Consider the following 114593-nt stretch of genomic DNA (forward strand, 5'->3'; position numbering starts at 1 on the left):
GGTGAGATGAAAGCTGAGCACGATAAGTGCAAGGCAGGTAGCCGCCAAGGCCACCACGCCCGCGCGCGTGAGCAGGCGCACCGACAGCAGCACCACCAGCGTATAGAACAAGGCCGCCGCCACCGCGTAATCGGTGAAGGTATCGGCCACGAAGATCGCCGCTATGCCGGCCACCAGCCCGAGCATGCCAAGCAGGTCGGTGCGGGTAGGCGGCGAGCGGAACAGAGAGGTCATGCGCATGGCGGCGATTGTCTCAGCTGGCGGTGCCGCCGTTACACAACCGGCGCTGGATGCAGTGCTTGGTTCATGGAGCCGCCGGCTCAGCTGTCTGTGCCGATGGCGACCACCATGGACCGCCACCCAGGGCCTGATACAGCGCCACGGTGTCGGTGTAGCGCGCGGCTTGTGCCTGGACCGTGGCCGCCTGTGTGCTCTGGTAGGCCTGCTGTGCCTGCAACAGATCGGCCATGCCGACCGCGCCGACCACTTGTTGACGCTGCACCACCGCCAGCGTGCGCTCCGCCAGCGCCAGCGCATCGGCAGAGGCACGCAGACTCTGTGCGTCGCTCTGCAGCGCGGTGAGCGCATTGGAGACCTCGCCAAACGCGTTCAACACCACGCTGCGGTATTGCGCCATGGCCTGCGCGTAGCCGGCTTCGGCCGCCTGTTGCTGATGCGCAAGCGCACCGCGATGGAACAGCGGCTGCAGCAGGCTGCCGGCAACCGACCATTGCGTATTACCGACCGCGAACATGCGCCCGAAACTGGCCGCAGAACCGCCGCTGGCTGCACTCAGGGTGATCGAGGGCAAGCGCGCAGCGGTCGCCACACCGATCAGCGCGCTGGCCGCATGTGCTTGTGCTTCGGCGGCGCGGATATCCGGCCGGTGGTCAACCAACTGCGAGGGCAACGACAACGGCAGTTGCGCCGGAAGCTGCAGCGTCGCCAGCGTAAATGCCTCATCCGTAGCGTCGCTAGGCAATTGCCCACCCAGAATCGCGAGCAGGGTGCGTTGTAGTTCCAGCTGTTTTTCCAACGGCGGGACTGCGGCCTGCGCCTGCGCCAGTGCAGTGCGTTGGGCCAGCACCTGCGCTGTGCCGATCGCGCCAAGCGTTTGCTGGCGTTCGGTGAGCGTGCATAGCTGTTCGGCGAGTGCGACCTGCGCGCGCGCGGCATCCAGTTGCGCGCGCGCGGCCGCTTCGCCGATAGCTGCGTTGACGACATTGGCGGTGAGGCTGAGATACGCCGCATCGCGCTGATCGCGCTGCGCTTGTGCCTGCGCGCCGGCCGCTTCCACTTGCCGCCGCGTGCCGCCAAACACGTCCAGCGTATAGCTCACGCTGAGCTGCGCGGTGCGTAGCGCGTACGGCGTGTCGATGCCGACATCCGGCGCGGGCACCACCGAGTCGCGTTGCCGGCTGGCATCCACATGCAGATCCGCTTGAGGCAGCCAGGCGCCGCGTTGCGCGGCGAGTGTCTGTTGCGCCTGCCGGAGCGCCGCGTCGGCGGCCTGTAGATCCGGGTTGGCACGCAATGCGCGTTCCACCACAGCATTCAATTGCGGCGAGCCGAATGCGCGCCACCACGCGGTCGGCACGTCTTGCCCTGGCGCGAACTGTTGCGCACCGCCATGCGCTACGTCCGCTGCTGGAGTCGCTGCAGGTAACGCGTTGGCGGTGTAGCGATCTGCAGTGGGAGGAGCGGGGCGCTGAAAGTTCGGTCCCACTGCGCAGGCGGCGAGCGACACCGCCACGGTACCAGCGAGCAACGCGTTGCGAAGGTATGTCATGCGGTCGTCTCCCGGCGGCCCTGACGCGTTGCGACGAAGGCTTCCATCAGGTAATACAGCGATGGCAACAACACCAGCGTGAGCACCGTGGCGGTGACCAACCCGCCCACCACCACCGTGGCCAACGGGCGTTGCACATCGCTGCCCAGGCCGGTGGTGAGCATCGCCGGTGTCAGGCCGAGTGCTGCCACCGTGGCGGTCATCAGTACCGGGCGCATGCGGCTAACCGCACCGGCCACCACCGCCTCGCGCAAGGCCATGCCGGCGTCCTGACGCAATCGGTTGATCTGCGCCAGCATCAGCACCGCGTTCAATACTGCAACGCCGAACAAGGCGATGAAACCCACCGCGCTGGAGACATTGAGCGTCATCCCGCGCAGGTGCAGTGCAGCCAGCCCGCCGATCATCGCCAGCGGCACGGCGGCCAGCACCAATGTGGGTTGGCGCAGGTTGCCGAATGCGCCGAACAGCAGCACAAACATGATGCACAGCGTAGTCGGCAGCACCACCAGCAAGCGGGCCTGGGCACGCTGCAGGTTTTCGAATTGGCCACCCCACACCAACTGCATGTGCTGCGGATCGACCCGCACTTGCCGCGCGAGCGTTGCCTGCGCATCGCTGAGAAAACTGGACAGATCGCGGCCGCGCACGTTGAGCCGCACGATGATGTTGCGCCTGCCCATCTCGCGCACGATCACGCTCTGGCCGCTGGTGGTGGTGATGCTGGCCACGGCCGATAGCGGTATCTCCGCACCGGCAGCGGTGCGCAAACGCAACGCGCCGATGGCCCGCGGATCGTTGCGATACCGTTGCGGAAAGCGCACGGTGATGTCGTAGCTCTTCTCGCCGATATACATCTGCCCGATCGGGCTGCCGCCGATGCCGGTGGAAATCAGATCCGACACATCGGCGGCATTGATACCGTAGCGCGCCGCCGCCTCGCGGTCGAAGCGCACCTGCAGGTTGGGCAGGGGCGGTTCCACATCCACGGCGATATCTGCAGCGCCCGGCACCTTGTGCAAGGCCGCCGCCACCTGGTCGGCAACACCACGCACCTGCTGCAGATCGTCGCCGAACACCTTCACAGTCAGATCGCTGTGCGCTCCGGAGAGCTTGTCCTGCACACCATCGATCATCGGCTGCATCATGCTCACCGTATAGCCGGGCATCTGCGCATAACGCGCGCCAAGCGCGGCGATCAGTCCCTGCTTGTCCATGCCCGATGGCCAGTCTTTGTACGGACGCAAGCCCACGCTCGCTTCGATATGCGAGGGCGTCCAGTAGTCGGTGCCGTCGTCGTTGCGCCCGGTCTGGGTCACCATGTACGACACCTCGGGAAATTCCAGCGTGGCCTTGCGCAAGGCGTTGGCCATGGTGGCGGCCTTGTCCAGAGTGATGCCTGGCGGCATCTGCACCTGCAGCCACAGCGAGCCTTCATCGATATAGGGCAAGAAGTCGCGGCCAATGCTGCCACCTAATACGGCCAGCACGCACAAGGCCAGCGCCGCACTGGCCAGCAACCAACCGCGTCGGCCAACGCTACGCTCCAGCAATGCGCGGTAGCGCTGCCCCAGTGCCTCCAATACGCGGTTGTGCATCATCCTGCGCGGCTTGCGGAACGCCAGCCACGCCAGGGCGGGAATCACCATCAATGCCACCAGCAGCGCACCGATCAAGGCCGCGCCCACTGCGTAGGCCATCGGCGAAAACAGCTTGTATTCGATGCGTTCAAACGCGAGCAGCGGCAGATACGCACAGCCGATCACTGCCATGCCGAAGAAGATCGGCCGTGCAACATGCAAGGTGGCGTCGATCGCATCGTGCGCAGTCAACGCTCGCTCGCTGTTTTCCTCGCGCAAGCGCAGCACATTTTCCACCAGCACCACTGCGCCATCGACCAGGATGCCGAAGTCGATCGCGCCCAAGGAAAGCAGATTGGCCGGAATCTTGAGGTGGTGCATGAAGATGAAAGCGATCAACAATGACAGCGGGATGGTCAGCGACACGATTGCCGCCGCGCGTGGGCTGCCCAGGAAGATCAACAGCACCACACCCACCAGCAGCATGCCTTCGGTGAGCGTGGCGCTCACCGTGTGCAGCGTCGCATCGATCAACGCGGTGCGGTCCAGATACGGCACCACCTTGACGTCCTTGGGCAACAAGCTGTTATTGAGCTCCTCCACGGCGCTGTGGATGCCTTGCAAGGCCACCGACGGATTGCTGTCCTTGAGCAGCAATGCGATGCCTTCAATCGTGTCCGGGTTGTTGTCCTTGCCCAGGATGCCGCGCCGCTCCACATTGTCGTAGCGCACCTCGCCCAGATCCTTGACCAGCACCGGCACGCCATTGCTGCTGCTCACCACCACGTTGCCAATGTCCTGCAACGAGTGCAGCAGGCCGATGCCACGGATCACGTAACTCTGTTCGCCGCGATCCATCACGCTGCCGCCGCCATCGGCGTTATTGCTGGTGATGGCGCTCTTGACCTGTTGCAACGAGACCCCGTAGCGGGTCAAGCGATCCGGTTCCAGGGCCAATGAAAACTGCGTGGTGAGGCCGCCAAAGTTGGTGACATCGGCCACGCCTTGCACTTTCTGCAGGCGCGGAATCACCGTCCAGAATTGCAGGTCGGACAGCTCGCGTAGGCTGCGTGTTTTCGATTCCAGCGTGTAGCGATAAATCTCACCCGTCGGTGAGGTGTACGGGTCCAGCCCGGGAATCGCGCCATAGGGCAGGGTGACCGCCTGCATGCGTTCCAGCACGCGCTGCCGCGCGAAGTAGCCTTCCGTTCCATCATCGAAGACCAACGTGATCAACGACAGCGCGAACAGGCTGCGCGAGCGCAACACATGCAGGCCTGGCGTACCCATCAACGCACGTTCCAGCGGCACGGTGATTTGCTGTTCCACTTCCTCTGCACCCAGGCCCGGTACCTGCGTGACCACCTGCGAAGTAACATCGGCGATATCTGGATAGGCTTCCACCGGCAGCTGCGTCCAGCTCCAGGTGCCGTATAACGCAATGAGCACGAAGACCAGCCAGACGATGCCGCGGCGTTGAAAGCAGGTGGTGATGATCGACTCAATCATTGAGCAAGGCTCCGTCCTTGATCACCACACGCTCGCCTGCCTTCAAGCCGGACAGGATTTCGGTGTACCCATCCATAGCGCGGCCGGTGGTCACGATGCGCGAGCGATAAACGAACGGCGCGGTTTCGATAAACACCCGCGTATACAGCCCCATTTGCAACAGCGCGCTGGCGGGAACCATCAACGCCTGCTGAGGGTGTGCTTGAAACTGGGCGCGCGCAAACATGCCAGGCTTGAGCAGGCTATCGTGGTTATTCAATGCCACCCTGACTTTCAACGTGCGGGTGGTGGGGTCGAGCAGATCGTCCAGGTGTTGCACCTGGCCGGTGAAGCGTTGGCCTGGATAGGCATCCAGGCTGGCAGTGACCGGCTGCCCTTCGAAGACCTGGCCAATCTCGCGCTCCGGCACGCTGGCGGTCAGCCACACCTGCGAGATATCGGCCACCGTCATCAGTGGCGCTGAGGTGTCGTTCCAGAAGCCGCCCGGCGCGGCGCTCAGGTCCACCACGCGGCCGGCAATGGGCGCACGCAAGACATAGCGCCGATGCGACGTTGCTTGTGCAGCCACACCCAACTGGGCCAGACGGTCGCCGGCCGCGCGCGCATCGTTTTGCGCATTATCGAAAGCCTGCTGTGCTGTTTGTAGATCGCGTGCTGCTGCAATGCTGTCTGCTGCCAGCGCCTTCTGCCGGGCAAGTTCCAGACGTGCTTGTTGCAGCGTGGCGCGCGCTTTGCCGGCATCGCTGTAGGCACTGGCAAGTTCGGCAGAATCAAGCACGCACAGCACATCGCCTGCACGCACGGTGTCGCCCAGGGTCTTGGGCAATGCGACCACGCGCCCGGCCAACGGCGGTACGACACGCACCAGCCGCTCGGGCAACACATCGATCACGGCCGGCATTTCCAGCATGGGGGCGATGCGCTGGCTGCGCACTGCCTGCACGCGTAAGCTGGAACGCAACGGCGAGTGCGCCGGCACGCTCACCTGGGTATTGGTGTGGATGAGCAGCGGCGAGGGAGCCGCCGGTGGCGGCGTGGCACCGCAGCCAGCAAGCAGGCTGCCGACGCAGGCAGCTGCCAGCGTAGAACGCAGGAAGAGGGACGACATGCTGTGACTCGAGCGGGGAGGGGAAGGCGTTGCACATGCAGTCCGCAACCCGCGAAAGCGGGCAGCGCTTGCAGTGGCGATGCAGACACGCCCGCTGCCGGCAGCGGCGTACAACGGCATCGCCTGGCACCCATGGCATTGGCCATAGGATGGAGTTACGCGCCTGCCATCGGGGCCGGCGCAGTGACGACGCGTACTGCAGCCGCGTCGATGGCGTGCATGGTGCCAGCCGTCAACGCATGAAACCAGGGGTTTTCAGGCGTTTTCGGCAGTCCATGGACATCGCATCGATATACCTTCGTATCGTCTGTGCGCGGCCGGTACGCAGGATGCCTTATCAGTCAAGGCGTTCTGCAGGTCGGCATTCACATGAGGCCAGCAACGAAAAGGCCCCGGACATGCCGGGGCCTTTCTTTATATCTGTCACACCAGCGTGCGTGAGAGCATCACTTGCGCCGCCTGCAGCATCGCTGTATCGGCGGCGATCAGAACTGCCAGCGCAGACCGACGTTGGCATTGATGCTGTTGGCGTCCGAACGACCACGCTCGGCGCCCACGTTGCCGTAGATGGAGAACGCATCGTTGAGCTGATAACGCACGCCAACCGAGGCACGCAGTGATTGCTTGGACACCGGCTCGCCGGCAACCTTGAAGCGCGCTTCCGGCAAGCCGGTGAACCACGCGGAGAAGTCGGAATTCGGATTGCCCAGCAGCGAGCGATACGCCACCAGACCATCGAAGCCCCAGTTGCCGTGTTCCAGGTGACCGCGCACGCCCACCTCGCCATACCCTGCGCGCATGGTGTCGCTATTGGCGCTCAATCCCAAACCGGTCACCGACGCTTCGCTGAAGGCATCCTGGGTCTGGCTCACCACACCGGCGGCCACGAACGGCGACAACCCGGCATGCGGCATCAAGCCGATTTCCGCGCGCGCCGACCAGTTGGTGTCGTGGCGACGGTCCTGCAAGCGCTCGCCGATGCTGCCGGCCTGCACGTTGCGTTCGGTTTCGACGTTGCTCATGCCGTACGAACCGATCGCCGACAGATACGCCTGGCCAATCGGCTGGTACAGGTAGGCGGTCATCGCATAGCGGTCCGAGCGCAGCCGGCTCGACGACGCGGCGATGTGCGCACGGTCCTGACCGGAGGTCACGGCCGCACCGACGATGGTGCCGGCATTGCCCATCGGCAGATCCGCGCCGAAGGTGGTCGCCTGCTGGGTGTAATCGGCCGAATCGAAACCGCTGCGGCTCAGATCACCATCCAGGTAGCTGCCCTGCATCCAGGTGGTCAGCGTGGTGGTGTCGGCGAGGTAGGGCAGGCGATCGGCAGCCACACGTGCATCGTTGAGTGCTGACTGGAAGCCCAGCGTACGCTCGATACCGTGCACCTGGCCGGCCAGGGTCGGCAGCGATGCGGCAACCTGCGCATCGGACGCGGCAATCAGCGAACCGGTGGCGCTGATCAGGCCGCCCAGGTTGTCGGTGTCGCCCGAGGCGACCCGCGTATCCAGCACCTTGACCAGCGAATCGACCTGGTTCGCACCATTGACCACCGACTGCGGCGCACCGGCCGCCTGCGCACTGGCGGCGGAGGAATTACGGGTCAGGGTCGCGGTGACGGTGGTCGGGTCGTAAGACAGTGCCGCGTTCCAGAAGAAATTATTGGCGTACTGCACGCGGTCGAACGTGCCTTGCAGGACGCCGGCCTGGACGATCTTTTCGGTGCTGCCCACGGTATAGCCGGCCGCTTCCGGCAGCAACAGCAGATTGCCCTTCAAGCTGGCCTGGCCAGTGACGGTAAGAGCCTTGCCCAGCTCGACGGCGGTGGTGCCGGTCGAGTTGACCAGGCTGTAGTTGCCGTTGATGACACCGCCGCGCGCTTCGAAGGTGGCCGAGTTGGCCACCAGAAGATCCGAATGCAGGCTGCCGGTGAGCGACAACACGCCATCGAGAATGGTGGTGCCGCCGGTGTAGGTGTTGGTGCCGCTCAGGGTGAGCTTGCCGGCGCCGCTCTTGGTCAGGCTGCCCACACCGGAGATATCGTTGCTGAACGTGCTGTCGTAGCCAGAGCTCACGTTGGCTGCCCAATTGCTTGCGAACTGGCCCGGACCCTTGATCGCCTTGGCGGCATTGACCAGACCCCAGCCGTACAGCGCGTCCACGCCCGGGTCGCCCAGGTCGGTGGCAGTGGTCAGCAGGGTTTGCTGCAGGTTGGAGGCGCTCATCCACGGATACACGCCCAGCACCTGCGCGGCGACACCGCTGACAGCAGCAGTGGAGAACGAGGTACCAGCAATCTGGCCGCCCAATTCGGTGCCGGCCAGGGCCGGGGCGGTGTAGCTGCCCGGCGCGACCAGGCACCATTGCGCAGCGGCGCCGCAGTGATTGGAATAGCTGGTCAGGCCGGCGGCATTGCCGGCGCTGTCGATATTGATCGCGCCCACGGCCAGCCAGTTGTTGCGCAAGCTGGCTTCCTGCACTGGCGTTGCGGCCGGGTAGGAGGCTTCCGCCGCGCCTTCGTTGCCGGTGGCGGCCACGATCAACGCGTCGGCCTGCACCAACGGGGTCAGTGCGTACTTCCAGGCCAGTGCAGCGTTGGCGCTGGCGGTGGCATCCGGATAGGACGCGCCGATGGAGAGGTTGGCGATGCGCACGCCAGCAGCGGCCAGATCCACCGCAGCGCGGCGGGTCGGCTGCGTGCCGCAGGAATTTTCGGCGCAGATGCGCGCATAGAACAGGTCCGCATCCGGCGCGACGCCACCGGCGAAGCCGTCCTGCGCCGAGCCCAGAATCAGCGCTGAGACAATCGTGCCGTGGCCGCGCAAGGCATTGGCCGACGACTCCGGGGTACCTGGGCTGGCGGTGTAATCGTTGAAGCTGTCGACCTTGCCGCTGATCGGCGCGTAGCTCTGAACCAGGTTGTCGTCCAGCACTGCCAGCTTCACTCCCTTGCCCTTGGCACCGGCCTGCTGCGCCAGATCCGCATTGGTCGGCACCAGAAGATTGCTGCCCACACCCTGGTAGCGGGCTGGGGCCGGCGTCGGCGCCGGCGCCGGCGCGGGCTTGGGAAGCGGGTCGGCTGCCGGCGGCGGAGTTGTCGGCGCCGGGGCGATGACGGTGCTCTGCGGCGGGTCGCTACGGACGTTGCCGCCACCGCCACCGCCGCCACAGGCGGTCAGGACGAGGCAGGAGGCGATGGTGGTTGCGAGTAGCGAGCGATTCATAGGTTTTGTCGATTCCAGTTATTGAGTGCGCCGCTACAGCTGTTTATTCAAATTTGGCGCAGAGGGTTCCAGCGCCGGAGATCACCAGCGAAGGCATTAATTTCACGCGTTATTCATTTCTTCAGCCGCTGCGCTTTCCGTCTCTTCGGAGTGCGCTCGCGGAGCATCCGGCAAATGTTTTCTGCATTGACCGAGTGCGTGCGAGATTGTTTAACGGCGCTATCCAGGAACTCTAAAACCTGAATGGACAGTTGCTATTCAGAGAAAACTTGCCGAAATAGACTTTGACGAGTTAATCCATAGTCAAAACAGATTGGCAGCGCAGTAACAGGCCTCACCGCGGATTGTTGTTAGAGCGAGCTCTACAATAGAGCATCACAAATCTCGAAGGGAGGCAATCATAAATGCGACGGCAGTCCCGGGTAATAGGGGAAACATATCGCGAATGTCGGTGGATCCCCTACCTGCGGTAGCGAATTCAAGCGCAAGTTAGCAGTTCTAACGGACTCAGGCGTTTGCTGTTTGATTCGGGTGAATTTTATTCAGCAATAAATAAAATACTACTGGGCGCCTCGCTGTTAAAATAGTATTTCGATACAGATATACTGAATGAGGTCGAGAGTTGCTGGTCATTGTGCGTAATCCGGCGGCCCGCGTGGGCTAAATTCACCAAAACCCGCATTTTTGCCTTGCACTGGAATTAGGCATTTGAAATAAATAACCCGACTATGCGTCACCTGCAACCGCCCCATGATCCGGTAAACGAATATCCGGTTAATTGGGTGGGGGATTTAATTCCGACACCCGCAGCTGTATTTCACGACAGCGCCGAGAAGATATGAAGGGTCTGAAGCGTTCCTGCTTGTGAGGGCTGACGCGGAGCTTGCCAAGACACAGCGGCACGCGATTGTGCCTGCGAGGTTGCATGCTGCGGCTGGCACGTACGCCCCATGCGTGGCCCTACCGTCCCAGACAGGGTGAAATTGCGGCGGCGCTACGCCTGCACGTGCACATGCGCATGCGCATGCGCATGCATCGGACCGGTCGCTGGTCATCCCCAAAGCCGGCGCGTTGCATATAAACCATTCAAAGTGCGCTGCTGGCGCTTCGAGCAATGGTCGCTATGCTCGCCGCGGATGAGCACTACATCGCCCGACGATCTGATCACGATGAAAGGGATCCTGCACGGCATTGGCTATACCGTGAGGGCCCGTCAGCTCGAAAGCCGCCGCGTGGTGCTGGAGATCTTGCAGGCAGGCGGGCGGTCCGTGCCGTTGACGGGTTCGCCCACCTTCGGTTCGCTGCAGGCGGCCGTGGACATCGGCAGCAAGCTGGCCGCGCAGTACATCGGCCAGCTGGTCAGCAAGTAGGCCTGCGGCCCTTGCCGCAGCCCGGCCACGCACGGGGTTAGCGCATGGTTTGCAGCATGCGGTGACTTGGTTGGTGGCCAGCCTGGTCAGTGATGCCGTGAAGTGAGCTGCGTGTGCGGTCATACACATCGTGCAATCGCCTTCACGCGGCCCTAGTCTCTGCCACAGCATGAGGGGGCAATGCGTCGCTGCTGTGCCAGATGGAGATGACGCTGCGTGACACAGGCAAAGAAAGACCCAGCATGCGCGGAGTAGCGCGCGTGTTCTGGCTGATGCAAGCGTTTGGCTGGTCGCTGTTCCTGGCAATTGCCTAACTTGCTCGGCCCAGCGAAGAAACCGTGTCCGAGGGCTGCAGCTGGCCGCAGTGGCCGGCTTGAGCGTGGGCGGGTTGCTGGGCAGCCTGCTGCTGGGCTGGCTATACCGCAAACTGCAAGCCGATGGTTATGGCGAAGTGCGTTGGCTGGCCTGCTGCTGGTTGTCAGCCTGCTGGCGGCGCTGGGCGTGGATCTGTCGGTCCATAGCGTGCTGCTGGGCTTGCGCGGATTTTCGCCGGGTTGATGGCGCTGCATGAGGCGCAACCGATGATCTTGGGCACGGCGCTGCTGTGGCCTGCCTACATCGCCTGGGGCTTGCTGTACCTGTCGATCAGCAGACAGACGCGCCTGGCCGGAAGCCACCCGCCACCAGAACGATCTGCGGCTGGCGCTCAAGGAGGTCCAGTTGCACCGTCTGCCCGGCCATATCAGCCTGCATTTCACCTTCAACACGCGCAACAATGCTGATGCCTGCGGCGCTGGTTGCTTCGCGCCAGCCTAGCCGGCAATGCTCAGTGCGGTGGCCAATACCATCATTGCAACTGACTTCATAAGCCTGCTCCTCCAGTGAATGAGGCTCAGACTGGGAGGGCAGCCATGCCGCGCCCAGCGATGCGTGACGTGCGGTCGAGGCGGGCATTGAGCGGTCGCCGCGGCGGATGAGCGGAGCGATCAGCGACGCGTTGCGCTGCGCTGCGCTCGCATGTACACCCCGCACTGTTCTGGCTGGCGCCATGCAGCCGAGTGATGCGTATCATCGACGCTACTCGCCGCCACGCCAACGCGCGATGCTGGTATCGAGCGCGACAACGCGGGCATGCGTTGCGAAGAGGTGTTGATCACAATACGCACCAGGCCGCGGTGATTTGCAAGGGCATCAACCGCCGAAACATCACGCTGTTCATCACACACAAGCTGGCAGCATCGGGGCACGTTTCGCCATTGCCACAATGAGTCCGCTATGAATTCAACAACCGTACCGGCCCGTCCCTGGGCTATCCACCCGTTCCACGCAGCCGTGCTTGGCGGTGTGTGGCCACTGTTTCTGGGTGCGTTGCTGAGCGACTACGCCTACTGGAGCAGCTATCAGATCCAGTGGAGTAATTTTGCATCCTGGCTGCTGGTGGGCGCGATGGTGCTGACCACTGTTGCGTTGGTATGCGCCATCGTCGCGCTGGTGCGCGGAAGCCGTAACCTGATCTACATCATTGCGCTCGGCGCCGCCTGGATCGTGGGCTTCTTCGATTGTCTGCATCACGCACGTGACGCGTGGGCGATCATGCCGGCCGCCCTGGCGCTGTCGGCAATTGCGACACTGTTCGCGTTGGTTGCAACCTGGGCGGGATTGTCCGGTCTGCGCGTAGGAGGTGCACGATGAAGCGTCAGACCACCAGTATCATCACGGTGTCCATTCTTGCCGCAGCGCTAGCCGCATGCGGCAAGGCACCCGAGCTCAATCAGCACGGTGCGACGCCAGAGTTACCCACGCCTGATCGTGGCTTGCTGCCCGACATGACCATCGCAGATCCGACGAGCTGGGGCGAGGGCAAGCCGACTGTGCCGGCAGGCTATCGCATCACTGCGATCGCCAAAGATCTCGGCATTCCCCGCCAGACGCTGGTGTTGCCCAATGGCGATATCCTGGTGGCAGAAGGCCGTGGCGGCGGCGCGCCAAACCTCAAGCCAAAGGATGTGATTGCCGGTCCGATCAAGGCCAAGGGCACCTCCAAGGCCAAGAGCGGCAACCGCCTGACCTTGCTGCGCGATGCCAATGGCGATGGCGTCTACGAGTTGAAGACGGTGTTTGCCGACAAGCTCAACGCACCTTACGGGCTCGCGCTGATTGGCAACGCGCTGTATGTGGCCAATCAAGATGCGCTGGTGCGCTTCGACTATCGTGAGGGGCAGACGCAAGCGAGCGGGGCACCCACCAAGGTCACCGACCTGCCGTCGGCGATCAATCACCACTGGACCAAGGCGCTCACCGCCAGCGCTGACGGCCGCTACCTGTATGTGGCCATCGGCTCAAACAGCAACATCACCGAGCGCGGCATGGCGGTCGAACTCGACCGCGCGCAGATCTGGCAGGTGGATGCCGCCACCGGCGCGCACAAGCCATATGCCACCGGCATCCGTAACCCGACTGCGCTGGCTATCCAGCCAGGCAGCGGTGCACTGTGGGCAGTCGTCAACGAGCGTGATGAAATCGGCCCCAACCTGGTGCCCGACTATTTGACCTCGGTGCGCGAAGGCGGCTTCTACGGCTGGCCATATAGCTATTGGGGCAAGAACGTGGATGCCCGCGTGATGCCGCAGGATCCGCAGAAGGTGGCGTCGGCGATCGTGCCGGACTATGCGCTGGGCTCGCATGTCGCCGCACTTGGCGTTGCGTTTTCGTCCAGCGCAATGGGGCCGAAATTCGCCGACGGTGTGTTTGTTGGTGAGCATGGCAGCTGGAATCGCGACCCGCCGGTTGGCTACAAGGTGGTGTTCGTGCCGTTCCGCGACGGCCGCCCGGCGGGCGACGCGATCGACTTCGTCTCAGGGTTCCACGGCGAAGATGGCAAGACCCGCGGCCGCCCGGTCGGCGTCACGGTCGACCCGCATGGTGCGCTGATCGTTGCCGACGATCTGGCCAACATCATCTGGCGCGTAACGCCAGAGACTGCGGCTGCTGCGTCAGCCACACCCGCTTCACCGCAGTAAGCAGAAGCGCGTTGTGCCGTTTCCGACCCCGGTCCTGCATGGTCCGGGGTCGGAACTGCATTGAGATGCTTCAGGTTGCTTCCACTGCTCGCCCTGTTTTCATGCTCTGAAATGCGATGTGTCTGATGTGACACGCACGCTCTGACCCACCGCCGACAGCAGGGCCATTAGCAGGCAGAGATTTCGACTTTCTTCGGCGCCTGCAGATTCGCTTGGGACCCGTGTTATCGGGCGAATGCCGCCGGGGTTTTCCATGCCAGTGCACGGTGGGAACGTTGCTCGCTATAGAACTTCCGCCACGCCTCGATTTTGCTCCGCGCATCGGCCAACGACAAGAACCAATGCGCGTTTAGACACTCCTGCCGCAGCCGGCCGTTGAAGCTTTCCACCATCGCGTTGTCCGTCGGCGTGCCACGCGGGGAAAAGTCCAGTTCCACACCGTTTTCGTATTCCCAGCGATCCATCACCTTACCGGCAAATCCACTGCCGTTATCCACCCTGATCGCTTCGGGCTTGCCTCGTTGAACAACCAAGCGTGCCACGGCTGCGGCGACATCGTCAGCGCGCAAGGATTGATCCACCACGATATCCGGGCATTCATGCGTGAAGTGGTCCAGCACCGGCAACAGCCGGAAGCGACGGCCGCCAAAAAACGCGTCACTGACGAAGTCCCTCCCCCATAACATGTTGGGCGCAATGGCCACCTTGATCGGTTGCCGCCGGCGGCGGCTCCTGCTGCGCTGGGGCCGACAATGCCGCAATGACAGGCCTTGTTCCTTGTAAATCTGATGCACCTGCTTAGGGTTGTCCCGCCAGCCTTCCCGGCCCAGCATCACCAGTACCCGCTCGCAGCCGTAATGGATCCGCGTCTGGGTGATCTCACGCATCCGCAGACGAATAGCGCTGCGGTCACGCGCCTTGGCCTCATAAGAAAAACGCCGAACGTGACATTGATTCCCAGCTCTGCCTGCTTGAGCGCGTACGCGATCTGCTCCTCGGTGGAACGGGACTTCTTCATCGCCTGACTCCTCATTGCCACAGGATCCCATGCGGGCGAAGTCTCTTCTTTACGCTGGCCCGGTTTATTGGGGTGGGTCACCGTTTAGTTGCTCGCGTGTTGTGACCCAACGCGCAGCGGGATAGCGCGAAATCGCCAGCCGCATGGACAAAGCCCGCGTGCTGGCACGTGCCGACAGCGTGCGCTGCCATTGTCACTGGCGTATGCGTCCAAGCCCATCACGCACACCCATACCTGCCATCCCGGCGTTCGATTTCATGTCGCCGGCAGCAGCGCACACGATACGCATCCGGTGCAAGGGATACGCCTTTGCCAAACCGCCGCTGCAACCGCAGCGCCAGCAACCATGCAGATCATCGGAGGCCGCATGTCCGTTCGCAGCAGCAGTCAGAAGTTCATTGCCAGGAATCGCGCGCCTCGCGTGCAGATCGAGTACGACGTCGAGATCTACGGCTCGCAGAAGAAAGTGCAGGTTCCGTTCGTCATGGGTGTGTTGTCGGATCTGTCCGGCGCCAATACGGAAAGCCTGCCGGCGCTGGAAGCACGCGAGGCAGTGGAAATCGATGTCGACAATTTCGATAGCCGGCTGCGTGCCATGCAACCGCGCGTGGCAATGAGCGTTTCCAATACCCTCACCGGCAGCGGCGAGTTACCTGTCGATATCACCTTCGACAGCCTGGACGATTTTTCGCCTACCGCCGTCGTGAAAAAGGTGGCACCGCTGGCCGAGCTGCTGGAAGCGCGTACCCAGTTGGCCAATCTGGGCACCTACCTCGACGGCAAGGCCGGTGCTGAGCGCCTGATCGCCGATGCGATCAAGGATCCCACCCTGCTGCGCTCGCTGGTCGCGGCCCCCAAGTCGAAGGATGAGTAACCTCATGGCGACCCAAAATTCCGCTGCCCAAGACCTTACCGACGCCCAGCCGCAGACCACGCAGTCCGACGACTTTGCGGCTCTGCTGAACCGTGAATTCCGCCCGCGCAGCGAACGCGCTGGCGAAGAAGTGCGACTGGCTGTGCGTACCTTGGCCGAGCAGGTGCTGGAGCGCAGCGACATCATCAGCGATGACGTTGCGCAGACCATCAATGCGTATGTCGCCGAGATCGACCGCAAGATCACCGAGCAACTCAACCTCATCCTGCACGCCGCGCAATTCCAGGCGCTGGAGGGTGCATGGCGCGGACTGCATTATCTGGTCAGCAACACCGAATCGGACACGCAGTTGAAGATCCGCGTGCTCAATGTGTCCAAGAAGGAACTCGCCAAGAACCTTAAGCGCTTCAAGGGGACCGCCTGGGACCAAAGCCCGGTGTTCAAGAAAATTTACGAAGCCGAATACGGCCAGCTGGGTGGCGAACCCTACGGCTGTTTGATTGGCGATTACCACTTCGACCACAGTCCGCAGGATGTCGACACGCTGCGCGGCATCAGTCAGATTGCCGCCGCCTCGCATGCGCCTTTCATCGCCGCTGCGGGTCCTGGGTTGATGGGCATGGAAAGCTGGAGCGACCTGTCCAACCCGCGCGATCTGGCTAAGATTTTTTCCACCCCCGATTACGCGGCTTGGCGTTCGTTGCGTCAAAGCGAGGATGCCAAGTACCTGGCGCTGGCCATGCCACGCACACTGGCGCGGCTGCCGTATGGAGCCAAGACCGATCCGGTGGAAGCGTTCGACTTCGAAGAAGACACCCAGGGCGCCGATTCGTCCCGCTACACCTGGCAAAACGCCGCCTACGCGATGGCGGTCAACATCAACCGCTCCTTCAAGCAGTACGGTTGGTGCACCCGCATTCGCGGCGTGGAGTCGGGTGGGGCGGTGGAAGGCCTGCCGACGCATACCTTCCCGGCCGACGATGGCGGTGTCGACATGAAGTGCCCGACCGAGGTTGCCATCACCGACCGCCGTTCGGCCGAACTCGACAAGATGGGCTTGATGCCGCTGGTGCATCGCAAGAACACCGACATGGCTGCCTTCATCAGCGCGCAGTCGCTGGGCAAGCCCGAGGAATACGACGACCCGGACGCCACCGCCAATGCAGCGCTGAGCGCACGCTTGCCGTATATGTTCGCCTGCTGCCGCTTCGCGCATTACCTGAAGTGCATCGTGCGCGACAAGATCGGCTCATTCAGCACGCGCCAGCAGATGCAGAGCTGGTTGACCGACTGGGTGATGAACTACGTCGACGGCGATCCGGCCAATTCCAGCGAAGAAACCAAGGCGCGTAAGCCATTGGCCGCTGCCGAAGTGGTCGTCGAAGAGGTCGAGGGCAACCCGGGCTACTACACCTCAAAGTTCTTCCTGCGCCCGCATTACCAGCTTGAAGGCCTGACGGTATCGCTACGCCTAGTCTCGCGCTTGCCATCGGCGCAGGCCGCCTGATCGGCCACAGGCGTCGCTTTCAAACACGAATGACCTGCGGCTGACAACGCCGCGGGATCGGCTTCCCCTTCCTGCACCACCCATCACTGGAGAAGTTCCATGGCTTTCGATATGCATCTCAAATTTGGCTCGGGCGACGTCGAGATCAAGGGCGCGTCCAACCATTCCAAGCACAAGGACGAAGTGCCGATCATTGCCTGGTCGTGGGGCACCAGCAACACCGGCAACCTGCACACCGGCGCCGGGTATGCGGCCGGCGGCAAGGCCAATGTGCAGGATATTTCCATCACCAAATACGTCGATAGTTGCTCCAACGCATTGCTCAATGCGTGTTGCACAGGCGCACGTGTGGATTCGGCCACGCTGTACGTCACCAACGCCACCGGCGAGCAGTCAGACTACGTGACGATCGAACTCAGCGAAGGCGTGATGATCACCTCGGTGTCCACCGGCGGCAGCGGTGGCGAAGACCGTCTGACCGAAAACGTGACCCTGCATTTCGGCAAGTTCAAGTATTCGTTCCAGCCGCAGGACGACAAGGGCAAGAAGCAGGGCGGCACCAAGGACTTCACTTTCAACATGCAGGAAGTGAAGAAGTCCTGAGCCCCACGCATCCCCCAACCGGAGCGCCGCTGCCGATGTCTGCTGTCCATCCCGAACATGCCTGCGCCCGCCTGCTCAAGGCGGGCGACCCGGCGCAATCGTTGGCCACCGCCAAAGACTGGGTGCGGCAGTGCCCGGCCGATGCCGAAGCACGCATCGGGCTGTTCCAACTGCTGGCGGTGGCCGGAGAGTGGCAGCGCGCGCAACAACAACTGTGCCTAGCCGCGCAGTTGGACCAGAGTTGGGGCGGCGTGGTGGCTGCGTATGTGCGCATCCTCGACGCCGAATTGGAACGCGAACAGGTACTGGCCGGCCAGATGATGCCGCTGATGCCGGGTCAGGTGCTGCCGTGGCAGCACGATCTGCTGCAGGCACTGCAGCATGATCGCGACGGCGAATCAGGGCATGCAGCGCGACGGCGTGCCCTGGCGCTTACGCAAGCCGATGCCATCGCTGGCCACATCGATGGCCAGCGTTTCGACTGGCTGGCCGACGCCGATCCGCGTTTTGGTCCGTGCCTTGAGGTCATCCTCGAAGTGGGCTACGCCTGGGTGCCGTTCGTCCAATTGCGCAGCCTGCGCTTCGAAGCGCCGACTACGCTGCGCGACTTGCTATGGCAGTCGGTCGACGTCCAATGGCATGACGGCACGCGCAGCCGTGGCGTGGTGCCGTGCCGTTATCCCGATAGCCAACACAGCGAGGAGGGCGCGATCCGCCTCGGCCAGCGCACCGAATGGGAGGGCGAGGAGTTGTCCGCATGCGGTCTGGGGCAACGCCTGCTGGCTGGCAGCGAGGACGACTACCCGGTGCTCGACATCCGCCACATTGCATTCGACACCGCCGCGGTGGAAGCGCCATGGCCGAACTGACTCAACAAGAGCGTTTGCAGCCATCGCTGCTGGACCGATTGATCGACGACCGCCGGCACGAACTGGCGGAAAGCCGCGACGCACGGGCGATCAGTCCAGCCAAGCTGCGCGACTGCGTCATGCGCGACCTGGCCTGGCTGCTCAATTGCACACGCCATTGGCATGAGGATGCGCTGCAGGATTATCCGCATGTCGCCAGCTCGGTGCTCAATTACGGCATCCCGGACCTGGCCGGCGCACGGCTGGCGGGGCTGGACGTGATCGAACTGCAGAACCGCATCCGTACAGCGATTGTGGCGTTCGAACCGCGCCTGGCTGCAGCCAGCCTGCAGGTCACCGCGAAAGTGGATACCGGGCGCATGGACCGCATGTCGCTGTCATTTGTCATCGACTCCGAACTGTGGGCACAGCCGCTGCCGTTGGCGCTGTATTTGCGTACCGATCTCGACCTGGAAACCGGTCGATTCAATCTGTCTTCCGGAACCCGCTAAGTCATGGACCCGCGCCTGCTCCATCACTACAACCGTGAGTTGCAGCATGTGCGCGAGATGGGTGCGGAGTTCGCGCAGGCGTATCCGAAAGTGGCGGGCCGGCTCGGGATGAGCGGCATCGACTGCGCCGACCCTTATGTCGAACGTCTGCTGGAAGGATTTGCGTTTCTCTCCGCGCGCGTGCAACTCGAGCTGGAAGCCCAGCAACCGGTATTCGCGCAGCACCTGACGGAAATGCTCTATCCACATTTTCTGTCGCCGGTGCCGTCGATGGCCGTGGTGGAGTTGCAACCCGAGCAAGGCGAGGGTATCGGACCAGCGGGGCATGTGGTGCCGCGCGGCAGCGCGCTGCGCTCGTTGATCGGGCATGGCGACCGCACCGCCTGCGAATACCGAACCGCGCACACAGTGACGCTTTTGCCGCTGCGCCTGACCGCTGCAAGCTACCTGGCCTCGCCAGCAGCGCTGGCCACGCTCGGTGAGCCGGTCGAGCCGCGCGCGCGCGCCGGCTTGCGTCTGGTGTTTAACGTGCATGCCGGGCTGCGCTTGGACATGCTGGCGCTGGACACATTGCCGATCTTCATTACCGGCGCCGATGGGCTGGCTGGCACCCTGTACGAACAACTGCACGCCAATGCGTTGGGATTCGTGGTGCGTGCCCGTTCCGCGGATGGGCAGGTGCTCACTCGCACGTTCGGCCCCGAGCATCTGCAGCCGCAGGGCTTCGATGACGAGCAAGCGCTGCTGCCGCGCAGCGAACGCTCTTTCAGCGGCTATCGCTTGCTGCAGGAATACTTCGCTTGCCCCGAGCGTTTTCTGTTTGCGGCATTCGATGGGCTGTCGCAGGTGCTGACGCGAGCGGCGTGCGCCGAATTCGAGATTCTGGTGTGGTTCGATCGCAGCGTCGAGCGGCTCGATAACGCGGTGGATGCAAGTAACTTCCGCCTGCATTGCACTCCGGCGATCAACCTGTTCCCACGGCGCGGGGACCGCATCCATCTGCATCCCGGCATCGCCGAGCACCATGTGCTGGCCGACCGCACGCGGCCGATGGATTTCGAAATCCATGGCGTGGAGCAGGTCGAAGGCTTCGGCGATGGCAATGCGCCGATGCAGCGTTTCGAGCCGTTCTATGGCGCGCAGCCGCGCAGCTGGCACGAGCGACGCTCGGCGTTCTATGCGCTGCGACGGCAGCCGCGGCGGCTGTCAACGGGACAGCGTCGTACCGGGCCGCGCTCGAGCTATGTCGGCAGCGAGGTGTTCCTGTCGCTGGTCGATGGCGAACAGGCGCCGTATTCGCACCAACTGCGGCAACTGGGCATGCAGCTGTGGTGCAGCAATCGCGATCTGCCCCTGCATATGCCGGTGGGCAAATCCAGCACCGATTTTATGCTCGACGAGGGCGGCCCGGTAGCCTCGATCCGTTGCGTGGCTGGCCCAACGCGACCGCGTTCGGGCGTGACTGCCGGCGATACGCGTTGGCGCCTGATCAGCCATCTGCAGTTGAATTATCTCTCGCTGCTGGATGCCGGCGACGACGGCGCTACCGCATTGCGCGAGATGCTCACGCTGTACCACGACCCGCACGATGCCGCAGCGCGGCGACAGGTGGATGGCGTACGCCGCATCGCCTCGCGCCCGATCGTACGGCGCATTCCGGTGCCGGGCCCGGCCACCTATGGCCGCGGGCTTGAGATCACCTTGACCTGCGACGACGCGGCCTTTGAAGGGCAGGGCGTCTACCTGCTTGCCTCGGTGCTGCGGCATGTATTTGCGCGCCAGGCATCGCTCAATTCCTTTACCGAAACCGTGCTGTGCACGCTCGAACGCAACGAGGTCGCTCGATGGCCAGCCCATCTCGGCAATCGGCCGATCCTGTAGCGCTGTTCGCGCGGCTGGATGCGCAACCGCAGGACTTCGAGCTATTCGAAGCACTGCGGCGGCTGGAGTGCGCGCATCCGACGCAACCGCGTCTGGGCCAGGCAGCACGGCCGCTGGAGGAGCCGGTGCGTTTGGGCCAGCGCGCCTCGTTGGTATTTCCTCCTCGCGACATCGACAGCGTGCACGCTGGCGTTGACGGTCGACCGCCAACTCTGCGCACGCTGTCGCTGGGCTTGTTCGGCCCGCATGGCGCGCTGCCGTTGCACCTGACAGAGCACGCCATCGAACGCGAGGGCGCTGGCGATCCTACCTTTACGGCCTTTGCCGACATTTTTCACCATCGCATGATTGCGCTGTGGTATCGCGCCTGGGCCGATGCGCGACCCACCGTGCAGATGGACCGCCCAGGCGATGACCGCTTCGGCACGCGGCTGGATGCGTTAACCGGTGTGCACCAACCTGCGTTGCGTGGCCGCGATGCGATGCCGGTCGCTGCACGCCGCCACTTTGCCGGCCGCTTCGTTGCCCAGGCGCGCAATGCGGAAGGTTTGCGCGCCGTGTTGATCGGCCTGTTCGACATCCCGGTGCAGGTGCAGCAGTTCATTGCCAACTGGCTGCCGTTACCCGAGGACGGACGGCTGCGGATGGGCCGTGCCGCCGCGCGCATCGGGCGTGATGCCACGCTTGGCGCATCGGCGCGCAATGCGCAACATCGCTTCCGCTTGCGTCTTGGCCCGCTGGATATCGCCCGTTATCGCGAGTTCCTGCCCGGTAGCGATGCGCTTGCCATGCTCACTGCCGCCGTGCGCGGCTACGTCGGTGACGAGCAGGCCTGGGACTTGCAACTCGTGCTGGCGCGCGAAGACGTCCCGCTGCCAGTCCTGGGGCAGGGCCAACGCATCGGCCTGTCGTTGTGGCTCGGCCACTATCGCCACTCGCTCGATGCCGACCAACTCGTGCTAGCGGCGCCCTGACGCATTCTCAGTTCCAATTTCTGGAGTTTTCATGGCAGACATCAGTCGCGCCGCTTTGTTCGGCAAGCTCAACAAAACCACCTATCGCGGTATCGAATCGGCCACTGCGTTCTGCAGGCTACGTGGCGACCGCGAAGTGGAACTGCTGCACTGGCTGCATCAGTTGCTGCAGGCGCAAGACGGCGACTTGCACCGCATCGTGCGCCGTTTTTCGCTGGATGCGTCGCGGCTTGCACAGGACCTGACCGCGGCGCTCGATCGCCTGCCGCGCGGCGGCGGCGGACACTTCGATCTGTCGGCCAGCGTGGAGGAGGCAGTGGAGCGCGCCTGGGTGCACTGCACGTTGCGTTACGGACGGCAACGCATCCGTGGCGGCGATCTGCTCGTGGCGATCCTGCACACGCGCAGCCTGCGTAACGGGTTGCTCGCGATGTCGAGCGAGTTCGGCAAGCTGCGCGCGGAAACACTGGCGGACGATCTGGATGACATCGTCGCCGGTTCTCCGGAGGAGGATGCCAGCGACCTTGCGACGGCTGTCGCCCCCGTTGGAACTGGTGCAACAGGGGGTGCTGCGGCGCTTGCGCTGTATACGGTCGACCTCACCGCACAAGCGCGCGAGGGCAAGCTCGACCCGATCATCGGCCGCGACGATGAGATCCGCCAAGTCGTCGACATCCTGATGCGTCGCCGCCAGAACAACCCGATCCTGGTTGGCGAAGCCGGCGTCGGCAAAACCGCGGTGGTGGAAGGGTTCGCGCAACGCATCGCGCGCGGTGATGTGCCGCCCGCGTTGAAGAAGGTGCAACTGCGCACGCTGGACGTGGGCCTGTTGCAGGCCGGCGCCAGCATGAAGGGCGAATTCGAGCAGCGCCTGCGCGCAGTCATCGACGAAGTGCAGGCCAGCCCCAAGCCGATCATCCTATTTGTGGATGAAACCCACACCCTGGTCGGCGCCGGTGGCGCGGCCGGCACCGGCGATGCGGCCAATCTGCTCAAGCCGGCACTGGCGCGCGGCACGCTGCGCACGGTGGGTGCTACCACCTTCGCCGAGTACAAGAAGTACATCGAAAAAGACCCCGCGCTGACGCGGCGCTTCCAGGCCGTGCAGGTCGACGAACCGGACGAAGCCAAGGCCGTGCGCATGATGCGTGGTGTCGCCTCGACGATGGAACAGCACCACCGCGTGCAGATCCTCGACGAGGCACTGGAAGGGGCGGTCAAGCTCAGTCACCGCTACATCCCGGCGCGGCAACTACCTGACAAGTCGGTGAGCCTGCTCGACACCGCCTGCGCGCGTGTCGCGGTGAGCCTGCATGCCACGCCTGCGGAAGTGGAAAATAGCCGCCGCCGCATCGAATCGCTGGAGACCGAACATGCCATCATCGAGCGCGAGCGTGCGATTGGCGTCGTGGTGGAGGAGCGTGCTGCCGTTTGCGCCAGCCTGCTGGAAAGCGAGCACGGCCGCCTGCGCGAGCTGGAACAGCGCTGGGCCGCCGAGAAGGTATTGGTCGATGAACTGTTGTCGCTACGCGCCCGACTGCGTGGTGGCAACGCGCCGGTGGAAGGGACCGGCAGTGCGTTGGAAGTCAATGCGGGACACATAGCGATCGGCAACACTGCCGTGATCGAAGCGCCCGTACACGTGGATCGCGACACGCTATTAGCGCGTCTGCAATTGGTACAGGCCGAACTGGCGGCACTACAGGGCCAATCGCCCCTGATCCTGCCCACGGTGGATTACCAAGCCGTGGCCGGGGTGGTCGCCGACTGGACCGGCATCCCGGTCGGGCGGATGGCGCGCAATGAAATCGACACCGTGCTGCGCCTGCCCGAACTACTGGCCAAGCGCGTGATCGGCCAGGACCATGCCATGGAGATGATCGCCAAGCGTATCCAGACCAGCCGCGCCGGCCTGGACAACCCGGACAAACCGATCGGCGTGTTCCTGCTCGCCGGCACCTCCGGCGTCGGCAAGACCGAAACCGCGCTGGCCCTGGCCGAAACCTTGTACGGCGGCGAGCAGAATCTGATCACCATCAACATGAGCGAGTACCAGGAGGCCCACACCGTCTCCTCGCTCAAGGGCGCACCGCCGGGTTACGTCGGCTACGGCGAAGGTGGTGTGCTCACCGAAGCGGTACGCCGTAAACCGTATTCGGTGGTGTTACTGGATGAAGTGGAAAAAGCCCACCCCGACGTACACGAATTGTTCTTCCAGGTCTTCGACAAGGGCTGGATGGAAGACGGCGAAGGCCGCCGTATCGACTTCCGCAACACCTTGATCATCCTGACCAGCAACGCTGGTACCGATCTGATCGCCAGCCTGTGCAAGGACCCGGAACTGATGCCGGATCCCGAAGGCATGGCAAAGGCCATTCGCGAGCCGCTGTTGAAGGTCTTTCCGCCGGCGTTGCTCGGGCGGCTGGTGGCGATTCCGTATTACCCACTGAGCAACGCCATGCTCGGCCAGATCGTGCGGCTGCAGTTGAACCGCATCAGGAAGCGGATCGAGGAGCGCTACAGGATTCCGTTCGAGTACGACGATTCGGTGGTGGAGTTGGTGGTCTCGCGGTGCACCGAGAGCGAGTCGGGTGGACGGATGATCGATGCGATTTTGACTAACTCGATGTTGCCGGAGATCAGTCGGGAATTGCTGGTGAGAACGATCGCTGGCGAAGAGTGCTTTCGGGTAAAGGTGTGCGTTGCGGAGAGTGGGCTCATCCATGACTTCGGCTAGTCGAACAAGACAGCCAAACCTGTGGCTGTCACTGATGGATGTCGCCGACGCATGCCGCGCCACTCGTTATGTCAAGGCTGCTCAATAATTACAAGACGAGCCCCAAATTTGCTTATCGGAGCTGTATTCGTGGAAAAGGAAAAACTAGAAAAATTCATCAACAATATTACGCCACCTCCGGGAAAGGAGAACGCTGTTTCGCTATCGCTGAGGATGCTGCGCGATGACATCTTCAACCAATACTACCTGAAATATGACGAATTGCCGGTTACATACCGGCACGCCTGGAATACAGTCGTGCTGCATCGAATGGCCAATATGAAAGTCCAAGCGGGCTTAGCCGTCACCGTACAGAAGATGAAGCTTGCCTGGGCAGAATTTGCCAAAGACGGGCTGATCAATATCGGAAAGATCCACTTCGGGCAGATCCGGGTCGCCGGCAACTTTGCTGGTTCCGGCAACGTCAACCAGAAGGCCATCCTTGGATTTCCACAGGAAATTACCGGTCGACCACTCAAGGTCTATGCGAACGATATCCGCGCGACCGACCTCGGCGGCACAGGTGTCGGCGCCGATCGGATTCCAGTACAGATATTCCTCCGCGGCGAAACTTGGATCGCCACGAACAACCGCGGTTATGCCGTGCACTGCATGGCTGGCGTGATGCCTCTGCGGATCTGGCCCCACGAGGAGACGGTCGACGAGCGAAACCGCCTTCGCGAGTGTTGGGATGCCAAAGGCATCCGCTACCTGGAGGGCGTGCAGGAGCGCCTGAGTGTGGTTCCCAGGACGTTGCCCTCCACGGAGATGCCGCTGACCAATGGGCCCAACGACACCGTCATCGCAAAGGTGGTGACCGTCCCGGAGCACTTCACCATCTTAAACACTGCAGGATGAACGCACTGGCCTGCATCGCGCCAGATCCTCTGGAGCCTGTAGGTGAGGCAGTTGCGGAGTCACACGGATGAGTGAGTCCCTGTAAACCCCCAAGAAGCCATCCGCTCATGCCGCTACAGCGCCTGATGGTTGATGCCGCCAACCAGAGTGCAGATCTTAAGGTCCGGCACTGGCATGGCTTGCGGCAGTACTTGGTGAAAAGATGAGCACCATGAGGTCGAAAAGCAACGAACGCTGCACGCACATCAACGCATCGGCACACGCCGGGATGGTGGCGCGGTGCGCCACTCGCCTCACGAGGATGCAGCGCATGCCCGAACGCTGGCCTCCAATGCCTGCGCTTACATGCGTTCGCCGATGCACGCGATATCCATCAGGGCGATAGGCTAGCACTGTAATGCGCTGTATCGAGTGGTATCGCGCATCCATCCAACGCATGCGACTCGGGCCAGCATATTGGTTGGGCAGATGCGTGGCATCGCCATGTTTGATTTCCCCGATCGACGTGCTCCTTGTCAAATCATCCATCGGCGTTCGGTGCCTAACGGGATCCGCAGTGCGGCCGCCGCTGGCGACGCACGCCCCACAGTAGGCACGCCCTAACGGCACGAGGCTTTGCATGACTACATCAGCTCTGAGTCGGGAAGAATTCGATGCGCTGGCGGTTGTTGCCAAGGCGCGTCGGAATCTGCTGTTCCAGACCTTCAACGGCACCGGCCTGAGCGTTGGCAAACGCGGCTACGCGTCCGGTAACGCATTCGGGACCGGCGTGGCGATCTACGAATTCAAGGACGGTCTTAACTTGCAAGCGCAACACCTCAGTTGAACTTGAAAAATTCCTCTTCCAATGCGTGATTGAGGGGGACGATCGTGCTTTTCCCCGTTTCCGCAAACGACGATTCGCAGAAATCAAGGAGTTATTAGAATGCCAAACCTGACAAAGGTCCGTTACGACATCAACAGCCCCAATGGCGCGGTCAGTGCGTGCCTGAGGAAAAAGCGCGAAGTTGTCAGGTCGCGGGACGACGGAGGCATCAACGGTATCGGTCCTTACTCCTGCTGTTCATTTGTGACTTATATAAGGAACGGAAGCGACACCACCGACAACGTGTTCGGCAACAGCCGCATCCGCATCCCGTTCAAGGTCAATGGGGTAGATGTCGCGAATGCCTGCGCACACGGGGAGCTGACCGCGCTGTGGAACGCCATCGCCGACGAACCTGGCATTCCGACGATTGTGGAAATGTACATAGAGATGTCGCCTTGCGAAAAATGTCAGGCTGCTTTGAACAACCTTCTAAAGCCCGGACAGGAAATTTTCTATTCCTTCGACCACCCGGGGGAGGTCGAGGCCTGGAAGGATGCAGCTAAGCATCTGTGCGCATGATGCCTGCGACTGGGAACCGGATCTGATCCGTTGCGGCTGCGTGCCTGGCGTCGAGGCGATGCCATGGCGTGGGCGGGAAGACCTACTCGTCGCCGGTATGTGTGGCATCGCGATTTTCGATTTCCTGCGCGCCAGGGCAGCCGGCAAAGTCATCGCATGCCATCGACCTCTGCGCCTATGTACCGCAAGACCACTCTGGGAGCCTAAGCCATGGCCCACGCCATTACCCTGCAGTCGCCGCTGGGCAAGATGCTGCGCTTTGTGCGGATGAGTGCACACGAGGAGCTGGGGCGCCCGTATGCGTTCGCATTGCACGGCATCAGCCGCGATGTGGCAATCGACTTGCGCGCTCTGTTGGGCAAGCCGATGGCGGTCAAGCTCACTTCACCGCAGGGCTATGTGCGGCATTACCACGGCATTGTCGCCGAGGCCGAGCAGACCGGTTTCGAGCAGATCGAGGGGCTGCGCTATGCGACGTATGCGTTCTCGCTGGTGCCCAAACTTTGGTTGCTCAGGCAGCGCCGCGACTGCCGCATCTACAAGAACAAGAGCGTACCGGAGCTGGTGCGCGCGTTGCTCGCAGAGGTCGGCTGCACCGACGTCAAGCTGCGCCTGAGCGCCAGCTACAAGCCGCGCGAATACTGCGTGCAGTACCGCGAGAGCGCGCTGGACTTCATCAGCCGCTTGATGGAGCAGGAGGGCATCTACTACTACTTCGAACACAGCGCCAGCACGCATACGCTGGTGCTGGCCGACAGTCTCGGCGCGCACGAATCCTCTGCGCCGTTTGCACACATGCCTTATTGCCCGCCTGGACAGAAGGGCAGCCGGATGAAGGACGCGATCACCGATTGGTCGCTGGCGCGCAGCGCGCACAGCACGCGCGTGCGCCTGGACGACTACGACTATCTCAAACCCAAGGCTTCGCTGCGGGTGGAAGAGACACCGGCCGAGTCTTCCGGACCGGCGCTGGGTGAGCTGGATGTGTTCGACTACCCCGGCGAGCATCTCGATGTCGCGGCCGGTCGTCGTCACGCGCAGGTGCGTGCCGAGGCGCTCAACGTGGCGCAAGCGCAGTACCAGGGTTGCACCGATGCCTGCGGTTTGCAGGTGGGCGCATTGTTCAAGCTGCGCGACTTTCCGCTGGCCGAGCACAACCAGGAATATCTGGTGACCAGCGCCGACACCGAACTGGTTGAAGTAGATTATGTGTCCGGTGGCGAGACGGTTGCCGAGCCGTTTGCGTCCACTTTCCGTGCGCTACGCAGTCGGCAGCCGTTTCGCACCCCGCAGACCACGCCGCGTCCGAGTATTGCCGGGTTGCAGACCGCGGTCGTCGACGGCAACAAGGCCGAGGATATTGCGGTCGATCAGTACGGCCGTGTGCAGGTGAATTTCTTCTGGGGTCCGCCGGGAACGCCAAACGCCGTCTGCTCGTGCCCGGTACGCGTGGCGCAGTCATGGGCGGGCAAACGCTGGGGCGCGCAGCACATTCCGCGTGTGGGCCAGGAGGTGGTGGTGAGCTTTCTGGAAGGCAATCCGGATCGTCCGCTGATCATCGGCAGCGTCTACAACGCCGACCAGATGCCGCCGTATGCACTGCCCGAGCACCGCACCCGCAGCGGAGTGAAGAGCCGCAGCTTGTTGGGCGGCGCCGAGGACTACAACGAGATCCGTTTCGACGACAAGAAGGGCAACGAGGAGCTGCTGCTGCATGCGCAGCGCGATCTGCGCCACGAAGTGGAGAACGACCATTTCGTCACTGTCGATCGCAACGAGACCGCCGAGGTCAAACGCGAACGCAGCCACACCGTTGGCGGCAACGACCGTCTTGACGTGGGCAAGGCGCTGCGCATCCAGGCCGGCAGCGAGATCGAGCTGGTGACCGGCATGGCCCGCCTGCAGCTGAAGGCCAGCGGCGAGATCGTGCTCAGCGGCACCCGGCTCACGCTCGATGGACGCGTCAGCGTCGGCATCCAGGGCGGCGTCAGTGTCGATGTCAGCGCGATGGCCAACCTGACCCTGCGCTCGAATGCGTCGGTGCTATTGCAATCCAACGCCGTGACCACCGCGCGCGCCAACGCCGCGCTGCTATTGCAGTCGTCCGGTCCGGCCGTGCTCAAGGGCACTCCGCCCATCATCGCCTGAGGACCGCCATGTTGCAGATTCTTCCCGCCGCGCGGCAGATGCGGCTCTCACCCTGCGCGCATGCCGCCCTGGCGCCGGACATGGCGCCGGAGACTGCCGTGCGCGAATTGCTGGCGCGCGGGCTTGCCCAGGACGCGTTGCCGTTGGCGTTGCGCTTGTTGCCCAGGCCGTATGCGGTGGCGTGGTTGTGCCAGTGCATGCGCGCGCAAACGCTCAGCGGCCACGACAGCGAAGGTCTGCGGTTGGCGCAGGCGTGGGTGCAGCAGCCGGGCCCCAGCCAGCGCGAGAGCGCACGCGCATTCGCTGCCGACGACGACTATCAATCGGTCGGCGCCTGGCTGGCGGCGGCCGCGGCCTGGAGCGATGGCAGCCTGAGCGAGGAGGACGGCCCGCCGGTGGCCGATCACCTGACCGCGGCGGCGGCCGTGGCGGCGTTGCTGCATCTGGCTGGGCGCGAGCCTGCAACCTTCGAAGCGCAATTGGTGCGCTGGAGCGAAGATGCCGCACGGCTGCTGTCCGGATTGCGCGTGCGCGAGCGTACGCCATGAGCGCGGTGTCACCCCGGCTGACGCTGACGGTTCGCGATGCGCAGACGGTGTCGGGCAGCACGCAAGCGCAGGCCAGCTTCGCGGCAGAAGGCGGGCGCATCGGCCGCGACGCCTCCTGCGACTGGGTGCTGGAAGGCGAAGGCGTATCGCGCCTGCATGCCAGCGTGCGCCATCTCGATGGCATGTATTTCATCGAGGATCACAGCACCAACGGTGTCCTGCATAACGGCGTGCCGCTGCGTGCCGGCTTCCCGGTGCCGCTGCATGCCGGCGACGCCTTGCGCATCGATGCCTTCGAGATCGACGTGGCGGTGGAAGGCGCAGGCGTCACCGCTGTTCCGGCGGCCACGCAGACCTGGAATCACGCCGAGCCGTGGACACTGTCGCCGACGCCACCACCGCAGCCATCCCAGCAACCGCCGCTGGAGCGCGAGCGCGATGTGTTTGCCGAACTTGGGGCAGCGTCGACGCAACCGGCCGACACCGACCCGCTGGCCTTGTTCGCCACTTCGTTCACGCTGGCCGGCAGCCAGGGCGATGCGGCGGCGTTCGGGCTGGGGCATGCGCCGGCAACGGCTGACGCCTACCGTGCCCCCGTGGCCGTGTCGGCTGCCGCTGGCGTCGTGTTGCCCGAGCATTGGGATCTGACACGCAGCGAATTCGCGCTGCCGCCGGCTATCGATGCAATCGCGGCCGTGCCAACGCCGTTGCAGCCCGCGCCAGTTTCCATCGTCGCCGCGGCGCCAGCACCGACACCGGCGCCAATGCCAATGCCGGCCTCGGCAAGCGAAGTCGCGCCGGCATCGACGTCCGCTGCGATCCCCGACGCGGCGCAGCCGGTCGTCGCACAGTCGCCGGATGCACCCGAACTGCCTGCGCTGTTCGCCGCCATGACCGCAGGCCTGATGGATGTATTGCGCGCACGCGCCGAGCTGAAGAACAGCCTGCGCCTGCCGGTCACGCTGATCCAGCGCACGGAGAACAATCCCCTCAAGTTCGCCGCCACCGTGGACGAAGCGGTCGCTCGCCTGTTGGCGCCAGCAGGCCCCGGCTATCTGACCGGTGCGGCTGCGATCGACGAAGCCATGGAAGACATCGGGCGTCACCAGGTGGCCTTGCTGGCCGGCATGCGTGCGGCCTTCGAGCATGTGTTCACCCAGTTCGATCCGGCGCGCTTCGAGGCAGACGCCGCCGGCCATTCCGCGCTCGCCGCCTGGGGCAATCGGCCCTGGCGACGCTACGCGCAGCACTACCGCGAGCTGCTCGGCGATGCTGACGAGCGCTTCCGCCGCCTGTTCGGCGAAGAGTTCGCCCGCGCCTACGAACAACAGCTGGCCCGCGCCAAGACGCAGGCCCAACCCGCAGACGGCGACCGAGCATGACCCCCTACAACAAGGTGATCTGGAGCGAGGGCCTGTTCCTGCGCCCGCAGCACATGCAACAACAGGAGCGCTATCTCGAGCGCTACATGGAACTGCAGGCCGGTGCGCTGCGGCCGCATGCGTGGGGATTCAGCCAATTGGAGTTGGAGCCGGAACTGCTTGCCATCGGCAAGCTCGGCATCCGCCGCGCCCGCGGTTGCTTTCCTGACGGCACGCCGTTTTCCATTCCCGATCGCGATCCGGCGCCGCCAGCCTTGGACGTGCCGGCCAACTGCCGCGACCAGGTGGTGAGCCTGGCGCTGCCGCTGCGCGCAACCGCCCAACCCGATAGCGCCTGGCCTGATGGCGATGGCAGCCGGCTGGCGCGGTATCGCGTGGGCGAAGCGGAAGTCGGCGATGCCTCCGGCAGCATCGCCGGCACCGTGCTGCTGGAAGTGGGCGTGCTGGCCAGTCGCCTGCGCCTGCAGTCCGAACCGGGCGAAGGGCTGGTGGAGGTGCCGATGGCGCGCATCGTCGAATGCCGCGCCGATCGACGGGTGATTCTCGATGACCCCTTCATCCCGACCGCCAGCCGGATCGAAGGCGCAGCGCGCCTATCTACGCTGCTGGCCGAGTTGCTCGGGCTCTTGCACCAGCGCGGCCAGGCGCTGGCCGAACGCGTGGCCGGCAGCGACCGGGGTGGCGTGGCGGAAATCGCCGACGTGCTGATGCTGCAGGTGATCAATCGCTACCAACCGCTGATGGCGCATTGGGCGAGCGCGCCGTTGGAGCATCCCGAAGCGCTGTACTGCGTGCTGCTGGGGATGGCTGGTGAACTGGCGACCTTCACCCGTGCCAGCAAACGCAGCGGGCCATTCCCGCCGTATGCACACGATGCGTTGCAGGCGAGCTTCGAGCCGGTGGTGGCGTCCTTGCGCGAAAGCCTGAGCGCGGTGCTCGAACAGTCGGCGATTGCCGTGCCCTTGCAGCAACGCAAGTACGGCGTATGGGTGGGCATGGTGCCCGATCCGGCCTTGCTGGACTCGGCGGCGTTCGTGCTGGCGGTCAAGGCCGATCTGCGCGCCGAAGACTTGCGCAAGCGGCTGCCCACCGAATCGAAGATCGGCCCGGTGGAGAAGATCCGCGACCTGGTGAACCTGCAATTGCCAGGGGTGGCCGTGAGCGCGCTGACGATGGCGCCGCGGCAGGTGCCGTATCACGCCGGTTGCGCCTACTTCGAACTCGATCGGCAATCGTCGCTGTGGAAGACGCTGCGCACCTCCGGTGGCGTGGCGCTGCATTTCGGCAGCGGTTTTCCCGGCCTGGAACTGGAGCTGTGGGCGGTGAGGAATTGAGATGAGCAATACGGTCGACAAACACGACGACGATGCCACCGTGGTCCGCAGCGCGACGCCGGCGCCGCGGGCCGCTGCCGCCACGCCGGCTCGCCAGGCGACGACGCGCACCGTGCCACCGCCCGACCTGGATGCCGCCATGCGTGCGGCGCCGGGCGCGATGCAGGGCAATGCGGTGGTGCGCGCCGCCACGCCGCTGCTGTTGCTGGCGGTGCAGTTGCGACACTCCACGCAGACGCCGGACATCGCCACCTTGCGCGAACACTGCAGCACGCGCCTGCAGCGCTTCGAGCAGGAGCTGCGGCAACAGGGCATCGACGACAAGACCGGCATCGCCGCGCGCTATGTGCTGTGCACGCTGCTGGACGAAGCCGTGCTGGCCGCGCCGTGGGGCGAGGGCAGCGGCTGGTCGCAGCGCACCTTGCTGGTGACCTTCCACGGCGAGACCTATGGCGGCGCCAAGGTCTTCGACCTGCTCGATCGGCTGGCGCGCGATCCGGCGCGGCACCTGGACCTGCTGGAGCTGCTGTATCTGGCCTTGGCGCTCGGCTTTGGCGGTCGCTATCGGGTGGAACAGGGCGGGCGCGCGCGGCTGGCCGATCGCCAGGCCGAGCTGTACCAACTCATCCAGCGCCAGCGCCTGCCGGCGCCTGCCGAGCTGTCGCCCAACTGGCAAGGCGCGCAGGCACCGTTGCTGCGCAATACGGCGGCCACGCCGCTGTGGATCGCGACGCTGGCCTCGCTGTGCATCGTGCTGCTGGCGTTCGTGTGGTTGCATGCACGCCTCAATGCGCTGACCGCGCCGATCAGCGCGCAGTTGGCGCGCATCGGCCTGGAGCGGGTGACGTTGCCGATCCCGGCGGCGGCCACACCCGCAACCGCCGCAGCGCTTGCACCGCTGCTGGCCGCCGAGCAACGCGCAGGATGGCTGACCGTCCAGACCGAGGGCGATGGTCGCAGCACGGTGCGGCTGGCCAGTGCGTCCATGTTCCCTAGCGGGAGCGCGGAGTTGGATGCCGATCAGACCCGCCTGCTCGAACGCGTTGCTGCGGCGCTGGAACAGGTGCCGGGGCGGGTGGTGGTGGTAGGACATACCGACGACCAGCCGGTGCGCTCGCTGCGCTTCAAGGACAACTTCGCCTTGTCGGCGCGCCGCGCCCAGAGCGTGGGCGCCGTGTTGGCGGCCGGCTTGCGCGACCCGCGCCGCGTCCAGACCAGCGGCGCGGGCGATTCCCAGCCCATTGCGTTACCGCCGCAGCTGCCCGGCAACCGTGCGCGCAATCGGCGCGTCGAAATCCTGTTGATTCCCGAGACCTGACCCATGCGCTTTGTGCTCGATTTCCTGCGCGTCCGATACGTCGCCAGCGCTGCCATCCTCAGTTTGTTGGCCGTCCTCGTGTGGGTCGGCGGACCCTACCTCAGCCTGGGCCGCTGGCAGCCGTTTGCCAGCGTGAGCGGGCGCCTGCTTGCCATGGCCGTGCTGGTCCTCGCGTGGGCAGGGTGGCGCTATCTGCGCTGGCGCCGCGACAGCGCCAAGCAGCAACATCTGGCCGGCGAACTGGTCGGGCAAGGAGCAAGTGCCGAAGACGCTAGCGGCAACGACAGTCGCGCACGTGCAGCACAGGAGCAGGTCCGCCTGCGTGCGCGCTTTACCGAAGCCATGGCGGTGCTGCGCCGTCGCCGTCGCAACGGTCCCGGCCTGCACGTGCTGCCCTGGTATTTGCTGATCGGCGCGCCAGGTTCCGGCAAGAGCACCTTGCTGCAGTCTTCGGGCCTGGAGTTTCCACTCAAGGAACATGGCAACCACGCTGCACTGGAAGGTGTCGGCGGTACGCGTAACTGCGATTGGTGGTTCGCCGACCAAGCAGTGTTCCTCGACAGTGCCGGGCGCTATACCACCCAGGATTCGGACGCCATCGCCGATGCCGGTGCCTGGCACGGCTTTCTGGACCTGCTGCGGCGGCACCGTCGGCAGCCATTGAACGGCGTCATAGTGACCGTGAGCGTGGCCGAGCTGCTGGAGCTCGATGGCGATGCCGGTCTGTCACATGCACGCGCGGTGCGTCATCGGCTGGACGAACTGGTCGACAAACTGCGTGCCCGCGTGCCGGTCTACCTGGTCGTGACCAAATGCGACCTGGTGTCCGGATTTGCCGAGTTCTTCGCCGATCTGGATGCCATCGGCCGCGCGCAGGTGTGGGGTATGTCGTTCCCACAGGCGCAGGCCGCCGGTGACACCGATCCGTTGACGCTATTTCCCACCGAGCTCGAACGCCTGATGGAGCGCATCGATCAGCGCGTGCTGGAGCGCCTGCAGCGGGCACGTGATGCGCGCGAGCGTGCGGCGGTGCTGCCCTTTCCGCAGCAATTGCGGTTGCTGCAGCCAGCGCTGATGGACTTCGTGCAGACCGCCTTCGGTCGCCATGGCTATGCCGGCCAGCCGTGGCTGCGTGGTGTCTATCTGAGTTCGGGGACGCAGCAAGGCCATCCGATCGACCGCGTGATCTCGGCAGTGGCGCGACACTTCGGTGTCGCCGCCGCCGGTCTGCCGCCCGTCAGCAGCGCGCCACGCAGTTACTTCCTGCCACGCCTGCTCAACGACGTGGTCTTCGCCGAGGCGGGACTGGCCGGCAGCCAACCCGGCAGCGCGCAGCGCCGTCGGTTGCTGCAGCTGGCCTGCTGGGCGGTGTTGACCGCCACCACCCTGGGCGTGCTGTCGGGCATGGCCGGCAGCTATGCCCGCAACGTGCGGCTGATCGGCGAGGTGCGCGACGCGCTCAATGCCTATCCTGCCGGCCCACTGCCCGCCGATGCAGGCGAGGCTGCCTTCTATGCAAAGGCCTTGCAGCGTTTCGACGCGCTGGCGCAAGCGCGCGATGCGGCGCTGCCGCCGGGCGCGTCGATTCCGTGGTCGCGACGTTTCGGGCTGCACCAGGGCACGGCGTTGGCGCGCGATGTGCAGGAAGCGTATCTGCGCGACCTCAATGGCGCGTTGCTGCCGGCATTGGCGCAGTCGCTGCGACGCAAGCTGGAGCAGTCCAGCAGCGATCCGCAACGGTTGTATCCATTGTTGAAGGGTTACCTGATGCTGGGCGAACCCGCGCGCCGTGACGCAATGCATCTCGCCACGCTGGCAGGCACGGTTTGGCGGCAGATATTTCCCGACGATGCATCGGTGCGTGCGGGGTTGAACCGGCATCTGCGCGCCTTGCTGGGTCCGGTGGACGGCGCGCGTGCGCTTGCGCTGGATCGGCAGCAGATCGAACAGACGCGAGCCAGCCTGCGAACCGCCGAACTGCCGGCACTGGTCTACGGTGGCCTCAAGCTGACGCAACCCGGCGTCGATGCTGGCCAAGCCCCACGCCTGGATCGCCGCCTGGGCCTGCTGGGCGATGTCTTCGAACGCCGCAGTGGCCTGCCGTTGTCTGCGCCGTTGCCGCCGCTCTTCACCCGCCAGGCGTTCCAGGCGCAGACCGGCGGTGGCATCGCGCGTGGCGTGCAGCAGTTTCTCGCCGACGATTGGGTGCTGGGCACGGCACCGCTGGACCCGCTGGCGCGCTCGCAACTGGAGCGCGAGGTGTTGGCGTTGTATCAGCGCGACTACATCGCCGCCTGGGACACCCTGCTGGCCGACCTGGTGCTGCGGCCCGTCGCGCAGACCGGGCAGGCGAGTGCGGTGGCCGCCAAGCTGGGCGGACCGGCGTCGCCACTGAAGGCGTTGCTGGTATTGCTGCGCGAGCACACCCACGCACTGGGGCGCACGCCTGCAGCGAAGGCTGGCGCGGGTGCTGCAACTGCCGCGGACACTGCTGCTGCGGCCGAGCCGGATGTGGCAGCCGAACCGATCGAACGCCATTTCGAACCGCTCAATCGCTTGCTCGATGGTGGGCCGGGCGCCAGTGCGCTGGACGAAACCCTGGCCGCGCTGACCCAGATGAGCCGCACGCTGTTGGGAGCCGCCGCTGGCGTCGCGGCCGACCAGAACGACCCGGCGTTGCTGATCGCCGCGCAGCAGGCCGAACAGCTGCCGCCGCCGCTGGGCAACTGGATGGCGACCTTGTCCGGTCGTGGTCGCGAATTAACCGCCAGCAGCGCCGGCGAGGCATTGCGTAACGCGCAACGGCAAGCCGCCCGGCGTGAGTGCGCGCTGCTGGTGAGCGGGCGCTTCCCATTCGTGCCGGGCAGCAACAACGAGATCCCGTTGCGCGATTTCGCCGAACTGTTCGCACCGGGCGGGCGTATGGACCGGTTCGCGCAACAGGCGTTGCTCGGCAAGGTCGATACCAGCGGGCCGCGCTGGCAATGGAACGCTGGTATGGCTGCGGTTGGCGCAGACGATGTGCTGGCACGCGCGCAACTTGCGGACGAGATCAAGCAAGCATTCTTCGCGGGCGGCGGTGCGCAGCCGCAGGTCGCGTTCACCGTCTCCGTACCGCCGCAAGCGGCGATCAGCCGGCTGCAGCTAGAGGTAGATGGGCAAACCCTGGAAGTGCGCGACGGCACGCGTGCCACCCAGTCGATGACCTGGCCCGGCCCGCGTCCGGGCCAGGTCCGTATTGCTGCGTGGGATGCCAGTGGGCAAGCGCTGCCAGTGATCGAGTACCGCGGTGCTTGGGCATGGTTTCGCGCATTACAGGCCGGGCGGCTGCACCGCAGCGGCGATTTGGATTACACCGCCAGCCTCGCGCTGGGCGGCAACAGCGTGCGCGTGGACATACAACCGGCCAGCCTGCGGCATCCCTTTGCGGCGTCGGCCGTGCAGCGGTTCAGTTGCCCATGAGCGCCATGCAACGCCCGCCGGGTTTCTACGGCAAGCTGCCCGCGGTCGGCGATTTCGTGCATCGCCGCTTGCCGGAAACGTTTGTCGACCCGTGGCATGTGGCAATGCAAGGCGTGTTGTCTGCCAACGCGGCAATGATCGCGACGCCTGCGCAGCACGTACCGGTGTGGCGCTTCGTGCTGATGCCCGGCCTCGCGGGTACGGCCGCATGGGTCGGGGCGATGCGGGCGAGCGTCGATCGGGTCGGTCGCGCGTTCCCCTTGGTCATCGCCGCAGCGCTGCCTGCAAGCGATGCCGATGGCGCGACAGCTGCCGCCATGCCGACCCATTTGCGTCTGCCCGCATGGCTGGATGCTGCCGACACGGTGTTGTGCAACATCGGTGCAGAGCCACAGCAGGACGGTGCCTGGTTGGACCGCGCCTGCGTGGCGCTCGCCCAACACGCGCACGACGACGCATCCATGTCGGCGTCGCCGCTGTTGCCTGCTAGTGCAATCACCGCTGGCAGCAGCCTGTGGTGGACGGCGATGACAGGATCTGCGCCGGGTGCCTGGATGCGTCTTGCCGGCTGGCCTGCAGCCTGTCATGCGCCGAACCTGCTTGGCCCCTTGCATGCGCCTAGCGCCTGTCTTGCAGAGGCACTGCAATGAGCGCGTCTTACGTGTCCGCCGGTCGTACCGAGCAGGGCAATGTCCGTCGCCAGAACGAGGATGCGATTCTGCTGCGCGACGATCTCGGCCTGTGGGCAGTGGCCGATGGACTGGGCGGCCACAGCGCCGGCGATCTCGCCAGTCGCATGGTCGTCGATGCACTGGGCGGGTTGCGGCGCGACGGCGACCTTGCCAGCTTCGTCGATGCCATCGACGCGCAGCTGAGCCAGGTCAACCAGCAACTGCGTACATTGGCGCGCGCGCGGCGAGTGGATGTGATCGCCAGCACCGTAGTAGTGCTGGTGCACGACCACGACATGCTGATGTGCGGTTGGGTGGGCGATAGCCGCGCCTATGCCTTCGAAGAGGGTCGGCTGCAGTTGCTGAACCGCGACCATGTGGCCGGCGACAAGGACGATCTGACACAGGTGGGGCGAGCGCAACACGCCGGTGGCGCGCTCACCCGCGCGATCGGCGCCGACGACGCGCTGTATGTGGATTGGACGGTATGCGCGCGCCGGCCCGGCCAGCACTTTCTGCTGTGTTCGGATGGGATCAACAAGGAACTCAGCGACGACGAGATCGCCACCCACTGCCGGCGCGAGCGCCAGCCGTCGGCGCTGCTGGCGCGCCTGTTCGACACCGCGCTTAGCCGTGCTGGGCGCGACAACATTTCGGCCGTGGCCTTGCGCCTGGCCGCACGGAAAACAGCGCTATGAACACTCGCGACGACGACACGGCTGGCCGCGCGCCGCCAGACGACGACCGTACCCGCGTGCAGCCCGCGCGCGAGCTCACCGAGGCCCCGCCACGGCCCGCCACCAGCGACGATGACGTTACCCGCCTCGCGCCGCTCACCCAGCAGCACGCTGCGCATGTGCCTGCAGAGGCGGCGACCCGGGTCAACCCGTCGCTACACGCCGACGACAGCGCCGGCGCCTCAAGCTGGCGGCGCGTGGCGCAGCTGCAGGGGGACGCGCAGGTCGGCGTAGGCATGCTGCTCAAAGCGCGCTTCTTGCTGGTGCGCGAAATCGGCCGCGGCGGCATGGGTGTGGTCTATCTGGCGCGCGACGAGCGCAAGGTCGAGGCGCGCGACCGTCATCCTTACATCGCAATCAAGGTACTCAACGATGACTTTCGCCGTCATCCGGATTCGCTGATCGCATTGCAGCGCGAATCGCGCCGCGCGCAGAGCCTGGCGCACGACCATATCGTGCGGGTCTACGACTTCGACAAAGACGGTGCCATCGTGTTCATGACGATGGAGTACATCGAGGGCGACGACCTGCGTGGGCTGATCCGCAGCCGGTTAGGCGAGGGCATGCCGCTTGCCGAAGCCTGGCCAGTGATCGAGGGTATGGGGCGCGCCCTGCAACGTGCGCACGCCGCCGGTATCGTGCATTCGGACTTCAAGCCGGGCAACGTCATGGTCGGCGCAGGAAACCTCGCCAAGGTGTTCGACTTCGGCATTGCCCGCGCGGCGAAACTGGCAGGCGCCGAATCCAGCGATGACCGCACGGTGTTCGACGCCGCCACGCTGGGCGCGCTGACCCCCGCCTACGCCAGCATGGAAATGCTGCGCGGCGACGAGCCGGCGTTCGCCGACGATGTCTATGCGTTCGGCTGCGTGGTGTACGAACTGCTGTCCGGCCGCCATCCCTTTGCCAAGCAATCGGCGGCGCAGGCGCAGGCGCAGCAGCTGCGTGTGGCACCGCTGCCAAAGCTGAGCCGCCGGCAGAATCGCGGGCTGCGTAGCAGCTTGGCGTTCGAGGCCGCGGCACGACCGACGATGACGGTTTTGCTAGAGCAACTGCGTCCGCGTAGCCGCAGCGAGCGCGTAGTGCCTTACCTGCTGGCAGGCGTTCTGCTGTTGGCGTGCGGCGTCGGGGCGACCGTGTGGATGCAGGCGCATGCGCAACGCGAGAAGGTCGCTGGAGTGCTCAAGCGCTTCTCGCCACAAGCGCCGAACCGGTTCGCGCATGAAGCCCATGCGCGGGCAGCGTTGTGGGCGCTCGGGGAAGACGACCGCCGGCGCTTGATCCTCGACCGCAGCAGCACCATCGAAGCGTTCCTGCTGAGGCGCCTGGACCACTATTGGCAGCCGGCGCTTGGCCGCGAAGACTATGTGGGCGCACAGCGCATCCTCAGCTTACGCGACCAGTGGAAGCTGTTCTCGCCACGCCTGGATGCACGCCGCAGCGCCATGGAGCAGGAGCGCGATCGTCTGCTCAACGGTCTGGACACCGCATTGACGGGCGCGATCGCCGCCGGGGCACTGTTCGAGGATCAACCCGGCAATGTGGTGGGGCTACTCGATCGCGTGCGTCGCCTGGCGCCGGACAGCGGATTGCTGCGGCATGCCGAACTCGAGTTGCGCTACCGCCGCGGCTGCGCCGATGCGCTCACCGCAGATCGTATCAACGAAGCGCGCCGCTGGCTGGACACCGGGCGCCGCGTCTTCCCGCAATCCCCTCTGCTGCGAGAGTGCGCACACGAGCTCGACGCGGCAACTGTCACCGCATCCACGCCGTCCGCTCCGCCAGCGCCGTTGGTAGAGGAGGCGCAGGCGCAGCTTGCCGCGCAGATCGCCACGCGCATCGAGTCGGTGCGCGCCGCGACCGCCGCCAATGACGTCGCCAAGGTGAAGCGGCAGTTGGCGCAAATTGCGGCCAGCAGCCCGCAGCATCCGTTCCTGCGCAGCGAAGGCGCACAGCGGCTGACCGATGCTTACCTGGGGCTTGCGCGTTCCCTGTGCCGCGATGGGCGGTGGAAAGAGGCCAGCGTCGTCATCGGGCAGGGACTTGATGCCCAGGACACTCCACGCCTGCGTCAGGCGCTGGGCCGTTACCGGTTGGCGATAGAACTGGAACAGCTCGGCACTGCGCTCCCTGCGCCGTCGGTGCTGCAGCGTCTGCGCGAGCGCAAGATGGCCCTGCAAGCGCAGGACGATGACGGCTTCCGAGCCTTCCAGAGCGATGTCGCCAAGTCCGCCAGACAACGCGTCTCCTATGCCGCCGCACTGCTGCCGAAACTGGAACCGGTGGCGGTTCTGCCCGCACCACCGGCCAAGCCGAGCGATCCCTGCCGTATCTCCGCTCCGTCCGGTGGCGCTGCTACCTGCAGCGATGATCTGGGCAAACACGGCCGCGGCCCGGAGCTGGTAGTGCTATCCAAGCCTGGACGCGCACTGGCGATGATGCGCCGGGAGATCAGCGTGGCCGACTTCGCGCTGTTCTGCGCCGACACCCAGCGCTGCCGTGTGTCGCGCTGGACGCGCAAGTCGGCGCCCGTGGACAAGGTCAGCGCTGCCTTGATCCGCGATTACGCCGCTTGGCTGAGCAGCGCCAGCGGCCGTGCCTATCGGCTGCCGCGCGATGCCGAGTGGCTGCGCGCGGCGCGTGCCGGCGAGGACGGCTGCACAGCGACGGTATCCAATAGTTGGGGACTGCTCGACATGGTCGGCGGCATCGCCGAGTGGGTCCAGGAAGGCGAGGGCGTGGCCGTGCGCGGCAGCCAGCGCGGCGTTGCTGCCTGTGCCGGTCCCGGCGCGGTGAGTTCCAACGGCGACGCAGCGCGCCGCATCGGTGCACGCCTGGTGAGAGACGTGGAATGAACGACTGGGAGACGCAGGCCAACCTGGTCCTGCAGAATTTGAACACAGCACAGGCGGAGCGACGCCTGGACCCGGCCGAATATCGGCGCCGTCGTCTGCAATTGCTGCAATCGATCGCGCGCTCGGCCGGTGCGCCAACTGCGCGCCGCCGACGCGTCGCAGCGCCGCACGCCTTGCCCACCCCGATCGTGACGGTGCGACGCGACCGCGAGCCGCCGACTGCCCTGCAGGCGGCCCTGCGCTCGTGGACACTACGCTTATGGGCAGCGGTGATGCTGGCCGGCGCGGCCTGGGTGTACTGGAACGGCATCGCAGCGCTGTGATGCCGGCCGAGCAGGCCGGCAACGGAGACCACGCGCGGCAAACACAACGTAGCCAGTCACCGCCAAGTGGGCGTGGACGGCGCACAAGAACCGGAGTGCACGCGTGCTACATGCCGATTCCGGGCACCGGCCGCACCCGATCGGCGACTACGCAGTCGTTGTGTTGGCTGCTCTAGTCGGTATGGTCCTGGCCTGACACGACCTGCAGCTCCTCGATCCCGCGCGGCGCCAGGTCGCGCATCAGTGCGGCAAAATCCAGGCCGACCAGGCGTTGTGCGCGCCGCAACAGTAACGGCACCGGGCTGGAAGGCTCTCGCCGTGCGTAGTAATCGCAGAGCTGGTCGAGCATGCGGCGAACGTCGTCCGGATGCTCCACGGCGTGCGCGCGTGGCGCCGATGTAGTGACATTGTCGGCGCCCGATGCCGCATGTTCGGTCGGCTCGGCCGGGGATCCGGAACGTTCGGACACATAGGGCCGCAGGAACGCACGCAGCTCGCCAAGATCCTGCGTGAGCGGCGCAAGCTCCGGACCGTGTCCCGGAGTGCGCTCGGCGAACACCCCGGCAATTGCGGCAAGGTCTTCTTGCGCTGCGGCCAGGGCCGCGTCCAGATCAAGCAACGCCTCCAGCGGGCAGTCGCGCAGGCAGGCATCGATGGCGGCAGGCTCTGGCATCTCGCTCGCGTCCTCCGCAGCGAGCTTGAGCGTGCCTTGCACGATGCGCAGATCGCGCAGCGAGAAATGTCCTGGATGCAGTCCCTTGAATAGGCGCACGTTGCGTAGCTGCGTCAGCGTGCGCTCGCTGTCGGCCAACGCAGCAATGGCGTTGACGCGTTCGGTCGGGTCGTTGTCCTCATCGGCATCCAGATGAGGATGGACGTCGCCCCAGAACTGCTCCAGCAGTTGTCGGAGCAGGCCGACGCCGCTGGACCAGCCCACCAGACCATCCTGGTGCAAGCGGGCGATGCTCAGCAAGATGCCCAGCCGCAAGTCCTTGGAGCGTACTAGCAAGTATTCGGCGCTCTCGGCGACCTGGCGCCATTGCGGCGCGTCGGGCAGAAGCACGCCAGCGCCCAAGGCGCGCTCCTGACGCGGTCGTGCAAGTTCTTCCAGGCTCTGGAACTCCGGGGTGTATTCAAGGTTCGGACCGGACGGCACCTGTTCGTCGACCGGTTGCAGCAACGGTTCGTTGTCGATCTGCATGGCGCGGCTCACGAAACCGATAGCACGAGATCGGCACGGCCGGCAGTGCTTCGCGCTGCGGGCGGCGCCGCTGCGGTCGGCGCTTCTGGAACGAGAAGTTCCAGCACACGCTCGCGCAACCAGCGATGTGCAGCATGGGCATCGTTGCGTCGATGCCAGGCCATCGCCAGCGCCATGTCCGGCAGCGGGAAAGGCAGTTCGAAGCAGTCCAGCGGTGCATGCCCGCGCTCTGCTGCAAGCGTTGCCGGCATAGTGGCGACCATATCGGTGCCGAGTACGATGTCGCGCGCAGTGGCGCACTGCGAGACGGTCACCGCGATCTGCCGGGTGTGTCCCAGGTGCCGCAGTTGCGCATCGATGGCGAGGTTACAGGCCTGTGCGTGCGCTACCTGCACATGCGCCAGACGGCTGTAGCTCGATGCGCTCAGCGCCGCGGTGCCGCGCGGATGGCCATGGCGCTGCACCAGCACGTAGCGTTCGTCGCGTAAACGGCGCAAACGCAGCGCGTCGGGAACCGCTTGCGCGTGATCGATCAGCAGATCCAACTCGCCGTTTTCGAACGCGTCCAGGCTCGTGTCGGAACTCACATGCACGAACTCCAAACGCATCTTCGGATTGCCCTGGGCCTGGATCAATCCTGCCAATCCCGCACCCAAGGTGCCGATCGCATCGGCAGCGGCTGCGATCCGGAAGCTCGCCGACGACGTCGCTGGATCGAACGCGCTGTCCTTGCCGAGCAGGCTCAGTTTGCCGATCGCTTCGCGCAGTGGCGAAGCCAGTTGATCCGCGCGAGGCGTGGCCACCATGCCGCGGCCGGTGTCCGAGGGCATCAACAGCGGATCCTTGAACAGCACGCGGAGTCGTGCGAGTTGCGAGGACAGTGCCGGCTGGCTCATATGCAATCGCTGCGCAGCATGGGTGACGTTCTTCAGCTCAAGCAATGCGTCGAGGGACACCAATAGAGGTAAGTCGCTTGGTCGGATATTCATGTCGTGGATCGCTCTTAGTGGAATGCAGGCGGCCTGCTGCGCCTGGGCATCCGCTACGCTAGGCAGCCCGCGCTACGTTCCGGTGTCGATCTGCGGCGACTGTGTTTCATTTGTCACAGAGCAGGCGTGCCTTCATCCTGCGTTGTCATGTCCAGCGTGCGACCCAGCGCACGTTCCAGCGCAATCGCCAGCGCGCCAAGATCGAACGGCTGCACAATGATTTCGGTGATGGCGCCGCCCAGACCCTTCCGTGTCGCCAGGCTCACCGCACGCGTGGCGAGGATCAACGGCAGCTTCGGCGCAGCGGCATGCAGCGCGTCGATCGCGCGTTCGGCATCGCCGGCACGGTCGCGCTTGAGCAGCACACCATCGAAGCGCATCGGGTCGGAAGTTGCCATCGCGACGGCTGCCGGCAGCTCCAATAAGCCGACCGGTTCGTGTCCCAATGCGGCCAGCATTTCTTCCAGGCGGTCGAGCTCGGCCGCGTCGTCGCACAGCAGCAGCAAGCTCGCATGCCGCGAGCGCGTCTTCGGCAAGGGCACGGCCTGGTGGGCTGCTGCAATGCCTGTGCGCAGTGGTAGCTCGACCACGAAGGTCGTGCCGACACCCAGCGCGCTGTCCACCTCGATCTGCCCTTCGTGGTTGTCGATGATCTTGCGAACCGTCGCCAATCCCAGCCCGGTGCCGCCATTGCGGGTGGTAAAAAATAGATCGAAGATGCGATCCAGTCGGTCTGGAGGAATGCCGATGCCGTGGTCGCTAACACGCAGCTGCGCGATGCGACCGGGCGTGCCGTGGGCTGTGCTGCCCTTGGCGGCCGACAGTTGAATCGTGACCGTCCCGCGCATGTCCATCGCCTGCGCGGCGTTGCTGGCCAGATTGAGGATGACCTGCTGCAGTTGCGCTGGATTGCCCATCGCGTGCAGTGGCTCCTGCTCCTGCTGCAGGTCGATCGTGACGGTCGATGGCAGCGACACCGATAGCAGCGAAACTGCGCCTTGTAGCAAGACGTTCAACTCAACCGGCTGTACGTTGTAATTCTGCACCCGCCCGAAACTGAGGATGGATTCGATCAGATCGTAAGCGTGCGCAGTGGTGTGGCTAATCTCGAGCAGGTGCTCCGATGCCGGCGAGTGCGGATCCAGTTTGGACAGGGCGATCTCGGCATTGCCACGAATCGCGCCGACGATGTTGTTGAAGTTGTGCGAAATGCCGCTGGCCATTGTCCCCAACGTTTCCATCCGTCGGGCCAGTTCCAGGCGATGTTCCAGCGCCAGGGCTTCGTCTTCGAGTCGCCGCCGCTCCAGTGCATCGAACAAGGTGTCAAGCGCGATGTGCAACTGCGGCAAAAGTTCGGCCGGTGCCGCCAGGCCACGATCACGACGCGCGGAAAGTGGCGGCAGCCGCAAGCACAGCAGTGCAACCGTCGCGGCTTCGGAGTGTTGCCGCAAGCATAGCCACTGCGCGCCGCGCACGCGTTCGGGGTTGCCTAACACCTCAACGGTGCCATCGACGTGGACGATCAGTACATCGCTGGCGGCGACTGGTCGGGCGGCGGCCACTGCGGCAAGCGTGGCGCGGAAGGCCTCGTCCTGCGGATCGGGCCAGATCCGCGCGTCAGTGCCGACGGAGACCACACCGAGGTGGGCACTCGGCAGCTTCGCCCACTTCGCTAACCGCATCAGGCCGGCCTCGATGCCAGAGTCCAGGTGCTGGCGATCATTGGCCACCAGACGGCGCGACACCGCAACCATCAAACGGTCGAACTCCGCGCGTCGACGCAATACCCGCGCGCGTTGCCGCAGCAACTTGGCTAGGTACAGCAAGGCGCCCAACATGACGACGGCCAATCCCAGCAACAGGAAGCGGACCTGGCGCGCGGTGGCCTGCTGGCTGGCATGCTGTTTCTGCAGATACGTCTTGAGCTGTTTATACGAGGCCAACGAAGCGATCGGGCGCATGCGGCGGATGGTGGTATCGGTCTCCGGCAGCAGCTTCAGCAACATGCGTCCATGCGGCAGCAGCGGCACGCTGGTCGTGCGTTGTGCCGCTTCGTCCAGGCGCCGGCGTGCCAGTGCGACCGCATCGCCGGTCGTATCCAGACTCAGGCGTTGCACGGCGCTTGCCAGCATGCCCGCTGCGCGTGCCGCAGCGGGATCGTCGCCTTGCCGGATCTGCGCGCTGCTCTCGCTCCAGAAGTAGGCCAGCGAGTTGGACAGCAGCGCATTCTGCGATTTGAATAATTCCCGCTGCAGCGATTTCTCCGTGTAGTCGGCGTCCAGCGCGGCGATGGCCTGAAACAACGCAGGGTCGTGATCGGCCAGCTGGCGCAGGTGCTGCAGGGTGTCGCGTGCGTGGGCATCGCCGGTCACCAGCGAGTCGTAGTCGCGCAACAGGCCAATGCGTGCCTTCAGCACGTCGTTGTCGAGATTGGTATCGGCCATGTCCAGTGCGTCGAGTGCGTCCAGCGCGTGACCATAACGCTGCGTGTCGCGATCCAGTGCCGCCATGCACAGACTGAAGAAGATCAGCCCCGCCAGCAGCACGGCGCTGAGAATCGTCGCCCACCTCATGGTTGGGGCGCCGTCAGTTGCCGACCCTGGTGCTTGCCGGTCAATGTATTCAGAAACGCAGCGATATCGGCAACATCCGCAGGGCTCAGTGCGACACCAAGTTGAGCGGTGCCCATCGCCTTGATCGCCTGGGGCAGCGTACTGGCACTGCCGTCGTGGAAGTATGGGGCGGTCGTGGCAACGTTACGCAGGCTAGGAACCCGCAGAATCGGGGTGCCATCCCGTGCGACGGGAGCGAAAATGCCGCTGCGCTGGAACAGATTGCCGCCCACGTTGACGCCTTGGTGGCAGGAAATGCAACCGATCGACTTGAAGGTGCGGTAGCCGCGTAACTCTTGCGCGCTCAATGCGGTGTCGCTGCCTTGCAGCCAGAGGTCAAAGCGACTGCCCGGCGTGACCAGCGAGCGTTCGCAACTGGCGATGGCATCGAACAGCGCGGCGCGATCCGGTGGCCTGCCATAGGCCGCGCGAAAGCGCTGACTGAGCACCGTGTCTTGTTGCAGCCGTCGGACCAACGTCGCGATATCGGCCTGCATGACGCTTGGGTTTTCGAGCAGTGAAGCCGTTTGCGCTTCCAGACTGCGGAAGTTGCCGCGCCAGCCCAGGCGAAAGTTCGCTGTGGCATTGAAGACGGTCGGTGTATTGAACGTCGGCGGCGCGCGCCCGGGCATCCGGGTAATCGCATCGGCAGCGGCACCGTTGCTGGCCAGGCGATGACAAGACGTGCAGGCGACGCTGTTGTCGCCCGATAGCCGGCGATCGTCGAACAGCAGCGCGCCCAGCGCGACCTTACGGCTCTCCAGGCCGGTTGCTGGCTGGATGGCACGGATGGGCTCGTTAGGGCGCTGCGACGCGGCCGCGATGCCAATCGCCGGCATGGACGGCATCGCGAGAAATGCTGCGGAAGCGAACGCGACCTTCATGATCGCCACCGGCGACCAGCGCTGCTTGCGATGGTCTGGCCGAGCCGGCGCTGGCGGTTGCGTCATCGAGCGTGCTCGACCGACGGCGTGAAGACATAACCGGCGCCGCGCTGGGTCACGATCAGCGTCGGCTCGCGCGGGTCCTGCTCCAGCTTGCGGCGCAGGCGCAGGATCTGCACGTCGATACTGCGGTCGAACACGTCCTCATGCAGACGCGTGGCACGCATCAAGTGCTCGCGGCTCAGTGGTCGTCCCGGTGCATCGACAAAGGCGCGCAGCAACGCGTATTCGCCCTTGGTCAGCGGAATGGCAGGCGCGCCTGTGCGCCCCACCGTGCGGGCCTGCAAATCGAATTCCCAGGCATCGAAGCGCACGCGACCTTCGCCCGCACCGCGTGCCGCTGCCACCTTGTAGGCAATATGGCGGCGCAATACGGCGCGGATCCGTGCAGTCAGTTCATGCAACCCGAATGGCTTGGGCAGGTAGTCGTCGGCGCCCAGTTCCAGCCCCACCACGCGATCGATTTCGTCGCGGCGATGGCCGGTCATGATGATCACCGGGATATCAGATTCCTTGCGCAAGGCGCGCAACAAGTCCAGACCATCTTCATGTTTGAGCATCAGGTCCAGCAGCAGAATGTCCGGCTCGCGCCGACGCAGCGCCTCGGCCAGTTCGCTGCTGTTGGTGGCGACAAAGGCTTCCATGCCATGCGAACGGATATGGCCCATGACCACTTGAGCCATGGCCTGGTCGTCATCCACCACCAGCACCTTGGCGACTGGGGCGGAGCGGGGCGTGGATGCGTCGGAGGAGGAAGGCGGGGAGGGGGAACGGGAATGCGGCTTGATCATCTACTCTCAATTCCGGCATGACCGCCTTCGCGGACAGATCCCGAGTGTCGACCGGTTGGGGATGACCGCATCGATCGTCTGGGGGAATTGCGTCCATGCGCGGGGTGCAACGGTGCGCCGTCGAGGAGACAGCATCGTCATGCGAGATGCTAGGAGGTTTTTGTCTCGCCTAGCCATGTCGACAAGCGTGTCTGCGCGATCTGCTGGGTAGTGGACAACGACTTTTTCTCGGTCTTGTGACCAGCCGCTCGCTCTGCAAGACGCCAGCGTGGCGCCGGTGCCTAGCACGCACGTCAGATCCGACAACGATGTCTTCTGAAAGATTTATTGTAGAGCCTGCTTTCGCTACGGGTAACCGTCGCCGGTGGACGGCGACGGTACCGTTGGCTACTTCAAGCAGCGTCAGCCGGCCTCCGTGCTGGTGTGGACCTGGACTTGGCTTCTGTCGCAGCGGCGCGCGCAGCGCGGTCGATCACATCGGACACGGTTTGGGACTGCGCGATGAACAGCGTGGCTTCCCGGCACGGTAATGATGTCCGCGCCGATACGTTGGCCATGTGCAGCAACATGGCCTGATCGAAGGCCTTGTCTTCGGTGGCGATCACCGCCCAGCTCGGCTTGGTCTTCCAGGCTGCGTGTTGCAGACGCTCGCCGAATGCGGCCATCTTGATCGGCACCTGGGGCGCGGCCATGAACGCTGCATCGGCATCGCTGACATCACTGGCGAAGCCGGCCTTGAAGTTGGCAGGACGCACGAAGCCGAAGCCGTCGGGTCGGGTGTCGATGACGAACTCAGGCGTGGGAGCGAAGCCCTGGTACAACTGCGCGGTGGTCTCGCCGGCATCGGGCGCGAGTGCAGAAACGTAGACCAGGCCAACCATCTTGTCGTGCACGCCGGCTGCGCTAATCAGCGTGTCGCCCCGGCGTGCCCAACCAACACCGTCGGTTGTCCTGCTGATCGAGCGCGGTGCGGGTGGCAGCGACGTCGTCGGCAAGTGACGTGAGCGGGTTCTGCACGATGGTGACGTGGTAGCCCCGCTTGACCAAGCGGTCATAGACATTGCGCCAGCCGGAACCATCGGCAAAGGCGCCATGCACCAGCACGACATTGCGCGCAGTATCGGCCGGCAGGGGCGGTGGATTGGTCGGATCACGACGCAACTTCGGAACGCGCACTGAATATGCGAGGCTCCACGAACCCCGATTCGGCTCGATGCCCTGGACCGCGCCCGCCTACGATCAGCGCGAAGTCACCGCCGACCCCGAGCGGTACTGCATGTCCTCGCTCACTGGGCGCGATGCTGCCGGCCGCATGCAGGAAGCCTCGTGCAGCTGTTTCACCGAGCAGGGCACCCGATACGAGCTAGACCAGCCGCAGTGCCGCACGGTGGCCCGTCACGGCGCTCCATACCACCCCTATGGCCGCACGGGCAGGGTGGCCAGCAACAGCAACAACGATCGCAGCCACAGCAGCCAATGGCCGGGCAACACGCCAACCCTGGCAGCGTGGTCGGCAAGGCGATACGAACACATGGCACATTCCCAGAGTCGCCACAGGCCAAGGGCGGCAGTTTCACCGGTTCCGCTGGTTCGCTGCCTCGCGCTGCGAAGCCAAGAACAAGGCGTAATGTGATGCGTGACGAAAAGACCCCGGCACCTTAGAAATGCAGCTTCCGCGCAAGCAGGGCAGGCCACTCAACTACGGCGAGGCCATGAGCGCCGCCGAGCGTGCAAGGGACTATCGGCGCAAGCGCAAGCAAGAATCTATGGCCTATCTCGGCCAGTCCGAGAAAGAGGTTTCCATCGCTGCGACTATCGACTCGTTGCACTATGCCTTCGCCAATAGCGAGGCCGACACTGCGCTGGCATTGCTTGCGGATCTGCGCATGCGCGCCCGTGAGATGAAATCGTGATGCATCACGAAAAGGCCCCCTTGTGATCAGCAAAGACGCTGCAGACGTTGTTGCATTCGTTTCACCCTCTGCATGGTGGATGCTGTTGTCTTAGGGCTTATCGACAACATCGCCATCGCCGCCGCATTCGTACGCGTCACGAAAATCTGTTTCCTAACGAGCTATCATTTCCCTAGAACAAGGGGAAATGCATGGAAGCGAGATTTGCAATAGTGCTGGCGCTAGCTACCGCGGTGCCTGTTCAAGCTCAGCAGGTGCATAAGTGCCGCGAACGCGGCCAGGTCGTTTATCAGTCAGCGCCATGCGCTTCCGGCCAAGCCGAGAAGTCCTGGGACGCCGCACCAGCTCCCGAGCAAAGCAATGCCGAGCAGTGGCGCCTTTACGGTATTCGCAAGCAGCTCGAGAGCAGGTACGCAGCTGATAGATCTGCATCCGCTGCCGCGTATGTGTCTGGCCCACAATCCAGCAACGCATGCGAGTCTGCCAAGGCTCAGCGCAAGCAAGTCTATGAAGCGGTTGGTCTCCATCGCTCTTATGAGGTGTCCAGCTATTGGGACAACGTGGTGCAAAACGCCTGTAGGTGATCTGGGGTGTAGGGGCATAGCCCCTACGGATAACGCCTCACCCGCGCCGTGAGCCTCGTGGCCCACGTGTCCGCCTGACCACACGCGCTCTGGCGGCGGACCCCGCGTCATCCACCACTGATAACCGCATTTCACGCCTGCGCCGTAGCACGTCCCGCAGGCAACCACGTTGGAAATGTGATTATCTGACGCGTCACATAACTAAGCATCATTAGAATTTTATGACGCGTCAGATTAATATAAACACATCGAAACGGCTGACCACGAAAATGCGCGACGATAAAGACCCTGGCACCATGGAAATGCAGCTGCCCAAGCGTCGTGGCCGCCCGCCTGCAAACGGTGTTGCAGCGCAGACCGCTGCCGATCTGAGCAGGGCGTATCGCCAACGGCGTAGGGCAGCGGTCAACAACTACAAGTGCTGTGAGGTGCTGACCGACATGGAGTTGCTCGACCGTCTGCGACGCGCCATCACCAGCGGCAATGCTCAGCTTGCCGGCATCTACGCCCGTCATATTCAGCAGCGCTACCCGTATGATGTCTGACGCGTCATGAAATTACTGCTTCGTGCCCAATAAAAAGCCCGCTCGTTAGCGGGCTTGTTTGTTTCTGACAAGTTGCCTAGGCCGCTTCCAGCACTCGCATTTCGATGTGCAGATCCGCAGCAGCCAGCATGTTCACCAGCGTATCCAGACTGAACAGATCGATCTTGCCGCGCATCAGATCTGACATGCGCGGTTGCGTCACGCCGAAGACCTTGGCCGCCTGGGACTGGCTCAATCCTTCGCGTGCAATGTGATCCTTCAGCGCCATCATGAGCGCCGATCGCAGCTTCATGTTTTCAGCCTGCTGGGGGGTCTCTTCGATCGCGTCCCACACGCTGGCAAAGCGTTCATTAGTCATCGGCTTAACTCCTTCACCAAATCTCGATAGCGTTTCTCGGCTAGGTCCAAATCCGCTTTACTGGTCTTCTGCGTCTTCTTTTGGAAGCAATGCAGGACGTAGACTGCATCGGAGAACTTCGCCACGTAAATGATCCGGAATGCTCCTGCAGCATCCCGAATCCGAATCTCTTGGACGCTCTGACCGACGGTCGGCATTGGCTTCCAATCGTCGGGCTCGCGACCGTTTTGCACCTGGTCAAGCTGATAGCCGGCCTTGCGCTGTGCCGAGGCGGGGAAAGCGCGCAGATCATCAAGGGCACCAGCCCGGAACTCGACAGGTTTAACGTCAGCCATCTGAATACTATACAAAATTTTGTATGGGCTGACAAGCCTCCCCTGTTCGGCACGCTGAATCTTAAGGGTCGGCAGGGAGTCATAGCCGGACTTCGGAGAAGGGCATGACCTTGGAGCCGTTGAGCGATGCCGTCCTGCTTGACGCCATTCGTCGCTACATTGCCAAGGAGGATCTTGTTGCAGTCGTTGACCTGGCCGAGGAGCTGGTACGCCGTTATTACTGACGCGTCAGATAAATCTCCTCGACGCGCCGGCCGTCCACCCAAAGGCGAGGTAGCCATGTCGCCTGCAGCCCAGACGGTGGCGCGCCTGCGCCGCTCTTGCACGCCGATACCCATTAATTCTGACGCATCAGATAAATAATCACGCATGGACGGGGTGTAGGGGCAACGCCCCTACGGATAACGCCTCACCCGCGCCGTGGACCTCGTGGCCCACGTGTTCGCCGGACCACACGCGCTCTGTCGGCGGACCCCGCATCAGCCACCCCTGATAACCGCTTTTCCCGGCTTTGCCTGATCACGTCCCGAAGGTAGATGACATTGTTGCCTGCAGAAATGCGAGAGCCTGGAACCCTTGTGGCAGTGGGCGTCCGTGGAGTTGCCGATCGCGCATTGCGCTCTTCAGACATCATCAACGACCACTCGCGTGCGATGGCACACGTCAGTGCCCAGTACCGCATGCCGCACGGCTCGATGTCGTAATTCTCAGGTGTGAAGAATCGATGTCCCTGAAAACCAAAACCGGCCCAAGGGCCGGTCAGGTCTACGCGGTCGTAGGTGTCAAACGTCATTGTCCAGTCCGCTTCCTGTGGAGGGACCAGCAGTGATAGGCCGTCAGGGCGCACAGGAGCGTCAACACAGCCCACTTCGCATAATGTATATTATGTAAAGGCGTTTTTGCGCTTGTTGCGCTCGTTTGCTGCTACGCTCACACCGTGGCGGCGACGATGGCAAGCCGAATGGAGATCGGTGCATGCGTAATCGAAAACTGACCGGCCAATGGGCCGGTTTTTCGTTCCAGAACGGATACCTCATTACGCCAGAGGGCCGAGCCATGGAACCGTGGCAGCTGAGCTACCTATCACTCACCTGCGATATCGCACGCGAGTGGACGAAGATGATGGATGAGGGACGGTCGAAAACCCGGCCTAAACGTCAGGCCAACGTCATTTTCATTAGGGATAGGTTCAGAAAAAAGATTGAAACAAAGCCCGGTCCTCAAGTGGTGGCGACCGGCTTTGCGGCGGAATGCGCAGGATCATCGTTGCCGAAGGCGCGGAAACGTAAAGGCCGCGTATGAGGCGTTATCCGTAGGGGCGATGCCCCTACACCCCTACAATAATGCCTGCTCATCGTCATTGGGGACCGTATGAGCTACAGACCGCAGAACAACCACGATGGGCTTTGGTGGGAAATCGCCCTGGGCATCTTTGTAGGTCAGCTGATGACAGCAGCCTTTGCAGGCATCGTAGCGCTGTGCCTGGGCTACTTCACTATGCGAAGCGTCAGCGCAGCGCTACCGAAAGTCGCGGCACAACCGCTATACACACCCCGCTCCCAGCGCGCAGCGCCGGCAGCGCTGCAACTACGGCCGCTGGAATCGGACGAACGATGCATTCAACACAAGCGTTTCCGGCGACTGTCGAATGGCTGGCAGGAATTGCCGAACGATCCGTGCTGAATCGTGACGCGTCACGAAACTACATGTCCAACGTAGTCGCCGGCGTGCTTGTGGTCGTCTGATACGGCTTGCTTTCCGGGAACGTAATGTGATCTGCCTGCGGGACGTGCTACGGCGCAGGCGTGAAAAGCGGTCATCAGTGGTGGATGGCGCGGGGTCCGCCGATCGCGCGCGGGTGGTCCGGCACACGCGTAGGCCACGAGGTCCACGGCGCGGGTGAAGCGTTATCCGTAGGGGCGATGCCCCTACACCCCCAATGCGACCTGACAGATATCGGCGAACAGCCGCGCCCCTGTGACTGCGCCCCGCAGGGGCTGTCAACGACACGAAATGGATATTTTATGGCGCGTCAGAATTAATGCCGCGGTACGGTGATTTTCTGACGCGTCAGACATCGTACGGGTAGCGCTGCTGCATATCACGGGCGTAGATGCCGGCAAGCTGAGCATTGCCGCTGGTGATCGCACGCCGTAGGCGGTCCAGAAGCTCCATGTCGGTCAGCACCTCGCCACGCTTGTAGTTGTTCACCGCTGCCCTACGCCGTTGGCGATACGCCCTGCTCAGATCGGCGGCGGTCTGCGCTGCAACACCATTGGCGGGCGGACGGCCACGACGCTTGGGCAGCTGCATTTCGATGGTGCCGGGGTCTTTGTCGTCGCGCATCTGAGTCATCCATTGTTTCGATGGATCTATATTAATATGACGCGTCATAAAAGTCTAATGATGGTTAGTTATATGACGCGTCAGTAAATTAAAGCTGCGCGGTAGTATCTGGAATCGTTGTCGCGGTCTGGTACGGCTTATCAGCGCGCCAGGAGCGGTGGCCACCTGGTCGTGCACCGGGCCGACGGGCGGCTTTCAGTGGTGGATGACGCGGGGTCCGCCGCCACAGCGTGTGTGGTCAGGCGGACACGTGGGCCACGAGGCTCACGGCGCGGGTGAGGCGTTATCCGTAGGGGCTATGCCCCTACACCCCTACAATCACCGAAATTCTACGGGGGTGCTCATGGATAAGGCAGGCTGGCAGATCTCGACGTTCATAGCAGGGCTGGCGCTGGTGGGAACCACGTTCGGCCTGGTGGCCAACAAAAGCGCACTGACGCAGGAGAGAAATGATAGGCAATCCTGCCCGCCTCCTACGGTTGAAACCCACGTCATCACTGAGACGCCGAAACTAGAGCTACCGAAGGACGTGATGTATTGGCCGGATACAGTGCGATGCCAGGGCGGACGCTTGCTGATCAAAACAGAGCATGGCTTTGAATCACTGACGCGCCAAGGCGCAGCGATGCGCTGCGTCCAGCCTTAAACATTATTTTGTAACGCCGGCAGCGTTGCCAGCAGAGCGAGCAAGAACAGGTGGCCGACGTAGTAGCCATAGAAAGCCGCACGTGTGCGAGGAACGACAACACCACGACTGGTGGCCACCTCGCCAAGCGCGAGGACCGGCACGGCCAGCACGGCCCACAGGTTGCCGTTGAACCAGCACAGCGCAGCGAGAGCCAGGATGACCGGCCACGGACTACGCACCAATTTCGCATAATAAGCCCAGCCCGCTACCACCAGAGCCATGCCGGCCCATTGATAATCGACGAACAACGGGGCCGGCGCTGCACAGAGAGTCAGCAGCACCCAGCGACGGCGCTGGATCGCCCAGATGGCGGCGGCAGCCAGTGCGAACGCCAGCAGGACGTTCACGGGCACCCAATAGCCGAACGCCCCCGCATGGAACGGTTGCGCCAGAAGACCCCAGCACACCAGGCGACGGACCGACTTGCCTACATCAGATACAGGCTGCGCCAGATTGTAGGCCATGACCAGTGCGAACAGCGGAAAAGCGATCCTCCCAAGCTCGGACAACACCGGCACGTAACCGCCATAGAACACCTTGGCAACGTGGTCAAACGTCATGCAGACCAGGGCAACCCACTTCAATAGTTCGCGTGCACTACTGCTCATCACAGATCCCTGCTGGTGGGCGCGGTGTAGCTGTTGATGGAGTAGCTAGGCGACTCAGGGAACGTACCCAATGCGCGCGTGCGCTTCTCCATGGTCGATGTGACTGCCCCGCTCTGCTGCACCGCCTGCGGCTTCGGTTGCTCTTTCGCATCGGCAGGGCCGGCCTGCTGCGCCTGCGCGACATTTGCGGGAGGCTTATACGGGTTGTATGGCTCACCCCACCTTGCGATATCGCGGCACACGTCATCGCGCATCGCAACGCGGGTGTTCTGCTCGGTGACACATCGACAGCTGTTCTCGCTGGACATGCAGTACATGTGCGGATCGGACACCACAGGACGATCAACGTAGGCAGGTGCCGACCACGGCACATCGGAGACAAAGGGCACAAGTTGACCCACGTAATCTTCCGCGCTGCTGACCTTAGGCCGGGCGGCTGCACCAGCAGACGCAGTGCCCGCCAGCGACGGCCCCGTGGGGGCCGTCTTATTGGCGGTCGCAGCGTCTGCTTTCTTGGCGAACATGGTGTCGCGGTACACGGCGTACCAAGCACCACAGGCCAGGATGGCCACGACCGGCAGAATCATCAGTGCCTTTTTCACCAACGCCGGCATCTGATACTTCATCGTGTGGACCTCAGCCGACTTGTAGAACTTGAAGCACTCTGTTGGCTGTTTCCACACTTCGTAGTCGTATAGCTTTTTGATGCGCGGCAACGGCGACCGCACCTCTTCGATGATCTGGCTATTCCGGAAAATAAAGGTCTTCTGCTTGCCGCTCTGACGCAGCAGATGTTCGTGATAGCCGACCAGGCCGCGCAGGTAGGTGTCGAGGTAGTTAGGCTGCTGAGTAGCAAGCACCAAGCGCACGCCGTCGTGTCGAATCGTCGACATCGCCTTGATCGTTTCGACCGGATCACCGCCCCGTCGTGCCGGGAAAAAGTGCTGCGCCTCGTCGACGAACAGGATGGATCCGGCCGGTAGATCCTGCCACTTGTGCGGGTCCGCCCACGGCGTCGTACCCGGCACCGAGATGCCGTCAATGTTGCAGACGTAGACGTGTGCACCCTTGTCCATGAGATAGCGAATCGCTTGAATAATGCGCAAGCTCTTACCAGATCCTGGCAAGCCGGTGAGCAGTGAAATAGAGGCGGTGTCGCCGATCATGTGGCTTGGTTCCTACGTTGAATAAACATGCGCTCAGCGCCGCGAATGCCGTATGCGCTCAGAATGATGGACACGCCCGCATCGATCCCAAGCGCGTGCACCCAGGCTGCGATACCGGCAGGCACGGATGACCACGCGGTCTGTGCGTATTCGATGATTGGGTTGTAGATGAAATGCTGTGCGGCGAAGCCGAGGCCGAGCGCCGACAGCAGCCGACCAAGCCAGATCGCTGCCTTGAGCTTGACCAGCTTGTGAACCGCGTCAGCAGCGTTCTCGAAAAAATTGTTCGCAAAATCGCGAGCCCAATCGAACATCAGATGTTCCTCCCAACCACGAACATCGCGATCACTGTGCACATCGCGATGATGACCATCTTGACCGCAGCGATTGCGTCGAAGAACCCTGCGGGAATGACCCACCGCTGACCTTCGATTTCAACATCTGGAAGAAGACCGGCACTGCCGTTGCCGCCGACGTTGATGAGGTCTTGGCGCAGCTTCATACCGCTGCTGCCGGACTCACCGCCCCAAATCCCTTCAACGACCCCAGCATCGTCGCCATTGCTGATACCAGCTGCACGCGAGGCCATGCCCTGCCCCAGCGCTTCCATTGCGCAACGCTGTTTCCACTGCTGCAGGACGCTTGCATAGGCTTCAGCTTTACACGATTTTCCGGCACACACCGGCACATCACTCTCGCCGCACGTATCGCCCTTCGTGACTTCGCTGGCCTGCGTGTTGCACTCAATTTTCCACGTGAATTTCAGCTGCAAGCACTTAAGCGTATCGCCGACGCAAGCAGGCGCAGTCGTGCAGTTGCCACTATCAGTAGCGCTGTCTTTACTATCGCCGTCCTTGTCGCCAGAGCCGCTTTGAGCGCCATTGCCGGACGTGTTGCCAGCGCCATTCTCGCTATTATCGCCGGTGGAATTCTTAGAGGTACCTGTCGGCACGCTCGAATAATTGGTGACATTGTTGGTGTTACAGCTACCATTGGTGCAAGTCGTCTGCTGATGACCCTCCTTACGCTGCCACTCACCATCACTCGGCGGCACTGTGGGCGGCGTCACTGCCTCGCCCTTTGGCGTGCGTGTCTGCGCATCTGAGCCATCGGCCTTCTTACCGGTCTCGCTCGGACTCCAACAGAAGGTCTTACCGGTTGAAGCTGTCGCACAATAGTCGCCATTGGGCTTCACGCACGCAGTCTGACCAGCGCCCATCGCGGTGCACTCCGGGGCCTTGGGTTGGGTCGCATCCTTCTTATCATCTTCTGCCTGCCCGATATCCTGCGTGGGCTTCTGAGGGGTACACACCTGTCCGTTGTACGTTCTTTCCTTCATGCCATAGACGGTGACCGGTCCTTGCGCACTGCTAAACGGCGTTCCCTGCACCTGACAGCCGCCAACGCAACTTGACGGGGGCGAGTAGCCCAGTGCGGCATCTGCAAGCTTAGTGCTATTGCGTGCTGCACATGTCTCGTTGGGATTGAAGCTGTAATCGTATGCGCCGCCCTGAGGCGGAGCGAAGTTCTTGACAAAGGCAGCACAGCCGCCAGCACCGTTGTTAACGGTGCACAGATATGTGTAATTTCCTGCCTGCGCCGGATCAATGACGCATGCAAAGGCCACTTGCCAATACTGATCGCCGCGCTCTGCGTTTTCAGACTTAACACGTGCTTGGGCTGCTGCCAGATGCGCTTGGCAAACAGCATTGGCAATGCCCTGATCTCCGTAGTTGGAGGCGCGCGCACCACCAATGCCCAACGCGGCGAACATCAACGCCACCACGACGTAGACAACACGACGCACGACAGCGCGAGCAAAATATCGAGCAAGCCAGCGCATCAGTTCCAGCCCGTCGCGCACACGTGCGCGGCATGGATCAAGAACGCCAACACGATTAGACCTTCCATTACATACCCCAATTGAAAAGGGAGGGTTTCCCCTCCCCTGCTATTCCGCTGATTGGCTCACTTGCCGCCGATCAGGCCCAGTGCGCGAAGCGTCCAGCGGCCGAGCGCGAACGCGGCCAAGATGGTCACGCCGATGGCGGTGTAGGTAACCACCTTGCCAACGATGGCGGTGCCATCGAAATCGCCACCGCCACCGGAGGCGAAGGCGAAACCGGGCATGGCCATCAACGCGGTGCTACCCACGATTGCGGCGGTCTTGGCGTTGCTGACAGCCGACTTGGCCTTGGTGACAACGGTCGAAATGTTCTTGTTCATTGATGCTATTCCTCTATGGATTTTGGGTTGAGCAGTCCTTTAATGACTGCAAGGGTCATCAGGCCGATGAAGTAAGCGCCGCCCACCATCGCGGCCTGTTCGATGGTGGGAAGTGGTGTCGTCCAGTCCGATTGATCGATCCAGGCTTGCACCTCGCATTGCTGCGTTGAATCGTTGTATTGCGTGCAGGTCAGGATCTTTGCCATTGCTCAGCATCCCTGCTCGCATGCATATGAGTTAGGAAACACGCGCCGGCTTAGCTGCCCGCAACACATGAAACTTGCTGTAATTGATCGCACCCTTGTTGACCGTCACCATGGCTTCCAGATCAAGCTCGTATTCGCCGGGCTGATAGGCGGCCTGACCCTTCTCCAAACGCACATCCAGCGGATACGCGAAGCCGCCTGCTTCCAGCTTGGCCTTCTGCTTGCGCGTGGTGTATTCCCGATCCTTGCCCTCGTCATCCTTGAACGTGCCGCCACGCTCATCGACTTCGGCGCTCAATACAGTGACTTTGATTCCGCTCATGGTGTAACCCCTTCTAAGGTTTGATTGATGCCCGCGATTTCGGGCCATTGATTGGCTACGTCTGCTGTTGCCCACGCCGGTAGCCGATGCGACGTGCAGGTACTGATAACGGCATGCAACGCGTCAGGCGTTGGGCAATGCCGCACGATGAAATTCAGGGTTGCGCCGTACTGACGCTTGATGTGGCGACGCGCACTTTTCCAGGTGGCATCGACAGCAGCTTTCGTAATGTCGATGCGCGTGGCGACGCAGTGCAGGAACTTGAGAACGGGATAGGCGCCGAGCAGATAGCCAGCAGGATCGCGCAGCAAATCCAAGGGCAATTCCTTGCGGTTGGTGGCGCGAAATTGCGCTTCATAGCGAACCCATTCGGAGGCCTTGTCGCCTTGCTCCCTGCCCTTCTCGTACACGCGCAGCTGCTTTTCGGACTTCTTGCCGCCGACATAAAAGGTCTTGCCGTCGCCACTGTCGTGATCGTCCACGGTCTGCGCCTTGGGGCGCTGTCCACGGTTGTCAAACTCGCCCGATGCATACCAGCTTTGCGCCAGTTTCAAGGGGTATTTGCCAAGCAGGTCATCGGCGGCAACGTCCACGCGGGTCAATCGTCCAGCGCAGCTTTCGAGCTTCGCTCGAAGCTCCAGCCACCGCTTCGCATGGCCGCAGCGCGCTGCGCTCAACACTCCACACCCGGTGCCGGTCAACTCGATACGCGCGGTGTAAGTGCCATCTGCACGGCGGCAGTGTTCACCGCCCAACTCGATCAGGCCCACGTGCTGGCCTTCGCGGTCAGTGATACGCACGCGCCACAGGTAAAACCGCCCCGGCCCGACCTTTTCGTCAAGTTCCAAGCCCAAGCCGGCGAAGAACCAACAGAAGACTTGCAGTGCAACCGCGCGGGCGTTCTCGGCGGTGACGTCCATCCATTCGCGGACCTCTTCGGGGTCGTCGTTGACGAACACACCGGCTTCGCCCAGAACGGCGCGCAAATCCACAGAGGCGGAAAACCAGTCAATGGCGACCGTTAGGGTGCCATCGGCGTTCCTGAATTCACTGACTCCCCTGTTAGACGAGGGGAGTCCCGACACCGCGAGCTGGCCGGCCATTACGCAGCCCTCCGGACAGCGGCAACCGAAGCACAACGCGCCAACTCAACCAACCAAGCTGCCAGCGCAGCCGGCGTGTGTTCGCGCTCTGCCTTGGACACCTCAGGACGCCAATCAAAATCACCCTTGCGCTTGCGCGTGCCATCAGCACGCGTGCGGCATTGCGCAATCACATGCGTGGCCAGGCCGAGACGGTATGGGATGGCAGGAACATCGCAAGGTGCAACACCGACGACATACAACCAGGTGGCTTTGTCAGCGCGATGGCCCCACGCGCTTTGCAGGATGGGCAAAGTCCATCCGCCAAATTGATCGAACGAACCAGGCTGCGGAAGACCAGCACAGGGCCACAACGTGGAAGACGCGGGATGCTCCAACACGCCACCAAAGCGGCGCACCTGGTCAACAGCAAAAATGGCAAGCTCACGTTCACCAGGTGCAGGGGTAACGAACGCGCGCAAACGGCCCCACGAACGGCACGGCGGATGGGCGACCACAGGCATGCCGCCTGCGAAGGTCAATGCGTCGCGGTCGAAATCAAACGCATCGACACCGGGCATGGTCTTGTAAACCGAATCACGACGAACGAAGAGAGCAGCGACCTTATGCATGCGCGTAGAACTCCACAGCAGCGGTTTGACAGGCAAGAGCAGCACTGCGCGAGGCGTGCACGCTCTGCTGCACCAAACGACCCGAACGGCGCACCGTGAGACGGAAACGACGAGTACGGCGACCACCGATGACGATGTGGTAAGTGTCGATATGTGAAACGACGACGGCGCTCATGCCACCACGTCCATTTCGGATTCGGCGCTACAAATCGTGACGCGTTGCGAAATGGTCGGCGCGACCAAGGCAACGTAGCTTTCGATGATGAAGACCTGTTCGCGGTGTGCGCGCAGCGCAGCTTCGGCGCGACGGTCAAGAATCCAGGCGACCACTCGGGCGAGGCCGACGATCACGGTCAGCGCGGAAGCGCCGATCAGTGCAAGTGCGTTTGTGTCCATGAAGCCCCTATCCCCTGCCCCTTGACGCGGACCCCGGAGGGGAGCCGGGGGGGCGCGGTGTCGAGTACCACTCGTCACGGAGTGGATATAAACTAAAACTCAACACCCACGTCAAGTAACACTCATCATGCAGACGATAAACAAATTGCTTGACACGGCTCTAAAAGCATGTAATGAGCCGTCCGACCGTCAATTGGCGAAGCACTTGGATGTATCGCCAAGCGCGATATCGCTATGGCGTAAGGGGAAGCCGATCAAGGATGAACACCTGATGGCACTGATCAGGCTAGCTCAAGCCGACCCGACAATTGCAGTGTTAGTAAGAACGGAAAGCGCTGAAAGCCCAGAAGCGCGGAAGGCGTGGAGCGTGGTGTGGGACAGACTGTCCCCGGTCACTACGGTGGTCGGGGCGATGGTTCTAACCATCGGCATGATGCCGGCGACAGGTCGGACGAAAACCCTTGAAATTCAAGGGTTTGAGCGTCCCGACTTCGCATATTCTGTATATTATGTAAGATCGCGCCGGGCACTGGACGTAGCCGAACACGAGAATCTTCAAAGCATGGTCGCCTGTCATGAAGATGGCAGCCAGCCATTTCAGAAACTCACGGCCGCCGCTGGTGTCGCGGTAAACCACCGTGGGACAAGCTCGCGAACTGGTGGTGTATCGACTGATGCCTTGGAATCAGCTTACCCTCTGTTCCACTCCATCGGGCCACCGATCGCTCATCACGGTGCATGACACTCACTCGCCGCTACGGCGCAGCACACCCTTGTCTTCCTGCAACTCCCGCTTGAACGGGACGTCCGGCGATGGGCGTGCGGTTGCGGGTTGATCGTTGAGGTTGGGGTCGCTCAGGCCGCAGCCGCCGCCGAATTGCAGCAGCGACACCACGCAGCTGATCTTGGTGGTCGTTCCCGGGATCGGAATCTCGATCTTCTTCAGGCCGCGACGCACCCATTCCTGCAGCAGCGTCTGGTTCGGCATCCAATACTTGTCCAGCGAGGTCGGCGTGTAGCCGTAAGGCGGACGTTTGAGCCAGGTGCCGCCCTGGGCGATCTGGTCGCGGGTCCAGGTATCGGTCTCGCTGCCCGGTGGTCCGCGGTCACCTGCACCCTTGCCGGCATCACCGGTTCCGGTGGCCACCTTGACGCTGCCATCGGCATTGAACATGCCGTTGCGCTGGGCGCTGGCACCGGTCGTGTCGCCTTCCCGATTGCGGTCGGATTTACTCCAGTCGTCGGCGTTGGCGGCCGCGTTCCACCCGCCGCTGCGATCGGCAGGCGCCGGGCCGGCATGACTGCTGGCGGCAGGCTTGACAGGCGACGATGCAGCGGCCGCCACGCTGCTGGAACGCTCGGACCGAGCAGGACTGGCCTGCGACCGCGCAGGTTGCGCGGCTGCTTGCGCGGCTGCTTGCGTGGATGGCGCCGCCACGGTGGCTGGCCGCGGGTCGGGAGTCGCAGGCGTCGCTGGCACGACAGGTGTCGCCGCCACTGGCGCAGGCGCCGGATCCGGTACGTTCGGAAGCTCTGCAGGACGCACCGCGATGTCAGGCATGCGCACCGTCGGCGAGATCTCATGCAGGCGTGCAGCCGGCGTGGCGATTTGCGGGCGCTCGGGGATGACGATGTCGCGCTCGCGCACCGTTGGGGCCGTGGGAGAGCGCACCGCCACATCGGTGGCCGAACGTTGCATTTCGCGCACCTGCGGGCGTTCGGTCACCGTCTGGATGTCGCGTTGACGCACCTGGACCTGCGGTGCTGCCCGTTGGATCGCACGCGGCGTCAGCGTGATCGTTGGCGGCGGCGGGACCACAAAGTCGGTGGTGGCGACTGCGGTTTCGGTGACCTGCAGCGGCGATTCGATCGTTACCGGCGGTACCTGCACCGTCACCTGCGGAATATCCGCTGTGACGGGTTCGCTGGCAGCGTGCACCGGTTCCGGCGCCTGTTCTGGTGCATGGGCCGTGTCGGGGCGCTCGAGAGGATCGGCTGCTGGCTGCGCTGATGTCGGTGTCGAGGATGGAGCTGGTTCGCTTTTCGCCGCCGATGCACCCGCTTGCGCTGGCGAAGACGTCGTAGCTGCAGCCGCCTGCGTCGACGCCTCGGCCGCAGGTTGACCTTCCTCGCCGCCCTGCTCTGCCGCCCCATTGCCGATCAAGGTCATGCGGACCCGCGATTCGTCGCCGGGTGTGGTTTCTTCCGGCGCCCAGCGCACGGCGACAACCCAGACGAGCAGCGCAATAAAACCGAGGTGGATCAGAAAACTGCCAAGCACCGCCAGCCAGTGCTGCCGATGCTGATCCTTCGGCCGCGGGTCCCAGTGCTGCCACCACAGGCTGCGGAACGCCTGGAACGGCGACAGCAGAGAGACGCCGACCATGCCACTCCTGGGCGGCTGCCCACGCGCCAGCAGTACATCCATCACCTGGTCGTCGTTGAATGGCGCAGCCGCGTGCTTGCGGTTGCCCATCCAGATGCCCCAGCCATACGGCAGGCCGGTACGCCGATCCAGAATGAGCTTGCTCGGCATGCGCGCGCGCAGTGTCTGCAGCAGATCGGCAGCCGTTGTCACCGGTGGTGGGGAATCAGGCCGCGCTGTCGCGCGGAATGTACGGCGCGTCGCCGGTGGCGTGGTCGGTCGCGTCGCGCACCGCAATTACACCGGGCACGCGCCCCATCAAGGTCTTTTCAATACCCTGCTTCAAGGTCACATCAGCCATGCCGCAACCGTGGCAGCCGCCGCCGAAACGCAGCAATACCACGCCATCGGCCGACACTTCCTGCACGGCAACGCGCCCGCCATGCGATGATGCCAGCTGGGGGTTGATCTCGTTCTCCACCACCCAGCGCACGCGCTCCACCATCGAGGCCGACTCTGCGGGCGCTTCGCCCTTGATCTTGGGTGCCTTGATGGTGAGCTGCTGGTTGCCGGTGGATTGGGTGACGTAGTCGATCTCGGCGCCGTCCATCCATGGCACGCTGGCAGCGACGACATATAAGGTGAAGCCGTCGCAATCGATCGCCCATTCGTCGCCGCTCAGGTCTGCCGGCTCGGCGAACTCGAGCCGGGCATCGGCACGTGAGGTGCCCGCATCCACCGCACTCAGGCGCACGCCCATGCCGGGCACGCCCTCACGTTCGATGAGCTTGCGGAAATAGGTCTGGGCTTTGTCGGATATCTGGATCATGCGGGTTATTCTACCGCTCAAAGCGCCCTCGCTCATGGAACACCGTGATCCTGGTGGGTGCGCCGTCCGCCAACCCTGCGAGACCGTCATGACCGATCTGATTCCCCTGGAGCAGGCGCATTGCCTCCCGCGCAAAGGCAGCGACCACAAGCTGGGCGAGGCGCGCCTGGCCGAATTGCTGCCGCAGGTCCCCGGCTGGGAGCTGGCCGAAGCCGGGATGGCGCTCACGCGTACGTTCCGCTTCGTCGACTATTACCGCACCCTGGCCTTTGTGAATGCGCTGGCCTGGATCGCCCACCGCGAAGACCACCACCCCGACCTGGGTGTGCATTACGACCGCGTCGTGGTGCGCTATTCCACCCATGACGTGGGCGGGCTGAGCGAAAACGACTTCATTTGCGCGGCCAAGGCCGCGCAGCTCTACGATCAGGGAATCATTGCATGAACATGTCTCGCGCCGCGCTTGCCGGCCTCATCGTCGCCACCGGCCTCAGCAGCTGCGGCAAGTCGCAACAGGCGGCCGCGCCTGCCGTGGCGCCCACCGAGTTGGCGGCCTTGAAGACGCCGCCGCCGGAATATTCGCCGCAGCTAGCCTGCGCCGGTGTCGGTGGCACAACCGTGCTGCGGGTCCTGGTCGGCACCCAGGGCACGCCCACCGATGTTTCGGTGGCGCAGAGCAGCGGCCAGCCCGTGCTCGACGAAGCTGCCCAGAAGCGCGTGCGCGAATGGCAGTTCAAGGCCGCCACCCGCAATGGCCAGACCGTGCCGCAGACCATCCAGGTGCCGGTCTCGTTCAAGCCGCCGGTACCGCGTCCGAACGAATGTTTCGCCATCGAGGAACGCACACGCCGCGGTGGCTGAGGACAGTGCAGGTCGTGACATCTTCTGTCTACAGGGCACATGCGCGGACAGAAGCGCACGTTTAGCAGCTAACAAAACTACTGCGCAGCCGCCAGGCGGGTGCGGACGGTGCTCGGAAACCTCCTGTACCACTCGTACACTGCGGTTCTGAGCGGCGCCGTCCGCGTCCACCTGACAGCTGCTCGCTACGTTTCGTTAGCCGCTCTCAGTAGCGTCCTGTTCGTCTTTGCTTGACGTTCGCGCCGGCGTGAAGCTGGCGCCGCTGCGCTGTTTTTTTCGTGTTCAACACCACGCGTTCGTCATCCAGGCATGGCCATCCTGCGTTCGCGGAGGGCGTGCGCATATAGCGCAGCTGCAATCGCCACGTTCCCCGCCGGAGAATTTTCCATTCAACGAGGTTGCCGCGTCACATGCTTGAAGTGTCATCACACAATGTCTGGATCGCGCTTGCAGTCACGCTGGCTGCGGGTCTGGCGACCGGGCTCGGCAGCCTCATGGTGGTGTTCGCCAAAAAGCCCAATCCGCGGCTGTTGGCATTTGGGTTGGCCTTCGCTGGTGGCGCGATGGTGTACGTGTCGCTGACGGAAATCCTCAATAAGTCGATCGCCGCGTTTTCCCACGCCTACAACGACAAACTTGGCTTCACCTTCGGCACGCTGACCTTTCTGGGCGGCATGCTGTTGATCATGGTGATCGACCGCCTGGTGCCGAATCCACACCAAAGTCTTTCCAGCGACGATCCGCAGTTTCGCGACGACAACCGGGCCTATATCCGCCGGGTTGGTTTGATGACCGCCATTGCGATCACGGCGCACAACTTCCCGGAAGGGTTGGCAACCTTCTTCGCCACGCTGGAGAGCGCGGCGGTGGGCATGCCGCTGGCGTTTGCGATCGCCATCCACAACATTCCCGAAGGCATCGCGATCGCGGTGCCGGTGTATTTCGCTACCCGCAACAAGTTCTACGCAGTGGGCGCCAGCCTGCTCAGCGGATTGGCCGAACCGATCGGTGCGGGCATCGGCTATCTGGCGTTGTCCAGTGTGCTCTCGGATGCGGTCTTCGGCACCGTGTTCGGGCTGATTGCCGGGGTGATGGTGTTTCTGGCGCTGGACGAGTTGCTGCCGGCCGCCAAGCGCTACGCACAGGGCCACGAGACCGTGTATGGATTGGTGTCGGGCATGGGGACGCTGGCGATCAGTCTGGTGCTGTTCCGCTTCGCAACGCCTTGAAGCGCACTTTATCCAAGCACGTGGTGCGCTGGCAGCGCCAAGCGTTATGCCCTGGCAGCGAACCCACCACAGCAACCTGACACCACCGCTTCAACGTTGATGTCGCTGTGGTGCAAATGGCGAGTGGATACGCGCTACCTGCCCGCAATCATCCTCCGGTCCTCGCACCGCGCGTTCTTGGCATGCGGCTTCCCGCACGTTTGCTGAACACGGTTGCGCCTGGTCGACTGAGGAGCAATTTTAGAAAGGTTCCAGACATTCAAACCGGCGCATGGTACGCGCGTCATCAACGCGCACACAGCGAGGTGCGGTATGCAACGCATATGTTCACAAGGGCGCCTTGCTTTGGCGCTGTCGATCGCATCCACCGGCATGATTGCATTGGGTGGGTGCCAACGCACTGACTCGCAGGCGCCAGCCGCCACCGAGCCTCCTCCGCCTCCCAGTGCAGTCGCAGCGCCGGCTTACACGCCGCCCACGGCGGATCAGCTGTACCAACTGGTTGCGCCGATTGCCCTGTTTCCGGACAAGCTGCTGGCGCAGACACTGGCCGCTTCGGTATATCCCGATCAAGTGGTCACCGCGCAGGAGTGGCTGCGCAGCAACAGCGGCTTGAGCGCCGCCGATCGCGCGCAGGCCACGGTGTCGCAATCCTGGGACCCGAGCATCAAGGCCCTGACCGCATTTCCGGACGTCGTGTCCCAGTTGGCCGGCAATCTCGATTGGACGCGTGCGCTCGGCGATGCCTATGCCCACGACCCCAACGATGTGCTCAATGCCGTGCAGATCATGCGCCAACGCGCTCAGGCCAGCGGCCACCTGCGCAGCACGCCGCAACAGCAGGTGCAGGTTGCGCGCCATGTGGAGGTCACGCCCATTCTGGATGAAGGACGCATCCCGCCGCCGTCGCAGGTGATCACCATCGAACCGGCACAGCGGGACGTGGTGTACGTGCCGCGCTACGACCCTGGCGTGGTCTACGGCACGCCGGTCGATGTCTATCGCGAGTATCGCTACCGTCCGGTCCGCTGGTACGACGAAGGCGACGTCGTCACCACCGGCCTGGTATCCTTCGGCGTCGGCGTGCTGGTAGGCGGCGCACTTGAACATCATCACGGCTGGTTCGGCTGGGCCGAGCCGGCGCCTGGCTGGCACAGCTGGGGCTGGAATAGCTGGGGGGTGAACTGGAACGCACCGCCGGCCGCACCGCATTACGTGGTCTATCAGAATCATGTCTATGCGCCGCGCACCACTATCATCAACAACCGCAATACCTATATCGATTCACGCTCGTATGTGAATCAGGATCAGCGTCATTGGTCCAATGCGACATCCGCGCCTGCGCCCGTTGCAGGCATTGCCCCAGCAAGCTTCCGCGCAGCGCAAGCGGCCGCTCTACCGGCAGCGATGGCCAGCGCAAAGGGGCTCAGGGGATTTGCCGGAGCAGGTGCGCCAGCGCCCTCGCCCGCCCAGCTTCATCGTCCGCCCGACTATGCGCATCTGGCCGCGCCGCATTTCAATGCGCAGATGCTGCAGCCGGGCCGTCCGGTAGCGATGAACACTTCGGCGCCGTCGCCGTTGTCGCATGCGGCGCCGCTGACAACCGCGGCCCATACGATGCCGCCACCGCCTGCAGGGATGCGCTCTCCGCGCGTCCAAGCGCCGGCATTCGCATCGGTTATACCGCAGCCTCGGGCGAATGACCTGCAGGCCGCACAGCATCAGCGAATGGCGCAACTGCACGCAGATTCGCGGGCAGCGCAGCAGCAAGCAGCCGCGGCAAACCACGCACATGCGGCCATGCCGCCGCGCGATGCATTTGCCAGCCGCGACGCCCGCGATAGCCAGTTCCGCGCGCAAGCCAAGCCTGCGCAATGGAAGCCGCCCATGCAAGAGCAGCGACAGCTGCCGCCCCATCAGCAATTTGCGTTCGCAGCCTCGCCGCGTGCCGAACATGCGCAGCCATCGCAGCCGCGCTACGAATCGCGCCCGGTCATGATGAAGGCCGAGCCGCAGCGACACATGCAGCGGATGGTCTCCTTCACGCCGCCGCGTGCCGCGCCAGCCCGTCCGGCGGACACGCACCAGCAGCGCCCGCATCCGGCAGCGCAGCCGCAACATCACGACCACCGCCACGACAGCTGAGCCAGCACGCTGACGCAGCCGCACTGGCTGCGTCAGCGACCGAGTTGGTCCAGCGCTTCGGCCAGTTCGGGCGCCAGCGGCGCGCTCAGCACGTAAGGCGTCTTGCCGGCATCCAGGGCGAACTCCAGCGACGCGGCATGCAGGAACAGCCGCTTCAAACCAAGCTGATCGCGCAGGCGCTTGTTCACGTCCGCCTCGCCGTATTTATCGTCCCCGGCCACCGGGTGCCCGAGGTGCTGGGCATGCACGCGGATCTGGTGGGTGCGCCCGGTTTCGATGCGCACTTCGCAGTAAGAATGCCCGCCACGCCGTTCCAGCAACTTGAAATGACTCAGCGACGGCTTGCCGATCGCATTCACCTGCACATGCCGCTCGCCGCCCTGGCGCAGGCCGATATGCAGCGGCGCGTCTACGGTCATCACGCCGTCGGGCATACGACCGACCAGCAAGGTCAGATAGCGCTTGGTGATGCCACGCCCTTCGACGCGGTCGTCTTCACGCATCAGAGCCTGTAGCTCGGTCAGCGCCGAGCGCTTCTTGGCCACGATCACTAGGCCGGATGTATCGCGATCAAGCCGATGCACCAGTTCCAGGCTCTGGTTCGGGCGCAGCGCCCGCAGCGTTTCGATCGCTCCGAAGCTGATCCCGCTGCCGCCATGGCTGGCGACCCCGGTCGGTTTGTTCAGGGCGAGCAAGCGCGCATCTTCGAACACGATCGCCGCTTCCAGCCGCGCCATGAACGACGGCGGCGGCGCCGCTTTGTCGCCCTCTTCGTTGACCCGTACCGGCGGAATCCGTACTTCTTCGCCGCCTTCGAGCTTGCGCTCGGCCTTGGCACGCCCACCGTTCACACGCACCTGACCGCTGCGCACCAGCTTGTAGATCAGGCTGCGCGGCGCGCCCTTGAGCTGGCCAAGCAAGAAATTATCCAGCCGCTGCCCAGCACGGTCTTCCGGAACTTTGAGAATGCGCACACCGACACGGTCGGTCGGAGGCTTGGGGGGCTGGGGGTCGGTCATCCGGCTCTTTATTCTGTTACACTCGGCGAGCGAGATAAGGGTTTGATTTTGTTGGAAGTTGATTGGCCAGAAGCCTGACTTCCGATGATTCCGGCACAGTGCGCGACCACCGCCCCCGGGGCGGCCATGTTAGCGGCTCACCGGCCTACCCGGCCATCGCCAGCGGTTTTTGACCGTTGCGCTGAACATGTCCCGTGCGCTGCCCCGGTTCGTCCGGACGCGTCTGCCGGCCCTGAAACACCTATAAAACTTAAACAAGCGCTCCCGCGGCCTGCCGTGGTGTTGCAGCGCTGGAAACTCTGGTCAGGCCTGTCCGCGCGTTGCGCGAAGGGCCGACAAGCTGTTCCAGAGGCGAAACGTCACGGCGTTCCGCGCGGTAGAGCGCGTGAGGAACGCAACAATGAAGCGAATGCTGATCAACGCAACGCAGGCCGAAGAGCTGCGCGTGGCGATTGTGGACGGCCAGACCCTGTACGACATCGACATCGAACAGCCGTCCAAGGAACAAAAGAAGTCCAACATCTATAAGGGCCGTATCACACGGCTCGAGCCTTCTCTGGAAGCGGCGTTCGTGGACTACGGCGCCGAGCGTCATGGCTTCCTGCCGCTGAAGGAAATTTCCCGCGATTACTTCCAGGCCGGCGTCGACCATAACAAGTCGACCATTCGCGAGCTGTTGCGCGAGGGCCAGGAAATCGTGGTGCAGGTCGATAAGGAAGAACGCGGCAACAAGGGCGCTGCCCTAACCACGTTCATTTCGCTGGCCGGCCGCTACATGGTGCTGATGCCCAATTCGCCGAGCGCCGGTGGCGTTTCGCGCCGCATCGAAGGCGAAGACCGCGCCGCGCTGAAGGAAGCGCTGGACAAGCTCGATATTCCGGACGACATGGGCGTAATCATCCGCACCGCCGGTGTGGGCCGCGATGCCGAAGAGCTGCAGTGGGATCTGGACTATCTGCTGCAGACCTGGAAAGCGATTGCCGAGGCTGCACTGAGCAAGCCGGCCGCGTTCCTGATCTACCAGGAATCGCGCTTGATCATCCGCGCCCTGCGCGACTACCTGCGCGCCGATGTCGGCGAGATCCTGGTCGATACGCCGGAACTGTATGCCGACGCCCAGGAATTCATGAAGCAGGTGATGCCTCAGAGCCTGCGCAAGCTCAAGCACTACACCGACGACATTCCGCTGTTCAACCGCTTCCAGATCGAATCGCAGATTGAAGGCGCCTATGAGCGCAACGTGCGCCTGCCCTCGGGCGGCTCGATTGTGGTCGACCAGACCGAAGCGCTCACCGCCGTCGACGTAAACTCCTCGCGCGCCACCAAGGGCAGCGATATCGAGGAAACCGCGTTCCAGACCAATCTGGAAGCGGCCGAAGAAGTGGCACGCCAGCTGCGCCTACGCGACCTGGGCGGCCTGGTGGTCATCGACTTCATCGACATGACCTCGTCCAAGCACCAGCGCGAAGTCGAAAACAAGCTGCAGAACGCGCTCAAGTACGACCGCGCCCGTGTGCAGCTGGGCCGTATCTCGCGCTTCGGCCTGATGGAAATGAGCCGCCAGCGCCTGCGTCCGAGCCTGGGCGAATCCAGCCAGATCGTCTGCCCGCGTTGCGATGGCCATGGCCGCATGCGCAGCGTCGAGTCGCTGTCGCTGTCGATCATCCGCGTGGCCGAAGAGCACGCGATGAAGGAAAACACCGGGCAAGTGCTGGTCCAGGCCCCGGTGGAGATCGCCAACTACCTGCTCAACGAAAAGCGTAGCGCGCTGCGCGAGATCGAAAATCGCCACGCCTCGCCGATCATCATCGTTGCCGATGAGCAGCTGCACACCCCGCACTACGAAGTCACGCGCCTGCGCGAGAACGAGTTGGGCGAAGACAGCGGCAAGCCGAGTTACCAGCGCGGCACCCCACGCAAGCTGCCGGTGCATGCGCTGACCAAGGCGCAGTTGAACATCCCGGCACCTCCGGCAGTTACTTCGATCAAGCCGAGCCAGCCGGCTCCGGTGCGTGAAGAGGCCCCTGCCCCGGTGGCGCCAGTCGCGGCTCCGGCACCGGTGGTCACCGTGCCGATTCCGGCACCGGTCACCGGCGTGGTCGGCTGGTTGAAGCGCATCTTCGGCGGCGTCGAGCCGGTCGCTCCTGCTCCCGAGTCGACTCCGCGCCCGCGTCAGAACGATGCCGGCCGCAATAACCGTAACGAACGCGGCGAGCGTGGCGGTCAACGTCGCGACGGTCGCGATGCCCGCAATGGCGGCAACCAGCAGCGCGGCAATGGTGGCAATGGCAACGGCGCCAACAAGGAACGCCGTGACGAGCGCCGCCAGCCAGCCAGCGGCCAGGGCGCGCAGAACGGAGCACAGGCACAGCAGCAGGTGCAGGCTCCCAAGCCGCCGCGCAATGAAGCGCAGGCACCGAAGCAACAGCAGCCGCAGCAGTCTCAGCAGCAGAAGCCCAAGCCGCAGAACCAGACGCCGCGCCCGCCGCGTGCACCTGCACAGCAGGACGGCGCGCAAGCTGAGCGTCAGCCACGTCCGGCACGTCAGGATGAAGGCACGGCGGCAGTGCAGACCCTCACATCGACTGCCGCAACGGCAACGACGTCGAGCGTGGTGGCTGCCATTGCCGATGCCGCTGCACCTGCGACTGCGCGGACCATCGCTAACGAAGCAGCGCAGGCGCATCCGGTTGACGTCATGGTAAGCGAGTCCACCGCTGATCGGGGTACCGACGCAAATACGGGTGTACCGACCCAGGATGGCTCGGGCGACGATGCAGCCAATGGCGAAGGCGGAAGCCGTCGCCGTCGCGGTCGTCGTGGTGGCCGTCGTCGTCGTCGTGGCGCTGGTGCCAACGGCGAAGGCGGAGCCAGCGTCGATGGTCTGGAAGGCGACGACCTGGACGGCGATGCCGACAACGATCTCGATGGCGACAACGAAGCTGACGCCGCCGGTACTCAGGCGCATGCCTCGGCCGCAGCGCGTGCAGGCCAGCCGGAGTTCGACTTCGATGACGACGCACCGGCACCTGCCGTGCGCGCCAAGCCCGAAGCTACTGCTCAGGCGGCCGCCAAGCCGCGCCCGGTTCCCAAGGAGCGTGCAGAGCCAGAAGTCGGCAATGACACGTCCTCGACCACTGCGCCGGTGTCCAACACCGTACCGGCATCGCAGCCAGCAGCAGCACCTGTTGCCAAGGCTGACGTTGACCACAAGCGTGCAGCTGCACCGACCGTGGCCGCCGATGCACCTGCCAAGCCCGCGCCGGCCGCCGTCAATGCTGATGTTGGCGCAACGCGAGCTGTGGAACAGCGCCCTGCTCCGGTCGCGCAGCAAGCTCCCGCTGCCCCGGCACCGGTTGCTGCTCCGGCACCCGTGGCATCCACGCCGGCGCCGGCTGTGGCTCCCGTCGCCGAGACCGCATCGACGACACCTGCTGCTCCGGTCCCGGCACCGGCTCTCGCAACGCCTGTGACAAACGATGCTCCGGCAAGCACACCACAGCACCAGCCTTTGCACTCGGCGTCGGCTAGCGTTGCTGCGCCCGCCGCAGAGGACACTGCGGCAGCGAAGGCCGACCAGCAGCAGCGCGCTGCTTCGGCGGACGTTGCACCACCTGCGGAGCAAGCGGCACCGGTCCAGAAGGCAGCTGCAACGCCTGCTGCCGAGCTATCGGCACCTGTGGCAGCAACGCCGGCTGCGCAGGCCGAGGTAGTTACGGTCACGTCGCCGCACGCCGAACGGTCTGCTCCGCCCGCGTCATCGGCGGAGGTGGCAGTGACCGCTACATCGACGGTCGCGCAGGCCAGCCCGAGTGCAGACGCTACGCCAGTACGTAAGCCGTATGCCCCTGTGCAAACCACCATGCTTGATGCGTTGAGCCCGAAGGATGCTGCAACGTCAGCCTCCTCGGTCAGCGAGCATCCGACGCCTGCTGCAACAACGCAGGAGTCGGACGCAGACAAGCCCAAGCCGACGGTGGTTGTGTCCGAAGTAAAGCCTGTTGCCCCATCGACCGAGGCCGACAAAGCGCAGGAAAATGACAGCAACAAGCCGCGTGGCGATCACTGATTAACAGGTGATTGCCCAGGCCGGCTTGTGAAGTCACAAGCCACGTCATCAAACACAGCGGCCTTCAGGCCGCTGTGTTTTTATGTGCCGTGTGCAAACGACTGCACGGCAGACGCGTCTATCGAGATCCAAGCAAGGTTCCCACGCATCACGTTCCACCGCATGCCAGTGGCATTGGACCGGCAGAGAGCATCAGCTGCTGCAAGGTGATCTACAGGCTACTGGCGCGGAGCGCTTGTCCGGGGTGCTGCAAGAACTCTCTGCCGAGCCGGGAATTCGGCAACGGTAGAACCTGCTGGCGCATAACGAGCATCGTTACGGAAAAGCTGTTTGTAGGCAGCGCGTCGCCATGCTCGGCGTCAATGCTGAAGGAGCACGCCGCCTGCATTCGGCGGCAGTCACACACGGAAGGCCGGTGAAATTGACGCATCTAATTGATGCATCTCTACGCGCTGGTTCAATCCAACTGACGCCGCTGAAGGGCTGATCCACCCCATTTACCAGTAGGTGATGCGCTGCTCTACGCGCTGTGGTTCAACCTGACCCACCGTGCGCGCAGACGCTTCGCCACGCCCTAGGGCAACAGCTCACAACACCCTGGAGGGATCGGTCAGACCGTACTGGTTGGCCAGCCGTGCCAGCGCAATGTTGTCCTGGATGCCGACCTTTTCAAACAGGCGCGCTTTGTGCGTATTGATGGTCTTGGCGCTGAGGTTCAAGCGCTTGGCGATGTCTTCCTGGCGCAGGCCCTGGGTCAGCAACAAGGCCACTTCCAGTTCGCGTGGCGACAACGCATCGAACGGAGAACCGCCACCTTCCAGATTGGATAGCGCCAGGTTCTGCGCGATCGTATTGCCGAGATAGCGCCGCCCCAGGGCGACTTCACGTACCGCGCGTAGCAGCTCGTGTGCGTCGCCGCCCTTGCCCACATAGCCGGACGCACCAGCTTCGAGCAGACGCTTGGGTAGTGGGCCGTCTTCGAGCACGGAGACGATGATGACGCGGGTGCCGTAATCGCCTTTGACGATACGCTCGGTAATTTCCAGGCCGCTGACACCAGGCAAATGCAGGTCGCACAGCACGATGTCCGGCTTAAGCTGACGAATCTGCGGCAGCGCGGCTTCACCGCTTTCTGCCTCGCCCACCACATCGACGTCCACTTCCTTGGACAGAATCATCTTCATGCCGGTACGCACGAGTGCATGATCGTCGATCAGAAAAACTCTGATTGTCATCCTTGTTGTCCTCGCTAGCGGCTGGCTGGTGCAGCCTATCTCCGTGAATAATTCAGGGCAAGCTCGATGCGACGTATTACTTTAAGTAATAGCATCAAAAGCATCACTAGAGCATGCGTGACGTGCGCGTAGCGCGATGTCGCAGTACGCGATGCTGCGACGTGTATTGATGATGCAGGCGCTCGCATGCCCGATGCATCGGGAAACCCAGTCGCGCTCGGTCAGATTTTCCCTGTTTCGACGGGGCGTTCGGCGTCCACCAAGGGCCTCAATTCCGGATCCAGCGCAATGCGTTCGTCGAAGACGAAGCAGCGGCCGTCGTAGCCTTCGCCACCAACCTCTTCGAAATAGCCCAGAATTCCGCCCTCTAACTGCAGCACGTTGTCCATGCCATCGGCCTGCATCCATAGCGCGGCCTTTTCGCAGCGAATGCCGCCGGTGCAGAAGCTGACCACCGTGGCATCGGCCAGCGCGGCACGATGTGGTTCAAGCGCGCCAGGCAACTCGGTGAATTTGTCGATGGGTAGGGTCAACGCATCCTGGAACGTGCCGTACGCCACTTCCTGCGCGTTGCGTGTGTCTAACAGCACCAACGGGCGGCCGCGATCATCCTGCCCTTCCCGCAGCCACTCGCGCAGCACGGCAGGCGTCACCGAAGGCGCACGACCTTGCAGTGGCGATGCATCGCCGCGCCGAAAGCTGATGATTTCCGGCTTGATCTTGACCTTGAGCCGTGCGAACGGCTGATGCGCACTCTCGCTATACTTGATCCGCATCTGCGCAAAACGCGCATCTGCCTGCAGCCAGGCGTAAAACGCGCTGATCTGCTCGGCATCGCCGGCCAGGAACAGGTTGATGCCCTCCTCGGCAATCAGCACCGACCCTTTCAGCGCCTGCTGCTCGGCTTGCGCGAGCACACTTACCGCAAGTGTCTGCGGATCCTGGATGGTGACGAACTCGTAGGCAGCGGTATTGGTAATCATGCCGACATTTTAAAGGCGCATTCAGCCGCTAGCGAGCACTGTGAGTGGAGGTGCGACACGGTGCAACAGCAACCGTGCACTCCACATCACGCCACGCGTTCAGCCGCGCAAGAGCAGAAACGGCAGCAACACCAGCGACGCGACCACCAACATGCCGATCAGCGTGACGAGCACAAACAGCGGACGCCTGCGCAGCAATGCACCAAAGGTCTCCGCGGTGCCGGCTGCAAGCTCCTGCTGACGCTGAGCGCGGGCAATTGCGCCGCGTTGCGCCTGGTAGGTATCCATCGCGGCCTTGGCGCGTGGATAGTCGGCATCGTCGCTGAGCCAGATACCGCCGGCAGAAATTCCCCAATTGCTTGGGCGCGTTTCATAGATCTGCACCCCCTGCTCGCGCATCAGTGCACGCACCTCGTCGGCTTCGTCGTCGGGAACATTGCGCAGATTGAGCAGCAGCTTGGCCATGCCGCGATGATAACGGGAGCCAGGTGCGATAATGCCGCCTTTCTTCATGGACCCTGCCATGCGCCTTCTGTTGACGCTCTGTGCCGCCCTGTTGCTCGCAAGTTGCGCGCCCGCCCTGCCGCCCTCCGGTGGCACCATCGCCAACTTCGAGCGGATCGACCGCACGGTCGGGACCGGCGCAGTGGCAACGCCGGGCGCGATGGTCACCGTGCACTACACCGGCTGGCTGTACGACGAAAAAGCCGCCGACAAACATGGCAAGAAGTTCGACAGCTCGCTGGATCGTGCCGAGCCGTTCCAATTCGTGCTGGGCGACCATCAGGTCATCCGCGGCTGGGACGATGGCGTAGACGGCATGCGTGTCGGCGGCAAGCGCACCCTGATGATTCCGCCCGATTACGGTTACGGCGATAACGGCGCAGGCGGTGTGATTCCGCCCGGTGCTTCGTTGGTCTTCGATGTGGAATTGCTGGGCGTGCAACCGCGCTGAGTGCCGAACGATGACGGGTTCGAACATGCGGCGGCTAGCCGTGATCGGCAGCGGGCCGGCCGGTTTGATGGCGGCAGAAGTGGCCTGTGCTGCAGGCTTGGCAGTGGATCTGTACGAGGCCAAGGGCTCGGTGGGGCGCAAGTTTCTGATCGCCGGCAAAGGCGGTTTGAACCTCACCCATTCCGATCCGATGCCGCTGTTTGCACAACGCTATCGCGAGCGCCAGCAGCCGGTTGCAGCATGGTTGCAAGAGTTCAACGCAGAGGCGCTGCGCGACTGGGCACGCGGGCTGGGTGTTGACACCTACGTCGGCAGCTCCGGCCGTGTCTTTCCGATGGACCGCAAGGCGGCGCCCTTGCTGCGCGGTTGGGTGCGTCGGCTCAAGGAACAGGGCGTCGTATTTCATGTGCAGCACCGTTGGTTGGGCTGGAGCGAGAACGGCGCATTCCGTTTCGATACACCCACCGGCGCGGTCGAGCGCAACGCAGATGCCGCCGTGTTGGCGCTGGGAGGTGGCAGCTGGCCGCAGCTGGGTTCCGATGGTCAGTGGCAGGCTGCATTGCAGCAACGCGGCATCGCGGTTGCGCCCCTGGTGTCGGCCAATTGTGGATTCGATATCGAGTGGAGTGCGCACTTCGTGCAGCGTCATGCAGGTGCTCCGCTCAAGCCAGTTGTTGCACACTGGCAAGACCGCAATGGCTTGCAGCATGCATTGCAGGGCGAATGCGTGGCGACCGCGAACGGCATCGAGGGCAGCCTGATTTACGCCATGGCCGCGGACCTGCGCGAGCAGATCGAAGCGCATGGCGTTGCCGAACTCGTGCTAGATCTGATTCCCGGTCGCTCACTTGAGCGTGTGCACACCGAACTAAGCCAGCCACGCAAGGGACGCACTTTCAGCGAGAATTTGCGTCGCCAGGTCGGCATCGATGGCGTCAAGGCCGCCCTGCTCTACGAACATCTCGGCAAGCAGGCGGGCGACGATGTTGCATTGGTCGCACGCACGCTCAAGCAGTTGCCGCTGCGCTTGTTGCGAACGCGCCCGATTGCCGAAGCGATCAGTTCGGCAGGCGGCGTGCGGTTGGAAGCGCTGGACGATCAGCTGATGGCACTCGCGCAACCTGGCGTGTTTTGCGCTGGCGAAATGCTCGATTGGGAAGCGCCGACCGGCGGCTACCTGCTCACTGCCTGTTTCGCCAGCGGCTTACGCGCTGCGCGTGGCGCGGTGCAGTGGTTACAGCAGGATGGACGCGCTACAGACGATCGCTGACCGCCGCACGCGGCCACACCGATTTGACGTCATAGACCAGCGCGCCGGGTTTGCCGAGCGCGGCAATCCGCGCGACGTCGTAGTCGCGATACTGCGCATGCGCCACTGCCAGTACCACGGCATCGTAGGCGCCGTCTTCGGGCGTCTCGCAGAGCTGCACACCGCCATGCTGCAGCGCCTCCGCCGGGTCTGCCCAGGGGTCGCAGGTGTCCACTTGCATACCCGCCGCCTGCAGCAGCTGCACCAACTCCAGGGCACGGCTGTTGCGTAGATCCGGGCAGTTCTCCTTGAAGGTAGCGCCGAGCACCAGCACCCTCGCATGCGCGAGCGGGACGCCCTGCATGGCTAGCATGCCGCAGACGCGCTCGGCCACATGGCGGCCGACACGATTGTTGACCTGCCGCGCGGTGTGGATCAGGTCCGGGTGATAGCCCACGCTTTCGGATTTGTGCATCAGGTAATACGGATCTACCCCGATGCAATGCCCACCGACCAAGCCGGGACGAAACGGCAGGAAATTCCATTTGGTTCCTGCGGCTTCGAGCACATCGAGCGTGTCGATTCCCAGCTTGTCGAAGATCAACGCCAGTTCGTTCACCAGCGCGATATTGACGTCGCGCTGGATGTTCTCGACCACCTTTGCCGCTTCGGCCACGCGCATCGACGGGGCGCGCCAGGTGCCAGCGGTAATGATGCCGGTGTACAGCGCATCGACCGCATCAGCTGCCTCGGGGGTCGAGCCAGAGGTGATCTTGCGGATATCGCGCAGACGCCGCTGGCGATCACCGGGATTGACGCGCTCGGGGCTATAGCCGCAGAAGAAATCGTGGTTGAAGCGCAGCCCGGAGGCTGCTTCGAGCAAGGGTACGCAGACTTCTTCGGTGGTTCCCGGGTAGACCGTGGATTCGTAGATCACCAGATCGCAGGGCTTGAGTGCAGCTGCGATCAAGGCAGTGGCGCTGCGCAACGGCTCCAGATCCGGTTGCTCGAAGCTGTCGATCGGCGTCGGCACAGTCACGATGAAAATGCTGCACGTGGCCAGATCGGTCGCATCTGCGGTGTAGCGCAGCTGCGTTGCCGCAGCCAACTCGGTATCGTCCAGTTCCAGCGTGGCATCGTGGCCATCGCGCAATTGCGCTACACGCTGCGCATCGATGTCGAAGCCCAGGGTGTCGCGCTGCTCTCCGAATGCAACCGCGAGCGGCAGGCCGACATAGCCTAAGCCGATGACGGCGATGCGCCCTGGTGGCGGTGCGAGAAGCGTGTGGCCGGACATGCGGTTCCTTGAATGGTACGCAGCCGGTGGCGGCGCGTTGTGCGGCGGCAGCATAACGCAGGCCGCAGAGAGTCAGTCAGTGTAGGAAGTCCGCCACAAAGATTCACAATCGCCGCGCAATCAGGCACGCTATCGCAATGCCCGGGTGGCGAAATTGGTAGACGCAAGGGACTTAAAATCCCTCAGCTGTGAGGCTATGCGGGTTCGACCCCCGCCCCGGGCACACTTTTATGACGCAACAGAGTCAGCGTACGCTGCAGTGGCCTTCGAGCCGCGCGACTTCTTGCGTATTTCGATGCACGATCATTCGCATCGTGCAGCCGGTTGATAGTTGCCTGTCGCCAGATTGCGTCGTCGATAACCACGTGGGCTCAACCTCGCTTACGCGATTTGTCTCAACGCAGCCATCTACCCGCATTCCTTCAAAGCGCTTACGTAGTGGGTGCATGTATACGCACTGGAATGAGCATTCACCAGCGGACACCTTGGCATCATGCTCGGTATTCGCAGCACACACTCACGACACAAACGTCCCCGACCAACATACGCTGCAACTAAAAACCCTGGATATCGCGTGATATCCAGGGTTCGAATTTGGAGCGGGAAACGAGACTCGAACTCGCGACCTCAACCTTGGCAAGGTTGCGCTCTACCAACTGAGCTATTCCCGCGTGGAGCAAAATTGTACAGCTTGTCACTTCGTTGCGCTAGCCCTACTGTCGTTCCCGACTGCAGAAAACAGCGCATGCGATGTGGAGGCCTGGGCCGGAATTGAACCGGCGTACGCGGATTTGCAGTCCGCTGCATAACCACTCTACCACCAGGCCGAAACATCAAAACCCAAGGCATCCTGCCTTGAAACAACGAGACCCCTGACACGGGGCCTTGTCTACATCTGGAGCGGGAAACGAGACTCGAACTCGCGACCTCAACCTTGGCAAGGTTGCGCTCTACCAACTGAGCTATTCCCGCTTGGGAGGCGAAATTCTACAGCGAACAGCATAGCTGTCAACTGTTGCTTTCGATTTTTTTCGGCTTGCTGCTGATCGCTGCTTTTTCATCGGCGCGCAGGCTTGGCCAAGCGGCCTGCAAATACTGGAAACCCGACCACAGTGTCAGCAATGCGGCAATTGCCAGCGTCCAGTAACCGGCGCGGAAAATCAGGTTGCCCAGCCAGATTTCATGCGTGGGCATCTGTCCCGGCGTGACCGAGTACAACAAACAAAGTAAGGCGACCATTTGCGCGGTGGTCTTGATCTTGCCGATCGCCGCCACGCGCACCTTGGCGCGCTGGCCGATCTCGGCCATCCACTCGCGCAGTGCAGAGACGGCAATTTCGCGCCCGACGATGACCGCAGCCCAGAACGCCATCCACGGCGTGGGGTGGCCTTGCACGATCAGGAACAGGGCCACTGCGACCATCAACTTGTCGGCAACCGGGTCGAGGAACGCGCCGAATGCGGAATACTGGTGATAACGCCGCGCGACCCAGCCATCCAACCAGTCGGTGATGGCGGCCAGGGCAAACACGCCAGCGGATGCAAAATTCGTCCACGTGTACGGCAGGTAGAACACCACGACCAACACCGGGATCATCAAGATCCTCAGCAGTGTCAGCCACGTGGGGATGGTCAACTTCATTACGGACTTGCCTCGCCTGCCGCATCGGGAAGCGCCAGCCCGTGCAGGTTAGCGTAGATTCGCGCAGCAAGTGCGGCATTGACCCCCTCCACCCGTGCAATCTCGGCCTCACCGGCGGCTTTGAGGCCGACCAGTCCGCCGAAATGCTTGAGCAGGCTCGCGCGGCGCCGCGGGCCGATGCCGGGGATATCCTCGAGCTTGCTGGTCATGCGCGCCTTCTGCCGGCGCCCACGGTGGCCGGTGATCGCAAAGCGGTGCGCTTCGTCACGTACCTGCTGGATGAATTGCAGCGCCGGCGACGCCGCGCCCGGCCGCAGCTCGCGACCGTCGGCCATGATCAGCGCCTCGTGCCCTGCCCGGCGCTCTTCGCCCTTGGCCACACCAAGCAGCAACACGTTCTCGACCCCCAGGTCGGCCAGCGCAGCCTGCGCCTGCGCCAGCTGGCCGGCGCCGCCGTCGATCAGTAGTAAGTCGGGGAGCACGCCGTTCTCTTCCACCGCGCGACGGAAGCGGCGCTCGATCGCCTGCCGCATGGCTGCGTAATCGTCGCCCGGGGTGGTGCCGGAAATATTGAAGCGTCGATACTGGCCACGTACCGGGCCGCTGGCATCGAACACCACGCACGAGGCGACGGTCGCCTCGCCCATGGTGTGGCTGATGTCGAAGCACTCCACGCGTTTGACTGGCTCGGCCAGCCCAAGCATCTCGCGCAAAGCTTCGCTGCGCGCATGCTGCGCGCTCTGGCTGGTGAGCTCGGTGACCAGGGTCAGCTGCGCGTTGCGCGTGGCCAGCAGCAGATAGCCGGCACGCTCGCCGCGCACGTTCCATTTCAGCGCCACCTTGTGTTCGGCAGCGGTACTGAGCGCGGCTTCGATCAGTTCGGCTTCCGGAATTTCGCGGTCGAGCAAGATCTCGCGCGGCGGCGAGTGCTCGGCGTAGTACTGCGAGACGAACGCGCCGAGGATTTCGTCGGCACTGTCTTCGCCATTGGTCTTGGGAAAAAACGAGCGCGTACCGAGATTACGGCCATCGCGAAAACTCAGCAGCAACACGCAGGCCTGGCTGGATTGCGTGGCGCAGGCCAGCACATCCAGATCGGCTGCGCGGCCATCAACGTACTGGCGGTTCTGCATGCTGCGCAACGAGGACAGCAGATCGCGTAGACGCGCCGCACGTTCGAATTCGAGCGCTTCGCTGGCCTGTTGCATCGATTGCATGATCTCTTCGCCGAGCTGATCGCTCTTGCCTTCGAGAAACATGGTGGCGCGACGCACCGATTCTGCGTAATCCGGTGCCGCCACCAAGTCGACGCACGGTCCGCTGCAACGGCCAATCTGATACTGCAGGCAAGGCCGCGAGCGATTGCGGAACACGCTGTCTTCGCAGCTGCGCAGCTTGAACAACTTGTGCATCAAACTGAGCGTTTCGCGCACGCCCGTCACGCCCGTATAGGGACCGAAATAACGCCCCTGCACCGCACGCGGACCGCGGTGCAAGGCGATGCGGGGCCAATCCTCGCGTGTCAGCAAAACGTATGGGTAGCTTTTGTCGTCGCGCAACGAGACGTTGTAGCGCGGCGACAGCGACTTGATCAGCTGGTTTTCCAGCAGCAGTGCTTCGGCTTCGCTGCGGGTGACAGTGACATCCATGCGCGCAACCTGCGACAACATCGAGGTCAGCCGGGCATTTTTCGGCGTGCCATTGAAATAGCTGCCCACGCGCTTGCGTAACGCGCCGGCCTTGCCGACGTACAGCAAGGTATCGTCGCCCGCATACATGCGGTAGACACCAGGCGCGGTGCTCAGTTGCGCAGCAAACGCTTTTCCATCGAAATCGCTTTGGGGCCTTGCGCTCATTCGTCTATCGAAACATCACTCAGTGCGCCGCTTGCAAGGTCGTACCGCAAGATGGCGTGTGCATCGGTTTCTGCGATCCAGACCGCTCCGGCAGCGACCGCGAGGCCAGCTGGGCCATGCAAGCGGCGCGGCAACTCGACCGTGGTCAATTCACCGCCCCCTAAACGCAGGCAGCGCAGGCGGCCATTGCCAGTGTCGGCGATCCACAGCAGCGGCGAATCGGCCGCCAGTGCGATGGCCTGTGGGAATTGCAGACGCGCGGTGCTGCGCGGGCCGTCTTGATCGCCAAACTGCCAGGTACCCTGCCCGCCGACCAAGGTCTGCACCAGATCGCCGCGCAATTGCATGGTGCGGATCGACGAGCCCAGCCCGTCGCACACATAGGCCATTTGTTGCACCGAGGCCAAACCGGCCGGCTGTGCGAAAGCTGCGAGATGGCCACTGCCGTCGCGCGCTTCAAGTGCACCGGTGCCTGCGCGCGCGGTCAGCGCGGCGCGGCCCAGGTGATAACTCCAGATGCGGTTATCGCCAGCCATGGCGATCAACACCTGGTTATCGGCGATGGCCAGGCCTTGCGGGTAGTTCAGCGCAGACGCGCCAGCGGACGCCAGCGGGCCTTCGACCGGCTCGCCGGAGCGGCCGGTACCACACAAAGTATCCACCTGCCCGCTGCGCAGGTTGATGCGACGTAGCGCGTGATTGCCGGTGTCGGCGACGTACAACTGATCGCGCTCCAGCGCCAAGCCCTGCGGACGCCGGAATGCCGCTTCGCCGACGCCGCCGTCGATGAGATCGGCATTGCCATGCCCAAACTGGCGCAATACGCGTCCGCTGTGCGTGCACTCAAGCACCCGGTGGTGGCCGGTATCGGCGACATACAAGCGGTCTTCCGTCGCGGCCAGTCCGGTCGGAAAACGCAACGCCAGATGCGGCTCGGGACCGCGCTCGGCCACGCCGTGCAGGTCGGCATCCGATGGCGGCTGCTGGCCTTCGCACAGCGCTGTCAGCGCCTTGTCCAGATCGCCGGTGACCCCTACCAGGCGCTGCCGTTCGCGGCCGTAGGCATCTAGCAGCACCAGCGTAGGCCAGGATTCAATACCGAAGCGGCGCCAGGTTTCCCAGTCCTTGTCGAGCAGGATCGGCGCACTCACGCCATGCCCGCGCAGTTGTTTCAACGCGCGTTGCGGTACGCGTTCGCTGTCGAAACGCGGCACCTGCACCACGATCACCTGCAGCCGGCCAGGGCTTCGCGCCTGCCAGTGCGCCAGCTCGGCCAGGCGCTCGGCGCACCACACCGAACTGGCATTGACGAACGCCAGCACCAGCGCACGGCCGCGGTGCTCCTGCAGTGTGGATGGCCTGGCATTGAGCCAAGTGGGAAATTCCGGCAGTTCCTGGGTGAGCTGGGCATTCATGCGTTAATTATGCCCAAGCGCGATTAGCCGCGGGTGAGCCTGGCCACGGTCAGGCGCGCGGCAGCATCGACCAGCTGCCATCCCTGCTCGAAGTCATCCATGCTGCCGGTATACGGGTCGGGGATGTCATCGCGCTCGTCGATGCCGGCCCAGGGGAGCCACAGGGCCACCTTGTCGCGCTGCGCTGCCGGGGCGAGCCGCTGCAGATCGCGCAGATTGTTGCCATCTGCGCACAACAGCCAATCAAAATGCTCGAAATCCGAACGCGTCACCTGACGTGCGCGAAGACCCGAAATATCCACGCCATGGCCACGCGCGCAGCGGATTGCGCGCGGATCCGGCGGATCGCCGGCATGCCAGTCGCCGGTGCCGGCCGAATCGACCTTGATGCGCCGCGACAGCCGCGCCTGATCCAGTTGCGCACGCAAGGCGCCCTCGCCCATCGGCGAGCGGCAGATATTGCCCAGACAGACGATCAGCAGCTTCATGCCGACGCCACCCGCGTCTGTGCACGGACGAGGTCGTCCGGGGTGTCGATGCCCGGCGGAAACGGCTCGGGCGTCACTGCCACGGCAATGCGATAGCCGGCTTCCATCACGCGCAATTGTTCCAGCGATTCGATGCGCTCCAGCATGCCGGGCGGCATTGCCGCAAAGCGCTGCAGGAAGCCGGCGCGATAGGCGTAGATGCCGATGTGGCGCAGCCACTGACCTGCTGCAGGCACGCTGTCGCGCTGGCTGGCGAAGCTGTCGCGGTGCCAGGGAATCGGCGCGCGGCTGAAATACAGCGCATCGCCGGCGGCCGTACGCACCAGCTTCACCACGTTGGGATCGAACAGGTCGTGCGCGCTATCCACCGGCGCGGCCAGCGTGGCCATCTCGGCACCGGAGTGCTGCAGCAGATCGGCAACCGCGCGAATACCGGCAGCCGGCGCGAACGGTTCGTCGCCTTGCAGATTGACTACGCAGGTCTGTTCATCCCAACCGGCAATGCGTGCGCATTCGGCAAGGCGGTCAGTGCCGGAGAGATGCGTCGTGCCGGTCATCGCTACATGCACGCCGGGCAGATGTTCGATCGCTTCGGCGATGCGCGCATCGTCAGTGGCCACCCACACCGCGTGCGCGCCCGCCAGCAATGCGCGCTCGGCAACGTGCTGGATCATCGGGCGATCGCCGATCCGTTGCAGCGGCTTACCCGGCAGACGCGTGGAGGCGTAACGAGCCGGAATGGCGACGACGAAATCAGCAGGTGTTGTGGGTGTCATACGTGCGCGCTCTGGTGTGCAGTAGAAAGTGGAGAAGCGAGAGAACCGAATCGCCGGCTTTCTCCGTGTGATTGAGCGAAGTCGCGGTAGTCAGTTGGAGCCGCGATGTGCTACGTCGGGACTGAAGCGCCGTTGTATGCGTTGCTCGCAACCATACGCACCGAAATTCCTAAGTGGGCCGTTGCCTGAGCGCTGCAAAATCTTGTGCAGCACGGCTCTGCATCAGAGCCCACAGGAACGTAATCAAAGCCGGGCCTTCGAAGGTAGGCGGGCAAGAACCTACTGCAGCCAAGCCAAAGCTCACCATTGCACGCGCAGCCCTCACACGCCCTGCCGGCTCGCCAATTTGTTCAGCCGGTCCAACAGGCTCACCCAGAACGCGGCCGGCAGCTCCGCCTTGAGCGGCACGCTGTACAACCACTCGTCCGCAAACGGACGACATTTCACTGCATCCTTTTCCGTCATCAGCACCGGCAGGCGGCTGCCGAAGCTGAAATCTGCAGCGTGATAGACGTGATGATCCGGAAAGGCATGCGGCACCACGCCGATGCCGCGCGCACGCAACATCGCGAAGAAGCGTTCCGGGTTCGCGATGCCTGCCACCGCATGCACGCGTTGTCCGGCAAGCATGCTCAGCGGCTGCGCACGTTTGCCGTCCATCGGCTGCACGCTGTCGATGCTCAAGCGCATCTGCCACTCGCCGAACCCAGCATCATCCGGCGCCTGCGGCGCTGCGGTGGCACTGGCCTGACCGAGATTGACCACGCGGAAGTCGCAATCGCGCGCGCGCGCAACCGGTTCGCGCAGCGGCCCGGCAGGCAACAAACGTCCGTTGCCATAACGTCTCTGGCCATCAACCACTTCGATCTCGACATCACGCGCCAGACGGTAGTGCTGCAAGCCGTCATCGCAGATCACGATGTCGCAGCCCGCCTCGACCAGTGCGCGTGCAGCAGCAAGCCGGTCGCTATCGACGCGTACGCGTGCACCAGTTTTCCAGGCGATCAGCACCGGCTCATCGCCGCCAAGCGCCACCGGCGTGTCTGCCTCGACCCATCGCGCGGTACCAGCGTCATCGCGGCCGTAGCCACGGCTGGCCACACCAGGCGTCCAGCCGGCTTCCTGCAGCTTCGAAACCAAAGCAATCGTCAGCGGTGTCTTGCCGGTGCCGCCGGCAGTCACGTTGCCGACCACGAGCACCGGCACCGGAACGCCGTGGCGCTTGCGCCAACCGCGGCGATACAGCGCCCGTCGCAACGCGATTGCAGCGCCATAGACCGGCGCCAGGATGCGCGCCGGCAAGGGGATCGGCGTGTTGTCGTACCAGTAACCCGGGGTGCGAGTGCCGCGCTTGCTCATGCTTGCCGTTCGCGGAACTGCATGCCGTGCAGGTGCGAATACAAGCCGCCCTGCGCCAGCAATTCGTCATGGGTGCCGCGCTCGACGATCCGGCCCTGGTCCATCACCAGTACCTGATCGGCATGCTCGATGGTGGACAGACGATGCGCGATCACCAGCGTGGTGCGGTCCGGCATCAGTTTGTGCAAGGCGTCCTGCACCAAACGTTCGGATTCGTTGTCCAGCGCGGCGGTGGCTTCGTCCAGAATCAGGATCGGCGCGTCCTTGAGCATTGCGCGTGCGATCGCCAGACGCTGGCGCTGGCCGCCGGACAGGCGCCCACCCTTAGTGCCGACGTGTGACTGCAAGCCTTCGGGCAGTTGCGCCACAAATTCCATCGCGTTGGCGCCCAGAATCGCGCGTTCCAGCTGGCTGGCATCGGCATTGCGCATTTCGCCGAACGCCACGTTGTCGGCGATGCTGCCATCGAACAGCATCACCTGCTGGCCGACGAGTGCTATCTGCCGGCGCAGATCCGCCAATGCGTATGCCTGCACCGGGTGGCCATCGAGCAGGATCTGCCCGGCCTCGGCTTCGTAAAATCGTGGAATCAACTTGATCAGGCTGGATTTGCCGCTGCCCGAGCGCCCAACGATCGCGGTGACCGTGCCCGGCTGCGCGATGAAGCTGACATCGGCCAAGGCCGGATTAACCTGGCCTGGGTAACGCGCGGTGACGTCGCGAAATTCGATCAAGCCCTTGGCACGCGTCAGCGGCACGGTGCCTTGATCCGGCTCGTCCGGGCTATCAAGCACCGAGAACAGACGCTCCGCCGATGCCAGGCCACGCTGCACCATGTTCTGCACATTGGTGAGCTGCTTGAGGCCGGGAATAATCGTCAGCATCGAAGTCATCAGCACGACGAAATCGCCGGCCGTCAGGCGCCCGGCCAGTGCCTGTGCACCGGCCACGAACAACAATGCCGACAAGCCGATCGCGCCGATCATCTGCACCGTGGCGGTGGAAATGCCGCGCGTGGATTCGACCTTCATTGCCAGGCGCAGATTGCGATCGGCTAGCGCGCCGTAGCGCTCCATCTCGGTCTGCTGGGCGCCGTAGATCTTGACCTCCTGATGGCTGGACAAGGTCTGGTCGGCGGCCTGCAACAGCTGCGCGCCGCTTTCCTGGATGCTGTGGCTGATACGCCGATAACGCCGCGCGACCTTGTCCATTACCCAGGCCAGCACCGGGGCCAGCACCAGAATGGTCAACGTCACCTGCCAGCTATGCCACAGCATCAGCGCCAAGGCGCCGATGACTTGCAGCGACTGTTGGATCATCACTTTGACCGCATCCACCGCAGCCTGCGCCACCTGGTCAGAATCCGAACCCAACCGTATCAGCATCGACGGCACCGGCTCGGAATCGAAGCGCGACCCGGGCAGACGTAGATACTTCGCCATTACCTTGATGCGCAGATCGCGCGCGATGCTGCGCGCGGATTTTCCCATCGCCATGTCGGTGATGTAGCCAGCGATGCCACGCACCACGAACAACAGGATGATCTGCACCGGCAGCCAACGACTGACTTCGGCGTTCTTGTAGATGAAGGTCTCGTCGGTGATCGGCTTCATCAATGCCAGAAAACCGGTGGTACCGGCCGCTTCGATCAATGCTGCGATCAATGCGGCGACCAGCAGCAGCCGATACGGCTTGGCGAACGCCAACAGGCGACGGTACGTGCGCCAGGATGAGACTGGCGCCGGGCGGTCGGTGGAGTTGGTCACTGGCGGGTTCCGTTGCTGCTTGTCCTGCCGGTCGTGCTGGTGGCGTCGGCCGGGGGCGCGGTGGCAATCGCGATACGTCGAAAGCCGAGCTGGCCCAGCGCATCCTGCGCGGTAACTACAGCCTGATACGGCGTGCGTGCATCGGCGCGCATCAACACGGTCTGTTGGCGATCGTCGCCGGCGATCTGCGCGATGGTCTGCTTGAGCGAATCCACGTCCGAGCGCAGCACTTCCTGGTCGTTGATGAAATACCGCCCATCGGCGTTGACCAGCACGCTCAACGAACGCGGCGGCGTGCTGGTGTGTTGGTCGCTGGCGGTCGGCAGCTGCAATTGCAGCGTGGAGCGTGCGTCGAAGGTCGTGGTCACCACGAAAAAGATGATGAGGACGAGGATGACGTCAATCAATGGCACCAGGTCGATATGTGGTTCATCCTGGCTTCGGTCGCTGCCGATGCGCATCCGTCAGCCCTTTGCCGTGACGGGCTTGGCGCCCGCTGCAGCCGGCGCCACGGCGGCTGGCACCAGGCGGCCATCCATGGTGTCCAGCAACAAGGTGGCTTCTTGTTCCATCTCGATGATGTAACCGGCGATGCGCCCCTTGAAGAAACGATGCGCCATCAATGCCGGCACGGCGATGATCATGCCGGTAGCGGTGCACACCAGCGCCTTGCCGATGCCGCCGGCCAGCTGATTCACATCGCCCACGCCATGGTCGAGGATGCCCAAAAACATCTGGATCATGCCGACCACGGTGCCTAGCAGGCCCAACAATGGCCCGGCCGATGCGATGGTGCCCAACGTGTTCAGATAGCGCTCCATTCTGTGCACGACATGCCGGCCGGTGTCTTCGATACGTTCGCGGATCAACTCACGCGGGCGGCCACGCACGTCCAGCGCGGCGGCCAGCAAGGCGCCCAATGGCGAATTGCGGCGCAGCGATTCGATATGGGTGGGGTCCAGCTTGCCGCGCGCGGCCCAGTTGCGAACCTCTTCGCCCAGACCCGGCGGCGTCACCTCGTTGCGGCGCAGGCTCCACAAACGCTCCAGCACGATTGCCAGGGCAATTACGCCCAGCAACAGCAACGGCACCATCGGCCAACCGCCTGCCTTGACCAGCTCCAACACGATTCGATTCCTCCGGCAACGCGCCGCCTATTCGCTGGCCGATAGGATAGCAGCCGACCGCCGCCGTTCCGCAGCATCCCATAGCCGTGGCTGCCAGCGCCGTCGCTCGCGCAGTTGCAGGCCATCGGCGCCCAGCCAGACCCGGAGCGCGCCGGTCTGCGCGGTGTCCAGCACTTCCGCCCCGCCCGCCTGCCAGCGTTGCACGACCTCGGCGCGCGGATGCCCAAAGCGGTTGCCGTGGCCGGACGACACCAGCGCCAGGCGTGCGCCGGTCGCAGCGATGAAGTTGGCATCCGAGCCATCAGCGCTGCCATGGTGCGGGACGATCACCAGATCCGCATGCAGGTCTGAGACTTTTCCGCGCAGCAGGCGGCGTTCGATGATTTCGTCGATGTCGCCCGGCAATAGCGCGCTCGCGTGCTGGGTTTCGACCCGCAGCACACAGCTGGATTGATTACGCAGATACGGAAACCCAGCGCCGGGATGCAGAAAGCGAAAGCGCACGCCGTCCCATTCCCACTGTTGTCCGGCGCGGCAGCGTGTGCTGACGTCCAGCGCTGCATCCGGTGGTGCAGCGGTGAATGCGACCGGCAGCCCCGTGCGCACCGCGACATAGCCACCGGCATGATCGGCGTCTGCATGGCTGAGCACGATGGCGTCCAACCGGCGCACGCCAAGCGCACGCAATGCCGGCAGCACCACGCGCTCGCCGGCATCGAAGCCATCGCGCACCGCCGGGCCGGTATCGAAAAGCAGCGCATGCCGGTGCGTGCGCACCAGCACTGCCAAGCCCTGCCCTACATCCAGCACCTGCACTTCCGCCTCGCCTTGGGCCGGCAGTTCGCGATCCGGCCAAAGCAACGGCAACCACAGCAGCGCCGCCAACGATTTACCCGGCGTCCCGCGCGGCAGCAATAGCCAGAACGCACCGAGCAAGGCCGCAATCAGGGCAAGCCCATCGGACTCGGGTACCCACCACAATGCCGCCGTTGTTTGCCCGAGCCAGACGAACCCCGGCCAGGTAAACTCGAAACACCAACCGGCAAGCTGCCACGCCCACACGCCCGCACCTGGGTAGATCGCTTCCAGCGCGGTCCCCACCAGGCACAGCGGCACGACCACGAAGGTCCACCACGGAATGGCGACCAGATTGGCGAACGGCCCGACCAGCGATGCCTGCCCGAACAGGCTGACCGTCAACGGCAGCAGGCCGACGGTGGCCACGGTCTGCGCGGACAGGAAGCCGCGCATGATGGCGCGATCGTCCGACGGCAGGCACCACACCAACCATGCCACGCCGGCGAAGCTGAGCCAGAAGCCAGCCACCAGCACGCTGAGCGGGTCCCACAGCAACACCGCCAACAAGGCGAGCGCGAGGATGTGGGCGGTCGAGGCGCGTCGCCGTAGCACTCGCACCAGGGCCACCACCGCAATCATCAGTACGGTGCGTACCGTCGGCAGTGCCAGGCCTGCCACTGCCGCGTAGGCGGCAGCGCCAAGTAACGCAGCAATTGATGCCGCATGCAGACGGGGCAGCAAGGTGCCAAGTCGCGGCTGCCAACGCCACACGCCCGCGACCAACAATGCGAAGAATGCCGCGACCAGCCCGACATGAAATCCCGAGATCGCGATCAGATGACTCAGCCCAGTCGCGCGCAACGTCGCCCATGCCGCATCGTCGAGCCCACGCGTATCACCCAGCGCGAGCGCGCGCAGGTACGGCCCGGAGGTGCCGCCGACGCGCTCGGCAATACGTTGCGACATGCGTTCGCGCCAGGCATCCACGCCGTGCGGTGGTGCAGTCTGGTGTGCGGCGGCAGGCACGCGCACATAGCCGGTTGCGGCGATGCGCTGCGCCAGCGCTTGGCGCTCCGCATCGAAGCCACCGGGATTGCGCAAGCCGCGTGGCGCGCGCAGCTTCAGTCGCAGTTGCCAATGCGCACCGGCATGCAGCGCTGCGCGCGGGCCGATGCGCTCGGCGCCGAAATCGTCGTACCAGGCCAGCTGCACGAGCTTTCCACGTAGAGCTGAATGCTGTGCCTGATCTTCATCAACGCGCAGCTGAAAGCGGGTGCGGCGTTGCTCGGCGATTGGCAGCCCAACGATTCGTCCGCGCACGGTCATCTCGCGTGCTTCGTCCTGCGGGAGTAGTTGCGCCTGGAGGGCACCGCCCACCTGCCATCCCATCAAGCCGAATCCGAGCAACACAGTGGTCAGCAACACCAGCCGCGCTCTCCAACGCGGGCCCCGCCACATCGTCATGCCGATGCCTAGCAGCGCCACGCATACGCAGCTGGCATACAACATTCGCGGCAGCAGTGCGGGCGACCAAGCGCATGCCACCACGCCAAGCAACAAGGCCGCAGCTATGGCAACGGCCGATCCCATCTGCGGTGGGGCTTCGTGCACTGACACCTCCATGCTGCCGGTCGCCATCCTGGCCCCTGTCAATCAACGCCTTCAGCTTAGGTTGCAACGCGTTTCACGCACAGCGGAGGTCCGCCTGCGCACGGGTAGGAAGACCACTGTCGTTGCGGTCGCTGATTGCGACCACGCAACAACCGCGCCACAGCATGCAGTAATCCCCTCATGCGATGCATAGAACAGTGCGTAGATGGAGGTGCATGTTCCACAGTAGATCGGCCGACCAGCGATGTCAGCGGCCCTTTCGCCCGCATTCGCCTCGATTTCATGGTGCCGGCGCTATGGTCACCGTTGTTTTCCAGGAGCCTCCCCCATGCGTAAAGGCATTGCATTGATCGTCGGTGTGACCGGCATTTCCGGTTACAACCTTGCCAACGTGCTGCTCGCCGACGGCTGGGCCGTGTACGGCCTTGCACGTCGCCCCCTCCCCCATGACGGCGTCATTCCGATCGCGGCAGACCTGCTGGATGCCGAAAGCACCAGCAACGCACTACGCGGCTTGCCGATCACCCATGTGTTCTTCTGCACCTGGACGCGCCGCGATACCGAACGCGAGAACGTCGAAGCCAACGGCGCCATGATGCGGCACCTGTGCGATGCGCTCAGTGATGCGCCGCTGCAGCACATGGCGTTGGTCACCGGGACCAAGCACTATCTGGGTGCGTTCGAAAATTACGGCAGCGGCAAGGCGGAGACGCCGTTCCGCGAAAGCGAGCCACGCCAGCCGGGCGAAAACTTCTACTACACGCTGGAGGACTTGTTGTTCGCACATGCGCAGCAGCACGGTTTCGGCTGGAGCGTGCATCGCTCGCACACCATGATCGGCATAGCCAACGGCAGCAACGCCATGAACATGGGCGTGACGCTGGCAGTGTATGCATCGCTGTGCAAGCACACCGGGCAACCGTTCGTGTTTCCAGGCTCGCAAGCACAATGGAATAGCCTCACCGACCTTACCGATGCCGGCCTGCTTGGCCGCCAACTGGCCTGGGCCGGGCTAAGCCCTGCGGCGCGCAATCAGGCGTTCAATACCGTCAATGGCGATGTGTTCCGCTGGCGCTGGATGTGGGGCGAAATCGCGAAGTTCTTCGAACTCGACGCTGCGCCGTGCCCGGCGACGCCGGAACCGCTGGAGCCACGCATGAGCCAGACTGCAACCGGCCTGTGGGCGGAGTTGGCCGCGCAACACGGCCTGGTGGAAGCGGACGTCAATCGACTGGCGTCGTGGTGGCACACCGACGCCGACCTTGGGCGCGAGATCGAGTGCGTCAACGACATGACCAAGAGCCGCGAACTGGGCTTTATGGACTTCTACGACAGCCGTGCCTCGTTCTTCGAATTATTCACCCGCCTGCGGGCATTGCGCATCATTCCTTGACCGATGCATTGGCATCATCGCAGGCCCAACGGCCTGCGATGATTCAGACAGGCGTGGGCCTTATGTTTCAAGCCTTTGCTCACTAATGCGCTGCGCCTGCGCTGCAAATGCGCCCGCTTCATCTAGCGGGCACAGCGTCAGGTTCTACTGATCATTCCACGCTTAGACGCAATGCGATCAGGCTGCTAACCGATCACATTGCCCGCGCTTACACCGCAGACGGCGCCAATTCTCGCAGCTTGCCCTGATGCAGTTCCAGCACACGATCCAGACGCCGCGCCAGGCTGCGGTCGTGCGTCACCAACACCAGGCTAGTGCGCTGCGCGCGGTTGAGCTCCAGCATCAGCTCAAACACGGTGCCCGCGGTCTTGTCGTCGAGGTTTCCGGTGGGTTCATCGCCCAGCACGCAGCCCGGCTTATTCACTAGAGCACGCGCAACGGCGCAGCGTTGACGCTCACCGCCGGACAGTTCGCTGGGCTTGTGCTCGATGCGATGCCCGAGCCCGACCGATTCCAGCAATTGCAACGCCTGCCCTTTGGCCACCGCCACATCCTTGCCAGAAAGCAGCACCGGCATCATCACGTTTTCCAGCGCGGTAAATTCGGGCAAGAGGTGATGGAATTGATACACAAAGCCAAGCGACTGATTGCGTAGCCTGCCGCGCTGCGCGTCGGACAGCGCCGACATGCGCTCGCCTGCCACATACACCTCGCCGGAGGTCGGAATATCCAACCCGCCGAGCAGATGCAGCAAGGTGCTCTTGCCTGCACCGGAAGCGCCGACGATCGCCACGGTTTCGCCGGTGGCCACTGATAGATCCAGGCCATCGAACACTGGCGTGCGCATCTTGCCTTCGGCGTAGGTCTTGGCCAACGCCTCGGCGCGGATGACCGCAGTTGCCTGTTCTGGTTTTTGCACAACAGCTCCGCGAAACTCATTCATAACGCAGCGCCTCCGCCGGCTGGGTGCGCGAAGCACGCCATGCCGGGTACAGGGTCGCCAGGAAACTCATCACCAACGCCACCACGGTGATCACCACCACGTCCTGGGTCTGCATATCGGTAGGCAGACCGGTGATGTAGTACACGTCTTCGGGCAGCAATTTGACGCTGAAAATCGCTTCGATCACGCCGAGGATGCGTTCAAGGTTGAGCGTCAGCACGATGCCGCCGATCACGCCCATGAAAGTACCCATGAAGCCGATCAACGAGCCTTGTACCATGAACACCTGCATCACCCCGCCCGGCGACAACCCGAGCGTGCGCAAGATGGCGATATCGGCCTGCTTATCGGTCACCAGCATCACCTGCGACGACACCAGGTTGAACGCCCCCATCGCCACGATCAGCGACAGCAGGATGCCCATCACGGTCTTTTCCATCTTCAAGGAGTGGTAGAGGTTGGCGTTTTCCTGGGTCCAGTCGCTGACCCGATACGGACCATGCAACTTCACCGCCAGATCGCGCGCCACCGGCCAGGCCTGATCCATGTCGTGCAGCCGCAGACGCACACCGGTGACGCCATCCATGCGCAGCACGCGCGCCAGATCCTGCATGTTGACCACGGCCAAGCCGCGATCAATTTCGTTGTAGCCGGCTTCGAAAATACCGCTGACGGTGAAACGCTTGAGCCGCGGCATCGCGCCCAGCGGAGTGGCCTGGGTGTCGCTCAGCAACACAACGACGCTGTCGCCGACATCCACGCCCAGCCACAACGCCAGCTCCTTGCCGATGACGATGTTGTACGAACCAGGGGTCAGGCTGTCGACCGAGCCCTGCTGCATCTTCTTGGCCAGCACCGACACCTTGCCTTCTTCGGCAGGAATCACGCCGCGCACGATCGCCGGCTGCTTGCGCGGGCCCTGCAACAAGGATTCGGTTTCGATGTACGGTGCGGCACCGGCCACGCGCGGATCGGACATGGCGACCTCGACCGCATGCTGCCAATCGCGCATCGGCGCGCCTTCTGCGCTGACGGTGGCATGTGCGGCCATCTGCAGCAGGCGGTCGCGGATTTCCTTTTGGAAACCGCTCATCACTGCCAGCGTGGTGATCAGCACGGTCACGCCCAGGGCAATGCCCAGGATCGACGCCATCGAGATAAACGAAATGAAGCCATTGCGCCGCTTGGCACGCAGGTAGCGCAAGCCGATGGCAACCGGGATAGGTTTGAACATGCGGTTCAACCGGGAAAGGCACGCTATGGTGCCACTAGCGGCCGCCGGGACGAAATGGCATGGGCTTGAGCGGCCAGACGCAGTTCACGTCGTTGCGGCGGCGGCAAGGTATCGGGCCAGAAATGCAGGCGCTCGCACCGACCATCCGCCCATGTCCACGACACTACTGCCAGCGGCCCACGCCAGCGCACCTGCAGCCCTTCTACCTGCACACCGTCAATGCTGGCGGGCGTTTCCGTCCAAGGCACCAGCAACTGCCGCACTGGCGGACGCAACAGCTGACGCAATGCTTTTCCGCCTGCAAGCAGCGCATACGCTGACAGCACCACGGCCAGCCACAGCGGTACACCGCTGCGCCACACCGCATACAACGCGAGCATTGCCAACACGCCTAATGCGCAAATCAACCAGCGCGAAGGTCGCCACTCAAGCCGGCAAGGCGCGGATATCGGCGATGAGTGCGGCGTTGGCAGCATCGGGGCAAGCCTCGTAACCCATGAACCAGCGCCACAACTTATCGTCTTCGCAATCCAGTAGCTGTAGGAAAACCGCGCGCTCGGCTTCAGGCGCCCGCGCCCAGCGTTGATCCAGATAGCGCCCGAACAATTGATCCAGTTCGCGCATGCCGCGCCGGCAGCGCCAGCGCAGTTTTTTCAGCAGGGTTTGCTCGTCCATCTCATCTCTCCACCGCGCCGCGTGGCGGGCCGAAAACGACAGCGGCACCTGACCCAAGGGGCGGTGCCGCTGCGAACCACATCCCCTCGCGGGGACTCAATGTCGTGCGATCAGGGGCGACGCGCCATCATCAACTTCTTGATTTCGGCGATCGCCAGCGCCGGGTTCAAGCCCTTCGGGCAGGTCCGTGCGCAGTTCATGATGGTGTGGCAGCGATACAGCTTGAACGGGTCTTCCAGATCGTCCAAACGCGCACCGGTGTCTTCGTCGCGCGAATCGATGATCCAGCGGTATGCCTGCAGCAGGATCGCCGGGCCCAGGTAACGCTCGCCGTTCCACCAGTAGCTGGGGCAGCTGGTCGAGCAGCAGGCACACAGGATGCACTCGTACAAGCCATCGAGCTTGCGGCGGTCTTCCGGCGATTGCAGGCGCTCGCGATCCGGCGGCGGCGGTGTCTGGGTGCGGATCCACGGTTTGATCGACGCGTACTGCGCGTAGAAATGCGTCAGATCCGGCACCAGGTCCTTGATCACGCTCATATGCGGCAGCGGATAGATCGGCACTTCGGACTTGCCGCACGCGGCAATCGCCTTGGTGCAGGCCAGCGTATTGGTGCCGTCGATGTTCATCGCGCACGAGCCGCAAATGCCCTCGCGGCAGGAACGACGGAACGCCAACGTCGGGTCGATCTCGTTCTTGATCTTGATCAGCGCGTCCAACACCATCGGGCCGCACTTATCCAGGTCGATCTCATAGCTGTCGGTACGCGGATTGGCGTCGACATCCGGATCCCAGCGGTAGACCTTGAAGGTGCGCGTGTTCTTGGCGCCCTGTGCAGGGTAATGCCTGCCCTTGCCGATCTTTGAATTCTTGGGGAGGGTGAACTCTGCCATAGCTGCTCTCGTTGGCTCAGGCGATGCGCGGTGCAAACGACAACCGCACCGTGCGCATGAAGGTAAAGATGACGGATGCCACTGCCGAAGCAGTTGCGCAGCGGCCGGCCATTTGCCGGCGCTGCCCAAGCGTCATGTGGCGACACCTTTGCAGCGATGCATTACCGCTACGCGCGGACGCGTTGGCAAGCAATGACAGGGCAACAGTGGGTCGCTGCATGCGCATCGATCAGTAAACGCGCGGCTTCGGCGGGACCACGTCCACATCCTTGCTCAGCGTATACATGTGTACAGGGCGGTAATCGAACTCGCACTTGCCCTTGTCGTCGACGGTCACCAGCGTGTGCTTCTGCCAGTTGACGTCGTCGCGGTCCGGGAAGTCCTCGTGCAAATGCGCACCACGGCTTTCCTTGCGCTGTTCGGCCGAATTGATCGTCGCCACTGCATTGAGCAGCAGGTTGTTCAACTCGTAGGTCTCGATCAGGTCCGAGTTCCACACCAGTGAGCGGTCCGACACCTTGACGTCTTCGAAGGTGGCGAAGATCTCGGCCATCTTGTTCACGCCCTCTTTCAGCGTCTTGCTGGTGCGAAACACGGCCGCATCCGACTGCATGGTCCGTTGCATGTTGTCGCGGATCACCGAGGTCGGCGTGGAGCCGTTGGCATGACGCAACTTGTCCAGCAAGCCCAGCGCCTTGTCACAGGCATCCGACGGCAAGGTCTTGTGCGGCTGATTGGGCTTGACCGTCTCGGCGCAGCGGTTGGCCACCGCACGGCCGAACACCACCAGGTCCAGCAACGAATTCGAACCCAGACGGTTTGCACCATGCACGGAGACGCATGCCGCTTCGCCAATGGCGTACAGGCCTGGCACCACCGCATCCGGATCGTCGCCCTGCTTGCGCACGACTTCGCCGTAGAAGTTGGTCGGAATGCCGCCCATGTTGTAGTGCACGGTCGGCAGCACCGGAATCGGCTGCTTGGTCACGTCCACACCGGCAAAGATGTGCGCGCTTTCGGCAATGCCCGGCAGCTTTTCGTTGATGACTTCCGGGCCGAGGTGGGTCAGGTCGAGCAGGATGTGATCCTTGTGCTCGCCAACGCCACGACCTTCACGGATTTCAACCGTCATCGAGCGCGACACCACGTCGCGCGACGCCAAATCCTTGTAGTGCGGTGCGTAGCGCTCCATAAAGCGCTCGCCGTTGCTGTTGCGCAGAATGCCGCCTTCGCCGCGTACGCCTTCAGTGATCAGGCAGCCCGCACCGTAGATGCCGGTGGGATGGAATTGCACGAACTCCATATCCTGCACAGGCAAACCGGCACGCATCACCAAACCGCCGCCATCACCCGTACAGGTATGTGCGGAGGTGGCGCTGAAGTAGGCGCGGCCGTAACCGCCGGTCGCCAGCACCACGCCGTGCGCGCGGAACAGATGCAGCGAGCCTTCGGCCATGTCCAGCGCGAGCACGCCACGGCAGACGCCTTCTTCGTCGAAGATCAGATCGAGTGCGAAGTACTCGATCATGAAACGTGCGTTGTGTGCCAGCGACTGCTGATAAAGCGTATGCAACATCGCGTGGCCGGTACGGTCGGCTGCGGCGCAGGTGCGCTGCGCGGACGGGCCTTCGCCGTACTTGGTGGTCATGCCGCCGAACGGGCGCTGGTAGATCTTGCCGTCTTCAGTACGCGAGAACGGCACACCGTAGTGTTCGAGTTCGATGATGGCCGGAATCGCTTCGCGACACATGTACTCGATCGCGTCCTGGTCGCCCAGCCAATCGGAGCCCTTGATGGTGTCGTAGAAGTGATAACGCCAGTCATCCTCGCCCATGTTGCCCAGCGCTGCGGAGATACCGCCCTGCGCTGCGACGGTGTGCGAACGGGTCGGGAAGACCTTGGTCAGACAGACCGTCTGCAGGCCCTTCTGAGCCAGGCCGAACGTGGCGCGCAGGCCAGCGCCGCCGGCGCCTACCACGACCATGTCGTACTTGTGTTCTGTGATCTTGTAAGCGGACATCGAATTATGGATTCCTGTTTGGTCGCTGACGACTCAGCTCATGCCCAGCGCGATACGCGCCACGGCAAACACGCTGACGATGGCGCCCAGCACGGCAACGAAACGCACGAGTGTCTGCGCCATCAGTGCAAGCAGCGAGTCGTGTACGTAATCTTCCAGCACCACCTGCATGCCCAGTTGCGCGTGCCAGAACGAGGCAATGAGGAAAGCGACAAGCAGAATCGCATTCCATGGCTTGGCCACTGCGGCGGTTGCGGCAGCGTGATCGGCACCCATGAGGCTCAGCACGAAGATCAGGAACCAGATCGACAACGGCACCAATGCGGCCGCGGTAAGACGCTGGATCACGAAATGTTCGGTACCGGTCTTGGCGGCGCCCAGGCCGCGCACGTTTTTCAACGGAGTACGGTAACGATTCATACGGCACCTCCAGACAACAGCACATAGGCCCAGACAGCGCCGGTGAGCACGAAGCTTAGAATCACCGACAGCCAACCCATGCTAATGAACGAGCGCACGGCATAGCCTTGGCCGAAGTCCTGCAGCATGTGGCGCAGCCCACCGAACAGGTGGAAGGCAAAGGACCAGGTCCAGCCAAACAGGAACACCTGTCCATACCAGGTTGCCGTCTGATCGCGGAAACAATTCCAGTGGTCGGGGCCAAGCATCAAGGTCAGCAAGGCGGCGGCAATCACCAGTGCGCCGACGGACAGTACGATGCCGGTGGCTCGATTCAGAATCGAGGTCACCATCTGTATCTGCCAGCGGTACACCTGGAGATGCGGGGAGAGAGGACGTTCGCGGATCGCCATTCGCTGGGCTCGTTTTCTCGGCTGGGCGGCACTAGGCCGCTGTGGCTAAAAGCTGCTCAAAAATCGATGCAGCGTCCATTTTTTTCCCAGTCGCCGTAGCGCGTTGGCTCAGGGCCGTCGCGCCCACCAATCTCCTTCGGCAGTGGCTTTTTCTCGGGAATATGCTCCTGAGAAGAAGGCTGCGTCTCGGAATCCTGCGCTGGGGTGGGGGTTGGATGGCCTATCATAGTGCTCTCACAACTTTGCGATTTTAGTCCTCCCCTTCCGTGGCTGACAACCTGAATCTTATTCCGCAGTGTTTTGGCTCCCTGCACGACATGCAATACGTCCGATTGGTCGGTGCGGATGCAGTGGCGTTCGCGCATGCCCAATTTGCCAATGACGTACAGGCGCTGGCGATTGGGCAGTGGCAGTGGAATGCGTGGTTGACGGCAAAGGGGCGCGTAATTGCCATCTTCGCACTCCTGCGTGAGGACGACGCACACTTACTAATGGTATTGCCCGACGGCAACGCGGCCGAGATCGCCGTGCAACTCGGCCGGTTCGTATTCCGCCGCAAGCTGAAAATCAGCACTGCCGCGCTGTTTGCCTTCGGCGGCTTCGCAGCACCGGAACACGCACACGCCGCGCACGCCGATATCAGAACGCAGCGTATCGAGCTGGATCTGGGGAGCGCTGCGTTTCCGCGCACCTTGTTGCTGTACGCCGAAGATGCATTGGCAGCGCCTATCGAAGTGCCAAGCGTAGATGCGCAGTGGCGCCATGCCGATCTGCAGCTGGGGCTCGCTCGCCTGGTCGAGGGCCAGCGCGAACAGTGGACGCCGCAGCAGTTGGCACTCGACCGCCTGCAGGCCTACAGCGTCAAAAAAGGCTGCTACCCGGGTCAGGAGATCGTGGCGCGCACGCATTTCCTCGGCAAAGCCAAGCGCGCCTTGCAGCTGCTGGACACCGATAGTGCGGTCGAGGCAGGCGATGCCGTCGCAATGGACGGCACTACGATCGGCACGGTGGTGAGCGTAGCTGGCACCCTAGCGCTGGCGGTGTTGCCGCTGGAGCTGACGCTGGACGCCGACGCCACCTTGCAGGCTGGTGCCTACGGCGCACGGCCGCGCGCGATCATGCCAGGGCTGGAGCGGTAAGAGCAAAAAACGTCGCGAGCAGTCGTTAGGTGGGCGTGGACGGCACGCAGGAACTGCAATGTACGCGCGGTACACGCTGCCCCAAGCACCCGCCGCGCCCATCGGGTGGCTGCACAGTTGTTAGTTAGCTGCCCTGCGCCGCTTCCAGCCGCTGCCCGGTGGCCGGGTCGAAGAAGTGCAAGGCATCGCTGCGCAGCGCCAGACGCAGCGACTGGCCCACCGCTGGCAAGCTCTGCGGCGGGACGCGGATCACCAGCGGCTGACCGCCACGGTCGAGATTGAGGAAGATCTCGTTGCCGACCGGTTCGATCACATCGACCCGCGCATCGAAACCCAGCACTGCGTCCTCGGAGGGCTGCAAATGTTCCGGGCGCACGCCGACAATTACGTCCTGGCCGAACCAGGCTGCATCCACCCGTGCCGCGCCCAGCGGCACGCGCCAACCATCGGCCATGACCAGATGCAGGCCGTCCTGCGCGTCCAAATGTCCCTGCAACACATTCATTGCCGGGCTGCCGAGGAAACCGGCGACGAACAGATTGGCCGGGCGGTCGTACAGCGCCATGGGGCTATCGATCTGCTGGATCACGCCGTCTTTGAGCACCACGATGCGCTGGCCGAGCGTCATCGCTTCGACCTGGTCGTGGGTGACGTAGATCATGGTGGTGCCGAGCTTGCGGTGCAGCTGCGCGATCTCGGTGCGCACGCTGTGGCGCAATTTGGCGTCCAGGTTGGACAGCGGCTCGTCGAGCAGAAACACCGACGATTCACGCACCATCGCCCGGCCGAGCGCCACGCGCTGGCGCTGACCGCCGGACATCGCCTTGGGCAACTTATCCAGCATCGGAGTCAGGCCCAGCAGCTCGGCGGCGTTGTTGACGCGCTCGGCGATGACCTGCTTGGGGTGCCCGCGCAGCTTGAGCCCGAACGCCAGGTTCTCGGCCACAGTCATGTGCGGATACAGCGCGTAGCTCTGGAACACCATGGCGATGTCGCGGTCCTTGGGCGCCACGTCGTTGACCACGCGCTCGCCGATCTTCAGCGTGCCGGCGCTGATGTCTTCAAGGCCGGCAATCATGCGCAGCAGCGTCGATTTGCCGCAGCCGGACGGCCCGACCAGCACCATCAACTCGCCGTCGGCGACTTCGAAGCTCGCGCCCTGCACTGCCACCTGGCCGTTTTCGTAGACCTTGCGGACACCTTCCAACTGCACTTTCGCCATCGTTCGGCCTCAACGTAAGTTGTGCGCCCTGCCCTCGGCCCTCCCGATGGCGGTGACGCGGCATGCGCTTGCAAGGAAGTTTCCTGCAAACGAATGCATTGGTTTATTCTGACATGTAATCGTTTTCACATGGCAACATCGATCTCGGGAGTGACCATGCCGCCACGCCGTTCAACGCCATTGTCGACGGTGCAGCTCGCTGCGCCAGGCATGCATGCCAGCGCGCAGGTGCAGATATTCCACCACGGTGCTAACCGCTGATCGCAAGTTGCTGCAACAATCGGGGATTGGGCGTCAGCGTCCATCCCCCCGCTGCGCGCACGCAAGTGTCGCGCAGGAACAGACGTACCGACCGCCGGCCGTCCGGCGCCTTTCCGACTAGCTGCTGATAACGATGTCTCCAGAATCTGAAACGCGGTCCATGCACAACACCCTGATCCTGTTTGGCGCCACCGGCGATCTTGCCCAGCGCTACCTGTTTCCCTCCTTGCTGCGTCTGTTCATCGATGGCCTGCTGCCGGAGGACTTTCGCATCCGCGCGCTAGCACTCTCACCGCACGACACCGATGCGTTTCGTGACGTGCTGCGGCCGCGTCTGACCGAAGCGCTGCCGATCGCCACGCCCGAACAGATCCAGGCGCTGCTGCAGCGGGTCGACTACCGCTCGGTGGATCTGCGCGATGCCGAATCGGTGGCTGACGCGGTGCGCGAGCTGGCAAGCCGCCGCTGCGTGAGCTATCTGGCGATCCCGCCGGGCCTGTACATCAGCACCTGCCAAGGTCTGGCGCTAGGTGGCGCGTTGGCAGCACCGCATCGCTTGATGCTGGAAAAGCCGATCGGCCACGACTCGGACAGCGCCCGCGAAATCCTGCAGTCAATCGGCGCGCTGGTCGACGAAGACCGCGTGTTCCGCCTCGACCATTACCTGGGCAAGGCGGCGGTGCAGAACCTGATCGCGCTGCGCTTCGGCAACACGCTGCTGGAGGCGGTCTGGAACCGCACCTACATCGAGTCGGTGCAGATCCTGGTCGCCGAAAGCGAAGGCGTGGACGGGCGCGATGCCTACTACGCCCGCTCCGGCGCGCTGCGCGACATGGTGCAGAGCCATATCCTGCAGCTGTTGTGCCTGGTGGCGATGGAGCCGCCTGCCTCGCTGGAAGCCGACCGCATCCGCGACGAGAAGGTCAAGGTGCTGCGTGCACTGCGCCCGATGACCGCCGAACAAGCCGCGCATGACAGCGTGCGCGGCAGCTACACCGCCGGCAACATCAACGGGCAGCCGGCGCAGGCCTATCACCCGCCGGAAGGCAGCGACGTGGAAACCTTCGTCGCAGTGACGGCGCATATCGACAATTGGCGTTGGGCCGGCGTGCCGTTCCATCTGTGCACCGGCAAGCGCCTGGCCGAACGCTCTACGCGCATCGTGGTCACACTCAAGCCGGTGACGCATTGGCTGTTCGAGCGTCCGGACCGTCAGAACGCGGTACCCAACCGCTTGACCTTCCAATTGCAGCCGCAGGAAAACATTGAGCTCGGCCTGATGAGCAGCCTGGCCGGCCCGGAATGGGGTGCGATCGAACTGCAGCCGCTGGAACTGGAACTGTCGGTACCGACCGGTCTGCACCGCCGCATTGCCTATGAGCGCCTGTTCGTGGACGCCTTCAACGGCAACCCGGCGCTATTCGTGCGCGACGACGAGGTCAAGGCGGCATGGTCGTGGATCGACAGCGTCAGCGATGCCTGGAAAGACGCCGCGCTGCCGCTGCAGCCCTACCCGGCCGGCAGCTGGGGCCCCGAATCGGCGACCCACTTCCTGCCACCGGCCACCGACGCACAGGGAAACAACGCATGACCGCTCCTTCCAAGCCGGTGCTGGTTGCCGATATCGGCGGAACCAATGCGCGCTTCGCGCTGGCCGATGTCGACGCTTCGGTGCCGTTGCTGGATGACACCTCGCGCGAATTTGCCGTGGTGGACTTCGGTTCGCTCGGCGAAGCCGCGCGCTACTACCTCGACCAGATCGGCGTGCAGGCCACCCAAGGCGTGTTCGCCGTGGCCGGCCGCGTGGATGGCGACGAAGCACGCATCACCAACCACCCCTGGGTGATCTCGCGCTCGCGCACCGCCAGCATGCTGGGTTTCAGCAGCTTGCACCTGATCAACGACTTCGCCGCGCAAGCAATGGCGATCAGCCTGCTGCGTCCGCAGGACGTGGTGCAGGTGGGCGGCGCCAGCTGGCGTCCGGCGCCGATCGACCAACCGCGCAACTACGGTGTCATCGGCCCCGGCACCGGTTTGGGTGTGGGTGGCCTGATCATCCGCAACGGGCGCTGCTTCCCGCTGGAAACCGAAGGCGGCCATGTCAGCTTCCCGCCCGGCACGCCGGAAGAAATCCGCATCCTGGAAATCCTCTCCGAACAGTTCGGCCGGGTCTCCAACGAGCGCCTGATCTGCGGCCCCGGCCTGGTCAATATCCATCGCGCGTTGAGCGAAATCGCCGGCATCGATCCGGGCCCGCTGCAACCCAAGGACATCACTGCCCGTGCTGCGGCAGGCGACCCGCGTTCGTCGCGCACCATCGATCTGTTCTGTGCCATCTTCGGCGCAATCGCCGGCGACATGGTGCTGATGCAGGGTGCCTGGGACGGCGTGTTCCTCACCGGCGGGTTGGTGCCCAAGGTGCTGGATTCGCTGCAGCATTCAGGCTTTCGCCAGCGCTTTGAACACAAGGGCCGCTTCTCCGCGATCATGTCGCGGGTGCCATCACTGGCGGTCATGCACCCGCATGCCGGCCTGCTCGGCGCCGCCGCCTATGCTGTGGATGCACAACGTCAGCACCCCGGGGAACAGCGATGAACTTGCAGGACAACCCGCGCATCACCCTGTTGCGCTACGACGACCCGGCCGAGTGGACCGAAGCGGTTGCCAGCGAAATGGCCGACCTGCTGGAACAGGAAATCTCGCGTCGCGGCCAGGCACGCATGCTGCTGTCCGGCGGCACCACCCCGGCATCGGTGTACGAGTCCCTCGCCCACCGGCCGCTGGAGTGGTCGCGGGTGGAAGTGGGCCTGGTCGATGAGCGCTGGTTGTCGCCGCAGGATCAGGACAGCAATGCCTGGCTGGTGAATGACAGCTTCCTGACCCACGCGCCGGCCGCCACCTTCATCCCACTGGTCCGCCCTGGCAAGCAATTGCCTGAATGCGTGCATACCGCAAATCTGCAGGCCACCCATGCCGAACCGGCCTGTCTGGCGGTGCTGGGCATGGGCGGCGATGGACATACCGCCTCGTTGTTCCCCGGTGCCACCGACCTGCCGAAGGCGCTCGTCAGCCCGCAGCCGTATGCGTCGCTGGATGCCACCGGCTGCCCGGGTTCGAACCAATGGCCGTTGCGCATCACCCTGACGCCCGCAGGGCTCGCCAGCATTCCGACGCGCCTGCTGCTGTTGCGTGGCAAGCAGAAGCTGGACGTGCTGCAGGCCGCGCTGGCCGGCGACGATGTCAACCAATATCCGATTCGCGTGGCACTGCAGCAGCCGGGTCCGCGGTTGCGGGTACATTGGTGTAATTGAGTGCGAGTGGTTTGATGCGAATCCCTCGCAAAAGCCGATGTGATGCGAGTCCCTCGCAAGAACCCGCACATTCATGTGCGGGGAATAAAAGTGCATTTCCTTCCCCGTTTCTCATAGCCGGTAGCCAATGAGCCTGCATCCGAATATCCAAGCTGTCACCGACCGTATCCGCAAGCGCAGCGCTCCCTCGCGCGCGGCGTATCTGGCCGGTATCGATGCCGCCCTGCGTGAGGGCCCGTTCCGTAGCCGGTTGAGCTGCGGCAATCTTGCGCATGGCTTCGCTGCGTCCGAGCCAACCGATAAATCGCGTCTGCGCGGTGCGGCCACGCCGAATCTGGGCATCATCACTGCCTACAACGACATGCTGTCGGCGCATCAGCCGTTCGAGCATTACCCGCAGCTGATCCGGGAAACCGCGCGCTCACTTGGCGCCACTGCGCAGGTGGCCGGCGGCGTGCCGGCGATGTGTGACGGCGTGACCCAGGGCCGCGCCGGCATGGAGCTGTCGCTGTTCTCGCGCGACAACATCGCTCAGGCTGCGGCCATTGGCCTGAGCCATGACATGTTCGACAGCGTGGTGTACCTGGGGGTGTGCGACAAGATCGTGCCGGGTCTGCTGATCGGTGCGCTGGCGTTTGGCCATTTGCCGGCGATCTTCATGCCGGCTGGTCCGATGACCCCGGGCATCCCGAACAAGCAGAAAGCCGAAGTCCGCGAACGCTACGCCGCTGGCGAAGCCACCCGCGCCGAATTGCTGGAGGCCGAATCCTCGTCTTATCACTCGCCCGGCACCTGCACCTTTTACGGCACGGCGAACTCCAACCAGGTGTTGCTCGAAGCGATGGGCGTGCAGTTGCCCGGCGCCTCGTTCGTCAATCCGGAGCTGCCGCTGCGCGATGCACTGACCCGCGAAGGCACCGCACGCGCATTGGCGATCTCCGCGCTGGGCGATGACTTCCGCCCGTTCGGTCGTTTGATCGACGAACGGGCCATCGTCAATGCCGTGGTCGCGCTGATGGCGACCGGCGGTTCGACCAACCACACCATCCACTGGATCGCAGTGGCGCGTGCGGCCGGCATCGTGTTGACCTGGGACGACATGGATCTGATCTCGCAGACCGTGCCGCTGTTGACACGCATCTACCCGAACGGCGAAGCCGACGTGAACCGCTTCCAGGCCGCAGGCGGCACGGCGTTCGTGTTCCGCGAATTGATGGACGCCGGCTACATGCACGACGACCTGCCGACCATCGTCGAAGGCGGCATGCGCGCGTACGTCAACGAACCGCGCCTGCAGGACGGCAAGGTGACCTACGTGCCCGGCACCGCGACCACTGCCGACGACAGCGTCGCGCGTCCGGTCAGCGATGCATTCGAATCACAAGGCGGCCTGCGCCTGCTGCGCGGCAACCTCGGCCGCTCGTTGATCAAGCTGTCGGCGGTCAAGCCGCAGCACCGCAGCATCCAAGCGCCAGCGGTGGTGATCGACACCCCGCAAGTGCTCAACAAACTGCATGCGGCGGGCGTACTGCCGCACGATTTCGTGGTGGTACTGCGCTATCAGGGCCCACGCGCAAACGGCATGCCGGAGCTGCATTCGATGGCGCCGCTACTGGGCCTGCTGCAGAACCAGGGCCGGCGCGTGGCGTTGGTCACCGACGGCCGTCTGTCCGGCGCCTCGGGCAAGTTCCCGGCTGCGATCCACATGACCCCGGAAGCCGCACGCGGCGGCCCGATCGGGCGCGTACGCGAAGGCGACATCGTGCGACTGGACGGCGAAGCCGGCACCTTGGAAGTGCTGGTTTCGGCCGAAGAATGGGCATCGCGCGAGGTCGCACCGAACACTGCGTTGGCCGGCAACGACCTGGGCCGCAACCTGTTCGCCATCAACCGCCAGGTGGTTGGCCCGGCCGACCAGGGCGCGATTTCCATTTCCTGCGGCCCGACCCATCCGGACGGTGCGCTGTGGAGCTACGACGCCGAGTACGAACTCGGTGCCGATGCAGCTGCAGCCGCCGCGCCGCACGAGTCCAAGGACGCCTGATTCCTTCCCTCTCTGCGGCCGCCCCGGCGGTCGCCGTCACCCGGAGTTGCAATGACGATTGCCCAGACCCAGAACACCGCCGAACAGCTGTTGCGCGACGCCGGCATCCTGCCGGTGGTTACCGTGGACACGCTGGACCAGGCGCGCCGCGTCGCCGATGCGCTGCTCGAAGGCGGCCTGCCCGCGATCGAGCTGACCCTGCGCACGCCGGTCGCGATTGATGCGCTGGCGATGCTCAAGCGCGAGCTGCCCAACATCGTGATCGGCGCCGGCACCGTGCTGAGCGAATTGCAGCTGCGTCAGTCGGTGGATGCCGGTGCAGACTTCCTGGTCACCCCGGGCACGCCCGCACCACTGGCACGCCTGCTGGCCGACGCGCCGATTCCCGCGGTACCTGGCGCGGCCACCCCGACCGAGTTGCTGACCCTGATGGGCCTCGGCTTCCGCGTGTGCAAGCTGTTCCCGGCCACCGCCGTCGGCGGTCTGCAGATGCTCAAGGGCCTGGCCGGTCCGCTGTCCGAACTCAAGCTCTGCCCCACCGGCGGCATCAGCGAGACCAACGCGGCCGAGTTCCTGGCGCAGCCGAACGTGTTGTGCATCGGCGGTTCGTGGATGGTGCCCAAGGATTGGCTGGCACAGGGCCAGTGGGACAAGGTCAAGGAAAGCTCTGCCAAGGCGGCTGCGATCGTGCGGCAGGTGCGTGCGGGTTGATTTGCTGGGCGCCATATCCGGCGGGTTGATCGTTGGATGAGTTTGAATCTGCACGTCGGTACAGATGAGCGGATTCGCTAGGGACGGCATCGGAGATCGAGTAATCCTGCATGACGGCGAACACTGCAGTGTTCGCTCGTAGGCCGGAGAAAAAACTTTCCAAGCATCCTTGGGCACGCAGCTTTTCTGCTTGAGGCCATGGCGATGGCATACCGATCTGCTCGAAGCCACGGCGACGACATACCGGGGCGGCAGCGTGGCCGGGGATCGGCGGAAAGCGGCACACGGATGTGCCGCGACGGCGCGTCAGACAGGATGTCTGTCGAGCCAAAGAGCCGCTCCTCGGCCGCGCTGTCGCCCCTTAACGGAGCCGCTGATTGGAGGTCAGGTGCTTTGGTCGTCGTACGAGCCGAAGGAAGGAACCGTACCCTCACCCCAACCCCTCTCCCGAGGGGGAGAGGGGCTCACCCCGCCTTACCTCGTTCACGATTCCAACGCAGCGCTTGACGGCACCGCCTTCGGCACACCACGCGCACGTTTTACCAGCGCAGCAGCACCGCTGCTCATGTCGTCGAGGATCGCGTAGATCGTCGGCAGGAACAGCAGGCTCACTACCGTGGAAAACGCCAGCCCGCCTGCGATGGCGCGTGCCATCGGGAAGTACGGCGGGCCGTCGCTGAACATCGTGGTGCTGGTGAGCGAGATCGGCACCATTGCCAGGATCGCGGTACCCATGGTCATCATGATCGGGCGCAAACGTTCGCGTGAGCCTTCGACCAACGCCTGCGTGCGCCCCATGCCGCGGCGGCGCAGATTGTTGATGTGCTCGATCATCACGATGCCGTTGTTCACCACCACGCCCATCAGCACCAGGATGCCGATGAAGGACATGATGCCGAACGAGGTGCCGGTGATCCAGAACAGCCAGAACACCCCGAAGATCGAAAACAGCACCCCGCTCATGATCGCCGCCGGGAACAGCAGTGACTCGAACACCGCCGCCATCACCACGTAAATCATCACCAACGCGATCACCAGGTTGAACACCATCTGGTTCATTGCCTCGCCGTCGTTTTGGTAGTCGCCGCCGTCGAAGGTGTAGCTGTAACCGGCCGGGAAACGCATCGCCTTGAGTGGTGACTCCATCGCCGCGCGCGCCTCCGGTACGGTGACCTTTTCGGCGAGATTGGCTTTGATCGTCAGCGTGGTCTGCCGATTGGTGCGCCCGATTTGCGTGGCGGCCGGACGGATCTGCACCTCCACCAGACTCAGCAACGGCACGCTGCGGCCATCCTTGGTACGCACGCTGAAGCTGGCCAGGTCTTCCGGCTTGCTCTGCTCGGCACCCGCGAACCGCACCCACACCGGCACCTCGTTGTCGCCGCGGCGGAACTCGCGCAGCGGCGTACCGCGCAAGGCCAACCCTACGAAGCTGGCCACCTGCTCCGCACTGAACCCGAAGGCAGCTGCGCGCTCGCGATCGACGCGAATCGCCAGCTCGCTGGTGCGGTCGCCCGTGTCCACGTGCACGTCGCGCAGCTCTTTGCGCTGCGCCAGCAATGGAATCACATCGTCGGCCAGCGCTTTCAGTGCGTCGGTCGAATCGCCGACCAATTGCACCTGCACGCCTTGGTTGCCATTACCGCCATCGCCCTGATTGCCGATGCTGTAATCGGCGCGCGCGGAACGCGGCAGTTCCTTGCGGATTTTTTCCAGCAGCGGCGGCAGATCCTTGACCTTGCTCGCATCGAAGGTCACCACCGTATTGCTGCCTTCCACCTCACTGAACCACGAATAGATCTGCGTGATGTGGTACTTGGCGCGATTGGCTTCCAGATAGTTCTCGACACGGCCGATCTCTTCGCCCAGCTGCTCGCGCGTGTACGAGCCTTTCCACTGATACTGGATAAAGGCCTCGTTGCCACCATCGCCGCCGAACATGTCGATCTTGGTCAGCTTCATCGGCACCAGGCTGATTGCGCTGACCAGGATGATGCCGGCCACGCTCCAGCCGCGGTGGGCTAACGTCCACGCCAGCACCTTGGCGTAACGGCGCTGCAGCCGCGCGATCACGCCGCGCTCGGACGTCACCATCGGCGGCGTTTTCATGCGTGCCGACAACATCGGAATCAGGCTGATCGCCACCAACCACGACGCCAGCAACGACACCGAAATGGTGATCGCAATCTGCGCCATGAAAATGCTGATGTTGTTGGTTTCGCCGAACAGGTTCGGCACAAACACGATGCAATGGCACAAGGTGCCGGCGCTGAGCGCGATCGCCACGCTGCGTGTCCCTAGCAGTGCCGCAAGCTGCGGCTGATCAGGCATGCGCTCGCGTTCTTGGTAAATGCTCTCCACCACCACCACCGCGTTATCCACCAGCATGCCGACCGCCAGCAGCAGCCCCATCATGGTCAGAATATTGAGCGTGACCCCCACGAAATACATGAAGCCCAAGGTGATGGCGAAACAGATCGGGATGGCCAACGTGACCATCAACGTCGATGGCCAATGCCGCAGGAAGAAGAACAACACCGTGATCGACAACAACAGACCCACCGCGCCAGCTTCGGCCAGTTCTGCCAGCGACGAGGTCACCGCCTTGCCTTGGTTGTCGATCACCTTGACCTGCACATCGCGCATCAATGGCTGGGCACGGATGTCTTCAACCTCTTTCAACGCCGCTTTGGAGACTTCCACCAGATTGGCGCTGCGCTCCTTGTAGACATCCAGACCAATCGCCGGTCGCCCATCCAGGCGCCGCCCGTAATTCATGCGCGTCGGCTTGAGCCGCACCTCGGCAATGTCGCCCAACCGCACGCCTTTGGCATTGAGCACCAACTCGCGCAATTCCTGCAGGTCGCGCAGTTCGCCAATCGGCTGCACCCGGATACGCTGGCCGTTGTCGTCGATCTGGCCCGCAGAGACGGAGAAATTGAGCTTGCCCAAACGCTCGCTCAAGTCATTGAGACTGAGGTCGTGCGCGGTGAGCCGGTCCGGTGCGATCGCGATCTCGACTTCGTTCGGCGGCGCACCGGAAATCTCTACCTTAGCCACGCCGGGGATGCGTTCGATGCGCCGTTTGAACTCGCGGTCGAGCATGTCGTACGCGCCGGTTAGATCGGTCTGGCTCGCCAGGCGCACCTTGAGTACCGGCTCGTCGCTGCTGGACCATTTGAAGACATGGAAACGCTGCAGATCCTCCGGAAAATCGTCGCGTACGGCATCCAGTCGCTCGCGTGCATCGGATGCGGCAATGGCGATGTCGCGGTCCCAGTCGGAGAACTCGATGAAGATATTCGCGCCGTCGGCAGTGGCGGTCGAGCGCATGCGCTTGATGCCGGTCATCGTTGCCAGCGCTTCTTCGGCCGGCCGCACCAGGTTGCGTTCCACCTCGTCCGGCGTGGAGCCGGTGTACGGCAATTGCACGAACAGGAACGGCGCGGAGATATCCGGCAGCGCCTCCAACGGCAGCCGGAACGCGGCGATCAAGCCCACCACCACCAGCGACACGAAGCACATGATGGTGGTGACCGGGCGATGGATGCTGAAGGCGGCAACGCTCATAGCGCCCCCAGTCCGTCGGCATTGCTCGCCGCCTGTGCACGCTGCCCGGCCATGCGCCGGCCGCGCTCCAGGTAATACGCATCGGCGCGACGATCCAGAAGGTCGTACACCACCGGGATCACCAGCAGGGTCAGCAAGGTCGAGACCAGCAAGCCTCCGATCACGGTAATCGCCATCGGTGCACGCACTTCCGCGCCCTCGCCCATCGCCACCGCCAGCGGCAGAAAGCCGAACAGGGTGCACAAGGTGGTCATGATGATCGGCCGCAGGCGCGAGCGTGCGCCATCAATCAATGCCTCGCGCTTGGGCATGCCGTCCTCGCGCAGCTGGTTGACCTTGTCGATCAGGATGATCGCGTTCTTGGTCACCAGGCCCGCCAGCAAAATCAGGCCGATAAATACCACCACCGAGATTGGTTTTCCGGTCATCAGCAGGGCCAACACCGCACCCACCATCGCCAGCGGAATGGTGAACAGGATGACGAACGGATGCAGCAGCGATTCGAACTGCGAAGCCATCACCAGATAGACCAGGAAGATCGCCAGCCCGAACGCGAATAGCAGCGACTTCACCGATTGCGCCAGTTCCTCGCCCTGCCCGCCGATATGCATGCCCACGCCGGCAGCGAGCGGGTCCTCGCGCACCATCGTCTCCACTTCGCGCACCGCGCCGCCCAGATCGATGTCCTTCAGGCTGGCCGACACGATCGCCACACGGGTCTGATCAGCACGATGGATCTCGCTCGGCCCCGTCGTCGCCAGTACCTCGGCAACCGCAGCCAAACGCACCGGCCGGCTGCTGCCCGGGTTAACGATCAACTGACGGATCGCATCGACACTGGCGCGGTCGCTGTGCTGCGCACGCACCAGCACATCGATCTTGCGATCACGGAAGCTGTAACGCGTGGCCACATCGCCGCGCACCTTCTTGACGATGACATCGGCGATCTGCCGTGTGGTCAGCCCCAGCGCACCGGCACGCTCCTGATCGAAACGGATCTGGATCTCCGGGAAGCCTTCTTCCACCGTCGATTTGACGTCGGCGTAGTGGCCGTTGGCACGCAGCATCGCCGCCAACTTCTGCCCGGCGCGTTCCAACTCGCCCAGATCCTGCCCGCGCAGTTCCACTTCCAGCGGCGTCGAAAAACTAAACAATGCCGGTCGCGCGAAATCCACCTGCGCGCCCGGATGCGCGACCATGCTGCTGCGCAGCCGCTCGGTCGCTGCCGCTTCCACTGCCGGGCTTCCGCCACCGGCCATCGCTACGGTGAGCTTGCCGATGTTCTCGCCGCTCTCGGTAGGGTTGGCATCCAGCCGCGTGCCGCTGCCGCTGACGCCGTACAGCGACACGATGCCCGGGTCCTTGTCGTGCGCCAGCTGCAGTTCACGTACCACTGCATCGGTCTGCGCCAGCGGCGTGCCGGAAGGCAGTTTGACGGTCATTTCGAAGCGATCCTGCGCAAGCTGCGGAATCAGATCCGCACCCAACATCGGCAGCAGAAAAACAGTTCCGAGAAACGCCGCTGCCGCCAGTCCCAGCACCAATCCAGGACGCCGCAGCGCCGCTGGCAACATCGCCAGGTAGCCACGCTCGGCGCGAGCATACGGTGCCATCGCCAGGTCGCTCGCCTTGCGCATCACTGGCCCCACCACCCGCGCGATGCCACGCCACACCTTCACCACCGCCCACGCCGCACCGAAGAACGCGTAGCGCACGCTCGCACCTGCAC

At 63.7% G+C, this 114593-nt stretch carries 105 protein-coding genes, 4 tRNA genes, 3 other RNA genes and 3 pseudogenes (2 of these 115 cut by a window edge); 50 read left to right on the plus strand and 65 right to left on the minus strand.

Annotation, left to right across the window (positions count from 1 at the left end):
* From KWO_RS10705 to KWO_RS10730, 5 genes are all read right to left on the minus strand, one after another.
* On the minus strand, window positions 1–186 hold the 5' portion of the coding sequence (locus KWO_RS10705) for a sensor histidine kinase (RefSeq protein ID WP_026112879.1). Its footprint begins 837 nt before the window's first position; only the first 186 of its 1023 coding nucleotides appear in the window; the start codon lies at window positions 184–186; the stop codon falls past the left edge of the window.
* Between the two features lie 118 nt (window positions 187–304).
* Complete coding sequence (locus KWO_RS10710) at window positions 305–1789, minus strand: efflux transporter outer membrane subunit (RefSeq protein WP_010378621.1); 1485 nt, start codon at window positions 1787–1789, stop codon at window positions 305–307.
* Window positions 1786–4878: an efflux RND transporter permease subunit gene (locus KWO_RS10715; RefSeq protein WP_010378623.1), complete on the minus strand. Its 3093-nt coding sequence runs from the start codon at window positions 4876–4878 to the stop codon at window positions 1786–1788. The genes KWO_RS10710 and KWO_RS10715 overlap by 4 nt, the downstream gene beginning before the upstream one ends.
* Window positions 4871–5986, minus strand: coding sequence for an efflux RND transporter periplasmic adaptor subunit (locus KWO_RS10720; RefSeq protein WP_010373460.1), 1116 nt, complete (start codon window positions 5984–5986; stop codon window positions 4871–4873). The genes KWO_RS10715 and KWO_RS10720 overlap by 8 nt, the downstream gene beginning before the upstream one ends.
* A 485-nt stretch (window positions 5987–6471) precedes the next feature.
* The gene (locus tag KWO_RS10730; protein ID WP_017113588.1) at window positions 6472–9213 is read right to left on the minus strand and encodes a S8 family peptidase; all 2742 of its coding nucleotides are present in this window, start codon (window positions 9211–9213) and stop codon (window positions 6472–6474) included.
* Between the two features lie 1136 nt (window positions 9214–10349).
* Between KWO_RS10730 and KWO_RS10735 the strand changes: the two genes are divergently transcribed.
* Together KWO_RS10735 and KWO_RS10740 are read left to right on the plus strand one after the other, a co-directional pair.
* On the plus strand, window positions 10350–10583 hold the full coding sequence (locus tag KWO_RS10735; protein ID WP_010378627.1) for a hypothetical protein: 234 nt from the start codon (window positions 10350–10352) through the stop codon (window positions 10581–10583).
* 456 nt (window positions 10584–11039) lie between these two features.
* On the plus strand, window positions 11040–11141 hold the full coding sequence (locus KWO_RS10740) for a hypothetical protein (RefSeq protein WP_010378630.1): 102 nt from the start codon (window positions 11040–11042) through the stop codon (window positions 11139–11141).
* Window positions 11142–11228: 87 nt separating this feature from the next.
* Here the strand turns inward: KWO_RS10740 and KWO_RS10745 are convergent, their stop codons facing one another.
* Window positions 11229–11537 carry a hypothetical protein gene (locus KWO_RS10745; RefSeq protein ID WP_124943942.1) on the minus strand — a complete coding sequence of 103 codons (309 nt, stop codon included), beginning with the start codon at window positions 11535–11537 and terminating at the stop codon, window positions 11229–11231.
* Between the two features lie 107 nt (window positions 11538–11644).
* Here KWO_RS10745 and KWO_RS10750 point away from each other — a divergent pair, with 107 nt between their 5' ends.
* Genes KWO_RS10750 through KWO_RS10760 form a run of 3 tightly spaced genes read left to right on the plus strand, consistent with a single transcriptional unit; the run spans window position 11645 to window position 13603 of the window.
* Entirely contained in the window at window positions 11645–11851 is a 207-nt protein-coding gene (locus tag KWO_RS10750; protein WP_125168832.1) for a hypothetical protein, read from the plus strand.
* A 7-nt stretch (window positions 11852–11858) separates the two neighbouring features.
* Window positions 11859–12275, plus strand: a complete 417-nt coding sequence (locus KWO_RS10755) for a hypothetical protein (protein ID WP_010378633.1) — start codon at window positions 11859–11861, stop codon at window positions 12273–12275.
* The gene (locus KWO_RS10760) at window positions 12272–13603 is read left to right on the plus strand and encodes a PQQ-dependent sugar dehydrogenase (RefSeq protein WP_017113154.1); all 1332 of its coding nucleotides are present in this window, start codon (window positions 12272–12274) and stop codon (window positions 13601–13603) included. The genes KWO_RS10755 and KWO_RS10760 overlap by 4 nt, the downstream gene beginning before the upstream one ends.
* 224 nt (window positions 13604–13827) lie before the next feature.
* Here the strand turns inward: KWO_RS10760 and KWO_RS10765 are convergent, their stop codons facing one another.
* Window positions 13828–14490: an IS3 family transposase gene (locus KWO_RS10765; RefSeq protein ID WP_010378640.1), complete on the minus strand. Its 663-nt coding sequence runs from the start codon at window positions 14488–14490 to the stop codon at window positions 13828–13830.
* A 477-nt stretch (window positions 14491–14967) separates the two neighbouring features.
* Here KWO_RS10765 and tssB point away from each other — a divergent pair, with 477 nt between their 5' ends.
* The 21 genes from tssB (at window position 14968) to KWO_RS10870 (ending at window position 41619) form a co-directional block, all read left to right on the plus strand.
* On the plus strand, window positions 14968–15495 hold the full coding sequence (tssB, locus tag KWO_RS10770; protein ID WP_010378642.1) for a type VI secretion system contractile sheath small subunit: 528 nt from the start codon (window positions 14968–14970) through the stop codon (window positions 15493–15495).
* On the plus strand, window positions 15488–17002 hold the full coding sequence (gene tssC, locus KWO_RS10775) for a type VI secretion system contractile sheath large subunit (protein ID WP_017113155.1): 1515 nt from the start codon (window positions 15488–15490) through the stop codon (window positions 17000–17002). Before tssB ends, tssC begins: the two co-directional genes overlap by 8 nt.
* Before the next feature lie 99 nt (window positions 17003–17101).
* Window positions 17102–17605 (plus strand): Hcp family type VI secretion system effector, encoded by a 504-nt coding sequence (locus KWO_RS10780; protein WP_010373431.1) that lies wholly within the window; start codon window positions 17102–17104, stop codon window positions 17603–17605.
* A gap of 35 nt (window positions 17606–17640) precedes the next feature.
* Window positions 17641–18474 carry a type VI secretion system accessory protein TagJ gene (locus KWO_RS10785; RefSeq protein WP_017113156.1) on the plus strand — a complete coding sequence of 278 codons (834 nt, stop codon included), beginning with the start codon at window positions 17641–17643 and terminating at the stop codon, window positions 18472–18474.
* Entirely contained in the window at window positions 18462–18965 is a 504-nt protein-coding gene (gene tssE, locus KWO_RS10790; protein WP_010373427.1) for a type VI secretion system baseplate subunit TssE, read from the plus strand. The genes KWO_RS10785 and tssE overlap by 13 nt, the downstream gene beginning before the upstream one ends.
* Before the next feature lie 3 nt (window positions 18966–18968).
* Window positions 18969–20846, plus strand: coding sequence for a type VI secretion system baseplate subunit TssF (tssF, locus tag KWO_RS10795; RefSeq protein WP_010378648.1), 1878 nt, complete (start codon window positions 18969–18971; stop codon window positions 20844–20846).
* A complete protein-coding gene (gene tssG, locus KWO_RS10800; RefSeq protein WP_017113157.1) occupies window positions 20810–21820 on the plus strand; it encodes a type VI secretion system baseplate subunit TssG in 1011 nt (336 codons plus the stop codon). Before tssF ends, tssG begins: the two co-directional genes overlap by 37 nt.
* A 31-nt stretch (window positions 21821–21851) precedes the next feature.
* Window positions 21852–24557 carry a type VI secretion system ATPase TssH gene (gene tssH / locus KWO_RS10805; protein ID WP_010378653.1) on the plus strand — a complete coding sequence of 902 codons (2706 nt, stop codon included), beginning with the start codon at window positions 21852–21854 and terminating at the stop codon, window positions 24555–24557.
* Between the two features lie 129 nt (window positions 24558–24686).
* Window positions 24687–25454 (plus strand): hypothetical protein, encoded by a 768-nt coding sequence (locus KWO_RS10810; RefSeq protein WP_227479821.1) that lies wholly within the window; start codon window positions 24687–24689, stop codon window positions 25452–25454.
* Window positions 25455–26073: 619 nt separating this feature from the next.
* Window positions 26074–26280 (plus strand): hypothetical protein, encoded by a 207-nt coding sequence (locus KWO_RS10815; RefSeq protein ID WP_010378657.1) that lies wholly within the window; start codon window positions 26074–26076, stop codon window positions 26278–26280.
* A gap of 99 nt (window positions 26281–26379) precedes the next feature.
* Window positions 26380–26841, plus strand: a complete 462-nt coding sequence (locus KWO_RS10820; RefSeq protein WP_010373416.1) for a hypothetical protein — start codon at window positions 26380–26382, stop codon at window positions 26839–26841.
* Window positions 26842–27051: 210 nt separating this feature from the next.
* A complete protein-coding gene (locus tag KWO_RS10825; protein WP_010378659.1) occupies window positions 27052–28989 on the plus strand; it encodes a type VI secretion system Vgr family protein in 1938 nt (645 codons plus the stop codon).
* 8 nt (window positions 28990–28997) lie between these two features.
* Window positions 28998–29537, plus strand: a complete 540-nt coding sequence (locus KWO_RS10830) for a DUF6931 family protein (protein WP_008577836.1) — start codon at window positions 28998–29000, stop codon at window positions 29535–29537.
* Window positions 29534–30919: a type VI secretion system-associated FHA domain protein TagH gene (gene tagH, locus KWO_RS10835; protein WP_017113159.1), complete on the plus strand. Its 1386-nt coding sequence runs from the start codon at window positions 29534–29536 to the stop codon at window positions 30917–30919. Before KWO_RS10830 ends, tagH begins: the two co-directional genes overlap by 4 nt.
* Entirely contained in the window at window positions 30916–32253 is a 1338-nt protein-coding gene (gene tssK, locus KWO_RS10840) for a type VI secretion system baseplate subunit TssK (protein WP_010378665.1), read from the plus strand. Before tagH ends, tssK begins: the two co-directional genes overlap by 4 nt.
* Window position 32254: 1 nt before the next feature.
* The gene (gene icmH / locus KWO_RS10845) at window positions 32255–33571 is read left to right on the plus strand and encodes a type IVB secretion system protein IcmH/DotU (RefSeq protein ID WP_017113160.1); all 1317 of its coding nucleotides are present in this window, start codon (window positions 32255–32257) and stop codon (window positions 33569–33571) included.
* A 3-nt stretch (window positions 33572–33574) separates the two neighbouring features.
* Window positions 33575–37033, plus strand: coding sequence for a type VI secretion system membrane subunit TssM (gene tssM / locus KWO_RS10850; protein WP_017113161.1), 3459 nt, complete (start codon window positions 33575–33577; stop codon window positions 37031–37033).
* Complete coding sequence (gene tagF, locus KWO_RS10855; RefSeq protein WP_017113162.1) at window positions 37030–37683, plus strand: type VI secretion system-associated protein TagF; 654 nt, start codon at window positions 37030–37032, stop codon at window positions 37681–37683. The genes tssM and tagF overlap by 4 nt, the downstream gene beginning before the upstream one ends.
* Window positions 37680–38402, plus strand: a complete 723-nt coding sequence (locus KWO_RS10860; protein WP_010378682.1) for a PP2C family protein-serine/threonine phosphatase — start codon at window positions 37680–37682, stop codon at window positions 38400–38402. Before tagF ends, KWO_RS10860 begins: the two co-directional genes overlap by 4 nt.
* Window positions 38399–41296 carry a bifunctional serine/threonine-protein kinase/formylglycine-generating enzyme family protein gene (locus KWO_RS10865; RefSeq protein ID WP_010378684.1) on the plus strand — a complete coding sequence of 966 codons (2898 nt, stop codon included), beginning with the start codon at window positions 38399–38401 and terminating at the stop codon, window positions 41294–41296. The genes KWO_RS10860 and KWO_RS10865 overlap by 4 nt, the downstream gene beginning before the upstream one ends.
* On the plus strand, window positions 41293–41619 hold the full coding sequence (locus KWO_RS10870) for a hypothetical protein (RefSeq protein ID WP_010373399.1): 327 nt from the start codon (window positions 41293–41295) through the stop codon (window positions 41617–41619). The genes KWO_RS10865 and KWO_RS10870 overlap by 4 nt, the downstream gene beginning before the upstream one ends.
* A gap of 36 nt (window positions 41620–41655) precedes the next feature.
* On the opposite strand, the gene KWO_RS10875 is transcribed toward KWO_RS10870, so the two are convergent.
* The 8 genes from KWO_RS10875 to KWO_RS22770 form a co-directional block, all read right to left on the minus strand.
* Window positions 41656–41731: non-coding RNA, sX9 sRNA (locus KWO_RS10875), on the minus strand.
* A gap of 60 nt (window positions 41732–41791) precedes the next feature.
* Complete coding sequence (gene tssA / locus KWO_RS10880; RefSeq protein WP_010373396.1) at window positions 41792–42820, minus strand: type VI secretion system protein TssA; 1029 nt, start codon at window positions 42818–42820, stop codon at window positions 41792–41794.
* A gap of 8 nt (window positions 42821–42828) precedes the next feature.
* A complete protein-coding gene (locus KWO_RS10885) occupies window positions 42829–43809 on the minus strand; it encodes a LysR family transcriptional regulator (protein WP_026112488.1) in 981 nt (326 codons plus the stop codon).
* A gap of 113 nt (window positions 43810–43922) precedes the next feature.
* Window positions 43923–46382, minus strand: coding sequence for a two-component system VirA-like sensor kinase (locus tag KWO_RS10890; RefSeq protein WP_019768488.1), 2460 nt, complete (start codon window positions 46380–46382; stop codon window positions 43923–43925).
* A complete protein-coding gene (locus KWO_RS10895) occupies window positions 46379–47371 on the minus strand; it encodes a cytochrome-c peroxidase (RefSeq protein WP_010378691.1) in 993 nt (330 codons plus the stop codon). Before KWO_RS10895 ends, KWO_RS10890 begins: the two co-directional genes overlap by 4 nt.
* Complete coding sequence (locus KWO_RS10900) at window positions 47368–48156, minus strand: response regulator (protein ID WP_026112487.1); 789 nt, start codon at window positions 48154–48156, stop codon at window positions 47368–47370. Before KWO_RS10900 ends, KWO_RS10895 begins: the two co-directional genes overlap by 4 nt.
* 392 nt (window positions 48157–48548) lie before the next feature.
* Window positions 48549–49049 (minus strand): hypothetical protein, encoded by a 501-nt coding sequence (locus tag KWO_RS22765; protein WP_227479822.1) that lies wholly within the window; start codon window positions 49047–49049, stop codon window positions 48549–48551.
* A 10-nt stretch (window positions 49050–49059) separates the two neighbouring features.
* Entirely contained in the window at window positions 49060–49332 is a 273-nt protein-coding gene (locus KWO_RS22770) for a lipase family protein (protein ID WP_200858647.1), read from the minus strand.
* A gap of 488 nt (window positions 49333–49820) precedes the next feature.
* On the opposite strand from KWO_RS22770, the gene KWO_RS10910 reads away from it, so the two are divergent.
* Together KWO_RS10910 and KWO_RS10915 are read left to right on the plus strand one after the other, a co-directional pair.
* Window positions 49821–50069, plus strand: coding sequence for a hypothetical protein (locus tag KWO_RS10910; protein WP_010373381.1), 249 nt, complete (start codon window positions 49821–49823; stop codon window positions 50067–50069).
* A gap of 191 nt (window positions 50070–50260) precedes the next feature.
* The gene (locus KWO_RS10915) at window positions 50261–50653 is read left to right on the plus strand and encodes a DUF4124 domain-containing protein (protein WP_026113246.1); all 393 of its coding nucleotides are present in this window, start codon (window positions 50261–50263) and stop codon (window positions 50651–50653) included.
* 37 nt (window positions 50654–50690) lie between these two features.
* Here KWO_RS10915 and KWO_RS23565 read toward each other — a convergent pair.
* Window positions 50691–50813 (minus strand): annotated as a pseudogene (locus tag KWO_RS23565) (DUF3653 domain-containing protein); the annotation flags it as partial.
* Window positions 50814–50922: 109 nt separating this feature from the next.
* Here KWO_RS23565 and KWO_RS10920 point away from each other — a divergent pair.
* A complete protein-coding gene (locus KWO_RS10920; RefSeq protein WP_010378697.1) occupies window positions 50923–51198 on the plus strand; it encodes a hypothetical protein in 276 nt (91 codons plus the stop codon).
* A gap of 76 nt (window positions 51199–51274) precedes the next feature.
* Here the strand turns inward: KWO_RS10920 and KWO_RS10925 are convergent, their stop codons facing one another.
* The 3 genes from KWO_RS10925 to KWO_RS22995 all read right to left on the minus strand — a co-directional run bounded on the left by KWO_RS10925 (window position 51275) and on the right by KWO_RS22995 (window position 52684).
* Entirely contained in the window at window positions 51275–51556 is a 282-nt protein-coding gene (locus KWO_RS10925) for a helix-turn-helix domain-containing protein (RefSeq protein ID WP_010378699.1), read from the minus strand.
* Window positions 51553–51891: a type II toxin-antitoxin system RelE/ParE family toxin gene (locus tag KWO_RS10930; protein ID WP_010378701.1), complete on the minus strand. Its 339-nt coding sequence runs from the start codon at window positions 51889–51891 to the stop codon at window positions 51553–51555. Before KWO_RS10930 ends, KWO_RS10925 begins: the two co-directional genes overlap by 4 nt.
* A 409-nt stretch (window positions 51892–52300) precedes the next feature.
* The gene (locus KWO_RS22995; RefSeq protein WP_082320290.1) at window positions 52301–52684 is read right to left on the minus strand and encodes a hypothetical protein; all 384 of its coding nucleotides are present in this window, start codon (window positions 52682–52684) and stop codon (window positions 52301–52303) included.
* A gap of 182 nt (window positions 52685–52866) precedes the next feature.
* Here KWO_RS22995 and KWO_RS10940 point away from each other — a divergent pair, with 182 nt between their 5' ends.
* From KWO_RS10940 to KWO_RS23570, 3 genes and pseudogenes are all read left to right on the plus strand, one after another.
* Complete coding sequence (locus KWO_RS10940; RefSeq protein WP_010378709.1) at window positions 52867–53193, plus strand: DUF3653 domain-containing protein; 327 nt, start codon at window positions 52867–52869, stop codon at window positions 53191–53193.
* Window positions 53194–53262: 69 nt separating this feature from the next.
* Window positions 53263–53574, plus strand: coding sequence for a hypothetical protein (locus KWO_RS10945; RefSeq protein WP_010378711.1), 312 nt, complete (start codon window positions 53263–53265; stop codon window positions 53572–53574).
* Between the two features lie 76 nt (window positions 53575–53650).
* Window positions 53651–53794, plus strand: a pseudogene (locus tag KWO_RS23570) (DUF3653 domain-containing protein); the annotation flags it as partial.
* 167 nt (window positions 53795–53961) lie between these two features.
* Here KWO_RS23570 and KWO_RS10950 read toward each other — a convergent pair.
* Window positions 53962–54237 (minus strand): hypothetical protein, encoded by a 276-nt coding sequence (locus tag KWO_RS10950; protein ID WP_010378713.1) that lies wholly within the window; start codon window positions 54235–54237, stop codon window positions 53962–53964.
* A gap of 343 nt (window positions 54238–54580) precedes the next feature.
* On the opposite strand from KWO_RS10950, the gene KWO_RS10955 reads away from it, so the two are divergent.
* On the plus strand, window positions 54581–54883 hold the full coding sequence (locus KWO_RS10955; RefSeq protein ID WP_017113582.1) for a hypothetical protein: 303 nt from the start codon (window positions 54581–54583) through the stop codon (window positions 54881–54883).
* On the opposite strand, the gene KWO_RS10960 is transcribed toward KWO_RS10955, so the two are convergent.
* The 11 genes from KWO_RS10960 to KWO_RS11010 form a co-directional block, all read right to left on the minus strand.
* Complete coding sequence (locus tag KWO_RS10960; RefSeq protein ID WP_010378718.1) at window positions 54880–55533, minus strand: TraX family protein; 654 nt, start codon at window positions 55531–55533, stop codon at window positions 54880–54882. The genes KWO_RS10955 and KWO_RS10960 overlap by 4 nt on opposite strands.
* On the minus strand, window positions 55533–56699 hold the full coding sequence (locus KWO_RS10965; RefSeq protein ID WP_017113581.1) for a zonular occludens toxin domain-containing protein: 1167 nt from the start codon (window positions 56697–56699) through the stop codon (window positions 55533–55535). The genes KWO_RS10960 and KWO_RS10965 overlap by 1 nt, the downstream gene beginning before the upstream one ends.
* Window positions 56696–57013: a DUF2523 family protein gene (locus KWO_RS10970; protein ID WP_010378725.1), complete on the minus strand. Its 318-nt coding sequence runs from the start codon at window positions 57011–57013 to the stop codon at window positions 56696–56698. Before KWO_RS10970 ends, KWO_RS10965 begins: the two co-directional genes overlap by 4 nt.
* Window positions 57013–58563: a hypothetical protein gene (locus KWO_RS10975; RefSeq protein ID WP_010378726.1), complete on the minus strand. Its 1551-nt coding sequence runs from the start codon at window positions 58561–58563 to the stop codon at window positions 57013–57015. Before KWO_RS10975 ends, KWO_RS10970 begins: the two co-directional genes overlap by 1 nt.
* Before the next feature lie 104 nt (window positions 58564–58667).
* On the minus strand, window positions 58668–58925 hold the full coding sequence (locus KWO_RS10980) for a hypothetical protein (protein ID WP_010378727.1): 258 nt from the start codon (window positions 58923–58925) through the stop codon (window positions 58668–58670).
* A gap of 5 nt (window positions 58926–58930) precedes the next feature.
* On the minus strand, window positions 58931–59131 hold the full coding sequence (locus tag KWO_RS10985) for a hypothetical protein (protein WP_010378728.1): 201 nt from the start codon (window positions 59129–59131) through the stop codon (window positions 58931–58933).
* 31 nt (window positions 59132–59162) lie between these two features.
* Entirely contained in the window at window positions 59163–59453 is a 291-nt protein-coding gene (locus KWO_RS10990; protein ID WP_010378729.1) for a single-stranded DNA-binding protein, read from the minus strand.
* Window positions 59450–60556: a replication initiation factor domain-containing protein gene (locus tag KWO_RS10995; RefSeq protein WP_017113580.1), complete on the minus strand. Its 1107-nt coding sequence runs from the start codon at window positions 60554–60556 to the stop codon at window positions 59450–59452. The genes KWO_RS10990 and KWO_RS10995 overlap by 4 nt, the downstream gene beginning before the upstream one ends.
* Window positions 60556–61167: a hypothetical protein gene (locus KWO_RS11000; RefSeq protein WP_227479779.1), complete on the minus strand. Its 612-nt coding sequence runs from the start codon at window positions 61165–61167 to the stop codon at window positions 60556–60558. Before KWO_RS11000 ends, KWO_RS10995 begins: the two co-directional genes overlap by 1 nt.
* Window positions 61160–61342 (minus strand): hypothetical protein, encoded by a 183-nt coding sequence (locus KWO_RS11005; protein ID WP_026113378.1) that lies wholly within the window; start codon window positions 61340–61342, stop codon window positions 61160–61162. Before KWO_RS11005 ends, KWO_RS11000 begins: the two co-directional genes overlap by 8 nt.
* Window positions 61339–61563: a hypothetical protein gene (locus KWO_RS11010; protein WP_010378733.1), complete on the minus strand. Its 225-nt coding sequence runs from the start codon at window positions 61561–61563 to the stop codon at window positions 61339–61341. The genes KWO_RS11005 and KWO_RS11010 overlap by 4 nt, the downstream gene beginning before the upstream one ends.
* 271 nt (window positions 61564–61834) lie before the next feature.
* Here KWO_RS11010 and KWO_RS23000 point away from each other — a divergent pair, with 271 nt between their 5' ends.
* Window positions 61835–62305, plus strand: coding sequence for a DUF3693 domain-containing protein (locus tag KWO_RS23000; protein WP_238692675.1), 471 nt, complete (start codon window positions 61835–61837; stop codon window positions 62303–62305).
* A 3-nt stretch (window positions 62306–62308) separates the two neighbouring features.
* Here the strand turns inward: KWO_RS23000 and KWO_RS11020 are convergent, their stop codons facing one another.
* Entirely contained in the window at window positions 62309–64141 is a 1833-nt protein-coding gene (locus tag KWO_RS11020; protein ID WP_017113175.1) for a hypothetical protein, read from the minus strand.
* A 13-nt stretch (window positions 64142–64154) separates the two neighbouring features.
* Window positions 64155–64757, minus strand: a complete 603-nt coding sequence (locus tag KWO_RS11025) for an NfuA family Fe-S biogenesis protein (RefSeq protein WP_010378746.1) — start codon at window positions 64755–64757, stop codon at window positions 64155–64157.
* An 88-nt stretch (window positions 64758–64845) separates the two neighbouring features.
* On the opposite strand from KWO_RS11025, the gene KWO_RS11030 reads away from it, so the two are divergent.
* The 5 genes from KWO_RS11030 to KWO_RS11050 all read left to right on the plus strand — a co-directional run bounded on the left by KWO_RS11030 (window position 64846) and on the right by KWO_RS11050 (window position 68992).
* Window positions 64846–65202 carry a 4a-hydroxytetrahydrobiopterin dehydratase gene (locus tag KWO_RS11030; protein WP_010378748.1) on the plus strand — a complete coding sequence of 119 codons (357 nt, stop codon included), beginning with the start codon at window positions 64846–64848 and terminating at the stop codon, window positions 65200–65202.
* Window positions 65199–65618: an energy transducer TonB gene (locus tag KWO_RS11035; protein WP_010378751.1), complete on the plus strand. Its 420-nt coding sequence runs from the start codon at window positions 65199–65201 to the stop codon at window positions 65616–65618. Before KWO_RS11030 ends, KWO_RS11035 begins: the two co-directional genes overlap by 4 nt.
* A 123-nt stretch (window positions 65619–65741) precedes the next feature.
* Window positions 65742–65819: non-coding RNA, sX9 sRNA (locus KWO_RS11040), on the plus strand.
* 209 nt (window positions 65820–66028) lie between these two features.
* A complete protein-coding gene (zupT, locus tag KWO_RS11045) occupies window positions 66029–66847 on the plus strand; it encodes a zinc transporter ZupT (protein ID WP_010378754.1) in 819 nt (272 codons plus the stop codon).
* A gap of 312 nt (window positions 66848–67159) precedes the next feature.
* Complete coding sequence (locus tag KWO_RS11050) at window positions 67160–68992, plus strand: DUF3300 domain-containing protein (RefSeq protein WP_173399573.1); 1833 nt, start codon at window positions 67160–67162, stop codon at window positions 68990–68992.
* A 32-nt stretch (window positions 68993–69024) separates the two neighbouring features.
* Here the strand turns inward: KWO_RS11050 and KWO_RS11055 are convergent, their stop codons facing one another.
* Complete coding sequence (locus KWO_RS11055) at window positions 69025–70011, minus strand: RluA family pseudouridine synthase (RefSeq protein WP_010378758.1); 987 nt, start codon at window positions 70009–70011, stop codon at window positions 69025–69027.
* Window positions 70012–70411: 400 nt separating this feature from the next.
* On the opposite strand from KWO_RS11055, the gene rne reads away from it, so the two are divergent.
* Window positions 70412–74080: a ribonuclease E gene (rne, locus tag KWO_RS11060; RefSeq protein WP_173399572.1), complete on the plus strand. Its 3669-nt coding sequence runs from the start codon at window positions 70412–70414 to the stop codon at window positions 74078–74080.
* 587 nt (window positions 74081–74667) lie between these two features.
* On the opposite strand, the gene KWO_RS11070 is transcribed toward rne, so the two are convergent.
* From KWO_RS11070 to KWO_RS11080, 3 genes are all read right to left on the minus strand, one after another.
* Window positions 74668–75315, minus strand: a complete 648-nt coding sequence (locus tag KWO_RS11070; protein WP_003489223.1) for a response regulator — start codon at window positions 75313–75315, stop codon at window positions 74668–74670.
* Between the two features lie 221 nt (window positions 75316–75536).
* Window positions 75537–76298, minus strand: a complete 762-nt coding sequence (locus tag KWO_RS11075) for a sulfurtransferase (RefSeq protein WP_010378771.1) — start codon at window positions 76296–76298, stop codon at window positions 75537–75539.
* Between the two features lie 99 nt (window positions 76299–76397).
* Complete coding sequence (locus KWO_RS11080) at window positions 76398–76763, minus strand: DUF6164 family protein (protein WP_026112483.1); 366 nt, start codon at window positions 76761–76763, stop codon at window positions 76398–76400.
* 58 nt (window positions 76764–76821) lie between these two features.
* Here KWO_RS11080 and KWO_RS11085 point away from each other — a divergent pair, with 58 nt between their 5' ends.
* A complete protein-coding gene (locus KWO_RS11085; protein WP_026112835.1) occupies window positions 76822–77253 on the plus strand; it encodes an FKBP-type peptidyl-prolyl cis-trans isomerase in 432 nt (143 codons plus the stop codon).
* 10 nt (window positions 77254–77263) lie between these two features.
* A complete protein-coding gene (locus KWO_RS11090) occupies window positions 77264–78523 on the plus strand; it encodes a TIGR03862 family flavoprotein (RefSeq protein ID WP_010378776.1) in 1260 nt (419 codons plus the stop codon).
* Here KWO_RS11090 and KWO_RS11095 read toward each other — a convergent pair.
* The gene (locus KWO_RS11095) at window positions 78507–79799 is read right to left on the minus strand and encodes a nucleotide sugar dehydrogenase (RefSeq protein WP_010373340.1); all 1293 of its coding nucleotides are present in this window, start codon (window positions 79797–79799) and stop codon (window positions 78507–78509) included. The two genes, KWO_RS11090 and KWO_RS11095, sit on opposite strands and share 17 nt — an antisense overlap.
* Window positions 79800–79938: 139 nt before the next feature.
* Between KWO_RS11095 and KWO_RS11100 the strand changes: the two genes are divergently transcribed.
* Window positions 79939–80022 (plus strand) — tRNA-Leu (locus KWO_RS11100).
* A 372-nt stretch (window positions 80023–80394) separates the two neighbouring features.
* Here the strand turns inward: KWO_RS11100 and KWO_RS11105 are convergent.
* The 13 genes and pseudogenes from KWO_RS11105 to KWO_RS11165 form a co-directional block, all read right to left on the minus strand.
* Window positions 80395–80470 (minus strand) — tRNA-Gly (locus tag KWO_RS11105).
* An 82-nt stretch (window positions 80471–80552) separates the two neighbouring features.
* Window positions 80553–80626 (minus strand) — tRNA-Cys (locus KWO_RS11110).
* Window positions 80627–80695: 69 nt separating this feature from the next.
* Window positions 80696–80771: transfer RNA gene (locus tag KWO_RS11115), tRNA-Gly, on the minus strand.
* 36 nt (window positions 80772–80807) lie between these two features.
* The gene (pgsA, locus tag KWO_RS11120; protein ID WP_010373338.1) at window positions 80808–81440 is read right to left on the minus strand and encodes a CDP-diacylglycerol--glycerol-3-phosphate 3-phosphatidyltransferase; all 633 of its coding nucleotides are present in this window, start codon (window positions 81438–81440) and stop codon (window positions 80808–80810) included.
* On the minus strand, window positions 81440–83296 hold the full coding sequence (gene uvrC / locus KWO_RS11125) for an excinuclease ABC subunit UvrC (RefSeq protein ID WP_010378778.1): 1857 nt from the start codon (window positions 83294–83296) through the stop codon (window positions 81440–81442). The genes pgsA and uvrC overlap by 1 nt, the downstream gene beginning before the upstream one ends.
* Complete coding sequence (locus KWO_RS11130) at window positions 83293–84711, minus strand: hypothetical protein (RefSeq protein WP_017113177.1); 1419 nt, start codon at window positions 84709–84711, stop codon at window positions 83293–83295. The genes uvrC and KWO_RS11130 overlap by 4 nt, the downstream gene beginning before the upstream one ends.
* A gap of 23 nt (window positions 84712–84734) precedes the next feature.
* A complete protein-coding gene (locus KWO_RS11135) occupies window positions 84735–85199 on the minus strand; it encodes a low molecular weight protein-tyrosine-phosphatase (protein ID WP_010373333.1) in 465 nt (154 codons plus the stop codon).
* A complete protein-coding gene (gene kdsB, locus KWO_RS11140) occupies window positions 85196–85975 on the minus strand; it encodes a 3-deoxy-manno-octulosonate cytidylyltransferase (RefSeq protein WP_010378785.1) in 780 nt (259 codons plus the stop codon). The genes KWO_RS11135 and kdsB overlap by 4 nt, the downstream gene beginning before the upstream one ends.
* Before the next feature lie 321 nt (window positions 85976–86296).
* The gene (lpxK, locus tag KWO_RS11145; protein ID WP_010373330.1) at window positions 86297–87334 is read right to left on the minus strand and encodes a tetraacyldisaccharide 4'-kinase; all 1038 of its coding nucleotides are present in this window, start codon (window positions 87332–87334) and stop codon (window positions 86297–86299) included.
* Window positions 87331–89100 (minus strand): lipid A export permease/ATP-binding protein MsbA, encoded by a 1770-nt coding sequence (msbA, locus tag KWO_RS11150; protein WP_010373329.1) that lies wholly within the window; start codon window positions 89098–89100, stop codon window positions 87331–87333. Before msbA ends, lpxK begins: the two co-directional genes overlap by 4 nt.
* Window positions 89097–89561, minus strand: coding sequence for an ExbD/TolR family protein (locus tag KWO_RS11155; RefSeq protein ID WP_010373328.1), 465 nt, complete (start codon window positions 89559–89561; stop codon window positions 89097–89099). The genes msbA and KWO_RS11155 overlap by 4 nt, the downstream gene beginning before the upstream one ends.
* A gap of 3 nt (window positions 89562–89564) precedes the next feature.
* Window positions 89565–90227, minus strand: coding sequence for a MotA/TolQ/ExbB proton channel family protein (locus KWO_RS11160; protein ID WP_010373327.1), 663 nt, complete (start codon window positions 90225–90227; stop codon window positions 89565–89567).
* Window positions 90121–92663, minus strand: a pseudogene (locus KWO_RS11165) (DNA internalization-related competence protein ComEC/Rec2); the annotation flags it as partial. The pseudogene KWO_RS11165 and the gene KWO_RS11160, both read right to left, overlap by 107 nt.
* Before the next feature lie 301 nt (window positions 92664–92964).
* On the opposite strand from KWO_RS11165, the gene KWO_RS11170 reads away from it, so the two are divergent.
* Window positions 92965–94029: an SDR family oxidoreductase gene (locus KWO_RS11170; protein WP_010378792.1), complete on the plus strand. Its 1065-nt coding sequence runs from the start codon at window positions 92965–92967 to the stop codon at window positions 94027–94029.
* Between the two features lie 208 nt (window positions 94030–94237).
* Here the strand turns inward: KWO_RS11170 and lolD are convergent, their stop codons facing one another.
* From lolD to KWO_RS23455, 10 genes are all read right to left on the minus strand, one after another.
* A complete protein-coding gene (lolD, locus tag KWO_RS11175) occupies window positions 94238–94948 on the minus strand; it encodes a lipoprotein-releasing ABC transporter ATP-binding protein LolD (RefSeq protein WP_017113577.1) in 711 nt (236 codons plus the stop codon).
* A gap of 16 nt (window positions 94949–94964) precedes the next feature.
* The gene (locus KWO_RS11180) at window positions 94965–96206 is read right to left on the minus strand and encodes a lipoprotein-releasing ABC transporter permease subunit (protein ID WP_010378794.1); all 1242 of its coding nucleotides are present in this window, start codon (window positions 96204–96206) and stop codon (window positions 94965–94967) included.
* A gap of 23 nt (window positions 96207–96229) precedes the next feature.
* The gene (locus KWO_RS11185) at window positions 96230–96682 is read right to left on the minus strand and encodes a hypothetical protein (protein ID WP_026112480.1); all 453 of its coding nucleotides are present in this window, start codon (window positions 96680–96682) and stop codon (window positions 96230–96232) included.
* Window positions 96633–96881: an FAD assembly factor SdhE gene (locus KWO_RS11190; protein ID WP_010378796.1), complete on the minus strand. Its 249-nt coding sequence runs from the start codon at window positions 96879–96881 to the stop codon at window positions 96633–96635. The genes KWO_RS11185 and KWO_RS11190 overlap by 50 nt, the downstream gene beginning before the upstream one ends.
* A gap of 110 nt (window positions 96882–96991) precedes the next feature.
* Window positions 96992–97774 (minus strand): succinate dehydrogenase iron-sulfur subunit, encoded by a 783-nt coding sequence (locus tag KWO_RS11195; protein WP_017113179.1) that lies wholly within the window; start codon window positions 97772–97774, stop codon window positions 96992–96994.
* A 16-nt stretch (window positions 97775–97790) separates the two neighbouring features.
* Entirely contained in the window at window positions 97791–97994 is a 204-nt protein-coding gene (locus KWO_RS11200; protein WP_026112479.1) for a hypothetical protein, read from the minus strand.
* Window positions 97995–98003: 9 nt separating this feature from the next.
* A complete protein-coding gene (gene sdhA / locus KWO_RS11205) occupies window positions 98004–99794 on the minus strand; it encodes a succinate dehydrogenase flavoprotein subunit (protein WP_010378805.1) in 1791 nt (596 codons plus the stop codon).
* 33 nt (window positions 99795–99827) lie between these two features.
* On the minus strand, window positions 99828–100214 hold the full coding sequence (gene sdhD / locus KWO_RS11210) for a succinate dehydrogenase, hydrophobic membrane anchor protein (RefSeq protein ID WP_010378809.1): 387 nt from the start codon (window positions 100212–100214) through the stop codon (window positions 99828–99830).
* Window positions 100211–100606, minus strand: a complete 396-nt coding sequence (sdhC, locus tag KWO_RS11215; protein ID WP_010373306.1) for a succinate dehydrogenase, cytochrome b556 subunit — start codon at window positions 100604–100606, stop codon at window positions 100211–100213. The genes sdhD and sdhC overlap by 4 nt, the downstream gene beginning before the upstream one ends.
* Before the next feature lie 56 nt (window positions 100607–100662).
* Window positions 100663–100971, minus strand: coding sequence for a DUF1674 domain-containing protein (locus tag KWO_RS23455; RefSeq protein ID WP_309546649.1), 309 nt, complete (start codon window positions 100969–100971; stop codon window positions 100663–100665).
* Between KWO_RS23455 and ygfZ the strand changes: the two genes are divergently transcribed.
* Window positions 100873–101745 (plus strand): CAF17-like 4Fe-4S cluster assembly/insertion protein YgfZ, encoded by an 873-nt coding sequence (gene ygfZ, locus KWO_RS11225; RefSeq protein ID WP_017113181.1) that lies wholly within the window; start codon window positions 100873–100875, stop codon window positions 101743–101745. The genes KWO_RS23455 and ygfZ overlap by 99 nt on opposite strands.
* 1 nt (window position 101746) lies before the next feature.
* On the opposite strand, the gene KWO_RS11230 is transcribed toward ygfZ, so the two are convergent.
* Window positions 101747–101820, minus strand: a non-coding RNA gene (locus KWO_RS11230) — sX9 sRNA.
* A 49-nt stretch (window positions 101821–101869) separates the two neighbouring features.
* On the minus strand, window positions 101870–102967 hold the full coding sequence (locus KWO_RS11235; RefSeq protein WP_010378814.1) for an ABC transporter ATP-binding protein: 1098 nt from the start codon (window positions 102965–102967) through the stop codon (window positions 101870–101872).
* Window positions 102968–103388: 421 nt separating this feature from the next.
* Here KWO_RS11235 and zwf point away from each other — a divergent pair, with 421 nt between their 5' ends.
* From zwf to KWO_RS11260, 5 genes are all read left to right on the plus strand, one after another.
* Window positions 103389–104819: a glucose-6-phosphate dehydrogenase gene (gene zwf, locus KWO_RS11240; protein WP_010373293.1), complete on the plus strand. Its 1431-nt coding sequence runs from the start codon at window positions 103389–103391 to the stop codon at window positions 104817–104819.
* On the plus strand, window positions 104816–105823 hold the full coding sequence (glk, locus tag KWO_RS11245; RefSeq protein ID WP_017113182.1) for a glucokinase: 1008 nt from the start codon (window positions 104816–104818) through the stop codon (window positions 105821–105823). Before zwf ends, glk begins: the two co-directional genes overlap by 4 nt.
* A complete protein-coding gene (gene pgl / locus KWO_RS11250) occupies window positions 105820–106539 on the plus strand; it encodes a 6-phosphogluconolactonase (RefSeq protein ID WP_010378820.1) in 720 nt (239 codons plus the stop codon). Before glk ends, pgl begins: the two co-directional genes overlap by 4 nt.
* Window positions 106540–106666: 127 nt before the next feature.
* On the plus strand, window positions 106667–108583 hold the full coding sequence (gene edd / locus KWO_RS11255) for a phosphogluconate dehydratase (RefSeq protein WP_010373284.1): 1917 nt from the start codon (window positions 106667–106669) through the stop codon (window positions 108581–108583).
* Between the two features lie 51 nt (window positions 108584–108634).
* Window positions 108635–109294, plus strand: coding sequence for a bifunctional 4-hydroxy-2-oxoglutarate aldolase/2-dehydro-3-deoxy-phosphogluconate aldolase (locus KWO_RS11260; protein WP_017113183.1), 660 nt, complete (start codon window positions 108635–108637; stop codon window positions 109292–109294).
* Window positions 109295–109777: 483 nt separating this feature from the next.
* On the opposite strand, the gene KWO_RS11270 is transcribed toward KWO_RS11260, so the two are convergent.
* Window positions 109778–112864 (minus strand): efflux RND transporter permease subunit, encoded by a 3087-nt coding sequence (locus KWO_RS11270; protein ID WP_010378831.1) that lies wholly within the window; start codon window positions 112862–112864, stop codon window positions 109778–109780.
* Window positions 112861–114593, minus strand: the final stretch of a protein-coding gene (locus KWO_RS11275; RefSeq protein ID WP_010378833.1) for an efflux RND transporter permease subunit. 1780 nt of this gene lie beyond the right edge of the window; only the last 1733 of its 3513 coding nucleotides appear in the window; its start codon lies beyond the right edge, outside the window; it ends in the stop codon at window positions 112861–112863. The genes KWO_RS11270 and KWO_RS11275 overlap by 4 nt, the downstream gene beginning before the upstream one ends.

The organism is Xanthomonas vasicola pv. musacearum NCPPB 4379 (genome assembly GCF_000277895.2).
GTDB classification, from domain to species: Bacteria; Pseudomonadota; Gammaproteobacteria; order Xanthomonadales; family Xanthomonadaceae; genus Xanthomonas; species Xanthomonas vasicola.

Bases quoted from the DNA above. Each gene is read 5' to 3' on its own strand.
- KWO_RS10820 (WP_010373416.1), top strand. From the start codon at position 26,380: ATGCCAAACCTGACAAAGGTCCGTTACGACATCAACAGCCCCAATGGC.
- KWO_RS11070 (WP_003489223.1), bottom strand. From the start codon at position 75,315: ATGACAATCAGAGTTTTTCTGATCGACGATCATGCACTCGTGCGTACC.
- KWO_RS11155 (WP_010373328.1), bottom strand. From the start codon at position 89,561: ATGCGCATCGGCAGCGACCGAAGCCAGGATGAACCACATATCGACCTG.
- KWO_RS11090 (WP_010378776.1), top strand. From the start codon at position 77,264: ATGACGGGTTCGAACATGCGGCGGCTAGCCGTGATCGGCAGCGGGCCG.
- KWO_RS10895 (WP_010378691.1), bottom strand. From the start codon at position 47,371: ATGACGCAACCGCCAGCGCCGGCTCGGCCAGACCATCGCAAGCAGCGC.
- KWO_RS10930 (WP_010378701.1), bottom strand. From the start codon at position 51,891: ATGGCTGACGTTAAACCTGTCGAGTTCCGGGCTGGTGCCCTTGATGAT.
- KWO_RS10915 (WP_026113246.1), top strand. From the start codon at position 50,261: ATGGAAGCGAGATTTGCAATAGTGCTGGCGCTAGCTACCGCGGTGCCT.
- KWO_RS10945 (WP_010378711.1), top strand. From the start codon at position 53,263: ATGAGCTACAGACCGCAGAACAACCACGATGGGCTTTGGTGGGAAATC.
- KWO_RS11260 (WP_017113183.1), top strand. From the start codon at position 108,635: ATGACGATTGCCCAGACCCAGAACACCGCCGAACAGCTGTTGCGCGAC.
- KWO_RS11010 (WP_010378733.1), bottom strand. From the start codon at position 61,563: ATGGACACAAACGCACTTGCACTGATCGGCGCTTCCGCGCTGACCGTG.
- uvrC (WP_010378778.1), bottom strand. From the start codon at position 83,296: ATGAGCGCAAGGCCCCAAAGCGATTTCGATGGAAAAGCGTTTGCTGCG.
- KWO_RS10940 (WP_010378709.1), top strand. From the start codon at position 52,867: ATGCGTAATCGAAAACTGACCGGCCAATGGGCCGGTTTTTCGTTCCAG.
- sdhD (WP_010378809.1), bottom strand. From the start codon at position 100,214: ATGAATCGTTACCGTACTCCGTTGAAAAACGTGCGCGGCCTGGGCGCC.
- KWO_RS11055 (WP_010378758.1), bottom strand. From the start codon at position 70,011: ATGACCGACCCCCAGCCCCCCAAGCCTCCGACCGACCGTGTCGGTGTG.
- KWO_RS10765 (WP_010378640.1), bottom strand. From the start codon at position 14,490: ATGCGTGAGATCACCCAGACGCGGATCCATTACGGCTGCGAGCGGGTA.
- KWO_RS10980 (WP_010378727.1), bottom strand. From the start codon at position 58,925: ATGAACAAGAACATTTCGACCGTTGTCACCAAGGCCAAGTCGGCTGTC.
- KWO_RS11085 (WP_026112835.1), top strand. From the start codon at position 76,822: ATGCGCCTTCTGTTGACGCTCTGTGCCGCCCTGTTGCTCGCAAGTTGC.
- KWO_RS10910 (WP_010373381.1), top strand. From the start codon at position 49,821: ATGCAGCTTCCGCGCAAGCAGGGCAGGCCACTCAACTACGGCGAGGCC.
- pgl (WP_010378820.1), top strand. From the start codon at position 105,820: ATGAACTTGCAGGACAACCCGCGCATCACCCTGTTGCGCTACGACGAC.
- glk (WP_017113182.1), top strand. From the start codon at position 104,816: ATGACCGCTCCTTCCAAGCCGGTGCTGGTTGCCGATATCGGCGGAACC.
- KWO_RS10950 (WP_010378713.1), bottom strand. From the start codon at position 54,237: ATGCGCGACGACAAAGACCCCGGCACCATCGAAATGCAGCTGCCCAAG.
- edd (WP_010373284.1), top strand. From the start codon at position 106,667: ATGAGCCTGCATCCGAATATCCAAGCTGTCACCGACCGTATCCGCAAG.
- KWO_RS10745 (WP_124943942.1), bottom strand. From the start codon at position 11,537: ATGCCCGCCTCGACCGCACGTCACGCATCGCTGGGCGCGGCATGGCTG.
- KWO_RS10990 (WP_010378729.1), bottom strand. From the start codon at position 59,453: ATGAGCGGAATCAAAGTCACTGTATTGAGCGCCGAAGTCGATGAGCGT.
- KWO_RS10900 (WP_026112487.1), bottom strand. From the start codon at position 48,156: ATGATCAAGCCGCATTCCCGTTCCCCCTCCCCGCCTTCCTCCTCCGAC.
- tssE (WP_010373427.1), top strand. From the start codon at position 18,462: ATGGCCGAACTGACTCAACAAGAGCGTTTGCAGCCATCGCTGCTGGAC.
- KWO_RS10995 (WP_017113580.1), bottom strand. From the start codon at position 60,556: ATGGCCGGCCAGCTCGCGGTGTCGGGACTCCCCTCGTCTAACAGGGGA.
- KWO_RS10960 (WP_010378718.1), bottom strand. From the start codon at position 55,533: ATGAGCAGTAGTGCACGCGAACTATTGAAGTGGGTTGCCCTGGTCTGC.
- tssG (WP_017113157.1), top strand. From the start codon at position 20,810: ATGGCCAGCCCATCTCGGCAATCGGCCGATCCTGTAGCGCTGTTCGCG.
- KWO_RS11050 (WP_173399573.1), top strand. From the start codon at position 67,160: ATGCAACGCATATGTTCACAAGGGCGCCTTGCTTTGGCGCTGTCGATC.
- tssA (WP_010373396.1), bottom strand. From the start codon at position 42,820: ATGCAGATCGACAACGAACCGTTGCTGCAACCGGTCGACGAACAGGTG.
- KWO_RS11005 (WP_026113378.1), bottom strand. From the start codon at position 61,342: ATGAGCGCCGTCGTCGTTTCACATATCGACACTTACCACATCGTCATC.
- sdhC (WP_010373306.1), bottom strand. From the start codon at position 100,606: ATGGCGATCCGCGAACGTCCTCTCTCCCCGCATCTCCAGGTGTACCGC.
- KWO_RS10785 (WP_017113156.1), top strand. From the start codon at position 17,641: ATGTCTGCTGTCCATCCCGAACATGCCTGCGCCCGCCTGCTCAAGGCG.
- KWO_RS10780 (WP_010373431.1), top strand. From the start codon at position 17,102: ATGGCTTTCGATATGCATCTCAAATTTGGCTCGGGCGACGTCGAGATC.
- KWO_RS10925 (WP_010378699.1), bottom strand. From the start codon at position 51,556: ATGACTAATGAACGCTTTGCCAGCGTGTGGGACGCGATCGAAGAGACC.
- KWO_RS11270 (WP_010378831.1), bottom strand. From the start codon at position 112,864: ATGAGCGTTGCCGCCTTCAGCATCCATCGCCCGGTCACCACCATCATG.
- sdhA (WP_010378805.1), bottom strand. From the start codon at position 99,794: ATGTCCGCTTACAAGATCACAGAACACAAGTACGACATGGTCGTGGTA.
- KWO_RS10815 (WP_010378657.1), top strand. From the start codon at position 26,074: ATGACTACATCAGCTCTGAGTCGGGAAGAATTCGATGCGCTGGCGGTT.
- KWO_RS11035 (WP_010378751.1), top strand. From the start codon at position 65,199: ATGAACATGTCTCGCGCCGCGCTTGCCGGCCTCATCGTCGCCACCGGC.
- zwf (WP_010373293.1), top strand. From the start codon at position 103,389: ATGCACAACACCCTGATCCTGTTTGGCGCCACCGGCGATCTTGCCCAG.
- KWO_RS10720 (WP_010373460.1), bottom strand. From the start codon at position 5,986: ATGTCGTCCCTCTTCCTGCGTTCTACGCTGGCAGCTGCCTGCGTCGGC.
- tssF (WP_010378648.1), top strand. From the start codon at position 18,969: ATGGACCCGCGCCTGCTCCATCACTACAACCGTGAGTTGCAGCATGTG.
- KWO_RS11195 (WP_017113179.1), bottom strand. From the start codon at position 97,774: ATGGCAGAGTTCACCCTCCCCAAGAATTCAAAGATCGGCAAGGGCAGG.
- KWO_RS10730 (WP_017113588.1), bottom strand. From the start codon at position 9,213: ATGAATCGCTCGCTACTCGCAACCACCATCGCCTCCTGCCTCGTCCTG.
- tssC (WP_017113155.1), top strand. From the start codon at position 15,488: ATGAGTAACCTCATGGCGACCCAAAATTCCGCTGCCCAAGACCTTACC.
- KWO_RS10865 (WP_010378684.1), top strand. From the start codon at position 38,399: ATGAACACTCGCGACGACGACACGGCTGGCCGCGCGCCGCCAGACGAC.
- lpxK (WP_010373330.1), bottom strand. From the start codon at position 87,334: ATGAGCAAGCGCGGCACTCGCACCCCGGGTTACTGGTACGACAACACG.
- zupT (WP_010378754.1), top strand. From the start codon at position 66,029: ATGCTTGAAGTGTCATCACACAATGTCTGGATCGCGCTTGCAGTCACG.
- tssB (WP_010378642.1), top strand. From the start codon at position 14,968: ATGCAGATCATCGGAGGCCGCATGTCCGTTCGCAGCAGCAGTCAGAAG.
- KWO_RS10750 (WP_125168832.1), top strand. From the start codon at position 11,645: ATGCGTATCATCGACGCTACTCGCCGCCACGCCAACGCGCGATGCTGG.
- KWO_RS11025 (WP_010378746.1), bottom strand. From the start codon at position 64,757: ATGATCCAGATATCCGACAAAGCCCAGACCTATTTCCGCAAGCTCATC.
- KWO_RS11135 (WP_010373333.1), bottom strand. From the start codon at position 85,199: ATGAAGCTGCTGATCGTCTGTCTGGGCAATATCTGCCGCTCGCCGATG.
- KWO_RS10920 (WP_010378697.1), top strand. From the start codon at position 50,923: ATGCGCGACGATAAAGACCCTGGCACCATGGAAATGCAGCTGCCCAAG.
- KWO_RS11030 (WP_010378748.1), top strand. From the start codon at position 64,846: ATGACCGATCTGATTCCCCTGGAGCAGGCGCATTGCCTCCCGCGCAAA.
- KWO_RS23455 (WP_309546649.1), bottom strand. From the start codon at position 100,971: ATGCGCGAACGCCACTGCATCCGCACCGACCAATCGGACGTATTGCAT.
- KWO_RS10715 (WP_010378623.1), bottom strand. From the start codon at position 4,878: ATGATTGAGTCGATCATCACCACCTGCTTTCAACGCCGCGGCATCGTC.
- icmH (WP_017113160.1), top strand. From the start codon at position 32,255: ATGAGCAATACGGTCGACAAACACGACGACGATGCCACCGTGGTCCGC.
- KWO_RS10830 (WP_008577836.1), top strand. From the start codon at position 28,998: ATGTTGCAGATTCTTCCCGCCGCGCGGCAGATGCGGCTCTCACCCTGC.
- KWO_RS10955 (WP_017113582.1), top strand. From the start codon at position 54,581: ATGGATAAGGCAGGCTGGCAGATCTCGACGTTCATAGCAGGGCTGGCG.
- KWO_RS10760 (WP_017113154.1), top strand. From the start codon at position 12,272: ATGAAGCGTCAGACCACCAGTATCATCACGGTGTCCATTCTTGCCGCA.
- tssK (WP_010378665.1), top strand. From the start codon at position 30,916: ATGACCCCCTACAACAAGGTGATCTGGAGCGAGGGCCTGTTCCTGCGC.
- KWO_RS11185 (WP_026112480.1), bottom strand. From the start codon at position 96,682: ATGCTGCCAACGCCGCACTCATCGCCGATATCCGCGCCTTGCCGGCTT.
- KWO_RS23000 (WP_238692675.1), top strand. From the start codon at position 61,835: ATGGCACTGATCAGGCTAGCTCAAGCCGACCCGACAATTGCAGTGTTA.
- KWO_RS10985 (WP_010378728.1), bottom strand. From the start codon at position 59,131: ATGGCAAAGATCCTGACCTGCACGCAATACAACGATTCAACGCAGCAA.
- KWO_RS11170 (WP_010378792.1), top strand. From the start codon at position 92,965: ATGCGTAAAGGCATTGCATTGATCGTCGGTGTGACCGGCATTTCCGGT.
- KWO_RS10710 (WP_010378621.1), bottom strand. From the start codon at position 1,789: ATGACATACCTTCGCAACGCGTTGCTCGCTGGTACCGTGGCGGTGTCG.
- KWO_RS22995 (WP_082320290.1), bottom strand. From the start codon at position 52,684: ATGACGTTTGACACCTACGACCGCGTAGACCTGACCGGCCCTTGGGCC.
- KWO_RS11180 (WP_010378794.1), bottom strand. From the start codon at position 96,206: ATGTTCAAACCTATCCCGGTTGCCATCGGCTTGCGCTACCTGCGTGCC.
- KWO_RS10965 (WP_017113581.1), bottom strand. From the start codon at position 56,699: ATGATCGGCGACACCGCCTCTATTTCACTGCTCACCGGCTTGCCAGGA.
- tssM (WP_017113161.1), top strand. From the start codon at position 33,575: ATGCGCTTTGTGCTCGATTTCCTGCGCGTCCGATACGTCGCCAGCGCT.
- KWO_RS10860 (WP_010378682.1), top strand. From the start codon at position 37,680: ATGAGCGCGTCTTACGTGTCCGCCGGTCGTACCGAGCAGGGCAATGTC.
- KWO_RS11235 (WP_010378814.1), bottom strand. From the start codon at position 102,967: ATGGCGAAAGTGCAGTTGGAAGGTGTCCGCAAGGTCTACGAAAACGGC.
- KWO_RS10735 (WP_010378627.1), top strand. From the start codon at position 10,350: ATGAGCACTACATCGCCCGACGATCTGATCACGATGAAAGGGATCCTG.
- KWO_RS10890 (WP_019768488.1), bottom strand. From the start codon at position 46,382: ATGAGGTGGGCGACGATTCTCAGCGCCGTGCTGCTGGCGGGGCTGATC.
- KWO_RS10870 (WP_010373399.1), top strand. From the start codon at position 41,293: ATGAACGACTGGGAGACGCAGGCCAACCTGGTCCTGCAGAATTTGAAC.
- KWO_RS10970 (WP_010378725.1), bottom strand. From the start codon at position 57,013: ATGTTCGATTGGGCTCGCGATTTTGCGAACAATTTTTTCGAGAACGCT.
- KWO_RS10755 (WP_010378633.1), top strand. From the start codon at position 11,859: ATGAATTCAACAACCGTACCGGCCCGTCCCTGGGCTATCCACCCGTTC.
- KWO_RS11075 (WP_010378771.1), bottom strand. From the start codon at position 76,298: ATGATTACCAATACCGCTGCCTACGAGTTCGTCACCATCCAGGATCCG.
- KWO_RS11200 (WP_026112479.1), bottom strand. From the start codon at position 97,994: ATGCAGCGACCCACTGTTGCCCTGTCATTGCTTGCCAACGCGTCCGCG.
- tssH (WP_010378653.1), top strand. From the start codon at position 21,852: ATGGCAGACATCAGTCGCGCCGCTTTGTTCGGCAAGCTCAACAAAACC.
- rne (WP_173399572.1), top strand. From the start codon at position 70,412: ATGAAGCGAATGCTGATCAACGCAACGCAGGCCGAAGAGCTGCGCGTG.
- tagH (WP_017113159.1), top strand. From the start codon at position 29,534: ATGAGCGCGGTGTCACCCCGGCTGACGCTGACGGTTCGCGATGCGCAG.
- KWO_RS11190 (WP_010378796.1), bottom strand. From the start codon at position 96,881: ATGGACGAGCAAACCCTGCTGAAAAAACTGCGCTGGCGCTGCCGGCGC.
- KWO_RS10885 (WP_026112488.1), bottom strand. From the start codon at position 43,809: ATGAATATCCGACCAAGCGACTTACCTCTATTGGTGTCCCTCGACGCA.
- kdsB (WP_010378785.1), bottom strand. From the start codon at position 85,975: ATGACACCCACAACACCTGCTGATTTCGTCGTCGCCATTCCGGCTCGT.
- KWO_RS11080 (WP_026112483.1), bottom strand. From the start codon at position 76,763: ATGGCCAAGCTGCTGCTCAATCTGCGCAATGTTCCCGACGACGAAGCC.
- pgsA (WP_010373338.1), bottom strand. From the start codon at position 81,440: ATGAAGTTGACCATCCCCACGTGGCTGACACTGCTGAGGATCTTGATG.
- KWO_RS11000 (WP_227479779.1), bottom strand. From the start codon at position 61,167: ATGCATAAGGTCGCTGCTCTCTTCGTTCGTCGTGATTCGGTTTACAAG.
- KWO_RS10825 (WP_010378659.1), top strand. From the start codon at position 27,052: ATGGCCCACGCCATTACCCTGCAGTCGCCGCTGGGCAAGATGCTGCGC.
- KWO_RS11130 (WP_017113177.1), bottom strand. From the start codon at position 84,711: ATGAATGCCCAGCTCACCCAGGAACTGCCGGAATTTCCCACTTGGCTC.
- tagF (WP_017113162.1), top strand. From the start codon at position 37,030: ATGAGCGCCATGCAACGCCCGCCGGGTTTCTACGGCAAGCTGCCCGCG.
- KWO_RS11095 (WP_010373340.1), bottom strand. From the start codon at position 79,799: ATGTCCGGCCACACGCTTCTCGCACCGCCACCAGGGCGCATCGCCGTC.